Here is a 93715-nt window from a genome sequence, read left to right as displayed (position 1 = left end):
TCGATCTCGAGCGCGGCCAGTAGGCGCGGCGCTGCCCGTGCGCCGCAGCTGCACTGGCGCGAATACATTTCAAATAGCCACAAAGACGCAAAGAATATGCGGCTGCAGCGCGCATTCGAGACCTTGTGTCTGTGTGGCAAACGTCAATGCTCGCCGTATTTGAAGGCTATTGGCCCGAGCGCTGCTCGTAGCTAGAATACGCCGCGTAAGCGTAGGCCGTGCGCCGGTGCGCCTGGCCGAAACGGCGCGCGTGGCGCTGTGCCTGCTCGGCGATCTCGCGCGTCACCGTCTCGGCCACCGCCAGCGGCATGCCGCTCGGCCCAAACTCGTCCTGCGTCAACATGAAACACTTGTTGTTGAGGTAGTCGATCGGTAGAAACACCGGCCGGCCGCCGCGCAGCGTCAGGGCAATCTCAGTCGAGAACCAGGTGTAGCCCGATACCAGCGCGATCTTCTGCGAGATCCGCTCGAGCGCGTGCAGCCGGTGGCGCGCGATCAGCTCGGGCGCCAGCAGCTCGGTTGCGTGCGTATCGGGGTTCCAGAAGCACGGCAGCACCGTGCCAAAGCAGTTGTACACCCGAAACCAGGCCGGGCGGCCATCGATCGTCAGCGGCCGCACGAACTCCTGCAGCAAGTAGCTGTCCTCTTCGTCGTAGGCGCGCGCAGCCGCCAGCGCCGCAGCGGTTGGCTGCATCCCCAGAACCACACCGCCCGAGCCCGAGCCGCGCGCCGGCTTGCAGACGATCCGCGGGCCAAGGTAGGCGCGCTCGGCGGCGGTCAGGTCGCGGCTGGGCACGCCGGGCCGCCAGATCAGCGTGCGCGGCATCGCCATGCCCAGGCGCGCCAGCTCCTGGTGGATCGCCGCCTTGTCGCCGTAGATCCGCACGCGGTCGGGGTCGTCGAGCACCATCCCGCCAGCGTCTTTCACCGCGCAGCCCAGCTCGTAGTCGTAGCGAAATGAGCCGCCCATATAGTCGACCAGGCAATCGACGCGCAGGCTGCCGGCGTATAGCGCCCAGCGCAGCGTTTCGGCCTGCTCGTGATTCTGGCAGTGCACAAAGATCATGCCGCGCTCGTGGGCGGCGTGCTCAAGCATGCGAATAAAGCGTGGTCCCGGCGCGCCATCGCCGCGCCGCGCAAACACAATATGGAAATGATGCTTCGGCATACATCCTCGGGTGAAGCCAGTTTTTTTACCGCGCGGTAGCATACCTGCTCTGCGCGTAATGCGCAAATCGCTTGACAAATGACCGATGGTCATTTATAATTGACCCGTGGTCATTAGATTTCAAAGGATGTACAAGTATCATGCTGCGGCAGGCTCAATCGCGTACCGCAAGGAAGCCCAATCACGCAAGTGCGTAACTCCTAATCGTGCTAGGCATTACAGGAAAGACTCTCATGCCATCGATCAGGTTATCAACTGGCCTAGTTCATTACATCGACGAAGGCGACGGCCCTCCGGTTGTCTTGCTTCATGCCAATCCCGGCGATAGCCTGGACTTCGAAGCGATCATTCCAGCTCTTTCGTCGCATTATCGAGTGATCGCGGTTGACTGGCCGGGGTATGGATCGTCAGAGGTCCCCGCAAAGACAGGCGCGGTCGACGTGTTGTACTTCTATCGAGCCTTGTGCGAGATCGTCGACGCCCTAGCCCTTCCGCCCGCCCTATTTATCGGAAACTCGCTAGGCGGCAACGCGGCAGCACGCCTTGCGTCTCGGCGCCCAGAATCTGTGCGCGGCTTGGTTCTTGTCTCCCCTGGGGGATTCACCTCGCCAAATGCCGTCACGCGCGCGTTCTCATCCTTACAAGCGAGCGCCTTCTCGCTGCCGCCCCACTGGTTTGCTGCTCTATACCTCAAGTGCAACACACCAACCGTCCGGGCTATGCTCGGTCGTGCAAAAAACGAACAATCATCACCAGCGCGGATCTCTTTGAGTCGCGCGTTGTGGAGAAGCTTTGCGCGACATGAAAACGACCTCCGCGACGAAGCGCGCTCGATTACAGTGCCGACGTTACTCGTCTTTGGCGAACGAGATCCTGTGATTTCCGCGCGGCGCGACGGCCGGAATGCCGCGCAGGCCATATCCGGATCTCGTTTCGTCAGTCTTCCTTGCGGCCACGCTCCGTTTGCCGAGGTGCCGGATCTTTTCTTGAGTGAAATTTCGCCGTTTCTCAGCAGGTGCTGTAATGCCTAACCAGCCGTCGGAGCGGACGCCTGCGCGCTGCGGGCTGTGGCGCCGCTCAAGGGCGTGATCAAATACGGGTTCTGTGTGCGGTTTTTCCGCGTTCCGCGCAGAAAAACCACACACGATACGGAGAATAGTACCGCAAGGAGCGGCGATGGAACCACGACGACGCGCCATGCGCGACGACCAGAAGCAGCTACGGCGGCAGGCGCTGATCGACGCGGCCTGGCAGCTATTCACAAGCAGCGACTACCCGGCGATCACCATGGCTGGCGTGGCCGAGCACGCCGGGCTAGCCAAGGGCACGCTGTACCTATACTTCAACACCAAAGAAGAGCTGTTTCTGGCGGTGCTGGCGCAGCAGTTTCAGGCGTGGATGGACGAGCTCGACGCGCGGTTGGCCGCAGGCGCCGCCACAGTCGCGGCGGTGGCCGAGCCAATCTGCGATACGCTGGCGCGGCGCGCGCCACTCGTACGGCTGCTGGCGATCCTGCACACCATCCTCGAGCACAACATCGAGCTCGCCAGCGCGCTTGAGTTCAAGCAGATGCTGCGCGAGCGGCTGGCGCGCACCGGCGCGCTGCTCGAGGCCGCGCTGCCGGCGCTCGGCGCGGGCAACGGCCCGGCGGCGCTGCTGCACATCTATGCGCTGATCATCGGCATTGAGAACCTGGCCAACCCCGCGCCGGTGGTGCGCGCGGCGCTGCGCCAGCCCGGCATGGAACTGTTCGACATCGCGTTTGGCCCGGCATTCGCGGCGGCGCTCGTGGCGCTGCTGCGCGGGCTGGCGCGGCCAGAGTAGCAAGGAGAGAGAAACACAATGAGCAAGCAACCGGCACGACCAACCGCGCTGATCACCGGCGCGTCGAGCGGTATTGGCGCGGCACTGGCGCGGATCTTCGCGCGCAACGGCTACAGCCTGGTGGTGGTGGCGCGCGGCGAGGCGGCGCTGCAAACCCTGGCCGGCGAGCTGCGGCAGGCTCACGGCATCGCAGTCACCGTGCTGCCGAAAGACCTCGCCCAGGCCAGCGCGCCCGCCGAGCTGGCGGCCGAGATCGCGGCGCGCGGGCTGCAGATCGATGTGCTGGTGAACAATGCCGGCTTCGCCACCTACGGCGCTTTCGCCGAGCTCGACCTGCAGGCCGAGCTGGACATGATGCAGGTCAACATGGTCACGCTGACGCACCTGACCAAACTGCTGCTGCCGGGCATGATCGCGCGGCGCAGCGGCAAGATCTTGAATGTCGCCTCGACGGCGGCATTTCAGCCGGGGCCGCTGATGGCCGTGTACTACGCCACCAAGGCGTACGTGCTGTCGTTCTCCGAGGCGCTGGCGGAAGAGCTGCGCGACAGCGGCGTGGGCGTAACGGCGCTCTGCCCCGGCCCGACGCGTACGGGCTTCCAGGATCGCGCCAGGATGCAAGAGTCGCGGCTGGTGCAGGGCGAGATCATGGACGTAGACACAGTGGCGCAGGCGGGGTTCGCCGCGCTGACGGCTGGCCGGCGCGTGGTGGTGCCGGGGCTGCAGAACCGGCTGCTTGCGCTCGCGCCGCGCTTTGTGCCACGCAACCTGGCCGCCCGGCTCGTTCGCCAAGCCCAGGAGCGCGTCGGCCACTAGCGGGGAGCGTTGGAGCGGGGGAGCGGGGAGCGTTGGAGTGGAGAGCAGGGGAACAGAAAGGCTTCCGTTCAAAACGAATCGAGCTGCTCTTCCAAACATGTAGCCGGCTCTTCCAAATACGAACACGAGCCGTAACCATTGAAGAGCACACGCGTGGGGCACGCCTTCTGCGTGCGCCAACAGGTGTTCTAACAAACGCCCCACCAAGCTAGCGCCACGAAGCATCCACCACCACGGCCGCATACAAAACAGGGTACATTTGGAGGCTTGGGGCGCAGCCCCAGCGGCGAGGTGCAGGAGGCCGGCGGCGGCCTCCTGCCGCGGGGGACGGAGGCGCGTAGCCCCCCGAAAGCCCTCGCAGAGGCGAGCACGAGGCGCGCACGATGCGCGCCCTACGGGGAAGGCCGTGCTAGCGGCAACGCCGTACGCGTATGCCTTGCGGCGCACAATACCGTGTCGGTTTGCCACGAGGCATCCGCCACCGAGGCTCAACAGGCAAAAGTCATTCTTTACGGGGCATGGGGCGCGAAGCCCCCGAAAGCCCTCGCAGAGGCGAGCACGAGGCGCGCACGATGCGCGCCCTACGGGAAAGGCCGTGCCAGCGGCAACGCCGTACGCGTATGCCTTGCGGCGCACAATACCGTGTCGGTTTGCCACGAGGCATGCACCACCGAGGCTCAACAGGCAAAAGTCATTCTTTACGGGGCATGGGGCGCGAAGCCCCCGAAAGCCCTCGCAGAGGCGAGCACGAGGCGCGCACGATGCGCGCCCTACGGGAAAGGCCGTGCCAGCGGCAACGCCGTACGCGTATGCCTTGCGGCGCACAATACCGTGTCGGTTTGCCACGAGGCATCCGCCACCGAGGCTCAACAGGCAAAAGTCATTCTTTACGGGGCATGGGGGCGCGAAGCCCCGAAAGCCCTCGCAGAGGCGAGCACGAGGCGCGCACGATGCGCGCCCTAAGGGAAGGCCGTGCCAGCGGCAACGCCGTACGCTTGCCTTGCGGCGCACAATACCGTGTCGGTTTGCCACGAGGCATCCGCCACCGAGGCTCAACAGACAAAAGTCATTCTTTACGGGGCCTGGGGCGCAGCCCCAGCGGCGAGGTGCAGGAGGCCGGCGGCGGCCTCCTGCCGCGGGGCACGGGGGCGCGTAGCCCCCGAAGGCCTTTGATCCGACCGCGCGGGGCAAGCGAAGGCCCCAAAAGCCCCGCGCTAGACCGCCTGCATCGCCACGCGCTCGCGCCGCTGCGACCACCACCGCGCGGCGGCGTACCCGCCCCACAGCAGCACAAACGCCACCGGCGCGGTTTCGGGCGCGAAGCGCGGCATCAGCGTGTAGCGGCCGATCAGCAGCGCGCTGGGGTAGTACAGCGCCACCAGCGCCAGGCTGATCGCCACCGGCGGCCAGCGCCGCTGCTCGGCAATGTCGATCAGAAACGCCGCGCCGATCAGCATCGCCGGGATAAACGAGCGCGGGAAGTCGGCCCAGGCCAGCGCCAGCTCGGCCACGACACGCACCGCCAGGTAGAGCGCCGCAGTGGTGGTGGCGGCCCAGCGCCAGCCCAGCACGCGCGGCGCGAGCGCCAGCACCAACGTGCTTGTGGTGATCAGCCAGAGCGGGTAGACCCAGTGCGGAATGCCGCCCTCGGCAAAGCCGATCGGGTTGCTGCCGGCCAATGCCAGCAGCTCGCGGCTGGCGCTGCTCTGGCCGCGCTGAAAGGCGTCGATCGCGATCACGCCAAACTCCTGCTGGCTCAGCTGGAAGAGCGCGTCGTCGAGCAGCAGCGCCCAGAAGCCGAGCCCGAGCGCCAGCCGCAGCCGCCCCGGCCGCATGACCCGCAGCATGCTGAAGATCACCCCGACCAGCACCAGCGTGGTGCACGCGAACGTCAGCAGGTGCGTCGGGCTCCACACCGTTACGTCAAGCCCGAATAGGTAGTGGTTGAGGATATCGAGCCCGGCGGAGATAATAAACAGCACGAAGCCGACCTGGATCACATACAGCCCGGCGCGATTGATCGCCTTGCCGGTCATGGTATGGAATACCACGAGCGCCGCGGCCAGCGCCGAGCCGGCGATGTTCACCAGGTGCGGCGGCTCGAAGGTGCCAAACGGGTAGCGAAAGTGCCAGGCGACATCCCACGAGGATCCGCCGTGCTTCAGCGCAAACGCGACCAGCCAGGCAATGAACACGCCGGCGATCAGGCGCTGGCTGGCTGGCTCGGCGGGCAGGCTCGCGCCAAGCGGCACGCGCCAGCTGTAGTTTGGCCGTTCGGAACTGGGAGTAGCCATTGTGCATCATCCTGGCATACGCCTCGGCCGAGGCATACACCCTGCTCACGAGGATCACCGGCGCGGCGGCTGGGGTCGCGCCAACTATGTTGCGGCGGAGCCGGGTTGCCTCTCGGCATCCGGCGTTTCGGAACGAGGTGTGTTGATAGCAAGACGAGCGAGCGGCGCAGATTGTTGCGGGGCTGCCGCAGGTTGCGGCAATGCCGCCGGCACGTGGCATTGTACCACGCCCATCCCTGGCCCCGCCGGCCTACGAGCCAGGCGCATTTGTTCATTTGTAGGGCTTATACCAACTCCGTTTGATTACTTGTGTTTTCAGGTGCGGCGCCCGGCAAAGCCGGGCGCCGCACAAGAAAAAGAATCGGGGGCGGCTTCGCCGCCCCCGAACCCCCACCATAATCCAAGCGATCAGCCGGATTTGGTATTACGCTTGTGGAAGCCGAATACGCAAGTGCATAAATCCTCATTTTAATGAAATCTTAATATACAGGATCACCCTGTTCATATAATATTTAGCGGAGGAACGTATACTCTCCGCAATATACCTAACGCCCGCACACATTCTCGCTACGAACCTTGCCGGCACCGGCTACCACAGGTAGCAGCGTCGAGCCTTTTGCTTGCGCGCGCCCGGCTTCCATCAAAGTTCAGCGCACCGATCGCGCTCGCACGTTTTGTCGCCCGCCGCACGGCATCGGCAAGCCGGGCGGCGCTATCAGTGCGTGTTTGGGCACGCTACCCAACATTTTTAGCGGTTATCACACGAGCTATTTCGTGCTATGAGAAGCTGTCTGAAGAGGGAAGTGCGAGAGGCATAGCCCTTCGCGCATCCCCTTTTCACACAGGCTGTCCAGGGGCGCTGCGCGCGAGGTGTAGCTCGTGGTATTGGCAGAATTTATGTGGTCGCCTCGCGCTCGCGAGGTTTGGAGGGCTTGCGTAAGTTCTGTTACTGAAGGACACAGTGGTGACTCGGCACAGAAAAACCAAAACACGCACAAGGCAGCGGCGTTTCAGAGCGCTGAACACAGCCGCGCTCTGCCTGCTCTGGAGCCTGCTGACATTTCAGGTTTCGAGCGCGGCGGCGGCCGGCCGGCTGCCCAGCTTGAGCGGCGGCCTGCCCAATGTCGTCGCAGCGGCCAGCACGGCCACGCGCACCGCTACCCGCACGGCCACGCGCACTGCTACCGTCACGCGCACCGCCACGCCTACGCGCACCGCCACGCCTACGCGCACCGCCACGCCTACGCGCACGCCAACACGCACATCCACGCCAACACGCACATCCACGCCGACGCGTACGGCCGTGCAGGCGGCCACGGCCACGCGCACCGCCACCAGTACGCCCAGCAATACGCCTACCGCTACGGCCACCAGTACGCCAAGCAGTACACCAACCGCCACGGACACGCCAACCGCCACGGACACGCCAACCGCCACGGACACGCCAACCGCCACAGACACGCCAACCGCCACAGACACGCCAACCGCCACGGACACACCAACCGCCACAGACACACCAACCGCCACGGATACGCCTACCGCCACAGAGACGCCTACCGCCACAGAGACGCCTACCGCCACAGAGACGCCTACCGCCACAGAGACATCCACGCCAAGCCAGACGCCAACCAGCGGCGGGCGGACGTACTACGTGGCAACCAGCGGCAGCGACACCAACCCCGGCAGCCTCGAGCAGCCGTTCCGCAGCGTATCGAAAGCGCTGACCCTGCTGGCGGCCGGCGACACACTGGTGCTACGCGGCGGCGAATATGTCGAAAACGTCAATGTCAAGCCGGCCAAAGGCACAACCGCGCAGCCGATCACCGTCACCGGCTACCCCGGCGAGCGCCCGGTGATCCGCGGGCTATTCTGGCTCTCGGGCGCCGACTACTGGGTGATCGACGGGATCAACGTCACCTGGCTCGATGGCACCTCGTCGAGCAACCATATGGTGAAGATGAGCGGCGGCAATGGCTGGATCATCCGCAACTGCGAGTTCTGGGGCGCGCACTCGTACGCCGAGCTGCTGATCAGTGGCGGCGCCACGAACTTCTACGTCGGCTATAACACCATGCACGACACCTACCCCTCGAACGCGACAAACCAGGATCACCTGATCTACGCCAACAACGCGATCAGCGGCGTGATCGAGCGCAACCTGCTGTACAACAGCCCCAACGGCCGCGCGATCAAGGTCGGCTCGACATCGAGCAATGTCGATTACCCGCGACAGATCACCATCCGCTACAATACGATGTTCAACAACCTCGGCCCATCGAACATCCAGTTCTCGTACGCCGCGAACAACAACCAGGCGTATCGCAACATTCTCGAGAAGCCGGATATCGGCGAGTACAACATCACCAGCAGCAGCCTGACCGGGCCGAACAACAATACCGCCTACGAGAATATCGGCTGGGAGTCGGCCGGCGTCGTCGAGCCGGGCGCGGCCGGGCTGATCGACAGCGGCGGCAACCAGCAGTTCGATCCGCAGCTCAACAATCCATCCAGCGGCGATTTCGCGCCGCAGAATAACGCCGCGCTGCCGTATGGCCGCCTGGCGCCCTGACGCGCGCTCTACCTACCATATGCGGGCGGCGCCATGCCGCCCTTACGCCAGGGGCGCGGCTACCGCGCCCCTGGCAGGAATAGCACCATGCGAACACTACGAATCCTGGCGGTCGTGCTCGTTCTGACCGCAGCCAGCTGGATCGGCGGGCAGCTCTACAGCTCGCCGCGCGCCGGCGCCGCGCCTAACGACACGCGCGTGCTGTGCGACGACACGCCGGCCACGATCGTCGGCACCGAAGGCGCCGATGTGATCACCGGCACCAATGGCCCCGACGTGATCGCCGGCCTCGGCGGCGACGACAAGATCGACGGCCTCGGCGGCAACGACCTGATCTGCGGCGGCGCGGGCAACGATACGCTGATCGGCGGCGCGGGCAACGATACGCTGCTGGGCGAGGCCGGCAACGATACGCTGAGCGGCGGCGGCGGCAGCGACCAGCTCGAAGGCAACGACGGCGTGGATACCTGCAACGGCGAGCAGAATGGCGACACCGCCTTCAGCAGCGACTGCGAGACGATCCGCAATGTCGAAAATGTGGTTCAGTAGGCCACGAAATTTGCTATAATCCTCGTGTTCCCCCGCGGCACCCGCCGCAGCTGCACGAGGTTTGCATGAGCGAAACACCGCCGATTTCCCGGCCATATTTCCGTACGCCCAGCATCGCCCCCGACGGCCAGCAGATCGCGTTTGCCTACGCCGGCGCGATCTGGCTGGCCGATATCGCCACTGGCAGCGCCACGCGCCTGACGGCCAACCCGGCCGGCCACCGCGCGCCGCGCTGGTCGCCCGACGGCAGCGCGATCGCCTGCACGTCGAGCCGCGCCGGCGCGCACGACCTGTACATCCTGCCGGTTGCCGGCGCCGCCGGCGCGCAGGTGCGCCGCCTCACTACCCATGAAGCCGACAGCACGCCCGAAGACTGGTCGCCCGACGGCCGGTTCCTGTTCTTCAGCTCGTACCGCGAGCACCACGGCACCGCGATCTACCGCATCCCGGCCGAGGGCGGCACGCCCATCCCCTGGATCAGCCAGCCGCTCGAAGACATCGCCCACGTCGCCGTCGCGCCCGACGGCGCGCAGATCGCCTTTAATGTGCTGCACGACCCGTGGTGGCGCCGCGGGCCAAACCCGTTCGGCGGCACCGAGCTGTGGCTGGTGAGCAACACGCCCGACGCGACCGATTACCGCAAGCTGAACGACTACGCCGGGTTGAACCGCTGGCCCATGTGGATGGCCGACGGCGGCGGGCTGTTCTTTGTGTCCGACCGCGACGGCATCGAGAATATCTGGTTCCAGCCGCTCGACGGCCCGGCGCGCCAGATCACCAGCTTCGCCGAGGGCCGGCTGCTCTGGCCATCGATCAGCCGCGACGGCGCGACGATTGTGTTTGAGCGCGATTTCGCGATCTGGCGGCTCGACACCGCCAGCGGCCAGGCCGGGCCTATCCCCATCCGCATGAGCTACGACTCGCCCACTAACCCGGCGCGCGTACAAACCTGGCGCGATAACCTCAACGAGCTGGCGCTCGCGCCCGACGGCAGGAAGATCGCGTTTGTGGTGCGCGGCGAGGTGTTTGCCGACTTCGCCGACAAGGAGACCGACAAAGACCAGCGCAGCGGCCCGGCCTTCCGCATCACCAATAACTCGTTTCGCGAAAGCGGAGTGGGCTGGGCGCCCGATAGCCGCAGGCTGGTGTACACCTCCGATCGCGAGGGCGACGAGGCGATCTACCGCTACGACTTCGGCTCGCGCGAGGAGCAGCGCCTCACCGACAGCGCGCGCCCGAAGCATAACCCGCGCTATTCGCCCAACGGCGAGTGGCTGGCGTACGGCTGCGGCGAGGACGAGATCCGGCTGATCAATATCGCCAGCGGCGAAGACCGGCTGCTGGCGCGCGCCAGCTTTATGTACAGCGCGCAGTTCGCCTGGTCGCCCGACAGCGCCTGGATCGCGTTTATCGCCCAGGACAAGCGCTGGTTCAGCAATGTATATGTGCAGCGCATCGACTCCGGCGACGCGCGCCAGATCACGTTTCTGAGCAATCGCAACGCGCACACGCCGCTGTGGTCGCCCGATGGCCGCTTTATCATCTTCACCAGCGAAGAGCAGATGGTGCGCGTCGACCTCGCGCCGCCCACGCCGTTCTTTCGCGAGGCTGAGTTCGAGCGATTGTTCGAGCTGAAAGAGCCCAAGGCCGAGCCCAGGCCGGCGCCGCCCGAGCCGGCGCCCGAAACACCACCGGCGCCCGAAACACCACCCGAGCCAGCACCCGAAACGCCGCCCGCGCCCGAGCCAGCGCCCGAAACGCCGCCCGCGCCCGAGCCAGCGCCCGAAACGCCGCCACCGCCACTTGAAACACCGCCACCGCCGCCCGCGAAACCAGCCACCACGCGCGTCGCGATTGTGTTCGAGGGCATCGAGCGCCGGCTGCGCATGCTCACGTCAACCAATATGCAGACAATCGCGCTGTGCATCAGCCCCGACAGCCGCGACCTGATCTTTCGCGCGATGGTGGCCGGCAAGCCGAACCTGTGGTCGCAGCCGCTCGACGAGCCGCGCCAGGACCAGCCGCCGCGCCAGCTCACGTTCACCGGCACCAGCAAATGGGCCGCGCAGTTCGCGCCCGATGGCAAGAGCTTCTACTACCTCGACAACCACCAGGCAGTCATTCGCAAGTTCCCGAGCGGCGACGCCACCACCATGGCGCTGTACTCCGACGTGACAATCGACTTCAACCAGGAAAAGCGCCAGATCTTCGACGAATGCTGGCGGCTGCTGCGCGACTACTTCTACGACCCAACCTTCCGCGGCCTGAATTGGAGCGCGGCCTACAGCCAGTTCGGGCCGCTGGCGGCCGGCGCGCACACCGGCGACGACCTGCGGGCGATCTTGAACCTCATGGTCGGCGAGCTGCGCGCATCGCACCTGGGCGCCGCAGGCAGCGACAGCCAGCCGGTGCCGCAGGGCTACCTCGGGCTGCTGTTCGACCCGGCCGCGCAGGCCGCGAGCGGAAGCCTGCGCGTCGCCGAGATCATCGCCGACGGGCCGGTGGCGCTCGCCAACACCGAGGGCGGCGTCGGCCCCGGCGACGAGCTGCTGGCAGTGAATGGCGTGGCGATCGGCCCCGGCACGAACATTGATACGCTGCTCCAGCGCACAGCCAGCCGGCGCGTGGTGCTGCGCTTTGGCCCGCGCGACGGCGGCGCGCCGCGCGAGCTGGTGGTACGCCCGATCGGCGGCGGCGCCTACACCTACCTGCGCTACCGCGCCTGGGTCTACGCCAACGAAGAGTACGTCCACCGCGTCAGCGGCGGGCGGCTCGGCTACGTCCATATCCGCGCCATGGACTTCCCGTCGTACCAGCGCTTTCTGGCCGACCTCGACAGCGAGCTGTACAGCAAAGAGGGCGTGGTCGTCGACACGCGCTTCAACGGCGGCGGCTCGACTGGCACGTTTATTCTCGACATCCTGGCGCGGCGCAGTGTGCTGCTCAGCACCTTCCGCGACCGGCCGCCGATCGACGCCGGCTACTTCCACGGCAACCGGGTGCTGAACAAGCCGACGATCCTGCTGATCAACGAGGAGTCCGGCTCGAACACCGAGATGTTCGCCGAGGGCTACCGCCGGCTTGGGCTTGGCAAAGTGGTGGGCCGGCCCAGCGCAGGCGCGGTGATCGGCACGCTCGGCCACACGCTGCTCGACGGCACGCGCTTCCGCCTGCCGCGCATCAAAATTGCCACGCCCGAGGGCGAAGACCTCGAAGGCACCGGCCGCGCCGTCGATATCGACGTGGCCCAGCCGATCGGCGCGTGGGCGCGCGGCAGCGACCGGCAGCTCGACGCGGCGGTGGCCGAGCTGCTGGCGCAGATCGATGGCGCCGCATGACAAGCGAAAAGGAAACGTGATGCCCAGCTCGACCCTCACGCACCTGGAGTGCGGCTTCTGCGCCACGCGCTACCCGGCCGACCAGCTGTGGAACCTATGCCCCAGCTGCGCACGGCCGCTGCTGGCGCGCTACGACTTGGCCGCCGCCGCGGCCACGCTCACGCCTGCGGCGCTGCGCGAGCGCCCGGCAAACATGTGGCGCTACGCCGAGGTGCTGCCGGTGCGCGACGCGCGCTGGCGCCTGAGCCTGGGCGAAGGCTGGACGCCGCTGATCCACGCCGCGCGGCTGGGCGAGCGGCTGGGCTGCGCGAACACATTTGTCAAGGACGAGTCGCTCAACCCCACCGGCAGCTTCAAGGCGCGCGGGCTGTGCGCCGCCGTCAGCCGCGCCGCCGAGCTGGGCGCGCGCGAGCTGGCCATCCCCAGCGCCGGCAATGCCGCCGGGGCTATGAGCGCCTACGCCGCGCTTGCCGGCCTGCCGGCGCACGTATTCATGCCCGCCGACGTGCCGCAGCCGTTCCGCGCCGAGTGCCAGGCGCTCGGCGCGCGCGTGACGCTGGTGGACGGCCTGATCAACGACTGCGGGGCGCGCGTGCGCGCCGGCGCCGCCGAGCACGGCTGGTTCGACCTGAGCACGCTGAAAGAGCCGTATCGCCTGGAGGGCAAAAAGACCATGGGCTACGAGCTGGCCGAGCAGCTCGGCTGGCGGCTGCCCGACGTGATCATCTACCCGACCGGCGGCGGCACCGGGCTGGTGGGCATGTGGAAAGCCTTCGACGAGCTGGAGGCCATGGGGCTGATCGGCGCGGCGCGCCCGCGCATGGTCAGCGTTCAGGCCGAGGGCTGCGCGCCGATCGTGCGGGCGTTCGCGCAGGGCGCCGAGCACGCCGAGCTGTGGCAGGGCGCCCACACCGTCGCCGACGGGCTGCGCGTGCCGGTGGCGGTCGGCGACTTCCTGATCATCCGCGCGATCCGCGCCAGCGGCGGCACGGCGCTGGCCGTGGCCGACGACGCAATGATCGCGCAAGCCAACCTGCTCGGCGCCACCACCGGCATCTTCGCCGCGCCCGAGGGCGGCGCGTGCGTCGCGGCCCAGGCCGCGCTGCTGGCCAGCGGCTGGATCAGGCCCGACGAGACGGTGGTGCTGTTCAACACCGGCACCGGCCTGAAGTACGCACACCTGTGGGCCACGGCGCACAGCGATTGACAAACGCCCGCCCCGCGCCCTACAACCGCCCGCAGCGGCAATCGGTTCGGCGCCGGAGCGCTATGTCGACGCCCGTGCTCGCAACCCGCGCGGCGCGCTGGCTCTACGACATCGCCGTGCGCTGCTGGCCTACGCTCGCCACGCTCGACGAGCGCGGGCGCCGCCAGGGCCTGTTCGAGCTCGCCGGGATGCTGTACTCATACCAAATTCGCTTGATCACGTACACTTTGGTGGGGGTTTGGGGGGGGGGTGGCCCCACTTCTTTTCTTGGGCGGGGGGCCCCGCCCACCGCCGGCCCCCCGCACAAGAAAACACAAGTAATCAAACGGAGTTGGTATCATACGGCGTCGGCCAGACATTCTTTGCGTCTTCGTGTCTTTGTGGCTATGTAAAAAGCATGTGCCTAGCCCAACCCGGCGTCGCGCGCCCGCACGATCGCCTGGGCACGATCGGCCACCTGCAGCTTGCCGAAGATGTTGCTGATGTAGTTGCGCACCGTTTTGGGGCTCAGCGCGAGCTGCTGCGCGATCGCGTCGTTGCTCAGGCCCTTGGCCATGAGCCGCAGCACATTGCGCTCGCTCTCGGTCAGCTCGGGGAACATGGGGATGGGCTGGGGCGACCTTGCGCCGAAGAACGTGATCATGCGCGCGGCAATTGCCGGGCTGAAGATCGCGTCGCCGCGCCCGACCGCCAGGATCGCGCGGGTGATGTCGTCGTCGTCCATATCCTTCAGCACGTAGCCGCGCGCCCCCGCGCGCATCGCCGCAAAGATCGAGTCGTCGTCCTGAAACATCGTGACGACCAGCACGCGCACCTCGGGCTGCGCGGCGACGATCGCGCGCACGGCAGAAAGCCCGTCGCCGCCCTGCATCTGTAGATCCATCAGCACCACGCTCGGCTGTAGCTCGGCCGCCAGCCGCACCGCGTCGGCGCCGTTCGATGCCTCGCCCACCACGTTCACCTGCGGCATGGTCGCCAGCAGCGCGCGCAGGCCCTTGCGGAACAGCGGGTGGTCGTCGGCTATTAGAATGGTGAGTGGCTCGCTATTCATGCGCGCACCTTGCAAGGAATGGTGGCAATCACGCAGGTGCCGCCGGGCGCCGAATCAATCGTGAGCTGCCCGCCCAGCTCGGCGGCGCGCTCGCGCATCGAAACGAGCCCGACGCCAGCGGCATATTCGGCGGGCAGGCCCGCGCCATTATCGCGCACCTGTAGCGTTAGCGCCGTCTCGCCGAGCCTGAGCTGAATCGCGCAGGCGCTCGCACCAGCGTGCTTCGCCACGTTCTGCACCGCCTCGGCGGCGATGCGGTACACCGCCACCTCAACCGCGGCGGGCAGCGGCGGCAGCGCGGCCGGCGCGTCGAGCGTCAGCGTTGCGCCGTCGAGCGTGCCTGCCAGGTGGCGGATCGCGCCCAGCAGGCCGTGCTCATCGAGCAGCGGCGGGCGCAGGTCGTACACCAGGCGGCGGATGTCGGCGGTGGCGGCGCGCACGTCGTCGCGCAGGCTGTCGATTAGCGCCTCGGCGGCGGCCGGGTCGTCGCGCAGGCTGTGGCGCAGCGCGCTGAGCTGCATGCGCAGCCCGGCCAGCGCCGGCCCCAGGCCGTCGTGCAGGTCGCGGCGGATACGGCGGCGCTCCTCTTCGCGCGCCGTCACAAGCTGCTCGCGCGAGGCTTGCAGCGCCTCGTTGAGCTGCGCGGCGTGGAGGGTGATGCCGACCTGGCGCGCGAGGCGCTGGAGCAGCTGGTACTCGCCGGCGGTCAGCGGCTCGCCCGGCAGCCGCGAGCCAACTTCCAGCCACCCCACCAGCACGTCGCCATAGCGGATTTCGGTGCGGGTATAAGCAGCAGCTGCGCGCGGCTTGCCAACAGCTACCGTTGCACCGTCAAGTACTTCGACCTGAACACACGGCACATTCATGATCTGCGCGATGGTCTCGGCAATCGTGGCCAGCATCGACGAACCGGGCGTCGTTTGCGCGAGCGTATCGCTCATCTGCCCTAGCGCATCGCTTGTCGGCTCATCGGCGGCATAGACAACGTGGTGCACGCGTGGCTGCACCCAGCGCCAGACTGGCTTGAATGTCAGGAGCAGTACGGAGAGGGCCAGCAGATGAAGAAACCACGGCGGGGCTGCGTCGTGAAATGGAAAGGTCTGCGTGATCGCCACATAAACCGGTGCCATATAGGCGAATAGCACCAATCCTACGAGTACCCAGTAGAGAAGTGCGGCACCATCCCACCGGCTGCGCGCCATGGCCGTGAGACCCTCCAACATGCTACAACTATGCGCACGCGCCCGATCTACTCGTCGCGCGTGCGCACAGCATAGCATAGTTCGCCGCAGCGTGTTACGACGCTTGCACTGCCCGATCGGGCGCCTTGCGCTCGCGCCAGAGGCACAGCACAATTGTCGCTATGATGATTATAGTGGTAAACACCGCATAGATACGGGTTGCGCTACTCGGCGCGAACAGCGAGCCAAGCAACGATGGAATGAGGTTCAGAACATTGATAATGATCAGCAATACCACGGCCCAGCGCTGGGCGCGCCAGGTGCCATACGCGGCGACAAGTGCAATCGCGTGAAGCGCAAACTGAATGGGGATCAGGAAGAATGGCGGGCCGCCATTCTGTGCCGCATCAAGATCCACCGCCGCCTGGCCACGGATCAAATACGGGAGCTGATAGATAATGATTTCGATCAGGCTCGATACCGCAGTAATCACAGCGGCGATCTTGAGGGCTGTCGGGCGCGTGAGGCGGCTCATCGGTTTCTCCTTGTATCAAGCGGCTCATTGATGAGCATCAGCATACCCGCCCAGCATCCCAATGTCACGGGGCGAGTGTCACACGTTTTTGGGACACGCCGCCGCTCTGTTTGGGACGGTGGATCGCCGCGCTCTCCGCGAGGGCTTTTGGGGGCTTCGCGCCCCCGTTTCCCCTGCCAAGGCTTTCGGGGGCTGCGCGCCCCCGTTTCCCCTGCCAAGGCTTTCGGGGGCTGCGCGCCCCCGAACCCCGCGGCAGGAGGCCCCCGCCGGCCTCCTGCACCTCCGCGCTGGGGCGCTGCCCCAGACCCCGTATTGAATGACTTTTGTCTGTTGAACCTCGGTGGCGCATGCCTGGTGGAAAACCGACACGTCGCTCCATACCACGAGGCATGTGCGTCTGACGTTGCCGCTGGCACGGCCTTTCCCGTAGGGCGCGCATCGTGCGCGCCTTCTCCCAATCGGGTGAGCCTTCAGGGGCTTCGCGCCCCAGGCCCCGTAATGAATGACTTTTGTCTGTTGAACCTCGGTGGCGCATGCCTGGTGGAAAACCGACACGTCACTCCGCACCACGAGGCATGTGCGTCTGACGTTGCCGCTTGCACGGCCTTTCCCGTAGGGCGCGCATCGTGCGCGCCTTCTCCCAATCGGGGAGCCTTCAGGGGCTTCGCGCCCCAGGCCCCGTAATGAATGACTTTTGTCTGTTGAACCTCGGTGGCGCATGCCTGGTGGAAAACCGACACGTCACTCCGCACCACGAGGCATGTGCGTCTGACGTTGCCGCTTGCACGGCCTTTCCCGTAGGGCGCGCATCGTGCGCGCCTTCTCCCAATCGGGTGAGCCTTCGGAGCCTACGCGCCCCAGGCCCCCGCGGCAGAGGGCGCCCGCCGGCCCTCTGCACTCCCCCGGCGCGAATACGGGTGTTTGTTAACCCTGAGGCATACGCGCAGGGCGATGTCTTCGCTCTCCGCTCTCCCGCTCACGCAAAGATATAGCTGTCGATAAACGCATTGCGGAACTTGCCCCGTGGGTCGTACTGCTGCGCCAGGGCGCGGAAATCGGCGAGGCGCGGGTAGTGCGGCTGCAGCTGTGCGGCGGGCATGGTGAACAGCTTGCCCCAGTGCGGGCGCGGCTCGAACGGCGCGAGCTGCGCCTCGAGCGCGGGCAGCAGCCCCAGCACGCCCGGCTCGTCGGGCCGCCAGGTGAAGTGCAGGCCGACGCACGCCTGCCGGTAGCACGGGCTCATCCACAGCTCGTCGGCGGCGATCGTGCGCACCTCGGAGATCATCAGCAGCGGCGCGAGCTGCTCGCGCAGCGCGGCAACCGCGCGCATGGCTGCCACGGCGTGGGGGCGCGGCACGAAATACTCGGTCTGCAGCTCGTCGCCGCTGCTAGGCGTGAACTCCATGCGGAAGTGCGGCAGGCGCTGGTGCCAGGGGCCGGGCACGCCGCCCTGCACGGTGCAATTCTCGGCCGAGAGCGCGGCGATTGGGTGCAGCGGCCCAGGCGCGAGCGCCGCCCCGAAGAGCTCGCCTGCCACCGGCAGCGCCGCGCCGCCGGGCAGACGGCGCTTCAGCCACACCTCGCTCACCGTGTCGCCCTGCCAGTCGGTGAACAGGCTGACGCTGTAGGCGCTGGCCACGATCGCGTCGAAGCTGTCCTCGAGCCGCGCGGCCGGCAGCCCGACATAGACCTCCTGCTGCACGGCGAACGCCGGCTCGATCGCCAGCGTCACACTGGCGGCGACGCCAAGCGCGCCCAGGCTTACCACCGCGCCCAGAAACGCCTCGCCGTCGCGCTCGCGCGCGAGCGACACAAGCTCGCCGTCGGCGGCCACAAGCTCGATCGCTGTGACGGCGGTGGCCAGGTTGCCGTTGCGCTCGCCCGAGCCATGGGTGGCTGTGGCGCACGCGCCGGCCACCGAGATATGCGGCAGCGAGGCCAGGTTGTGCAGCGCGAACCCCTCGGCGTGCAGAAACGCGCACAGGTCGCCGTACTTGATGCCCGCCTGCACCGTCACCGTGCCGCGCTCGCGGTCGAGCGCCACGACGCGGTTGAGCGCTTCGAGCGACACTAGGTCGCCGGGCGTGTCCGCGATGCGATTGAACGAGTGGCGCGAGCCAAGCGCACGCAGCGAGCTGCTGCCGCGCACAGTTGCCCGCAGCTCGTCGAGGCTGCGCGGGCGGTGGATGCGGGCGGCGCGGTACGCCAGGTTGCCCGCCCAGTTACGCTCATGTGCACTCATTTGCGCCCATCGCTGTGCTTCTGCCGTCACCCCAGCAGCTGCAGCTCGCGCCGCAGGCCAGGGAACGCGCCGCCGGCCTCTTCCTTTACAGCGCTATCGAACAGCGCCGAAAGCTGCGCGTACTCGTCGTCGCTGAGCGCGAGCGAGCAGGCGTCGATCTGCGGCTGCAGCTGGCTCAGCCGGCTGACCCCGCCGATCACCGAGGTGACCGCCGGCGAGTGCAGCAGCCACGCCAGCGCCACGTGCGCCGGGTGCGCGCCGCGCTCCTCGGCGAAGCGCGCGAATCCGGCCAGCGCCGCGCCGTAGCGCTCGAGCCAGGCGGAAATGCGCGCGTCGGTCTCGCCGCGCGAGTCGGTTGCCAGCGGCGCGCCGGGCTGGTACTTGCCCGCCAGAATGCCGATCAGCAGCGGGCGGTAGATCGTGATCGCAACCTGCTCGGCGCGCGCCTGCGGCAGGATCTCGATCTCGACGCCGCGCTCGACCAGGTTGTAGGGCAGCTGGTTCGACACCAGCCTGGCCCAGCCGTTGCGCTCGGCGATCGCGTTCGAGTGCGCGAACAGCCAGGCCGGGTAGTTGCAGCAGCCCACGAAGCGCGCCTTGCCAGCCTGCACCACCTCGTTCAGCGCGCGCATCATCGGCTCGGGCTGCATGCCCTGGCGCGGCCAGTGGATCAGGTACAGGTCGACATACTCCATGCGCAGGCGCGCCAGGCTCTCGTCGATGCTGCTGGTAATGCTGGCCGCGTCGACGCCCTTATGCACCTTGGTGGCCACGAACAGCTGCTCGCGGCGGCCCTGGCAGATCTCGCCCAGGATCGTCTCGGTCAGGCCGTCGCAGTACATCGCGGCAGTGTCGATGAAGTTCACGCCGGCTTCGATCGCGCTGCCCAGGATCCGGTCGGCCTCGGGCTTGTCGGTGCGCCCGCCGAACATCATCGTGCCAAGGCACAGCCGCGATACCTGCTCGCCGGTGGTGCCGAACGGTGCGTAGTCCATGTGGTTGCGCTTTCTGTGTTCTCGAGTCCAGGCCGCCGGCAGGGTCGCGCGCTCAGGCCGAGGGCGCACCAGCCGCCTGCGGCGCCAGCATATCGGCGATGCCCAGCACCGCACCACGCTCGACAGCCGCGTGGGCCTGGGCGATCGCGGTAGCAATCGCCGCCGCGTCCGATCGGCCGTGCGCGATGATCGCCACGCCCTTCACGCCCAGCAGCGGCCCGCCGCCGTAGAACCGGTAGTCGGCCTTGCGGCGCACGCGCAGCAGCGGCGGCACCAGCAGGCTCCCCAGCAGCGGCACGGCGCTCAGCAGCCCCAGCGCGCCGCCCAGGCGCACGGCGCCGCCGCCGAGCCCGGCCCACAGCGCCGAGGGCAGCAGGCCGGCCAGCAGCCGCGGCGCCCAGCCGCGCCGCGCCTCGTCCTGCACCAGCGTCAGCGCCAGCTTCACCACCGCCTGGGCCTGCTTGATGAACATATTGCCCACAAAGCCGTCGCACACCAGCACATCGCACACGCAGCCGAGCAGCGCGTCCTTCGGCTCGGCGTTGCCCACAAAGTTCAGGCCGGTCTGCTCGATCAGGCGGTGCGCCTCTTGCACCAGCCGGTCGCCTTTGCTGGCCTCTTCGCCGTTGGCCAGCAGTGCCACGCGCGGGTTGGCGATGCCCAGGCCGCGCTCGGCGTACAGACTGCCCATCTGCGCAAACTGCAGCAGGTACTCGGGCTTGCAGTCGGTGGTGGCGCCGATGTCGAGCAGCAGGAACATCTTGTCGCGCGCGGGGAACTGGATCGCGAGCGCCGGGCGCTCGATGCCGCGGATGCGGCCAAGCACCAACGTGGCCGCCGCCATGGTCGCGCCGCTGTGCCCGGCCGACACAAACGCGTCGGCCTGGCCGTCGCGCACCATGCGCAGGCCCACCACATGCGACGAGCGGGTTTTCCGGCGCACCGCCTGGGCCGGGTGCTCGTCCATCTCGATCACCTCGGGCGCGTCGACGACGCTCAGCGCCAGGCCCGCGGTGCGCTGGCGCGCCAGCGCCGCGCGCACGCGCGCCTCGGGGCCGGCCAGCACGATCTCGCAGCCGAGATCGCGCGCCGCCCGCACCGCGCCGGCCACCGGCTCCTCTGGCGCATTGTCGCCACCCGCCGCGTCTAGCACGATCCGCACAGCAAGTGCTCCTTTTAATATCACGAAGGGCGCGGTGCCCTCCCGCGTGGGAGGCTTGGCGGGCGCAGGCCCTCCAAAATCTTCTCTTTTTGGCCGCGACCAGCCAAAAAGGAAGTTTTCGGGGGCGGCTTTGCCGCCCCCGAACCCCCACCACGTAACTCGTGCTAATCACACGAAGGGCGCGGTCGCCTACGATGCTACAGCGTTCCCTTGGTGCTGGGCACCGCGCCGGCCAGCCGCGCGTCCACGCGCGTGGCGGCGTCGAGGGCGCGGCCAAACGCTTTGAACAGCGCCTCGATCTTGTGGTGGTCGTTGCGGCCGTACAGCACGCGCGCGTGCAAGTTCAGCCGCCCGTGCAGCGCGATGCTCTCGAACAGGTGCGCCACCAGGTCGGTGCCAAGCTGGCCCACCCGCGGCGTGGCAAACTCGGCGTCGAACACGGTATACGCACGGCCGCCCAGGTCCACCGCCACAAATCCCAGCGCCTCGTCCATCGGCACGTAGCTGTGCGCCGTCCGCACGATCCCGCGCCGCTCGCCGAGCGCCTGGTCGAGCGCCTGGCCCAGGCAGATGCACACGTCTTCGGCGGTGTGATGCTCGTCGATGTGCAGGTCGCCATGGGCTTCGACGGTTATGTCGAACAGGCCGTGCTTGGCAAACAGCGTCAGCATATGGTCGAGAAAGCCGACGCCGGTGGCCACCGATGCCGTGCCGGCGCCGTCGAGCGCCAGCGTGAGCACAATGTCGGTCTCGCCGGTGCGGCGTCGGATCGTAGCGGCTCGCTCGGTCACGCGCGTCTCCTGGTGGTGCTTGTACTGGGAAGCCGGCCTATTGTACCACGACGGCGGGAGCCGGCCTAGCGCCACACCAGCAGCACGCCGTCGCGCAGCAGCAGCAGCCCCAGCCCGGCCAGCAGCACGCCGCTGACGATCAGCACGCGCCGGTAGCCGCGGCCGCCCAGCCAGCCACGGCTGCGGCTCACCAGCAGGGCCACCAGCAGCTTGGAGCCGACCAGCAGCGCGTAGAAGCCGATCAGGAACAGCGCGACGTGTGCCGGCCCGCCGGCCAGCGCGCGGGCGATCAGCGGCGCGCCGACGGTGCCCCAGAACAGGTACGGGTGTGGGTTCAGCAGGTTGGTGAGCACCGCGCGGCCCAGCACGCGCGCTGGCGCGTCGTCGGGTGTGGGCGCGGCGCCGGCGGCGGGTTCGGCGGGGTGGGCGCGCACGCTCTCGGCGCCCAGGTAGATCACAAACAGCCCGCCGATGATTCCCAGCCAGCCGATCGCCGCCGGCGGCAGCCGGTCGATCAGCACGACCGCGAGCACGATGATCGGCAGGTCGCTGAGCAGCGGCGCGAGCGCCACCAGGTTGCCGGCGCGCCAGCCGCGCTGCAGCGTCTGCGTGATCACCAGCCCGAGCATGGGGCCAGGGCTGACGCCGGCGGCAAAGCCGTATGATAGGCCGAGGATGAGCGATGTGAGCATATGTTCGCTGGCGGTTGCAGGCTGCTAGAAGGATTGAGCGTTACCAGTTGCTAGCTTGCCAACCCGCAACCCTACTTCGGCCCGGCGCCAAGCTGGCGTAGCGCCTCGAGCAGCTGCGGGTCGTCGTCCTCGCTATAGTGCGTCCAGTCGACATCGACCGTCACGTCGGGGAGCACGCCCACGCCCTCGAGGTTGACGCCGTTGCGCAGCCGGAAGCCCTCCTGCGCCAGCCACAGCCGCGAGCCGTCGGTGAGCGTGTAGGCGTAGGTCGTCTCGGTGTTGCCGGCGGTGCGCGTGCCCACCACCTGCACATTATGCTCGTGCTGCAGCACCGCCGCCAGCACCTCGGCGTACGATGCGGTCTCGTTATCCACCAGCACCACCAGCTTCACATTGCGCAGGTCTGGGCCATTCAGCGGGCCGACCTCGAGCGGGCGCACGCTGTCGCGGTTGAAGAACACGCCCACCTGGCCGCGCACGAAGTGGCTCAGCAGGCCCGAGAGCACGTACAGCCAGCCGCCGCCGTTCGAGCGCACGTCGAGGATCAGGCCATTGAGCGCCCCTTCGGCCACCAGGTCGGTGAGCGCTCCGTTGACCTGGTCGTCCATATCGTTCACCCACAGCGTCGGGATCGACACGTAGCCGATGTCGCCGGGGAAGCGCCGGTACAGCGGCACGATATGGTTCTGAACCTCCTGGCGCGTCAGCACGACATCGCGCAGCTTCTCGCCCGGCCGCACCACCGTCAGGCGCACGGCGCTGCCGGCCTCGCCCAGCAGGTTGCCGTCGTCTTCGTGGTAGGGCCGCCCATCCACCGCGATGATCCGGTCGCGCGGGGCCAGGCCAGCGCGCGCGGCCGGGCTGTCGGGGAAGACGATCTGGATGAAGCCGCCGTCGGCGCGCGGCCGCGTCAGCACCCCGATGCCCACGGTTATCTCGCTGTTGCTGATCGTGGCGTTCTCGGTCTGGGCCTCGGCCGGCGGCAGGAAGCGCGAGTGCTGGTCGTTCAGGCGCGAGACCATCTCGACCATCATGGCGTAGAAGGCATCGCGCGTCTGCTCGCCCTCGAGCCGCGCGGCGTACTCGTCGTAGATCGCGTCCCAGTCAAGCTTGTGGAAATCGGGGTACAGGTAGTGCTCTTTGACCGTGCGCCAGACCTCTTCGAAGATCTGCTTGCGCTCTTCATACGGCAGCAGCTCGGGCGTTGGCGGCGCCGTCGGGGCGACAGCCAGCACGGGCGCCGCGGTGGGTGGGTCGGTCGGTAGGTCGGTAGGCACAGCGGTGGGGGCGCTGGTCGGGCGCGGGCGCGTAGTCGGCGCGGCGGTGGCCACCGGCAGCGCGGCGATAGCCGCTGCGGTGGGCGCGGGCTGCTGCGGCACGGCGGGGCTACCCGCGCAGCCTGCCAGCAAGCTCAGCCCGCCCACAAGCACGTACACCGCGAGCCGGCCCGGCCCACGGTGAGTGGTTGATATCTCGCTTGGTTGCTCCACGCTCATATCGCTCTACGAGCCTGCCTGAGAAGGCGGCCTACGCCGCCAGCAGGCGCCGCACCAGCTCGGCGGCGCGCTCAAGGTCGGCCACCGCGATAGACTCGCCGGTCGAGTGGATCTCGCGGTAGCCAACGCTGACATTCACCACCTGCAGGTTGCGCTGGGCGAAGATATTCACATCGCTGCCGCCGCCGCTGATCTGCGGGTTCGGCTCGTGGCCCATGGCGCGCAGCTTGGCCATCACCCGCTGCACGATCGGCAGGTCAAGCGCCAGCCGGTATGCGTCGTACTTATGCTCGATCTCGATTTTCACGCTGGCGCCGCGCGCGCGCGCGGCCTCTTCAAACGCGGCCACCATGGCCTGCACCTGCGCCACCAGCTTCTCCTGGTCGTGGCTGCGCGCCTCGCCCCACAGCTCCACCCGGTCGGGCACGATATTCGTGGCCGCGCCGCCCTTGATGATCCCGAAGTTCGCCGTGGTCTCGTCGTCGATCCGGCCCAGCGGCATACCCGCCAGCGCCTCGGCCGCCACCACGATCGCGTTCACGCCGCGCTCGGGCGCCACGCCGGCGTGCGAGGCGCGGCCCTGCACCAGCACGTACAGGCTATCTTGCGAGGGCGCGCCCACGGTGATGCCGCCGAAATCGCCGCCCGAGTCGAGCGTCACGCCCTCGCGGGCCGCCAGCGCGCCGGTGTCGAACTGGGCCGCGCCGCGCAGGCCTACCTCTTCCTGCACCGTAAACACGATCTCGGCGGCGCGGTGCGGCTGGCCCTGCTCGAGCGTCGCGCGCAGCCCCTCGACGATCGCCGCGACGCCGGCCAGGTCGTCGGCGCCCAGCACCGTATCGCCGCTCGAGCGCACCACGCCGTCGGCCACCAGCGGCCGCACGCCATGGCACGGCGCCACGCTGTCCATGTGCGCGTTCAGCAGCAGCGGCTGGCCCTCGCCGGGCACGCGCGCCAGCAGGTTGTGCAGCGCGTCCTCGGCCACCTCCAGCCCCATGCCCTCGAGCAGGCCGCGTATGTGCGCGGCGATCGGCCCCTCGCCGCCCGAGGGGTTATCGATCTGTACCAGATCAAGAAACGTAGCCAGCAGCCGTTCTGTATTCACCATGGCGTCCCCTCATTGCCCTTCCAGATCAAACGCGGCCTTGAGCACATCGCCGGCCAGCCGCGCGCCCACGCCCGCGCCGTCGCGGCCATTCTCAACCATCACCGCCACGGCGTAGCGCGGCTGGTCGACCGGCGCGATCGCGATGAACCAGGCGTGCGGCACGGTGCCCGCGCCGTGCTCGGCGGTGCCCGACTTGCCGCCCACCAGCGCCACGCTCGGGCTGACCTGCTGCGCGGCTTTGCCAAAACCATACTCCACGCCGGCGCGCATGTTCTTGCGCATCTGCGCGGCAATATCGCCCGAGACGGCGCGCCGGATCGCGCGAGGGCCGCGCGCCACCACCACGCTGCCGTCGGGCCGGGTGATCTTCTCGACCAGGTACGGCTGCATCATCCAGCCGTCGTTGCCGATCGCCGCGGCCACCATCGCCATCTGCAGCGGCGTGGTCTGCAGCTGGCCCTGCCCGAAGCCGGTGTCGGCCAGCGCGGCCTTGCGGTTCAGAAAGCCGGCGTCCTTGTACAGCATGCTCGGCACGGTCGGCAGGTCGGTGAAGCCGCCGTAGGTTTCGGGCGCGTAGCGCGGCTCGAATATGTCGAAATCGGCGGCGGTTTTGGCCAGCCGGTCGGGGCCGAGCCGCAGCGCGTACTGGGCGAACGCCACGTTGCACGAGTAGGCGTACACATGCTCGAGGTTCGAGGGGTCGCCGGTGAGCGTATACAGGTCGGCCACCGCGTTCACCACCGGCGGCGCGCCGGCCTCGGTCTCGAGCTGGTTGAAGCAGCGGATATCGTCGGGCTGGCCCTCGCGCGTATTCTCAAGCGCGCTCACCGCCGTCACGGTCTTGAAGGTCGACCCGGGCGCGTAGCGGCTCTGGGTAGGCCGGTTGAGCAGCGGCTGGCCGGCGCCGTCGCTGTTCAGCTGGCCCCAGTAGCTCTGGATGCGCTGGTTCTCGGCGGCGCGGTCGGCGGCGGGGTTGAACGCCAGCGGGCGCGGGTCGAAGCCAGGGTTGCTGGCCATCGCCAGCACCGCGCCGGTCTTGGGGTCGAGCACCACCACCGAGCCGGTGCCACGGTCGGCCAGCAGGCTCGCGGCGGCGGCCTGCAGGCGCGCGTCGAGCGTCAAGTGCAGATCGTCGCCGACCTGCGGCTTGCCCAGCAGCGTGTCGCGCAGGCGATTGTACGAGTCGCGCTCGCCATTCAGGTAGGTGTCGTAGGTCGCCTCGAGCGCCGAGGGCCCGAAGCGGTCGCTGAAGAAGCCGACGATATTGCCGAACGCGGCGGGGTCAAACTGTTGGGCCAGCGGGTAGCGCCGCACCGCGTAGGTGTTATCGACGATCTCGGTATCGACGAGCGGCAGGCCGGTGCGGTCGAGCATCTTGCCGCGCCGCACGCGCAGCGACTGGATGACCTGCCGGACGTTGCTGGTAGTCTGGCCAGTCTGCTCGTCGACATGAATATTGTTGGCGATATCGTCGGCGCGCACGAACTGCTGGCGCAGCAGCTGCAGCGACAGCAGCACGAAGCCCAGCGCCACCAGCAGGCCCAGGTTCTGAATGCTGCGCGAGATGCCGCGCGGCTGAGGCGGCAGCGACATACGCACCGCCGCCAGCAGCAGCGGGGCGGCGAGCCAGAGCGCAAGCAGCCAGCGAGCATCCTGCTCGATCGGCTGGATCATGCCATAGGCGATCAGCGCAACCGCGGCGATAAACGCCAGAATACGCACAAATTGACGCATGATTATTCAGGAGGATCCGGGGCGGCCGGGCCGCATCGAACGCCTCGTAAGCCCGTAGCTGTGGATTATACTCGAAAAGCAGCGCGTGTATGAAACATATGCGCGACGTCTGGCAGGGGCGCCCGGTGGCGCAGCCGGCGCGCGGAGGAGCTACTCAAGCGGCATGGTGGCGCGCACGGTCACGCCGCCGCCCTCGGTTTCGAACACGTCGAGCCGGCCGCCGAACTCGCTCAGCCGGTACTGCATGGCGCGCAGCGCGTGCAGGCCCGGGCGCTCGTGTGTGCCGTCGAGCAGGCCGACGCCGTCGTCCTGGATCATCAGCGCCACCGAGTGGGCGTCGTAGCGCAGCGTCAGCACCGCCGACCCGGCGTGCGCGTGCTGCTGGACATTCAGCAGCGCCTCGCGCGCCAGGCGCACCAGCAGGTCGCGGTGCAGCGGGTTGAGCAGGCGTGTGCGCCCGAGCAGCGTGACGCGCGCGGGAGTGCCGGTATGCTGGCCAAAGCGCGCCGCCAGCAGATCCAGCGCGGTGCCCAGGTCGGCGTCGGCGGGGGCCAGCGGGGTAAAGATCACCCGGCGCAGCTCCTCGACGCTCTGCTCGGTGGTGCGCGTCTTGGTGATCTGCATGGCCAGGGGCGCGTCGTTCAGCCAGCGCTCGCGGTTGCGGGCTGCCGCGCGCGCGTCGGCGGCGAAGCGCGGCGGCTCGCCGCCGACCGGGCGCTCGAGGCGCGGCGGCGGCAGCCTGGCCGCGCGCGTATCGCGGCGGTTGGCCAGCATCTGGCGCACTGTCTCGATCAGCCAGGGCAGCGCGAAGCCGACCATCAGCGGCACCACCAGCACCAGCGCCAGCGGCAGCCAGCCATCCTCGGCCAGCTCGGCGGCGGGCGGCTGGTCGGTGGCCCACAGCAGCATCGCCGCCATCGACACAAAGCTGAGGCTCGACATCACCCAGCCGCGCACGCCGTCGAGCAGACCCGGCAGCACCAGGCTGCTGTAGGCGTAGAACACGAACGGGCTCGACCAGCCGCCGCTCCAGGCGATCACCAGCACGGTATACAGAATATCGGCGCCCAGCGCCAGCGGGTTGCGCTGCGCCAGCCGGGTATACTGCCGCGCGAAGATCGTGCCGGCGATATTGACGAGCGCGGTGACGGCCAGCAGCGGCGCGTAGGCCGCCGCGCGGCCCCCGTACAGCAGCACCAGCACGGTGACGCCCCAGGCCAGCCAGCGAAACGCAAAAAATATCACGTGGTTGGCAAACCACGGTATTGAACGTGTACCTCGCACAATCCACCTCAGCGGGTACGTGAACCTCTGCCTTGCCTGCCTGCGACGGCACCGCGGGAATGGCCGCATGAATCGGGCGCTCGCGAGTGCGCTGGCGTGAACGAGGCCAAACTCCAGGAGTAGAACGACTATAGTTTAGCAGAAAGCCAGGGCAACAGCAAGGCAAGACAGCAGCAAAATCGTAGATGTCGAGGCCGCCCACGCGCGCCCCGCAGGCGCCGCTCCGGCCGCCGCCGCTCAAACCACGGCTACGCGAAGTTATAGTATAATACTGCCCTTAAGCGTCTGCCTGAAAAGCACGAATGCGAGGAGTCGTTACCTTTACACGCCTCGTTCTGGCCTCGACCAGCCAGAAAAAAGGCCCCTGGTGGGACATAGTCCTTCCAGGCCGGGCTTTTCAGCCAACCTTAAAGGGGCTTGGTATTTCCAACCTGCCGGCGAGGTCGCGGGGGCCTGCGCCCCTCCACCGCCCTCGTGCGCCATGGTTTGCAAGAACCGAACCCCGATTGTTTCTCTGCATTGTCTAGCCGCAGTAGGAAGCGCATGATCAGCCAAAACAGCAGGCCGAGCACATTGCGGCGTGGCGATCAAATCTTCGTGATCGCCGCGCACGCGGCCGGGAACGCCGAGCTCAATCTTTGGGCGATGTACCAGGAGGGTGCGTTCGTACAGTGGGAAGACGCGGGGGTGACGCTCTCCGACGGCCAGCGCGTCGGGCCGTGCTATGTGCTGTGGGTGCCGGCCCCCGAGCTGCTGCTGGCCGAGGCTCCGGCGCTGCCGGCCCCCGAGCCGGCCGCCGACGCCGCGCCGGCCAAGGCGACGCGGCGCGGCAAGACGACGCGGCACAAGGGGATCACGCGGATCGACCACCCGGCCAAGCGCACGTTTGGCTACATGGTGCGCGTCGCCTGGAAGGGCGAGATCCACCACAAGTTCTTTTCCGACAAGCGCTGTGGCGACAGGCTGGCCGCGCTCGACGCGGCGATCCAGTGGCGCGACCGCACCGAGGTCGAGATCGGCAAGCCCCGCACCGAGCGCATGGTCTTTGGCAAGCCCGCCGGCTCGAACCCGGCGGTGGGCGTGGCGCGCCGCCGCGAGAATAACACCGACTACTACGAGGCTACCTGGCTGAGCCCCGAGGGCCGCGTGCAGCGCACGCGCTACTCGATCCGCAAGCACGGCGAGCGCAAGGCCCTGCGGCTGGCAATGGCCGCGCGCCAGCGCCACGAGCGCATTCGCTACCAGACGCCGCGCGACTGACGGCCCCCGCGAATGGGGATTGCATTGCCTCCATGACATTGCGTAAGACAATGCACAGATCGTTATTGCCGCACAGCCCGCTTGAAAGGGGATATGCCACCAGGTAAAACCGCGCCCGCCGGTGTTACCGGCGGGCGCGGTTTTTGCCTGGTGGGCCGCGCAGGATCTGAACCTGCAACCAAGTCGTTATGAGCGACGTGCTCTGCCATTGAGCTAGCGGCCCGTACGCCACCATCCTACCACATACATCGGCAGAGCGTCAATCGCCAAGCGCGGGGTTACAGGGCTGGAGCAAAGTCGGCCCTCACCCCCCTTCCCCCCCTCTCCCGCGTGCGGGAGAGGGGGGGAAGGGGTGAGGCGCGGTCGCAAAGCGACCGCATCACACAGCCAGATGTGTTTCCCCTCCCCTGACAGGCGAGGGGTAGGGGGAGGGGTCGAAAGACCTTGCACGAGCCCTGCGTGGGGTTACGGGGGCGCGTGCAACGTCAGAGCATTCAGCTGCAGCGGCCCTGCAGACGCTCACGGCAGTGGCGTGGCGAAGTTCGTGCCCTGAAACGTGGCGTTCTGCGGGATCACCAGATCCACGTTGCCGAGGTAGTCGATGTCGACAGTGGCGTCGGCGACGCGCACATCCAGCACATGCCCGCCGCGCTGCCGGTCGGCCGAGATCATGTGGAAGTGGTAGCCGGCGACGCCGATCGTGCCGAGGTAGTCGGGCAGCATGTAGCCCACCAGCGTCGCGCTGAGGTTCTGCTGCTCGAATACTTTCTGCTTGCCGACGGCGGCGGCCAGCGTGGGGTACGGCGCGGCCTGGCGCGGCACGCTGCGAAACTTCAGGTACGGGAACGTGCCGCTGATCTTGAAGGCGTACGGCCGGTTGGCGCTGGGCAGCTGCTTGCCCAGAAACGCCTTCAGCTCGTCGAGGCTCTGCAGCGGCTGGCTGATCGTGAGCTGCTGCGAGCTGTGAAAAAAGCTGACATCGGCGAATGGCGTAGTGAGCGCCTTGTCGGCCACGCGCACCGCGCCGTCGGCGGTGGCCTGGTAGAACACCCCATCCAGCGCGATCATCTCGCCGTCGAGGCCGTCGAAGGTGCCCAGGCCGAAATCGCCGCGCTGCGCGAGCTGCGCAAAGGTGGTCTCGCCGCCAAACTGCCCGCGCTGCAGCGCCGGGTATGTCGACACCTGCGTCAGCGTGTCGGTGTCCTGCGCGGCGCCGGCCGGCGCCTGGCCGCAGCCCGCCAGCAGCGCGGCGAGCGCCCACACCAGCAGCGGCGCGCCCCAGCGCCACAGGCTCGGCCGGCCTCGGGTGAACCCAGCTTGCCAGTTCATCAAACCCTCCATATTACCCATCGTACGCCAGCGTCTCGCGGATGGTCAGGCGCGCGGCGGCCTGCGCGGGTGCCAGGCTGGCGAGCACGGCGATCAGCGCGACGATCACCAGCCACAGCAGCACGCCCGGCCACCAGAACACGACATCCAGCGGGTGATACAAGATCAGCGGGCCGAGCGTAGCCGAGAGCCAGGCGTCAAACGGCAGCGCGCCGATCGTGCCAATGACCGCGCTGACCAGGCCGATCACCAGCCCTTCGACGACGACAACTCGGCGCACCACCGGCGTCTGCGCGCCAAGCGCGCGCAGCACGCCGATCTCGCGTGTGCGCTCGATCACATTGATGCTCATGGTGCTGGCCAGCCCCAGGCCGCCAACCAGCGCCACTAGCGCGACCATCGACAGCAGCAGGATCGCGACGATGTCGAGGTTCGAGGCCACCGATTTGCGGCTGTCGGCGGTGATGCTGCTGCGCTCCACCTCGATGCCGTTCTGGTGCAGCCGGCGCAGCAGCTGCGCCTGCACGGCCTGCTGCTGCTCGGCCGCGCTGCCGGCCGTGCGCACCACCAGCCGGCTGGCATAGCCGGTCGCGCCGGTCGCGCGCTCGAAGTCGGCGTAGGGGATGTAGGCCACCGGCACGAAGCCGCGCGCGCTCACCCCGACGATCCGCCACCAGCGCTCGTCGTCGCCAATCCGCAGCTTCACCGTCTCGCCAACCCCCGGGCCGCGAAACAGGTCGAGCGCGTCGGCGTTGACAAACAGCGTGCTGCGGTCGCCGCGCGCCAGCCGGCGCCCGGCGATCACGCTGGGCTGCGAGAGCGGCGTGCCCGCCGGCAGGCCCACCAGCACCATGCTGCCGCTCAGCCGCCCGTCGGGGAATACCAGCCGCGCGCTGCCGACGCCCCAGGCTTCGGCTTCGACCACGCCAGGCGTGTGGCGCGCCGCGGTCAGCAGGTCGCCTGCCGGCTGCGGCTCAGCGACGTTCACCTCGACGTCGTAGTTCGCCTCGGCCTGCATCGCCAGCGCGGTGGCCTGGATCGACTGGCGCACGCCCAGCACGCCGATGAACATCGCCCCGGCCAGGCTCAGCGCCACCAGCGTCAGCGCCACCCGGCCGGCCTTGCGAAAGGTGTTGCGCACCGAGATCAGCAGCAGCGCCGGCGCGGCCTCGGCCAGGCGCCGCGCCAGCGCGCCCTGGCCCAGCCGCAGCCAGGCAGGCGCTGTCACCGCCGGCTGCCCGCCGATCGCCTCGCGGATGGTCAGCCGCGCGCCGCCGAGGATCGGCACGAGCGCGGCCAGCACCGGCACCACCAGCGCCGCCACCACCAGCACGGCCAGCGTAGCCGGCGGCATGCCGAAGCTCACGATGGTGGTGTTGAGCGCCGAGCCCATGCCGGCGGCCAGGCCATACGCGCCGCCGAGCGTGATCGGCAGCGAGATCACCAGCCCCAGCACGCCAAAGATCAGCACCATCTCGAGGTACAGCCATACGATCTGGCCGCGCCGCCCGCCCAGCGATTTGATCACGCCGATCTGCGGGATCTGGCGCGTCACCACCGACGACATCACGTTGACGATCAGGAAGCCGCTGAGCGCCAGCGTCAGCAGGCCCATGGTGCCGAGGATGAACAGAATGCCGTTCATCGAGTCCCACAGCGGCGGCTGGCTCGGCCGAGGGATGCTGATGCGCGACACCGCCACGCCGCTGGCGGCGATCTGCCGCGCGACGCGCGTGGCCGCCGGCTCGACGTCGGCCCAGGCGCCGGGGTTGCCGGCCAGCCGCACATACAGCTGGTTGAAGTCGCGCGGCTGCTTGAGCGCCGCCAGCGTCTCGCGCGCGATGTAGCCGTAGGCGGTGGTGATGTCGATGTTCGATGGGACGATCGCCTGGTCGCTCACCAGGCCGGCGATCGTCAGCGTGGTTGCGGTGTCGTCGGGCATGCGCACGCGCACGCGCTGGCCGATGCGCAGGCCAAACTGCGCCGCAGTCGAGCGCTCGATCAGCACCTCGCCGCGCGCGACGCCGGCCGGGCTGCCTGGCTCGGGCGCCAGCCGGCCGATCGCGACGTCGCCCCAGTCGGCGGCCTGCAGCTCAAACGCGAGCCAGCTGCCCGGCCCCAGCGCCAGCTGCGCGCCGACCGTGCGGCGGCCCTCGGCGGCGGCCACGCCGGGCATGCGCGCCACCTGGTTCACCAGCCCGCTGCCGAACGGCTCAAGGCTCAGCACCATATGCGCCGGCGCGCTGGCCGCGAAACCGCCGCGCATGTCGCGCTCGAGGATGGTGCGGCCTGCGCTCATCAGCCCGTAGGCGCCCACGCCCACGGCGATCACCAGCACCACCAGCGCGGTTCGGGCTTTGAACAGCCAGATCTCGCGCAGCACCTTGGTTCGGCGCACACCGATCATGGCGCGGCCTCATTCGCGGCGCGGCGCTGCTCGGCCAGCCGCCGCACCTGCTCGCCAAACCCCGCCGACCGGCCGGCGATCTGCTCGAAATCGGCGCGGCTCAGCTCGACCACGCGCGCCAGCTGCGAGGCGCGCACGCTGGCCAGGCGCCGGCCATCGCCGAGCAGCGCCATCTCGCCGAAGAACTGCCCAGGCCCCAGCCGCGCCACCAGCACGGTCGCGCCGTCGGGGCGCTGCCACAGCACCTCGACGCCGCCCTCAAGGATGACGAAAAAGGTGTCGCCAAGCGCGCCCTGGCGGATGATCGTCGCGCCCGGCTCGAATGTCTGCGCGCGCAGGTTCGCCGTCAGATCGAGCAGGGCGCGGAAATCGAGCGCCGTGAGCGCCTGGATCTGGTTGCGGATCTGGTTGCGCTCGACCACCCGGCCGAGGCGCTCGGCCAGCGCCGGCGAGCTTTCGATCAGCTGGTGAAATGCGCCGGCGTCGAGCGCCGCCACCACGGCTGGCGCCGCGCCCGACGCGCGCACCGTGGCGCTGCGCACGCCGCTGCCCGCCAGCGCCGCCTCGCCAAACCAGCGCCCGGCCGCGAGCTGGTCGACCAGCGTTTCGCCGCCGGGGCGCTCGACGAACACGTCGACAGCGCCCTCAAGCAGCACGAAAAACTCGTGGCCGGCCTCGCCTTGGCGCACGATCGTCGCGCCGGCCGGGAAGGTACGCACCTCGGCGCGGCGCTTCACCTCCACCAGCTGGTCGGGGCTCAGCTCCTTCAGCGCGCGCGCCAGGTGCTCGTGCACGACCTCGCCGTCGGCGATCAGGATCGCGCGATCGACCCGCCGCGCCAGGTCGTCGTCGTGCGTGACCATCAGAATGGTGGTGCCCTCGGCCGCCAGCCGGCGGAACAGCTCGAAGATCTGCGCGGCGGTGCGCGAGTCCAAGCTGCCGGTCGGCTCGTCGGCAATGATCAGCGCGGGGTTGTTCGCCAGCGCCCGCGCAATCGCGGCGCGCTGCTGCTGGCCGCCCGACACCGCCGCGGGCATTTTGTGCGCGTGCGCGCCGAGCTGCACCAGCTCGAGCAGGTGCATGGCCCGCTCGCGGCGCTCGCGCGGCTGAAACAGGCCGTTCAGTTCCATCGGCAGCACAATATTCTCGAGCAGCGTGAGCGAGGGCAGCATCTGGAAAAACTGAAACACGATCCCGAGGTTGCGCCCGCGCCACGCCGCCATGCCGCGCTCGTCGAGCGTGTGGATGGGCGTGCCGCCGACGATGATCTCGCCCGAGCTTGGCCGGTCGATGCCGGTGAGCATGTTGATGAATGTCGACTTGCCGCTGCCGGATTTGCCGATCACCGCCACGAACTCGCCGCGCTCGACGCGCAGGTCGATCCCGCGCAGCGCCGGCACCGGGCCGGCAGGCGAAAGGTAGTCCTTGCGCAGCTCGCGCACGACGATAAACGGCTCGGTGGTGGGCGGCGCGGCGCGGTTGGTGTCGTTCATAGCATTGAGCTTGTGCTAGCGGGATGCCCCGATCATAGCGTTGCAGCGCGGTGGTGTCAAGCGCCAGCCTGCCCGCCCGACAAGGAGCAATACATCCGGCGTTGTTTCCGCCCAGGCGGGCACGATGCCCGCCCGACAAGGAGCAATACATCCGGCGTTGTTTCCGCCCAGGCGGGCACGATGCCCGCCCGACAAGGAGCAATACGTCCGCCGTTGTTTCCGCCCAGGCGCGCACGATAGACGCCGAGATTGGCAATACGTCCGCCGTTGTTTCCGCCCAGGCAGGCGCGATGCCCGCCCGACACCACACAATACGCCCGGCGTTTTTCGCCCAGGCACGCACGATGCCCGCCCGACACGAGCAATACGTCCGCCGTAGGGCGGGCATCGTGCCCGCCTTCTCCCCATCGAGGTGAGGCGCGAGGTCGAGCGCACGGCTCGCTCGTACGTGCGGCCCTTCTTCGCCCCAGCCGTAGGGCGGGCATCGTGCCCGCCTTCTCCCCATCGAGGTGAGCCTGGAAGATCGAGCGCACGGCTCGCTCGTACGCGCGGCCCCAGCACCCGCCGCAGGGCTTCGCCCCAGGCTCGGTAAAGAAATCTGTCTCCCGGCTTGCGCGCGGCGACTTCTGGTATACTACCGGCCGGAATCATCGGGCTTCGCCGCGCGCCCATGCGCACGCCGCAAGCCGAGGTTCGGCTCAGGGAGGAGGGACACTTGGAAAGCTCAGGCGCAGTCGCCACGCTGTTGCGCCTCGCCGGCGTGCTGGTGCTCGTGGCGCTCAACGGCTTCTTTGTCGCGGCCGAGTTCGCGCTGGTCGGCTCGCGGCGCACCCGGCTCGAGCAGCTGGCGAGCGCGGGCAACGCCACCGCCGCGCTGGGCCGGCGCATGCAAGAGGATCTCGACCGCTACATCGCGGCGGCGCAGCTCGGGATCACGCTTGCCAGCCTCGCGCTTGGCTGGATCGGCGAAAGCACCGTGGCCGCGCTGGTCGACCCGCCGATCGAGGCGCTGGTGGTGTGGCTGCTGGGCAACCTGGCGGTGGCCGAGACGCTGGCGCTCTCGGTCAGCCACGCCGTCGGCATCGCCGTGTCGTTCTTCGTGATCACCTCGCTGCATATCGTGCTGGGCGAGCAGGCGCCGAAGGTGTTCGCAATACGCGCGCCCGAGAATACCGCGCTGTTTATCGCCCGGCCGCTGGCGCTGTTCAACCAGGTGTTCGGCCTGATCATCCGCTTTCTCGACTGGGCCACCGAGCTGGTGCTGCGGCTGGTTGGCATCAGCGAGAGCGGCGGCCACACCAAGGTGCACTCGGCCGACGAGCTGCGCCTGCTGGTGGAGGAGAGCGGCGAGGCCGGCGTGCTCGACGAAGAAGAGCAGGAGATGCTGATCAACGTGTTCGCCTTCGCCGACCGGCCGGCCTACCAGGCGATGCTGCCGCGCACCGAGGTGGTGACGATCGATCACGAGGCGACCGTGCACGAGTTCCTCGACCGCTTCGCCGAGACCGGCCACACGCGCTTCCCGGTGCTCGGCCCCGGCGGCGTCGACGACGTGCGCGGCATTATTTCGGCCAAAGATCTGCTGGTGGCCATGCGCGACGGCAGCGTCGCGCCCGAGCAGCCGATCGGCCCGCTCATCCGCCCGGCGTTCTTCACCCCCGAGAGCAAGCGCATCGGCGACCTGCTGCAAGAGCTGCGCGCCAAGCACATCCGCATGGCCATCCTGATCGACGAGTATGGCGGCATGGCCGGCGTGGTGACAATGGAGGACCTGGTTGAGGAGATTGTCGGCGACCTCGACGACGAGCTTGGGCACGCGCACGACGAGCTGAAGACGATCGACGAGCAGACGACGGTGGTGGAGGGCCAGATGCGCGTCGAGGATGTGAACGAGGAGCTGGATCTGAACATTCCCGCAGGCGACTACGAGACGCTGGCCGGGTTCATCCTGGCGCGGCTGGGCCGGCTGCCGGCGAATGGCGATACGCTGCTGCACGGCGGCACCCGCCTGACGGTGCTCGAGATGCAGGGGCCGCGCATCAAGCGCATCGAGATCAAGCGCGGGCAATGATGCGCCAGGGCTCGTGCGCAGACGATTGCCCCCTCTGGGGCGTGCATCGTGCCCGCCTGGGCTCCTTGTAGGGCGGGCATCGTGCCCGCCTGCATTGGAAAATGACGGGCCTATTGTGTAGGTCTCGGGCGTGCATCGTGCCCGCCTTGAGGGAAACGGCGGGCCTATTGTGTGGGTCTCGGGCGGGCATCGTGCCCACCCTGGCGGAAAAACGGCTCTGCCGACGTCACCGCCGTACGCGCCTGCCTCGTGGCCGACCGACTGCGCCACAGAGGGGCATGTGAAGGGGCCGCACGCACGCTCGACATCCCGGCTCACCTCGATGGGGAGAAGGCGGGCACGATGCCCGCCCTACGGCGGACGTAGTGCCGGTCTCGGCGCCTATCGTGCCCGCCTGGGCGGAAAACGCCGGACGTATTGCGCGGTGTCGGGCGTCCATCGTCCGCGCCTTTGCGGATGTAGGGCGGGCATCGTGCCCGCCTGGGTTCCTTGTAGGGCGGGCATCGTGCCCGCCTGCATTGGAAAATGACGGGCCTATTGTGTGGGTCTCGGGCGGGCATCTTGCCCGCCTGGGCTCCTTGTAGGGCGGGCATCGTGCCCGCCTGCATTGGAAAATGACGGGCGTAGTGCGCGGTGTCAGGCGGGCATCGTGCCCGCCTGCATTGGAAAATGACGGGCCTATTGTGTGGGTCTCGGGCGTCCATCGTGCCCACCCTGGCGGAAAACGGCTCTGCCGACGTCACCGCCGTACGCGCCTGCCTCGTGGCCGACCGACTGCGCACAGGGGGGCATCGTGAAGGGGCCGCACGCACGCTCGACACCCGGCTCACCTCGATGGGGAGAAGGCGGCACGATGCCCGCCCTACGGCGGACGTATGTGCCGGTCTCGGCGCCCATCGTGCCCGCCTGCATTGGAAAATGACGGGCCTATTGTGTGTGGTGTCGGGCGGGCATCGTGCCCGCCTGCATTGGAAAATGACGGGCCTATTGTGTGGATCTCGGGCGTGCATCGTGCCCGCCTGGGCTCCTTGTAGGGTGCCCATCATGCCCGCCCTACGGCGGACGTAGTGCGCGGTGTCGGGCGCGCACGCTGCCCGCCTTGAGGGAAACGGCGGGCGTATTGCGCGATGTCGGGCGGGCATCGTGCCCACCCTGGCGGAAAAACGGCTCTGCCGACGTCACCGCCGTACGCGCCTGCCTCGCGGCCGACCGACTGCGCCACAGGCATGTGAAGGGGCCGCACGTACGAGCAAGCCGTGCGCTCGACATCCCGGCTCACCTCGATGGGGAGAAGGCGGGCACGATGCTCCGCCCTACGCCGGACGTATTGCGCGGTGTCGGACGCCCATCGTGCCCGCATTGATGGAAAATGACGGGCGTAGTGTGTGGTGTCGGACGCCCATCGTGCCCGCCTTGATGGAAAATGACGGGCGTAGTGTGTGGTGTCGGGCGGGCATCGTACCCGCCTTGAGGGAAACGGCGGGCATAGTGTGTGGTGTCGGGCGCCCATCGTGCCTGTCTGCCGTAGGGGCGGGCATCGTGCCCGCCTGCATGGAAAATGACGGGCGTAGTGCGCGATGTCGGGCGCCCATCGTGCCCACCCTGGCGGAAAAACGGCTCTGCCGACGTCACCGCCGTACGCGCATGCCTCGTGGCCGACCGACTGCGCCACAGGCATGTGAAGGGGCCGCACGTACGCCGACATCGGCTCACCTCGATGGGGAGAAGGCGGCACGATGCCCGCCCTACGGCGGACGTATTGCCGGTCTCGGCGCCCATCGTGCCCGCCTGCATTGGAAAATGCACGGGCCTATTGTGGGTCTCGGGCGGGCACGCTGCCCGCCTGGGCTCCTTGTCGGGCGGGCATCGTGCCCGCCTGGCTCCTTGTAGGGCGCCCATCATGCCCGCCCTACGGCAGACGTATTGCGCGGTCTCGGCGCCTATCGTGCCCGCCTGCATTGGAAAATGACGGGCCTATTGTGTGGGTCTCGGGCGTGCATCGTGCCCGCCTGGGCTCCTTGTAGGGTGCCCATCATGCCCGCCCTACGGCAGACGTATTGCCGGTCTCGGCGCCTATCGTACCCGCCTTGAGGGAAACGGCGGGCGTAGTGTGTGGTGTCGGACGCCCATCGTGCCCGCCTGAGCTCCTTGTAGGGCGGGCATCGTGCCCGCCTTGATGGAAAATGACGGGCGTAGTGTGTGGTGTCGGACGCCCATCGTGCCCGCCTTGATGGAAAATGACGGGCGTATTGCGCGATGTCGGGCGTGCATCGTCCGCGCCTTTGCGGATGTAGGGCGGGCATCGTGCCCGCCTTGAGGGAAACGGCTCTGCCGACGTCACCGCCGTACGCGCATGCCTCGTGGCCGACCGACTGCGCCACAGGCATGTGAAGGGGCCGGACGTACGGGCGAGCCGTGCGCTCGACATCCCGGCTCACCTCGATGGGGAGAAGGCGGGCACGATGCCCGCCCTACGGCGGGCGTATTGCGCGGTCTCGGCGCCTATCGTGCCCGCCTGGGCGGAAAACGCCGGACGTATTGCGCGATGTCTGGCGCCCATCGTGCCGGCCCCGTCTGACGGGTGCTCGAGCTGCGGGGGCCGCCCGGCTACGGCTTCAGCGCAATACCGCCAAACTGCACGCCGAGCTTGCGCTGGTCGTGCTGGGCCGGGTCGGCCTCGGCCGGCACCCACGTCGGCGCGGCGATCCGCAGCAGCAGCGTGCCGGTCGGCGGCGCGGCCTGCCCGGCCAGATCGGCGCGGTAGCGATAGCCGCGCATCCCCGGCGCGAGATCAAAGCAGGTTTCGCCGCTGAACGGCCGGGTTGGCAGCGCGAAGTCGGGCGCGCCCGCGTACGACACACACGCGCGCGCCGGGCCAAGCGACGCCGGGCGCGTGGCGCCGGGCGCGAGCAGCAGCGTCACGTCGAGCGGCGCGCCAGCGCGCGGCCAGGCCATGCGCACCACCGCGTCGCCGTCGGTCCACGCCACCGTGGCGCCGTCGATCTGCTCGGGGTGGTAGAAGCCGCGCACCTGCGCCGCGAAGTCGTCGGGCGCGATCGGCTGGGGCGCGGGCGCTGGCTCGCCGGCCGCTTCGAGCCGGTAGACCAAAAAGCGGAACGCGAACTCGAGCGGCACGCTGGGCTTCTGGTCGCGCAGCTGCTGGAACTCGGGCAGGCGCAGCGCCGCCGGCCCCACCGGCACCGGCCGCAGCCCCGGCAGCTCGACGCCGCCGTTCGCGCCGAGCACCAGGTACACCTGGCGGCCCTGCGCCTGCCAGCGGCGCACGTAGTCGGCCAGCTGCGCGGCGTACCTGCCAGGGTCGGGGCTGCGGATGGCGAATGTGTCGAGGCCAAAGGCATACTTCAGCGGCGTCGTCACCAGGTCGGGCGTGTCGCGGCCCTCGCCGCGAAACAGCAGCACGTCGCCGGGCTTGAACTGGCCTGCAATCGCCGCAAGCTGGTCGAGCGCGCCGGCATACTCGACGTGCGCGTACAGCTGGCGGTTGGTAGCCACAAAGAAGGCAAGCTGCGCCAGCACCAGCACGGTGGCCACCGCTGCGCCAAAGCCTGGCAGGCGGCGCCGCCACTGCGCAATCTGCACGATCGCATACGCCGCGCACAGGCTCAGCGCCGGGTAGGCCAGCGGGATGTAGCGCCGCAGAATGTAGATGTAGGTCAGGTCGCTGGTGCCATAGCTCAGCCGCACAAAGAAGAACGTGCTGGCCAGGCTGGCGAGCAGAAACAGCCACGACGCGCGGCTCAGCCTGCGCCACCACAGCGCCGCGCCCGCGATGCCCAGCAGCATGCCCAGCGGCGAGAGGTACCACCCCAGGCGCGCCAGGTTCGCCTGGGCGATCCCGGCCTTCTCCGAGTCGCCCTCGCGGCCGGGCACCAGCTCGGTGGCCGCGCGCGCTGCCACCGGCCGGCCGCGCAGCCAGCTCGGCAGCGCGCCGCGCGCGTAGGCCAGCGTTCGGGGGGGGCTGGGCCGGCGCTATGGGCGCGCCAACGTAGCCCTGCAGCGCCAGGCAGTCGGGCGCGCTATTGCCGGGCAGCAGGCAGCCCGGCAGCGCCGCCAGCGTACCCTCGTTCAGGATCTGCGGGCGCACCAGGTAGCCATACACGCCCAGCAGCAGCACCGCCGCCGCGCCAAGACGCAGCAGCCACGCCTGCCAGCGCACGATCTGCCGCTCGAGCCAGCGCTGCGGCCGGCCATCGCGGCGCAGCAGCACAAACGCCGCCAGCGCCAACGCCACCAGGCCGATCTCCAGCGGCAGGCGGTAGGGCGCGCGCAGCGACGCGCTGCGCGGGATGTTCAGAAACTGCTCGCGCAGCCCAGGCGTTAGAAACGGCCACGCCAGCGCCGCCGCCAGCGCCGACTGATCCTGCAGGCGCGCGTAGATCAGGTCGAAAAAGTAGGCCCGCGCGAACAGCAGAATGTGCGCCAGCGCCTGCGCCAGCATCGCGCCGAGGCCCAGCGCCAGCGCCCACACCGGCCCGCGCCAGCGCCGCGTGAGCGCCAGGTAGGCCAGGTAGGCCAGCAGCGGCACGACGATCGGGAAGAAGTCGACGCGCGCCAGCGCTAGCTGGCCCGCCGCAAGGCCCGCCAGCAGCCCGGCGAAAGCCTGGCGCGCGCCCGCGCCGCGCGGCGCGCCGGCTTCGCCGGCAGCCGTCTGCTGAAACGCCGCAAAGCCATACAGCGCCGCGAGCGACAGGCACTGCGCGGCGGCCTCCGATGTCGAGTAGCGGCTGAACCACACCTGCGCGCCGTTCAGCGCCAGAAACAGCGCCCCCAGCAGGCCCACCCAGGCGCCGCCCAGCCGCCGCCCGAGCATGCCGGCGCTCACAACGCCCAGCAGGCCGAGCAGGCTGGTGGCCAGCAGCCCGCCGCGCAGCCCCAGCAGGCTGGCGAGCAGCGCGATCCAGGCTGGGTAGAGGTGGAAGAACTGCGGCGTCACCAGGCCGCGGTCGAGGTCGCCCTCGTTGATCAGGTAGCCGGCGAAACGCAGCCGGGTGGCGATATTGCGCGACGCCGGCTGGACGCCCAGCAGGTTTGTCTCGGCCTGCGCGGCGGCGGCGCGCAGCAGCGGGTCGGGGGCTTGCTGGTCGGATGCGATCTGCTGCAGCAGCGCGTCGTGCTGCAGGATGCCGCCGCCGCGCGCAATCGCGAAGCCGGTGGTGGCGTACACGCCCGCGTCGCGCGCGCCGAGCACTACCTCGAATGGTCGCGCGACCAGCGCGGCGAACAGCAGCCCCACGGCGGCCAGCGCGAGTGTCTCCCAGCGCGCCGCAAGCCCGGCGCCCGCGCGCTCTGGCTGCGCGGCCTGCCCGCCTGCCCGAGCCAGCGGCCGCCGCCACACAGCGAGGCCGGGCACAGCGCCTAGCCCGCCGCGCCGCCAGGCCAGCCACGCGCATGCCAGGCAGAGCAGCGCCAGCAGCAGCAGGTGCAGCCAGGCCGCGAACACGCCCAGCTCGGCTAGCGTCAGCGCCAGCCAGCCGTTCAGCAGCACGCCGGCGAGCACGCGCTCGTAGTGGCGCTCGAGCGCGTCGGGCGGCTGGGCAGGGCCGAGCCATGCCAGCGCCAGCAGCGCACCAGGGATGTAGAGCAGCGGCGCGAGCACGAGTGTGGCGAGCAGGGCCAGCATGGGTTACGTGTCTCTCTGAGTTTGCATCGCGGGCGATTATACCATTTCTGCCGGGAGGCACTGTATGAGCGCGATCGATCGCGTCCCTGCTTTCCACCCCGCAACGTTCGTCCGCCACCCCGCAGCCTCCGTCCGCCATCCCGCAGCCTCCGTCCGCCATCCCGCAGCCTCCGTCCGCCATCCCGCAGCCTCCGTCCGCCACCCCGCAACGTTCGTCCGCCATCCCGCAACGTCCGTCCGCCACCCCGCAACGTTACGTCCGCCATCCCGCAACGTCCGTCCGCCATCCCGCAGCCTCCGTCCGCCACCCCGCAACGTCCTCGTCCGCCATCCCGCAACGTCCGTTTCGATACTTTTCGAGGGCTGCGCGCCCGCTTGCGAGGCTTTGGGCCTGCGCCCGCGGCCAAGGCCGCCGGTACCTCCGTGACACCGAGAGCGCGTATTGCTTGCCGGCAGGCCTTTGAGAGCTTCTATTTTCGTGTCGCGCCGACCGACCACAACCAGCGCGAGCAATCGCCGGCACCAGCAGCTACGCTGGGACAGCCCGCAGGCGTTTCGCCGCGCTCACCTCACCCGCTCGCTTCACCCGCTTTGCCTCCCGTAGTGGGTCAACGCCTGTCCTTTCGTCACTACCGCATACGCCAGCAGCTTGTGCGCACAAGCACAGCGCGCCACTTCGTCGGCTTGCCCGCTGCTCGCAATCGCTCATACTGCCCACGTTATCACTGGATTGTGCCGTGCAGCACTCAACGTTGCCATATACAAGGCGGTTCGCAAGCGCGCGTTTCCAGCGTGCCCAATCTGCCGTCGTCCGCGCACACTTGTGCCCGACTCGCGCCAGCGGCACCACCCCGGCGTAGGCGGCTGCCGCTTCGGCCGACACACAGGCCGTAAAGTTCAGCGTGCCGACCAGCAGCCAGGCGCTTGTGATCAGCCCGATACCTTGATGCTCCCCAGCAATGCGGCACTCTCTGCCCAAGCACCTCCTGCAACCGTCGCAATCTCCGTCTCCAGCGTCTCCGTTGCCGCTCACATTCCACAACCGTGTCCAAAGCCGCGAGTGCGGTTGGGATCGTCACTGGCCACTGCTCAAGCGCAGGCCCGGATTGGCCTGCTGACGCATCGTCAGCAGCCATCGCGCACCAGCAGCCGCTGGCGCAACTCGTGATAGACCTGCTCAGGCGGTGTCCAGCGCGACGGTTGACGTTCAACAGCAAACAGGGTCAACAGCTGAGCATCAAGCATCGGTTTTGGCGCGCCGGGGCAGAGAGCGCCGAAAGCGTGACGTGGGCGGGATTGACGACACTGACCGCATAGCCAGCTTGGGCGACCGCCAGCGCGGATCCAGTAGCTGCCAGTGGCTTCGAGCACAATCAGCGTCTGGGCTGGCGGGACAGCCGTGCTGGCGGTGCGGCTTCTGGAAGGCGGCAAAGCCCTCAGGAGTTTGGGGAAAGGTACGCGCACGCTGAGGCGGCAGCCAGTCGCCCAGGTCGCGGCGAAGGAGGCGGCAGCATGTCGACGCCGACAAACAGGCAATAGTCAGCAGATGCATTCATAGGTCACAAAGCTGAAAAGGAAATCAATTCCACGGATAGCGCCCCGTTCCTCGTGATACGTGGTCAGAGCCACACGATACGGTTCTGAGTGAGGCTATCCAAGGTGGTACAATTCTGACGCGGTCAAAGCCCGGGTACCCTGCCTCACCACCACCCTGTTCTCGAGGGCTCCGGCGCTGCCCCAGACCCCGTAATGTATGCTGTCGCTGCCGCTACGCCGGTGGCGCATGCCTCGTGGCGTGCACTGTGGTGTATCCGTCGGCAGGGCAGCCTTACGCCTGGTTGTGGCACGCTATCCATCCTACGCCCCGTGCCCCTACGAGCGTGGCTGGCTGCCGCTGTAAGGGCGAGCCTTGTGCTCGCCCCGCCACCTGCTCGCCCCGCCACCTGCTCCCCCCGCCACCTGCTCCCCCGGCGCATGCGAGGGCTACGCGCCCCCGCGCCCCGCGGCGGCCCCGCCGGCCTCCTGCCCCACGCCTGCCCCAGACCCCATGTATGCTGTCGCTGCCGCTACGCCGGTGGCGCATGCCTCGTGGCGTGCTGTGGTGTATCCGTCGGCAGGGCAGCCTGCGCCTGTTGTGCACGCTATCCCTACGCCCCGTGCCTCTACAAGCGTGCCTGGCTGCCGCTGTGGGCGAGCCTTGTGCTCGCCCCGCCACCTGCTCGCCCCGCCACCTGCTCGCCCCGCCACCTGCTCGCCCCGCCACCTGCTCGCCCCGCCACCTGCTCGCCCCGCTCCCCGCTCTCCGCCCCCGCTCTCCGCTACCCCGCTCCAACGCTCATTCGCTCGGCTATAATATGCACCGCCTGCACGCGCCCGATCGTCGGTGCGCGCTGCGCGGCCAGGAGAAATGCGATCATGAACGAGCAGCAGAGCCAGCCAGGCAGCGCCCTGGCCAACGACGAGTCGGCCATCCGCTCGCTGTATCAGCAGCTACTGCATAGCTGGAACGTCCGCAACGCGCCGGCCTTCGCCGCGCTGTTCTCCGCCGACGGCAGCGTCGTCGGCTTTGACGGCAGCGTCGTCGATGGGCAGGCCGCTATCGCGGAGCACCTTCAGCAGATCTTCGCCAGCCACCAAACCGCGACATACATCGGCATTGTGCGCGAGGTGCGCTTCCTGGCGCCAGATGTGGCGCTGCTGCGCGCTGTCTCCGGCATGCTGCCGCCGGGCCAGGCCGACATCAACCCGGCGGTGAACACGATCCATGCGCTCGTCGCGGCGCGGCACGGCGCGTCCTGGCGGATCGCCCTCTACCAGAACACCCCCGCCCAGTTTCACGGCCGCCCCGACCTCGCGCAGCAGCTGACCGACGAGCTGCGCCAGGCGCTCGCCGCGTCCCAGGCCTAGAGCCAAGATGCTCTGCCTGGCTTCGACGGGCAGCGCATCGCACAAGGGTAGAAGGAATTTTCGGGGGCGGCAAAGCCGCCTCCGAACCACGACATACAGCACGTGAGCAAGTGCCTTTGTTGATAGAATGCATTCCCAGCTGGAGGAAAGCCGTGCCGATAAGTGCTCGCTATGTCCACACCAACCTGGTTGCGCGCGACTGGCGGCGCCTCGCGTCGTTCTACCAGGATGTCTTCGGCTGCACTCCCGTGCCGCCGGAGCGCGACTTTCACGGCCCGGCCTTCGACACGCTGACCGGCATCGCCGGGGCCAGGCTGCGCGGCATGCACCTGCGGCTTCCGGGGTATGGCGATACGGGGCCAACCCTGGAGATATTTGAGTATGCCCCGGCGCAGGCCAAGCCCGATGCCGCCGTCAACCGCCAGGGCTACGGCCACATCGCATTCGCCGTCGACGACGTCGCGCGCGCGTACGACACGGTGGTGCAGGCCGGCGGCCGGCCGATCGGCGGCATCGTCACGCTCGAAATCGCCGGCGGCGCGCGGGTCACCGTCGTCTACATGGCCGACCCCGAGGGCAATATTATCGAGCTACAATCGTGGTCGCAACCCGCAGCACCGGCGTCCTGATACCGCACCGCGAGGGCATGCATGTCGAGCGACCTTTTGATCGGCTGGCTGCTCGGTATCGCGAGCAGCCTGATCACCGGGCTATTCATGTTCTGGCTCGAAGGCCAGCGCGAGCAGCGGCGCGAAAGGCTCAAGCAGCGGCTCGACGACTACCGCACCGCGCTTAACTGGAAAGAGCACGGCCAGAAGCTCAGCCTGCGCGGCTTCAACCTGGAGGGCGCCAACCTCTCGGGGAAAGATTTTTCGGGCGCCGACCTGGAAGGCGCTAATCTGCAGGGCGCGATCTTGTGGAAGACCAACCTGGAAGGGGCGAACCTGCGCGCGGTGAACTTCCGCAAGGCCAATATCAAGGGCTGCTCGTTCCGGCGCGCGATGCTCTACAGCGCCGACTTCGCCGAGGCGATTGTTGTGCGCGGCGACTTCAGCGAAGCGATCGTGCTGCGCGCGAAGCTGCGCGGCGCCAGCGCGTTTGAAGACTGCACCTGGCGCGACGTGGTGTTCGACCGCACCACCGAGCTAACCCACGAGCTAGCGATCGAGATGCAGCGGCCGCCGGCTGCGCCGGACGACACCACGCCGGCCGGCCGGCAATAGGCGGCTACCTTGCGCGCGGGCGCCACAGCACCGCGAGCCGCCGCACCAGAATATCGACCGGCAGCAGCGCCAGCGCCACCAGCAGCAGCGGCAGGCTCAGGTCGCGCGCGCTGCTGGCGCCCTGCGACACCGGCGCGAACGCCTGGGCCGGCTGGTCGATCCGCGCGCCCCCGCTGACGCGCGCCAGCGCCTCGAGCAGCGCGGGGTTGCTCTGGCCCAGGCGGAACTCGGGCGAGTACGGCACCACCAGCGCGGCGGTTTCCTGCGCCAGCACCGGCCCGCCGCGCGCGCCGGACACCTGGAGCATATACGTGCCGCGCGGCGGCGTGTCGACCGTGGCGCGGTACACGCCGGCCGCCTGTGCCGCCAGCGGCACCTCGCGGCGCTCGCCGCCGGGGCCGAGCAGCGTGGCGCGCACGTCGAGCCCATCGCGCGCAAGCGTCGACGTCAGCGGCAGCGTCACCTGGATGCTCGTCTGCGCGCCACCCGGCTGCAGCTCGACCTGCATCGGCCCGCCCGCCACCGTCGGCAGCGCCCAGCCCACCAGCTGCGCGGCAAAGCGCGGGAAGCCCGCCCAGCCTACCCAATCTTTGGCCCAGCGCCCTTTGGTATCGCTCGTCCAGGCCACCGAGCGGCCCAGGCCATACTGCCACTGCGCCAGGATCGGCGCGCCGTCGGCGTCGGCCAGCGCCACCGCCGCAGTCTGCTTTGGCGTCGTGCCGTCGTAGCCATACAGCTGCGGCAACCCCTGGTCGAGCCCGGCAAGGATCGGCGTGCGCATGCCGTACTCCGGCGTAAACGCGTGCTCGACGATGAAGCGCTGCGAGACCTGGCGCGTCTCCTGGACGAAGATCTGCAGCGCGTCCTCCATGTTCTTCACCGGGAAGTAGCGCCCGCCGCCCGCGTCGGCCATCTGCTGCAGGAACGGCGCCGAGCCAAGCCCCTCGGCCACCACCGACACAGTAATGCCCTTGCTGCGCATATCGCCGACCACGGCGATCGGATCCTCGCCCTCCGACCAGCCGTCGGTCATCAGGATCACGTGCTTGATCTTGGCGTCGGTCTGGTTCAGCGCGTCCTCGGCGGCGCGCAGCCCCACGCCAATGTTTGTCTCGTGGCCATTCGGCTGCAGCGGGGCAATCGCGTTCAGCACCGCGTCGGGCTGCGCCTGCGACTGGGCCACCGGCTGCAGCGCCCAGTGGACGCTGCCGTCGAACGCTACGACGCCCACCACGTCGCGCTTGTCGAGCACCGCCACGGAGCGCACCACAGCGTCCTTCCCGATCTCGAGCTTGGTGCGGCCCTTGTGGTCGTAGTAGCCGTCCTTCTCGCGGCTGGGGCCACGGCAGTGGCACGCCTGCATGCTGCTCGACTTATCGAGCACATACACTATCGCCAGGTTCGGGCGCGTCTCGGTGCTATGCACATCCATTGACACCGGCAGCGCCTGCTCGAGCGGCGTCTGGGCGTAGCCGCCCACGCCAAACGACTGGTCGCCGCCGATCATCACCAGCCCCTTGCCGAGGTCGTGAACATAGGTGGCGAGCGTATCCATCACGCCGGGCGGCAGGCGGTCGGCCGGCACATTGATCAGCGCGATCACATCGTAGGCGCCGAGCAACCCCAGGTCGGGCTGCAGCCACTGCGGCGGGATCAGGTCGGCCGGCAGCTGCGAGGCAGCGAGGGCATCTTTGAGGTTCTGGCCGTCGCCGGGCTGGCCCTCGACCAGCAGGACGCGCGGCGGGCCGACCACGCGCACGAGCGCATCGGCTGCATTGTTTTCGGCGCGCGCGTCCTGGGCGGCGCTGATCTCGGCGCGGTAGCGGATAAAGCCGCTGCCGGCGATATCGACCTGCACCGGGAAGCGCGTCAGGCCCGGCTGGAGCGTCAGGTCCTGCTCGCCGAGCAGCCGGTCGTCGCCGAAGATCCGCAGGTGCACCGGCTGCGTCGTCGAGCTCTCGAGCACCACCATCAGCTCGGCGCGCTGGCCGGCGCGGGCCTCGGCGGGGGCGTGCAGCTCGCGCACGAGCGCCTCGGAGGCCCCGGGCGCGCCGCCAAGGTCGACATAGCTGAGCGGGATGCCGCGGCTCGCCGCAAGCTCGGCCGCCACGCGCGCGTCGCCGGCATTCTCGCCGCCATCGGAGAGCAACACCATGCGCTTGTTGGTCTCGGCGGGCATCAGGCCGAGGCCAAGCTGGATAGCCGACTGAATATTCGTGCCGGTGGCAGCCGGCGCGAGCGGCGCGGCCGGCGCAGCCGCCTGGTCGAGCGGCGCGCGCTCAACCTGCGCATCGGCGCCGAAGGCCACCACGGCGGCGCGGTCCTGCGCGGGCATCGCGTCGATCGCCGCGCGCACGAACGCATCGGCCCTGGCGCGCATCTCAGGCGCGATCGACTCAGAGCGATCGACGAGGAACACCGTCGTCAGCGCGTCGGTGTCGCGCACGGCGCGCGCGCCGGCCAGCGCCAGCACCAGCGCCAGCAGCAGCGCGCTGCGGATGATCAGGTTGGCCCACAGCCCGCGCGGCGCGCGGCCGCGCGGCACGGCCCGCGCCAGGGCCCACAGCGGCAGCAGCAGCAGCAGCAGCCAGAGCGCGGCGGGGAAGAGAAAGCCTATTCGCATAGCGATACGACGCGCCGGGGCGCGGTTTTGTTCCGCCGGCGCAGCATTGTTCGGCTGGCGCGGTCGCGCCGGCAAGGCCGAATTGTAGCACGGGGCATGGGGCGAAACGTTAAGGGTTGCTGAGATTCGTATGAGAGCCTGCGCGGCGCGGCGCCCCGCTCGAGACTGCTTCGGGGCCTGCGCGGCCCCGCGCCCCGCTCGCTCCAGACTGCTTCGGGGCCTGCGCGGCCCCGCGCCCCGCGGCAGAGGGCGGGCGGCCGCCCTCTGCACTCCCCCGCTGGGGCGCTGCCCCAGGCCCCATAAAGAAACCCTCGGTATGCCCAGCCTCGGTGGCGCATGCCTCGTGGCACGACAACAGGTGTCGGTTCGCCCTGAGGCATACCCAAGGGCAAGGAATGTTCTGTTGGTTCGCCCTGAGGCATGAACGTACGACATTGACATTGGTAGGGCCTTCTTTCAGCCGGAAAGGTTATAGGAAAACCGGCAGGGTTTTCCTATGCGGGGGCCGGGGGCGCAGCGCCCCGCCTATTACTCGTAGGGCAGACAAGGAGCCAGGGCAGAAAGAGCCTAACCGGCAGGGTTTTCATATGCGGGGGGCCGGGGGCGCAGCGCCCCGCCGTAACAGTTGCCGTAGCCGGGCGAGCCTTGTGCTCGCCCAGATTGCGCCGTAACGGTTGCCGTAGCCAGGCGAGCCTTGTGCTCGCCCAGATTGCGCCGTAACAGTCGCCGTAGCCAGGCGAGCCTTGTGCTCGCCCAGATTGCAAAGAGCCTGCGTGCGCGGGGGCCAGGGGCGCAGCGCCGCCGCAGCGGCAGCGTTCGCCCGACTCCCAAAAGGATGGTAGAATACCCCGGCCATGACACCAGAGCCGCTCACAACCAAGCCCCCCTCGCTCGGCACCCAGGTTTCGCGCGCGGTGCTCTGGAACGTCCTCTTCGTGCCGCTGCGCATGATCTCCGAGATCGCCGCCACGCTGATCAAGCTCACCGTGCTGGCCCCCGCGAGCTACGGCATCCTGTCGTTGATCAGCGCCACCAACAACGGCCTCGGCACCTGGATCGACCTCGGCACCGGCCGGGCGCTGCCCAAGTTCATCCCCGAGACGAACCACGCCGGCGGGCGGCGCGCGGTGTCGCGGCTGCTGCTGGCGGTGCTCGGCGCGCAGATCGCGCTGCTGCTGGCCAGCGGCGCGGCGATCGTGCTGCTGCGCGAGCGCTACTTCGACTACCTGCGCGGCCTGGTCGTGCACGCCGACAAAGTGCCGCCCGCCGATCAGCAGCGCCTGCTGGCGTTTGTCGGGCAGTCGGGCTGGGCGCTGATCGCCGCCATCCTGGCGGTGCTGCTGTTCGGCATCTTCTACGACGTGCTGATGGCCTACCTCAGCAGCTTCTTCAAGCAGCGCGCCTGGAACAGCATCACGCTCGCGGCCCAGCTGATGCCGCCGCTGCTGACGGCCGCCGTGATCCTGGCCGGCTGGGATATTGGCGGCGTGGTGGCGGTGATGGTGTTCGCGCCGGCGGTGGCCACCGCGCTGGTGGGCTGGCAGGTGCTGCGCCACCAGCGCCAGCTCGCCGATCGGCCGGCCGGCGCCGGCAGCGAGCGCTGGCTGCCGCCGGGCTTCGCGCGCTACTGCGGCGTCTCGTTTCTGATGACCGCGACCGACTACCTGGCCAGCGCCGGGTTCGCGGCGTTCTTCGCCCAAGACGCGATCGAGATCGCCGTGCTGATGGCCGGCGTCAATATTGTCAAGGTGGTGCTGGCCTACCTGTACACGCCCATGGTCGGCGTGCAGGTGCCGCTGTTCACGCGCGTGCGCCAGGGCGAGGGCGGCACGCTCAACGGCGCGTACCAGTCGCTCATCCGCCTGCAGGTGCTGCTGCTCGTGCCCGGCGGCGTCGGGCTGATGCTGCTGGCCCGCCCGATCTTCGCGCTGCTGCAGGCGCGCTACGTCGACGCCGCGCCGCTGGTGTGGATCCTTGTGCCGTGCCTGTTCCTCGAGTCGCTGCTCACCACCGCCCACAACGCGCTGATCGTCTACGAGAAGCTGCGGGTGATCGTGGTGTCGCGGCTGCTGACGCTGGTGTGCGTGCCGCTGGTGGTGCTGCTGTTCCCGGTTCTCGGCGGCGTGGGCGCGGCGCTGGCGTTTGGCCTGGCGCGCGTGCTGGCGGGTGTGTGGGCCACGGCGAATGGCTACCGGCTGCTGGGGCTGCGCTGGCCGTGGCGCTTCAGCGGGCGCGTGGCGCTGGCCAGCGCGGCGCTGGCGCTCGTGGCCGGGCTGCTTGGCGCGCGCATCGGGCTGCCCGCCGCCGACGCCAGCCGCGTGGCCCGGCTGGCGCTGCTGGCGCCGCTGCTGGGCATTGCCGCCGCCGGCGCGCTGGCGTTTCTCGCCGTGCTGCGGCTGCTCGGCGGGCTCGACGCGCAGGATCGGCGCCAGCTGGCCCAGATGAAGCTGCCGCTGAAGCGCTGGCTGCTGCGAATACTCTGATCTGCGGACGATATATGCGCGTTCTCATCCTCGGCCTCGGCGGCGTCAGCCGCAACTTCCGCAACTGGCCCGAGCGCACGCTTGGCCAGGCGCTGGTGCGCGCCGGCCACGAGGTTCACGCGATCACCTACTGGCAGCCCGAGTCGCCGCACCTCGGGCTCGCAGCGCGCGAGGAGACGATCGACGGCATCCGGGTGCACCGGGTGCGCCCGCAGTTCTGGCCGGCCCGCGACCTGCTGGCGGCGCTGCGCGGCCTGCCGCGTCCCGACGTGGCCCACATCATGCACCCGCGCAACGTGCTGGCCTGGCAGGCCGTGCGCTGGCTGAAGCGGCGCGGCGTGCCGGTGGTGTGGACGTGGCTCGGCCCGTTCCACGACCGCTGGCTCATCGCCGACCGCGAGCGGCCCTACGAGCACCAGCCGCACCCCGAGTGGCTGATCTACCGCCCCGGCGAGGCGCTGCGCCGCAGCCTGCGCGACGGCCGGCTGCGCGAGAATTTTCGCAACTACGCCATCCACCAGCCGCTGCGCCACGTCGACGCGTTCATCCCCTGCTCGCGCCACGAGGCCGAGGTGCTGGCCACGCTGGGCTTCGGCGAGCGGCCCAGCAGCGTGGTGCCGCTGTGGCTCGACATGGAGTTCATGCGCGGCCCGGCGCCCGCGCTGGCGCTGCCGCTCACCCGGCCGATCATCCCGTATATCGGCCAGCTCACCGTGCGCAAGTGCTACGACATGGTGATCGAAGCCATGCCCGCCGTCGTCGCGCGCTTCCCGCAGGCGTCGTTCGTGTTCGTCACGCACAACCCCGAGGGCCGCGCCAACCTCCAGCGCATGGCCGCCGAGCGCGGCGTCGCGGCCAACCTGCACTTCCTCGGCACCATCAGCGAAGAAGAAAAGCTCGCGCTGCTGCGCGCCAGCGACGTGCTGCCATTTCCCTCGCGCTACGAAGGCTTTGGGCTGCCGCTGCTCGAAGGCATGGCCGCCGGCACCCCGGTGGTCAGCACCGACATCCCGGTGGTCGACGAGATCGTGCGCGACGGCGAGAACGGCCTGCTGGTGCCCTACGACGACGCCGGCGCGCTGGCGCGGGCCATGCTGGCGCTGCTGGAAGACCCGGCGCTGCGGGCGCGCGTGGTTGCCGGCGGCACCAAAACGATCGCCGAACGCTTCGATCCCGATCAGCTCGCGGCGCAGGTGGTTACGGTTTACAATAGTGTGCGCGCCGCCGTATCAGGAAAATATCATACGTCATAGATTTGACAAGCGTATATGGATTGAGTATCATGCCCGAACGATTTTCATCGCTCTCTACAACTTCTCGCGTCTCACAACCATCCGCAGCAGATCTGCCCGGCCGCGGCGCCAGCAGCACAACAACGTCGTTGAAACGATTACTGTACGTCATACCGCGCTATGCTCGTGATCTGATGGGTAACCGCATTCACACCGAGGTTATCCATCACTGGCAGTCACAGCAGATCGACGTCGACATTTTGTGCTTCGATGCCACGGTTGGCCACGCCACGCACGAAATCCTCGACGGCATCCCGGTGTACCGGCTGCCAATCAGCCGATCGTTGGCCGAGAAAGTGCTGAACCGCGCGGCCGACCCGCTGGTGCACTACCCGTACTTCCCTGGCCTGTTCCGCGCGTACCGGCAGTTTCTCGCGCAGCATCGGTATGATTTTGCGCACGTCGAAACCGCGTTCCCGTTGGGCGTGGTGGCCAGCCGCATGCCCGCTGGCCTGCACCCGCCATTTGCCGTCACGCTGCCCGGCGCCGATGTTATGGGCGAGCCGGCCTACGACTACGGCTACGGCCGGTATGCCAGCGTGCGCCGGCTGCTGAAAGGCGTCTGGCGCGAGGCCGCGCTGATCCGCGCCGACTCGCGCTACATCCGCAGGCGCGCAATCGAGCTTGGCTGCCCACCCGAGCGCGTCGTCGCAATTCCCTACAACATCACCGACGGCGACTATCCGCCGGACGGCCGGCCCACGGCCGCGCTGGCATCCGAGGCGCGCGCCGCAGTGCTCGCGCGCCACAGCCTGCCGCCCCAGGCGCGGATTGTCCTGAGCCTTTCGCGCCTGCATCCTTTCAAAGGGGTGGAGTTCCTGGTAAAGGCCGCCCCAGCGGTGCTGGCCGCAGCGCCCGACACCTACTTTGTGATTGTGGGGCCACGCCGCAGCACGCCGCGCTTCGGCGACTACGCCGGATATCTCGAGCAGATCGCGCGGGAACAAAACGTGGCCGCGCGCGTCTTACTCATAGGCGCGCTTCCCCACGAGCAGGTTCCACAGTACATGGCTGCCGCAGACGCGGTGGTGGTGCCGTCGGTGATCGAAGCGCTCAACCGGGTGGCGATCGAGGCGGCGGCGCTCGGCACCCCCGCGGTGGTGACGCGCACGACCGGTATTAGCGAGTATATGGCCGAATGTGGGTATGGGCTCGTGGTGGAACCTCGCTCGCCCGAGTCGATCGCCGCAGCCCTGCGCGTGCTGCTGACCGACCCGGATCGCAAGGCCGCAGCCGGGGCGCGCGGCCCCGCCATGGCCGCGCAGTTTCGCTCGGAGCGCATCGCCGCCGAGCTGCTGGCGAGCTACCAGCAGGCGCTGGCGGCGCCAACCAGCTAGCGCCAAGGCAGCGGCGAGCAGCTTCGCCGCCGCACCGGCCGGCCCGGCCGGCAATTCGTGCGATTGCACATTCCTTAGGGAGGAGCTTTATGAATTCACTACGCCACTGGATACCACGCGCCGCCGCGCTGCTCGCGCTGCTCGCCGCCCTGGCTGCGTGCGGCACGGCGCCAACTGCCCAGAGCCAGTCGGGTACGGTGGGCGACGCGCGTCCGGCCGAGAACAGCGCGCTCGACCAAGATCTGCTGCGCCAGGTCGACGCACAGATCGCCGCCGGGAAAGCCCGCGGCGACGATGTCTCGTCGGCCCAGGATCTGCGCGACTCGGCCGTGAGCCTGGCGCAGAAGGGCAGCGCCGCCGAGGCCAACGGCAACCTCAAGCTGGCCGCCCAGCTCGTCGGCGTGCTGCGCCCGCTCGGCGATGCGCCCACCGCCGCGCCGGCCAAGCCCATCGCCAGGGCGCCCAAGCCGGCCGCCAGCGGCGATGAGCAGGGCACCACGCTGCTCGACGCCAAGTTCGACACCGACCAGGCGATCGCGGGCTGGGAGCTGGTTGGCCCGAGCATCCCCGACGGCAAACCGCTCTGGAAGGTCGTCGACGGCACGCTGATGCAGCAGGGCGTCGAGGGCGTGATCACCTCCGACGAGCAGACCGGCCTGGTAACCGGCGACCCGAGCTGGCGCGATGTGACCGTGCGCGTGAGCGCGCTGGCGCGCGACACCCGCGAGCTGGGCGTGATTGTGCGCCAGCAGGGCCAGAGCTTCTACCGCTTCCGCGCGCTGGTGTTCGGCACCGGCACGAACCAGGGCAACCTCATCCTCGAAAAGGTCGTCGATGGCAATGCTACGCAGCTCGCCAGCTTCGACGGCCCCGAGCTGAATGGCGACACCTGGTACACCCTGGCGGTCAGCGCGCGCGGCTCGACGCTGCGCTGCTATGTGAATGGTAAGCTGGTGGGCAGCGCCGACGACGCAACGCTGAGCGCGGGCCGCGCCGGGGTGAGCACGCTGGCGATGAATGGCGCGTTCTTCACAAACCTACAGGTTATCGGGAGGTAACTGTGCGCATACTGCAAGCAACATCCAGCCCATTCCGCCACGTGCGCGTTCTCGCCGGGCTGCTGATGGCCATGGCCCTGTTTCTGATACCCGCCGCCCGGCCGCCGGCCACGCAGGCGCTGGGTAAGATCATCGACCAGCAGAATATTTCGAATACCGGCACAGTGCAATCCGAGGCGCCGCAGATCTCGATCGGCGGCGGCGTGATCGGCACCAGCTGGGGCGAGCGCACCGAGCTCACGAATGGCAAGGTCGGCACCGATACCACCGCCATCGGCACGCCATTCCCAAGCCCCACCTTTTTCAATGTGTTCGGCACCAAGGTCGCCTTCCAGTGGCCCGATACCGCTATGGACGCGAGCGGCAACATGCACGTGGCCTACATCGAGGGCAACAGCATCTACTACAAGATCAAGCCCAAGGGCGGCTCGCTTAGCTCGCCGCGCTTCGTGGCGAACAGCGACTTCCCCAACCCCGTGCGCATCGCCGTCGGCGGCGACGGCACGATCTGGGTGGTGTGGCGCAATAGCAGCGGCAGCTCGGTGTTCTACAAGCGCTCGAACGACGGCGTCAAGTGGACCAACGGCAGCGACGGCGGTGTTGTTGCCAGCCAAAGCGGCAATATGATCTCACCCGATGTCGCCGTCGGCTCCGACAACATCGCCCACGTTGTATGGTCTGTGAGGGGTGATGCGTACGTGGCCGACTGGAACGGCACCAAGTTTTCCGTCAGCGCAATTACCACTGACGGTGCCGGCAATACAACCTTCGACCAAGATCCTGCCATCACGGTCGATCCGCAAAACACGCTGCACGCGGTCTGGCGCAAGAAGCTGAACGCAGACGGCACCAACTGGGCGATCTACTACGCCCGCCGGCCCGCCGGCAGTGGCTGGCAAAACTACACCAGCATCTCCATCACCAATGGCGACGCGGGGTATGCTCCCGAGATCGGCAGCGACCAGGTAGGCAACCTGTATGTCACCTACTCCACCCCGGTGAACGCCAAGCAGCGCCAGGTGATCTTCTGGGGCAAGACGCCCACAGGCCAGTGGGACGGCCCGCTGCCGCTGCCGCTGGTCGGCTGGGATAGCCGTAGCGCAGTAACCGGCAGCAACGGCGACGCGCACATCCTGTACCAGACCGAGAAGCGCTCGGACCAGGGCGAGATCCAGTACGTGCGCGTGGCGTTCGCCTCGAGCGCCAGCATCGGCGCGACGCCCAAGATCGACGGCGGCAGCCCGAACAACCGCGACCCGCTCAGCGTCTCGTTTGAAGGCGTCTCCGGCGACCCGAAAGAGATCCGCTGGCGCTGGGGCGCCGCGCCAAGCGACGCGGCCAGCGACTCGAACGGCTGGCAGACTTTCACCAACCCGATCTCGATCGGCCTGCCCGCGAACATCGACAAAACCGTGTGCCAGAACCTGACGCTGTTCACGCAGGTGCGCAACGGCACGCTGGTGCAGACCACCGCCTCGCAGGTGTCGCTGCAGTTCGACAAAGAAGCCCAGGCCAATGTGGTCGTCGAGAACCCGTTCCTGGCCGGCCTACCCAAGGCCACCGGCGCGCAGACCTCCGACCCGTACACGAGCGCCACCGACGGCGCCTACGACGGCGACCCCGGCTATACGCGCATGCCGCAGTTCTTCCTGAGCATCACGAACAACAACGACTGCAGCGGCCTGGCGTCGTTCATCGTGCCGGCGAGCAGCACCAGCGACGTGATCAGCAACGGCAGCTACGAGAAGCGCGTGACCTTGCCGCAGGGCAGTTTCCCGAACCCCGGCACGAAGATGCGCGTCGACGTGGTGGTGTCGGATCGGCTGGGCAATATCACAAACTACCCGAACGACATCATCTACGACCCGGCCAACACCAACCAGAACGGCACGCCGAACACCGACGGCCTGCCGGTGCTGGCGAATGGCGGCAGCGTCGCGGCCGACAACGTCAACAGCATCATCCGCAAGCTCACGTTCCAGAACATCAGCGTGAACGACACGGTGTACGGCCAGTTCGAGAACCTGCCGGCCGGCCGCCAGTTCTGGGGCGCGTGGATCGCCAACTCGACCACCCCGGTGGCGAACCCGAACTCGGCGAACCTGCAGTGGTTCCCGGTGCACGTGCCCACGCCCGGCGCAAGCTTCACGCTCACCTGGAACCTGTTCAACGGCATCGCGCCCGACCAGCGCACGACCGGTACCTACTACATCTACGTCAAGTTCCTCGACGGCGCCGGCAATGCCACGGTCAACACGCTGCCCGCAGCCCAGGCGCAGCTCTCGGCCGGGTTTAGCGTCCCGACGCTGTACCTGACGCCGATCACCAAGTAGCGGGCCGCGGCCACTCTCGCCCCCGGGCGCGCCATAGCGCGGGGGCGAGGGCACACCCCAACTCGGCAGAGCCTCGACGAGAGCCTGGGAAGCATGGCATCCCAGGCTCTCACTCGATCGAACACAGCTATGCGCCTTGCCTATATCGCCTACCCCACGAGCCTGACGCTGCGCTCGGCCAACGCCATCCAGACGCACACAACGCTGCGCGAGCTGCGGCAGCGCGCGCCCGACACCCTGGCAATCATCCCGCGCTGGCTGCGCGAGCCCTCGCGCTTTGCCGAGGTCGGCGCCGTCCACCTGCCGCGCCCCGCCGTCGGCAAGCTTTCGCGGCTGTACCGCTCGACGCTGTGGTACTACGCCGAGCGCTCGATCTTCGCCGCCATGGCCGCCGCGCTGATCGCCGGCGAGCGCGCGCGCGGCCGCCCGGCCGCGGTGGTGTACGTGCGCGAGGCGATCTGCGCCGGCTGGTGGGCCGCGCTGTGGGGGCCGCTGCTGCGGCTGCCGGTGATCTACGAGGCCCACGACCTCGAAAGCTGGAACCCATCGCGCGCGAAAGAGCGCTGGGCCCAGCCGCTGCTGAACCTGCTCGACCGCGCCGCGCTGACGCGCAGCCAGGCCGTGGTGTCGCTCACCGCCGAGTTCCGCCAGCTGCTGGCGCGCATGGGCTGGCGCGCCCCCGCCGATGTCGCGGTGATCGCCGACGCCTTCGACGACGCGCAGATCGCGCCGGGCGACCGCGCCGCCGCACGGCGGCAGCTCGGCATCGCCGAAGACGCCGCGCTCGTCGCCTACAGCGGCATGACCTTCGCCTACCGCAAGCTCGACATGCTGCAGCAGGCGTTTGCCCAGCTGCGCGCGCGCTGCCCCAATGCGCGCCTGGCGCTCGTCGGCGGGCGCCCGGCCGAGATCGCGCAGCTGCGCGCCCAGGCCGCCGCGCTGGGCATCGACGACGCGGTGATCTACGCCGGCCAGATCGTGCAGGAGCAGATCGCGCCATACCTGCACGCCGCCGACGTGCTGGCGATCCCCGATACCGTCACCGACGTGACGGCATCGCCGCTGAAGCTGTTCGAGTACCTGGCCGCCGGGCGCGCCGTGGCGCTGCCGGACATCCCGGCGCTGGCCGAGGTGCTGCCGCCGACGATCGGCTACTACTTCCGGCGCGGCGACGCGGCGGCGCTGGCCGAGGCGCTCGAGCGCGCGCTGAACGACCCGGCGCGACCCGCGCGCGAGCAGGCTGGCCGCGAGGCCGTGGCCGCGCACACCTACGCCGCACGCGCCGAGCGCATCCTGGCGCTGGCGGTGGAGGTGGCCGGGAAGTATGGTACTATAGCGGCCTGAGCAGCACGCCTAGAATAGACTTTTAGGGCTTACACAGCTGCATTGTTCGGCAAGATGGTTCGCTGCGCTCACCATAACAATGGTTCGCTGCGCTCACCATAACAGGAGTTACGCAGTGCGCGTTTTTGCCTGCGGCAGAGCGGTACTTGTTCAGGAATGCTGCTCAGAGCCTGTTTGAAAAGGGGGTGCCCGAGGGGCTATGCCCCTCGCACTTCCCCTCCGGCGGGTGGCGGCCACGAATGTGGCCGCCACCCGCAGAACAAGTGGATACTTGGAGGGACTTAGTCCCTCCAAACCACCCTTTTCAAACAACTTCTCAGATTTTCGCGCTTTGCGCGAAAATCTGAGCACAAAGGAAACGTTGTTGACACAGTACTTATGCTGTCGGCGTATTGAACCCCTGCGCCTTTCTTTGGTACGGGCGCGATAAAGCGCCCCGCCTTTGCACGCGAAATTCACAATACCATGACATCACGTAAGATTATCGACGACTACGGCCGGGCCATGCCCGCCGACGGCAAGCCGGCCTACTTCCGGCTGCACCGCTTTCGCTTCCAGAAGCTGCTGGCCGCGCTGCCGCCGCCGCCCGCGCGCGTGCTCGAGGTTGGCACCACCCCCGGCCAGTTCACCGAGATCCTGCGCCGCGCCGGCTACGAGGTCGCGGGCGTCGACCTGTTCCCCGACCAGCGCGCCGAGCTATGGCGGCGCCTGGGCGTCGAGGTGCGCTTCTGCAACCTCGACGAGCAGCCGCTGCCCTATGGCGACGCCGAGTTCGACGCGGTGGTGTTCTCCGAGGTGATCGAGCACCTGGTGGCGTCGCCGCTGCCGGCGCTGCGCGAGATGGCGCGCGTGCTGCGGCCCGGCGGGCGCCTGGTGATCACCACGCCAAACCAGCACTACATCAAGAGCCGCCTGAAGACGCTGTTCGACGTGCTGCTCGGCCGGCCGTTCGAGCCATTCGCCGAGTTCGAGCGCGCCATGCGCCTGGCTGGCCCGCAGCGCTACTACACCCACAGCCGGCTGTATACGCTCCAAGAGCTGGCCTGGCTGGTCGAGCAGGGCGGCATGCAGGTGGCCCAGGCGCGCTACGCCAACGCATGGGAGCAGGTGGGCGTCGAGGCCGCGCGGGCGCTGCGCCACCCGCTGCGCGTGGGCGTGAAGGCCGGGCTGTGGCTACTTACCACCGCCTTCCCGCGCTGGCGCTCGATGCTGCTGGTGGTTGGCACAAAAGGCGTGTAGCATGAACAACCACGCCGCCCAGGCGCCTAAGCAGCGCGGCTCCACGGCGCGGCGCACTGGCTTCGCCGCGCGCGGCTGGCTCGTGCGCGACCGCGGCGCGCTGGCGATTGTGGTGCTGTTCGTGGCGCTGCTGCCGATCAGCCTGCCGCGGATCTACGCTACCGACGAGGTGCAGTACTACGCCTACCTGCGCTCGGTCTACTTCGACGGCGACCTGGACTTCCGCGACGAGTACGAGCACTTCGCCGCGATCGGCGAGCAGCAGAGCCCGCCCGACCCTGCGGTGCGCAACGCGCTGCTGCGCCCCGACGCCCAGAACCCCAACCCGCGCACCGGCCTGCTGCGCAACGTCGCGCCGATCGGCTCGGCGCTGCTGTGGTCGCCAGGCTTTGTGGCCGCCGACGCGGCGGTGCTGGCGGCGCGCGCGCTTGGCGCAAACGTGGCGCGCGACGGCTACTCGCGCCCGTATATCTGGGCGGTGTGCTGTATGTCCGCGCTGTACGCGCTCGGCGGCCTGCTGCTGACCTACCGCCTGGCGCGGCGCTACGCAGGCGCGTTTGCCGCCGCGCTGGCGACGATCGGCGTGTGGCTGGCTAGCCCGCTGGTGATGTACACCTATATTCTTATGCCCTGGTCGCACACCGCCGGCTTTTTTCTGTTCGCGCTGTTCCTCTCGATCTGGCTGGGCATCCGCGATGCCCGCCCGGCCGCGCTGCGCCAGTGGGCGCTGCTGGGCCTGGTGGGCGGCCTGATGACGATCACGCGCGAGCAGCTTGGGCTGCTGCTGCTGCTGCCGGCCGCCGAGGCGCTGTACGATTACGCTGCGGCGCTGCGGGCGCGCGATTGGCGCGCGGCGCGGGCGCTGCTCGCGCGCCACGCGCTGTTTCTGGCGCTGCTCGCGCTGGCGCTGCTGCCGCAGCTGGTGGTCTACCAGGTGCTGAACGGCCGCCCGACGCCGTCCTCAACCGTCGGCGGCAAGCTGGTGTGGTGCAGCCCGCACTTCATCGACACGCTGGTCGATTTCGACCCGCGCCCCAGCCCGCTCTGCCCGATTGCCGGCGATATCTCGGCCGGCTTCGCGCCATTCGCGCACGGCGCGTTCCTGTGGGCGCCGATCCTCGTACCGGGGCTGCTGGGGCTGGCGCTGCTGGCGCGCCGCGACCGCGCGCTGGCCGGGCTGCTGCTGCTGGGCTTTGTGGCGCAGACGTATATCAACGGCGCGTTCGGCACTACCTGGCACCTCACGCGCTCGTTCGGCTTCCGCCGGCTGATTGAGTGCACGCCGATCTTTGTGCTCGGGCTGGCCGCGCTGCTCGAGTGGTGGCGCGGGCGCGCGCCGCGCCGCGCGCTGCCGCTGGCGATTGTGGCCCTGCTGATCTACTGGAACATCGGCCTGATCGCCCAGTGGACGTTTGTGCGACCCGAGCTGCGCAATGGCCTGATCTGGGACGGCATGCTGTACAACCAGTTCGTGGCTGTGCCCGGCAAGGTGCTGGCCAAGCTCGACGACGTGGTGTTCCACCGCTGCCGCCTCGCGGCGAACAAGACCTGCTGACCCCAGACGAGCGCCGAGGGCCGGATGTGGCTCGGCGGCGCGCCCTGTGGCCGAAGCTCGGGAGCGCTATAGCCGCCCCCCGGGCTTCTTTTTTTCCCGCGCGTCTGCGCCGGCCTCCACCGCAGCAATCTTGCACAACCAGGCGAATTCGCTCGTCTTCTCCCACCATTGGAAATCATTTACTACTACGCAATTTCGTAGCCATTTCGTGCACAAATAGCTTACGACATCGCAAAAGGCCCATGCTACTCTACCGTAAGTTAGCCGTTGGGTTTTTCGAGGTGGTATTTCATGCGAAAATGGTATGGATTTGTTGCTTTTATTGGCTATGTTGCATCTGTATGCGCAATCTGCGCTGCGCCCGCGCCGGCGGCGGCCGAACAAAATCCGCCCCGCTTCGCCTTCAGCGTCGACCGCGCCGGCCTGGTGTCGCTGCCACTGGCGGCACTGCCGGCCGCGGCCGACCCGGCGATGCTGCACGTGCGCCGGCGCGGCCAGGAGATCGCCGTGCAGATCAGCACCGGCGCGATCCAGTTTGTCGCGGCGGCCGGCGAGGGGCCATACACGCGCGCGGCCAGCTACACGGTCGGCGAAGAAGCCACGCCCGGCGCGCGCGCGCCGCTGCCGGCGCTGATTGCCGCGCCGCTGGCCTGGGAGCGCGACGAGCTGTACCAGCCGGCCGCGCGCAGCGACCGCGGCGACCGCTGGTTCGCGGGCGAGCTGCGCGGCGGCGCGCCGCCGCTCACCGCGACGCTGACGCTGCCCTACGCGCTCGCGGCCGGCACCGAGATCGAGCTGCACCTAGCGCCGCTGGCGCGCCGCGATGGCCACCGCGTCGAGCTGAGCCTGGCAGGCGCGCCGGCCGGCGCCGCCTACTGGGACGACGACTCCAGCGGCGCGGCTGTTACCGCGACGCTGCGGCTAACCCAGGCGCTGCCGGCCGGCGCCGCCGAGCTGAGCCTGGCGCTGGCGTCGGCCGGCGCGCCCGAAGACGCCGTGCTGCTCGACCGGATCGTGCTGCCGGGCGCGCTCGCGCCGCTGCCGATGCTGCCGACGCCCGCGCTGCGCGCCGTGGCGGCGCACGACCTGCGCGACGGCCCCGCGCCCGGCCGGCGCGGCGCGAGCTTCCTGATCGTCGCGCACCCGGCGCTGCGCGAAGCGCTCGCGCCGCTGGTGCAGGCCCACGCGGCGCGCGGCGACAGCGTGGCGCTGCTCGATGTGGGCGATGTGTACGACAGCTTCAGCGATGGCGAGCGCGACCCTGCGGCGATCCGCGCGCTGGTGCGCGCCGCGCTGGCGGGTTGGAGCCCGGCGCCGCGCGCGCTGCTGCTGGTGGGCGCCGGCTCTGTGCGCATGCGCGCCGACGCCGCCGGCGACCCGACGCTGATACCGCCGTTTCTGCTGGAGGCCGACCCAAAATACGGCGAGGTAGCCTGCGACAGCTGCTTCGCGCGCGTGGCGCCGGATGTGCGCGCTCAGCTGGTTCCGTCGATTGCGGTTGGCCGGCTGCCGGCGCGCACCGCCGACGAGGCGCGCCTGCTGGTGGCCAAAGCCGTGGCGGCGCTGAGCGCCCAGCCGCCGGGGCTGTGGCGCGGGCGCGCGCTGGCGCTCGCCGACAACGCCTACGAGGCCGACGGCACAGCCGACCGGGCGGGAGATTTTGTGGCAGTGGCCGAGCGAGCGCTGGCGCTCTTGCCCCATCTGCGCCCCGAGCGGTTCTTCTATGCCCCCGAGCGCGCCGCCGCCGCGCCGTTCTACCACGAGCCCGAGCCGCTGCGCCGCGCGCTGTTCGGCGCGCTCGACCAAGGCGCCGCGCTGCTGCTGTACGTGGGCCACGCCTCGCGCTGGCAGTGGGCGTTCACAAGCGCCGACGCGCCGACGCCCTACCTGGCGAGCATCTACGACGCCGACGCGCGGGTGAATGGCGCACGCCTGCCGATCCTGCTGAGCATGGACTGCCTGAGCGGCGACTGGGCCAACCCGCAGGCGCCGTCGATCGACGAGCGGCTGCTGCTCGCCGCGCGCGGCGGCGTGGCCGCCGCGCTCACGCCTGCCGGCTCGGGCGTGAACACCGGACACGAGCGGCTGCTGGCGGGCGCGCTGCCCGCGCTCGCGGCCGGCCGCAGCCTGGGCGAGGCAGAGATTGCCGGCATGGCCGCGCTCGCCCGCAGCGGCCGCGACGCCGATTTGCTGTTCAGCTATAGCCTGCTCGGCGACCCCGACACGCGCCTGCCCGACGCGTGGCCGGGTGTGTACATCCCACTCGTTCGACGATAAGCAGCGCTGGAGGAGGGACAGCGCTGATCTGCGCGCGTGCCTGCCCGGCACGCACTGCTACCCGTTTGCGGCTCGCAGCCGCCCTTGGACGCGAACAAAGGATATACCGTGACAACACCATCCGCCGAGCGCCGCAGCTCGCAAGGCGTGGCCGTCATCTCGATCAAGCGATCGGCAATCGCCGGCACGCTCGACCAGGCAGGCATACACTACCGCGCGCTGCTGCTGCAGGAGGGCGGCGCGCTGCCGCCGATGCGGCCGCCGATCGTGCTCGATACATCGGGCATGGCGCCGCTGGGGCTGGCGCGCGCGCTCGAGAACCTGGCGCGCGGGCGGCTGCACGCCTGGAAGAGCGGCAGCCGCATCCCAGTGATCGCCGTCGCCGGCCCGGCCGCCTACGCCCAGCAGCGCCTGCTGGCGTGCAGCCCCGCCGTCGTCGCGGTGCTGGCCGAGAACATCGACCCGCGCGCGCTGATGCTGTGCGTGCAGCGCTTCGCGCATCCCGACGACACCACGCACGGCGCGCTGTGGTGTGGCCTTGGCGCCCCGCCGCTGCCCACGCTCAAGCCCGACCTCAACGGCCTGCTGATCGCGCTCAGCGGCGCCGCCAAGCTCGACGACGTCGCCGCCGCGTGGAATATCTCGCGCGCCACGCTGTTTCGCCGCCTCGACCCGATCTGCGCCGCGCTGGCGATCGAGCGCCCGCCGCCGGGCTGCCCCGCCGAGCGCTGGCTGGCGACACTGCTCGACGCGCTGGCCAGGCCGTTCTGAGAGGCTGTCTGAAAAGCCTGTGTACCACCAAGGCACCATGGCACCAAGCGGTTATCCGCAGAGAAAGCGCCAGCACACAAAATCTTGGTGTCTTCGTGTCTTGGTGGTTACTGCTCATAGAGCGATCATCCACTCAAGCTCGACGCCGGTATGGCTCGGGATCAAAAACGCCCCTGCCGGGGCGCTGGCTAGGTGCGCTTTGGATAGTGCCCCCAGGGAAATTCTGTAGCGCCGCGCTACGACCCAAAATAGTACCTTAGTCCTAGCGGCGCGTTAGGTAGCGCCACGCAAGTTTGATACTTCGCGCGTGCCAGGGAGAGCACGTGATTCTCTATACTACAACGCAAGGGCACACATTAGCAGAAAGAGGGAACAATGCCGCAGATTATTGGTGTTGCCGCGCACGCAGGCCGCGACGAGTGGGTTTCGCCGCTACTGCACCTCCGCTGGCGCTCGCTCGTCGAGGTGAACCTGCTCGAGCCGGTGCCGAACGTCCCGGTGGACGTGTGGATCGTGACGATCCCGAAGGGCGTGGCGCCGGAGACGTACAGCGAGTGGCTTCAGAGGCTGCGCGCGCCGATCATACTGGTCAGCTACCAGCCGCGCGCGGCCAGCGCCCTGGCCGGCAGCGTGCCGATGATAGCGTTCGTGTGCCACCCGCTGCGCTTCGCCGAAGATGTGTTTAGCCTGGTGTACCTCGCCAAGCAGCGCACCGCCGGAACCAAAGTGCTTGACGCGCCCAAAGCCTGGCGCGAGCAGCTGCGCCTGGCCGCATAGCGCGCCTTCGGGGCAGAAGCTCGATCTTCATCGTACGGGCGCGATAGATCGCGCCCGTACGATGAAGATCAAACCTCGGAACGCCGTAGCGGCGCGATGCTATGGCGCCGGCGCATGGGTAAAGGGTGCGCGTGGCAAAAACGGCGCACCCGTTAAGGGCGCGCCGCGTCGCAACAGTTGAGTATTAAGGTAGCCGCTCGCCGAGCGCCAGCGTCCACAGCCGCCCGTTCAGGCCAATACCGATATCGTAGACATAGCCTTGGCTGGCATAGTAGCACGAAAGCAATGTTCGATTGTGATTTGGCGATACTTGCCAGTCGTGAACAACCTGCTGCGCGGTGTCCTGACCGGTAGCAATATTTTCACTGGCTCCGGGTATATATCCGCGGTGTTTATACCACTGAGGATCTTCTACGGCGCTGTGCTCGAACACACGATGTTCTTGCATATAGTCGCTCCACTCCTGCGCCGCGTCCATCAAGATCGGATTTTCGCTCGCGGTGGGGCAGCCATTCGCGGCGCGATACTCATTCACCAGCTGAATAACTTGGAGGCGCTTGGCGAGCGGGCTAACTGTTGGAGTAGCGGTTGGAGGAGCAGAGTGGGTATTGCTATTGTTAGCAATCGGCAGAAATACTCTGGTTGCAGCCCGTATGCCCTGAGCGTGTGCGCCAAGAGCAGATAACAACACAATCCAGCTGATCAACAGCGCGGCCGGGATGGGTTTCATTGGGCAACTCCTGTAGCCAGTACGCCGTCAACCTATGCTGATACTCACGAAGAACGTAGTTCGCCGCTTGATACATCCTGATAACAGGAAGCTTTCTCCATAGTTATCTGAACGGGGTACTAGGTCGTAATAATAAACGTCCATATATATTCGTGCAGTTACCACTATTTTTCAAGAGTAAAACACTAGTCCTTTTGTACCCTTCGGAATAGGTACCACCAACCAAACGTGATACTGCATAACCGTCTACAGCATACGAATCTATAGGAAAATAGTACTTGAGCTTGGTAAGCGGTCTCGTCAAAAAAAACTACGTTCATGTCTACCCGATAGCACACCTATCGCCAGGATCAAAAGAGGAGTTCTCTCGTGCGAATTTGTTCCAGCATCATCTTGAGCCTTGTTCTGGCTTGTTCGCTCGCTGGCTGCGTAAATACGCGCTCTGCGCAATATCCCAGTAGCAGTGCAGGATGGATTGTGACAGATCCAGCAGCCATGCTAGGCGCGTTCTCGCCGGTAGCGAGCCCCAACCCACCGGCGCCTGACGCGGAAGCGCTGGCGTTCTGGCGCACTCCTGCGACTACCTGGATTAGCATTGAGATGGGCCTGGTCGCGCGCGAGTATACTTCGCCGCCCCGTGCTGCGCGCTGCTATGCTCTCCTGGCAGCCGGTATCAACGACGCGCTGCTGGTAGCCGATGCCGCAAGCGCAAAAGGCACGCCCATATCCGACGACGCGGTGATCGCTGGTGTAGCCAAGCGAATCATGAGCTATAGCCACCCGCTACAGGCCGAAATGCTGCAGCAGCGCGCCGCCCAAGCCCGCTGGGCCGGCGTATGGCGCGGCAGTGCAACTATTGCCGCTGTGAGTGCGGGTGAGCGCATCGGCCAGGCGGTGGCCGAAAAGGTGATCGATTGGGCCCAGCACGATCACGCCGAAGACTTCACTCCATTCGCCGATCCGGCCCCAGCGCCAGGTGTATGGCAGCGTACCCCGCCGCGCTTATGGTCGGCGCTTGATCCGGGGTGGGGCAATGTTCGGCCGATCGCCATTCCTTCGGCCACGCAGATGAGCGCGAAAGCGCCGCCGAGCTGGGGCAGCGCGGAGTTTCGTGCCGATCGTGCGGCGTTTGCCGCTATACAGCAATCGCTTAACGATGCCGATCGCGCGCTGGCTCGGCGTTGGGCCGGCTCGATGGGCAGCGTCACGCCGGCTGGGCTATGGCTTCAGATTGCGCGCGCCAAGATTGAGCGCGATCAGCTCGATGAGCGGCAGGCCGTGAGTATCTACGCGACCCTGGCCGTGGCTATGCACGATAGCTTTATCGCCTGCTGGCAGAGCAAATACTCATACCTCGTCGCTCGCCCGATCAGCTGGATGCGCGAGGCCAACCCGGCCTGGCTTTCGATGCTCGAAACACCACCCTTTCCCTCGTACCCCTCGGGCCATGCCACTGTCAGTGGCGCTGCCAGCGCCGTGCTTGCGGCTTACTTTCCCAGCTATGCCACCGCACTACGGCAGATGGCCGAAGACGCCGCACGCTCGCGCGTTGTGGGCGGCATTCACTGGCCGATCGACGGCCGCAACGGCCTTGAGCAGGGCCGGGCCATCGGCAATTGGATTTTGACGCATCACCCCGGCTTGCCTAACGAATAAACTTCAGCCTGTATCTCCTGTGCCATCGTAGCTACATTCTTACCCGCATTGGAGGAGCGCATGTCTTCTGTTCGCCCCCGCTGGGTTGTGCTTGTGCTGTCCGCAGTCGTTCTATGCGCCAGTAGTATCCCCGGTGCACGGCCACAATTCTTGCCCGCGTCGCTCGAGACCGGGGTTGCTTCGGCTCAGATAATCGATGGCGGCAATTTTGGCAGCGCAGTGCCCTGCCTTGAGGCGCCTGATCAGTTCGTGACCGCCTGCTTTGCGAATACGCTCGTCAGCGATGCGGACTCAAGCGGCCACAGCACATCGCCGGTTGTCGTCAGCGATACCGCGCTGGTGCGCTTCAACAGCAGCGGAAAAACACCACTGGCGAATTTCGGCCAGATCGGCTCGGTCTATGGCATGGCCTACGACGACGGCAGCGCCAGCGGCATACGGCGCGTTCTGATCGGCGCATTCGCGCACCGAATGACTGGCTATGGCCCCGGCGGCGCAGGCGCAATCTACCAGTACAACCTCGCAACCGGCTCTGTGAGTCTGTTTGCGGCTGTTCCCGGTACGACCAACCGCCATGTGTTGAATGACACCAACGACGACCAGATTGCGCCTTGGGTTGGAAAGAGCAGCCTGGGCGACCTGGAGATTGGGCCAAGCGGCACGACGCTGTATGCGATGAACCTCGACACCCGCCAGATCGAGCGCTTTGACTTGCGCACTGGCGCGCGCCTCAGCCCGCTGTCGATCAGCATGGCCGCAATCAGCAGCGACCCGGCCGTGCAAACAGATCTCCGGCCATTCGCCCTCGAATTTCAGCCAGCCACAAGCAGCGTGCAACCGCCATACGTCTATGTCGGCATAGTCGACAGCGGCGAGCGCTCGCCCAACAACGTATACCCCACCGCCTACATCGTCGCGATCAATCCGCTCACAGGCGATCAGATCACTGTGCTGGCGCAGCCACTCAACGCCACGGCGATCGTATCGCGCTTCAACGATGGCGTGAATGCGGGGCAGGCAGCCTGGCACGCCTGGACACCAACCGGCAAAAATGCGCTATGGCCCATGCCGATCGTCTCAGACATCCAGTGGTCGCGCGATGGCTCGCTGATGCTGCTTGGGCTGCGCGATCGGAATGGCGACGTATACCAGGCAGATCTTGGCGACCAGTGGTGGCGTGTGCAAGAGCAAGGCGACGTACTGGCGTATCGCAACGTGGGCGGGACGTGGGCTTTGCAGACGCGCGCCGGAGCTGCGACGGCATCGGACTTTTTTCGCGATAACTATGTCGGCGTATCGTCGTCGACCGCGCATGTCGAAAACTTCATGGGCGCGCTGGCGCTCACGCTTACGGGCAGTGGCGCGGCGGCAGCCGAGCAAGTGATTGGCACCGCGATCACGCCACTCCAAGGAGGCACTGCTGGCGCCAACTGGTACAACCTGCGCCCCGACGCCTACGATCGGCAGGCAGCAGTCGAAATCTTCCCTGGGGGCGATCTGTGGAAATCCGCGACGCTGGGCGACCTGGAGAACCTGTGTACCGTGGCCTATATCGGCGATCGAGTGTGGAATGATGCCAATGGCAATGGCATTCAGGAGGCCGGCGAAGCCGGCATTGGCGGAGTGCTGCTGCGCTTGCTCGACAGCGCCGGCACGCCGGTAGCGCAGGCCACAACCGATGCTGCCGGCAGCTATCTTTTCGCGATCACACCAGGCCGCACTTACAGCGTGGAAGTCGCAGCCAGCAACTTCGCTGCCGGCGGGCAATTATTCAACCTGGTGATCGCCCCGCAAAATCGTGGCGGCGACGACAGCTCGGATAGCGATGCCGACCAGGTTACCCGCCGCGTCGCCGTGCCCGCGCAGTATCGCGATGCCTACACCACCACCTTCGATATTGGCGTTATGTCTACGGTACAGGCGAATGGCAAGGTAGGAAATTTCGTCTGGAATGATCTCAACGCGAATGGTGTTCAGGAAGGAAATGAGCCGGGTATTGGCGCTATAAATATCTACTTAATTAGTGCCGAAACTGGCTCAGTTACTGCGGCAACCAAAACAGATAATACAGGTAATTATCAATTTAGCGACATCATCCCTGGCACATACATCATCGAGTTTGCCCCTCCGGCCGGCGTGAGCGCGGCGCCGCGCGACGCCGGCGGCAACGACGCGCTCGACAGCGACGCCGACGCCAGGACGGCATGGCGCACGCCGCCCTTCACCGTCATCGCCGACACCGTCGACCGTACATTCGACTTGGGACTGCTGCTTGGCGCCAATGTCTGGGCAGGCAAATCCGGCCCTGCCACCGCGATCACCGGCGACCAGATCGACTACACGCTCAGCTACGGCAATAGCGGCGCTGCCACAGCCAGTGGCGTAGCGCTGGTCGATACATTGCCGTCAGGCTTGAGCTATGTTTCCGCCAATCCAGCGCCTAGCAGCATCAGCGGCCAGACACTCACGTGGAATCTTGGCGGGCTGCCTCCAGGCGGGGCCACAGCCGCTGGAAGCATCGCCGTGCGCGTACAGGTAGACGCTACCGCTCCTGCTAGCGCGACCAACCTCGCCACAATCAGCACGGCCACAAATGGCGACGATCCTTCTGACAACACTGCTGCCGTCAGCACCGCAATCCTACGGCCGAATGTCGTGGTGCATAAGCTCGGCCCGGCCGTGGCCACAGCCGGCGAGCAGCTAACCTACACACTGGCGTACAGCAACACTGGCGATGCGCCCGCGGCCTCGGTCGTGCTCGCCGACACTCTACCACCCGACCTGGCGTTCGTCTCGGCCAGCCCTGCACCGGCTAGCGCAAGCGGCGCGCTCGTCGTGTGGCAACTGGGCACATTGGCGCCCGGCCAGCGCGGCACGATCACGCTCGCCGCACAGGCCAGCCCACAGGCCACGAACGGTGTCGCCGCGCTCAATCAGGCCACGATCAGCACAGCCACGCCCGGCGATGCCCCTGGCGACAACACCAGCGAGGCCGTTACCGTGCTGCAGCGCGCCGATGTGCGCGTCGGCAAGAGCAGCCCGACGATTTTTCCGGTGGTGCCGGGGCAGGCGGTAAGCTACGATATCGACTACGCCAACGCCGGCCCGGCCACCGCGCGCGACGTGATGTTGTCCGACGCCGTGCCGCCACAGCTTAGCACGCTGAGCTGGCGCTGCGTCAGCGGCTGCGCAGCCAACGGCAGCGGCGACCTCGCGCTCGCGCTTGGCGACCTCGCGCCCGGCGCGACCGGGCGGGTGGTAGTAAGCGGCCTCGCGCGAACCAGCGCGGCGCGCGAAGATTTCGTCAATACCGCGACAATCGCCAGCAGCACCGCCGAGACCGACCTCGCCAACAACCAGAGCAGCGCGCCCGGCGCGGTGTGGACCAGCGACGTGCAGCTGATCAAGCTGGCCCAGCCGCGCGTGCTCGCCGGCGAGACATTCACCGCAACGCTGCTGTTCAAGAACAACGGCCCAGCCCCGGCAGCGAGCGTGACATTGAGCGACACCCTGCCGCCCGGCGTCGCGTACGTTTCGGCCAGCCCGACGCCAGCCAGCGCGAGCGGTACGGCGCTGGCGTGGGATCTCGGCCCGCTGGCCGACGGCCAATCCGGCAGCGTGGCGCTGCTGCTGCGCGCCGACACGACCCTGCCCGATGGCACGATGCTGCTGAATCAGGCGCGCATCGACACAGCCACCGCCGATCGCGACGCCGCCAACAACACCAGCAGCGCGGCCACGCTGGCGCTCGCGCGCGCCGACCTGGCGGCCAACAAATCCGGCCCAGCGCGCGCCGACGCGGGCGATCTGCTCAGCTATACGCTGGCGTACCGCAACAATGGCCCCGCGCTCGCGCGCGGCGTACTCGTCACCGATACGCTGCCGCCCGACCTGGCGTATGTGTCGGCCAGCCCGCCGCCCAGCAGCAGCGACGGCGGCACGCTCAGCTGGGCGCTTGGCGAGCTTGCGCCCGGCGAGGCCGGCACGATCAGCCTGCAGGCGCGGGCGAGCCTGGCCCAGGATGTGCCGCGCCGCGACGCCGCCAACACGCTGCGCGTCGGCAGCGCCACCGCCGATCCGAATCCCGCCGACAACACCAGCACGGCCGTCACAGCGATCGAAACCGCCGACCTCGCGGTGGTCAAGCGCTCGCCCGCGTTTATCGTCGCCGGCGCGCCATTCACCGTCACGCTCGACTATGCCAACGCCGGCCCGGCCGCCGCGCGCGATGTGACGCTGCGCGACCTGCTGCCGGCCGGGCTGGAATTGCTCTCGGCGAGCCCGCCGCCGGTTGGGCCAGGGCCGCGCTGGCGCCTGGGCGACCTGCCGGCCGGCGCGGCGGGCAGCGTCGCGCTGCTGCTGCGCGCCCCCACCAGCGCGATCTCGGGCACCACCTACACCAATGTCGCCACGATCGACGCGCCAAGCAGCGCCGACCGCGACCCTGCCAACGACGCCAGCAGCACCGTCTCGACGGCGCAAGCATACGCCGACCTGACGCTGCTCAAGCGCGGGCCAGCCGGGCCGATCCGCAGCGGCGATATGCTGACATACACGCTGAGCTTCCGCAACAACGGCCCCAGCCAGGCCATGGCGGCGCGCGTGCGCGACACGCTGCCGCTGGGCTTCAGCCTGCGCGAGGCTACGCCCGCGCCGGCGCTCGCGCCGGACGGCGCGCTGGAATGGGATCTCGGCGCGCTCGGCGTAGGCACCGGCGGCACGATCACCGTCACCGGCAAGCTCTTTGGCGACGGCGCCGCCTCCACCCGCGTGAACAGCGCGGCCATCGACAGCGGCACGCCCGACCCGCAGCCCGCCAACAACACCAGCAGCGCCAGCACGCTGGTGCAGCAGCCCGACCTGAGCGTGCAGAAGAGCGACGGCCAGGCCAGCGCCCAGCCCGGCGACACGCTCAGCTACACGATCACGCTGCGCAACACCGGCGCGGCCAGCGCCAGCGGCGTGCTGCTGCGCGAGACGCCGCCGCCCGGCGCGCTGGTGCTCGCAGCCGGCTGGACCGCGCAGGCCGACGGCAGCTACACGCTGGCGCTGGGCGACATGCCGCCCGGCGCGGTGGCCACACGCCAGTTCGCGCTGCGCCTGCCGAACCCGCTGCCCAACCCCAGCGGCCCGATCGTCAACAGCGTACTCGCCAGCGACGACGGCAGCGCCGGCGCCGACCCGACCCCCGACGACAACACCAGCAGCGACGCCGACACACCGCTCGCCGGCCAGGTGGGCGACACGATCTGGTACGACAAAGACGGCGACGGCCAGCAGGAAGCCGGCGAGTCCGGCCTGGGCGACGTAGTAGTGCAGCTGCTCGACGCCAGCGGCGCGGTGCTGGCGCGCGCCGCCACCGACCAGAGCGGCCGCTACCTGTTCGGCGGGCTGCGCCTGGGCGTGTACGGCGTATCGCTCGCGCCGGCCACGACCCAGAGCGGCCTGCTGCGCGGCTTCCGCTACACAACCTCGCCAACCCCGCTGGGCGCGATCAGCGCCGCCAGCCCATCCGACCTCGCGCTCGACATCGGGCTGCACGACCCCGGCAGCACCGACGTGGTGCTGGCCTACCTGCGCGCCGAGCAGGCCGAGGATGGCGCGGTGACGCTGCGCTGGCGCACGCTCGACGAAACAAACACCGCGCGCTTCAGGGTGCTGCGCGGCGCCGGCGAGCAGCTTGCCAACGCCGCGCCATTCGCCGTCGAGCCCTCGCGCGGCAGCGCCGGCGGCGACTACCGCGTCGCCGACGCGCACCCGCCATCCGGCGCGCGCTACTGGCTGGTCGAAGTCGAGCGCGGCGGCAAGGAAACCGCGTACGGCCCGCTGCGGCCGCAGCCGCTGATCGCCGCGCGCTCGCCGATCTACCTGCCGGTGATCCGGCGCTAGCGCGGCGCACGCCGCCAGGCGCACGCTCGCGGCCGGCCGCGAGCGTGCGCCCGGCGCCCACGGCCAGTTCTTTCGGCTATCGGCGAATGCTACAACCTTGCCAGAGTGAGGAGACCAATGCCCAACCACCACACCCGCTTCGTGCTGCTCGGCAGCCTGGCCGCGCTGGTGCCGCTGTATGCCGCGCTGGCAATCGCCGGCCCGATCCGCGTCTCGATCAGCGTAGCGCGCGAGGCCCAGCCCGCCGCGGCCGCGCCCGCGCGTGATATCGCCGCCACTGCGCCGCCCGCCACGCCGGCGATACCGACCGCGCCGCCCGCCACGCCGGCCCCGGCCGACACGCGCGTGCCCGCCACCGCCACGGCTACGCCGCCGGCCACGGCTACGCCGCCGAGCGCCACGCGCACGCCGCCGGCCCGCACGCGCGTACCCGCCACCGCCACGGCTACGCCGCCGGCCGCCAGCGCCACGCCAACCGCCGAGCCGGAGCGCCCGAACATCAGCATCGCCAAGTCGGCCGACCGCGCCAGCATTCACCCCGGCGAGGCGCTGGTGTTCACGCTGGTGGTGCGCAACACCGGCGCCGCCACCGCCCACGACATTGTGGTGAGCGACGTGGTGCCCGAGCTGTTTCAGGTGATCGACCTGGCCAGCACGCAGGGCGACGTAGTCGTGGCGGGCCAGACCGTCACCGCCTACCCCGCCACGCTCGCGCCCGGCGCCGCAGCGACAATCCGCATCACCGCCAGGGCGCGCCCCAGCGCGCCGGCCGGCCCGGCCCGCAACACCGCGCTCGTCACCACCAGCACGCCCGGCGACGACCCTGGCGACAACACCAGCACCACCGAGGTGTCGATCGCGCCGGCGCCGCGCCAGCCACAAGCGCCGCCGCGCCTGCCGCGCACGGCCGACCCCGACAGCCCCGCGCCGCTGCTGGTGTGGGGGCCGTGGCTGATGCTCGCGCTGACCCTGGCGTGCTTTGGCGCGACGCTGCGCTTCGCGATGCCACGCGCGCGCAGCGTACACGTACGCCTTGGCGCCGCCAACAGCGCGAGCGCATCGCGGCTCGATCTCGACGCCGACGCGCTGGTGGCGCGCTGGCGCGCCGGCGCAGCGCTGAGCCAGCTGGCGCGCGAGGTGGCCGAGGCCAACCCCGGCGCCAACGCCGTGCTGGTGTCGCTGGCGCTGTGCCAGCTGATCGACGACGCGATTGCTCGCAAGTAGCCACTGGAGCGCCCTATGACGATCCGACACCGCCAACTTCAAGGTTTTTCCGCCGCGCTGGCGCTGCTCGGCGGGCTGCTTGCCGCGCTGCTGGCGCCCGCGCCGCGCGGCCAGGCCCAGGCGATCGGCACGCCAACGCCCACGCAGGGCGCGCCGGCCAGCGGGCCGGATGCCTGCGAGCCGAACGACACGCTGCTGGCGCCCTGCGCGCTGCCCAGCGAAGTCGAGCAGGCCGGGCTGAACTTCGCCGACGGCTCGCCCGACGTGTTCTCGTTTTTCTTCAAAGGCGGGCGCGTGTACGCGATCACCGCCGCGAGCAGCAGCGGCGCCGACCCGAGCCTGCGCGTGTTTCGCGCCGCCGACACCGGCGCCCCTGTGGCCGCGAACGACGACGCCGCGCCCGGCAGCCCCGACGCGGCGGTGCAGGTGGCCGTGCCCGCCGACGGCTGGTACCTGGTGGAGGTGACCAACCGCGCGCCGGGCGATATGCGCGGCCGCAGCTACACCCTGGCCGCGCGCTCGAGCGCCGCGCCGGCCACGCCGCAGCAGGCGGCCACGGCCGGCGACATGCTCGAAAACAACTACGACGCCCAGCACGCCGCGCGGATCGGCTGGGGCGTGCCCTACGATCTGTCGCTGCTGTGCCCCGAGGCGCGCCCCGGCGCCTGCCGCGCCGGCGACCACGACTTCCTGCTGCTGCCCGCCAAGCGCGGCGTGCCGCTGGTGGCCGCCACCTACGATCTCGGCCCTGGCGCCGACACCAGCATGGTGCTGTACCGGCCCGACGCGGCCCAGTCAGCCTCGCCGGCAGGCTGGCGCGCCGTCGCCGGCAACGACGACATCGCGCCGGGCCGCACGCTGCGCAGCCAGGTTGAGCTGACGCCCGACTGGGACGGCGACGCGCTGCTGGTGGTCGCCGCCAGCGAGCGCCGCGACCCGCCGGCGGTTCCCGCCGCGCTCGGCCCGGCCGGCCGCTACCGCCTGATCGCCGGCAGCCCGGCGCTCGCGGCGGTGCGCGCGGTGCTCGACGCGCAGGACGGCCAGCCCGCGACGCCGGTGGCGACGCCGGCCGCGCCGCTGGCGACGCCGGCCCCGGCCGCGAGCAGCGTGGCCGCGCCCGCTCCCGGCAGCGGCCAGTCCGACGCCGAAGAGATCATCAAGGAAGCCTGCACCAGCGGCGCGGCGGTGGTCGCGCGCGACGGCGCCGCATTCTACGCCGCCGCCAGCCCCGCCAGCCCGCGCCGCCTGCTCGCCAGCTACCCGCGCGGCACCAGCGTGGCGCTGCTCGGCGCCTGCTACCTCGGCTGGGTCAAGGCCCAGCCGGCCGGCTCGGTGACGCCGGGCTGGATGTTCGCCCCGATCTGGCGCTGCTCGAAGGTGGTGGCGCTGCCGGCGCCAGCGCCGCGCCAGCCACAGCGCCCCAGGCCGCCACGCCGCCCACGCGCCCGCTGCAGGTTGTGCGCGTTACGCCAGCACCGGCGCCCTTGCCCACGCCCGCGCGCCGCCAGGCGCTCAGCATCGCGGTGCGCGTGGTGAGCCAGGCCGGCGAGCCGCGCGCCAATGTGCGCCTGGTGCTCGCCGACGCGTTCGGCCAACGCCTGACCGACGCGCTCACCCCAGCCGATGGCCGCGTGCTGTTCACGCCCGACATCGCGCCCGGCAGCGCGCTGTGGCTGCAGCTGCCGGCCGCCGGCATCAGCACGGCGATCGATCCGGCCGCGCCGGCGCTGACGATCACGCTGCCAGGGGAGGAATAAATGAGCGTGTTTGCCGTGCGGATGCTCGCTCTCTCATGCCTCGTGGCGCCGCTGGTGGCGTGCGCGCCCGCCCGCAGCTACGCCGGCGCGGTTGCCACCGCGCGCGCGGCGGGCTGCTGGCCAGGCAATGCGCTGCCCCCCGCGCCGGTAACCGTCACGCCCGGCGCGTGGCCAGCCACGCCGCTGCCCACCACCACACCCTACCCGCGCTGCACACCCGAGCCAGGCGAGGCACAGCGGGCCTGGCCCACGCCGCTGCCGCCGCGCGCGCCATTCCCGACAATACGCGCCTTCAACCAGCCCGGCAGCGCCGAGATGCGGACGATCATGCGCCTGCCCGACGCCATCCTCAGCGTCGACATCGCGGCCAATCCGCTCAGCGGCGACCCGGTGGTGGCGGCGATCGCCGCGCCGCTCACCGGCGGCGGCCGGCCCCACGCGTTTGTGAGCGCCTACGACGGCCAGGCGCACAGCTGGGGCACCGCGCAGAGCCTCGACATCGGCGCGGCGGCGATCGGCGCGCACCGCTTTCGCAGCGTGGCCGTGGCGGTGGCCGGCGACGGCGCGATCACCGCAGTGTGGGGCGCCACCAGCCACCCGGCCTACGGCCTGTGGGCCAGCACCAGCCGCGACGGCGGCGCCAGCTGGGGCGCGCCGCAGCACCTAGCCGACAACATCTTCGGCGTGCTCGACGTAGCCGCCGCGCTCGACGGCCGGCTGGCAGTGCTGGCGCTGCGCCGCGAGCCGGTCGAGCCGGTGCTGCTCACGCGCGACGCCGCAGGCTGGGGCCAGCCCGACCCGCTGCCGGTCGCGTCGGCGTGGTACGGCAGCTCCGGCAGCGTGCAGATCGTTGGCGAAGGCGCCGGCGCGCGTGCCGTCGCGCTCACCAGCGGCTTTGGCGAGCCGCGCGGCGCGCTATTTCTGGCCACACGCCCGCTTGCCGGCGGCGCGTGGCGTGTCGAGCCGCGCCGCGCTCCCGAGGCCGGCGGCCAGGGCATCGTCGGCAATGTGCGCGGGCTCGCGGCCGGCGGAGCCGCGCCGATCGTCGCATTCTCGTTCAGCGTGCTCGGCGCGCCCGGCGCGTACGCCGTTGTGTCGCGCGACGGCGGCGCCAGCTGGGATGCGGTCGCGCCGATCGCGCCGGCCTCCGCGCGCTCCGGCGACGCCACGCCGTTCAGCGCGCTGGCCTACGACCCGGCCGCCGGCGCGCTAGCGGCGTTCTGGACGTGCTGCGCCGACGCGCGCTGGGACTCGGCGGCCTCGACGCACTACGCCGCCTGGGCCGCGCCCGGCGCGGCCGAGTGGCGGCCGCGCATGCCGGCGCCGCTGCTCAGCGGCGCTGCGGCCGCCGGCGATACCGCCATAGCCCAGGCGCCCAACAGCCGCGCCGCGTGGCTCGCCTGGGTCGAGCACGCCAACACTGTCGCGGTGCGCGCGATCGACCTCGACCGCGTGATCGACACAGGCGCCTACCCGACGCCGACCGCGCCGGCGGGAGCGCAGCCATGATCCGGGTTTCATCGCCGCGCGCCTGCGCGCTGGCCGCCGCCGCGCTGCTGCTGGCCGCGCCGCTGCTGGCCTGCCTGGCCGGCGCGAACATCACCCCGATCGATGCCGGACAGTCGCCCAGCTGGGCCTGCCCCAGCCCGACACCGCTGCCATTCGGCGCGGCCGGCCCGCTGAAGGACGTCATCGAGCACCCGCGCCCGACGCTCGCGCCGGCAGGGCCGATCGAGTACGACCGCGAGCCGGTGTACTACGCCGAGTGGGAGCAGGAGTACGGCGCGCAGGCGGGCGGCCCGCCGTTCCCTTCGCCCACGCCGTACGCACTAACCGGCGCCAGCTACGCGTTTGGGCAGCGCGTGAGCGTGCCGCCGCTGTTCGCCACAGTATCGGCCGAGGCCGGGCAGCCGCTCGCCGGCGACCGCCAGCTATACCGCGTGCTGATCACCTGGAACAACCCCAGCGGCGCGCCGCTGCCGATCGACTATGCCGCGCAGGTGCGGCTGCGCGCGCTGGAGCGCCCCGACGGGCGCGTGCTCGCCGGCGACGGCTGGGCGATGTCGCCCGAGGCGCTGGCGCTGGCCGGGCTGAGCGCGCCAGGCGATACGATCGCGCCCGGCGAGAGCCACGCGATCGTGCCGATCGTCGCCCCGGCCGGCGCGCCGCAGACGGCCGAGCTGCTGTTTGTGCGCGGGCCGCTGGCTGGCGGCGCGCCGGCCGATCCCGCCGCGACGCCTACGCCGAACAGCGAGCTACGCCGCGCGCCCGACCAGCAGCTGGCGGTGCAGTGGAGCAGCGGCGGGCTGAGCATCGGCCCGCCCTGCGGCGACCCCGGCGCGATGACCGGCTGGCAGGGCGGGCCGGGCGCAGCCTGGGGCCACGCCGATCTGCCGGTGGCCGCGCCGCCCGGCGCGGCGCGGGTGGTGCAGCTAGCCCTGAACCAGGTGGGCAAGCGCTACGTGTGGGGCGCCGAGGGGCCCGAGACGTTCGACTGCAGCGGGCTGGTGCGCTGGGCCTACGCTCAGGCCGGCATCACGCTGCGGCGCACCGCCCAGCAGCAGCACGACAGCCTGCGCACGGTCGCGGCGGCGGCGCTGCAGCCCGGCGACCTAGTGTTCTTCGCCAAGCCCAACCGGCCGTATATCACCCACGTGGCCATGGTGATCGGCGACGCCGACGGCGACGGCACGCTCGACGTGGTGCACGCCATGAGCCCGGCGCTCGGTGTGCGCGTCACGCACAACCTGCTTGGCTCGGCATACTACAGCGGCGGCGCCTGCCAGCTGTGCATCGCCGGCTTTGCTACGGTGAGGTAGCTGCAATGCTTTTCGCCAGAACGGCCCGCAGAGGAGCAAACGAGATGTCATGTTCGCGCTATTGGCTTGCCCTGCTTTGCGCGCTGCCGCTGGCGCTGCTCGGGCCGGCGGCGAGCTTCGCACAGCAACCTGCCGAGCTGGTGGTGTCGCTGCGCGACGCGCGGGGCCACGCCCTGGCCGCCGATATCAGCGTGCGCGCCCCGGCCGGCGGGCCAGTGCTGGCGCACGCCACCACCGACGCAAGCGGCGTCGCTACGCTGCGCGGGCTACCGGCCAGCGAGGCGCGCGTGCTGGTCGCGGGCCGCATGCCCGACGGCACGGCGCTGCGGCAGCCCGGCGACGACGCGGGCGGGCTGCGGGTATGGCTCGCGGCGGGCGCCACGCGCCTCGACCTGCGCGCCGAGGCCGACGGCAGCGTGGTGCCCGACCCAGCCACGATGGTCGTTCCCGAGGGGTTGGCCGAGCAGCCTGGCGCGGCCGCCAGTACGCCGGCCGCAGCCGCCGCGCCTACGCCGGCAGCTGGCGCGCCGACCCACGCGCGCGAAATGGCGCTCGGCTGGCTGCTGGCGGCCGCGTTCGGCCTGGCCCTGCTGGTGGTGCTGGCCGCGCGCAGGCGCGTATAGGCGCGGAGCGCCGAGACATACTCATCTGCAATCGATACAGATACGGAAATCGCTATGACGCTTCGACACATATTCACAGCGCGCCGCCGGATGGCCGCACTCGCCGCGCTGCTGCTGGCCGTAGCGCTTGGCTGGCCGCGCGCGGCCTACGCTGGCGAATGCGACGGCTTCATCTCCCCCGGCCTAATGAGCTGCACGGTCGACGTGGCAGAGTACGGCGCGTACGAAAGCGCGGCCGAGTCGGTGTGGCTGCTCGACCGGATGCTGCTCGGCGGCGCCTACTGGCTCGACGCGCTGCGCGACCAGTTTGTGCAGGTCATCTTCGCAGGCGCCTACGCCGCGCTCTCGAGCACGATCGGCTCGCTGCTCGGGCCGGTGGCGGTGCTGGCGCTGGCGCTGGGCGCGCTGGCGCTGATCGCCCTGCCGATCACCGGCGCGAGCGGGCCGCTGAACATCCGCACCATCATGCTGTGGGGCATCATCGGGCCGCTGCTGCTGACGCTGGCCGGGCCATACCTGGTCGAGTTCGAGCAGATCCGCACCGACCTGGGCGCCACGCTGTTCGACAGCGTCGCCGGCCAGTCGTTCCGCGTCGGCGCGGGCGCCACCCACGACATGACCGCGCCGACCCGGCTGTACCCCAGCGGCGACTGCGGCGCCGACACAGCCGGCCAGCCGCTGCTGCAGCGCTACCACCCCAGCGAGCTGCCGCAGGTCGACGAGCAGGTGGCCGCGCTGGTGTGGGCCGACGCCAAAGACATCCACTGCCCCGACCGGCTGCTGCCGATGCGGTTCTTTCAGGATGGCGCCGACGGGCCGGGCTACCTGCTGTACAAGGGCATCTATGGCGAAGCGCCGGCGACGCGCCAGCGCTACATCGAGGGCGCCAAAGCCGCGCTGAACCGGCTGCTGCTGGCGGTAGCGCCGGCATTCGTGGCGCTGCTGATTGCGCTGCTGAACCTGGTATTCGCCTGCTGCGCGATCCTGCTGTGGTTCGCGCTGCCGATCGGCATTCTGTTCAGCTTCTTCCAGACCAACTCGCACTGGTTCGCCGGCCTGGTGCAGCGCGCCGCCAACATTCTGAAAACCAGCTGGACGATCAGCCTGCTGCTGGGCGTGTTCGCCGCCCTGCTGCTGGATGCCGGGGTCGCGGGCGACGCGCTGCGCTACAGCATCCTGACGATCATCAGCGGCGTGTTTGTGGCGCGCTTTCTGATCAGCGCGTTTGGCCTGTTCGCCGACGCGCTGGCGGCGCTGAGCGCCGCGACCGGCCTGGAGTCGGGCGGGCCATCGGTGGCGCGGCTGGCCGGCGGTGCGGCCGGGCTGGCCGCCGGGGCGGTAACGGGCGGGGCCGGCGCGGCGCTGACCATGGCGCTGGCCGCAAAGCAGACCGGCAGTGGCCGCTACGCGCTGGCCGCCGCCGCCGGCCGCTTCCGGCCGCTGATGCAGCTTGGCGAGGTGGCCGCCGGCATGGGCCTGGTAGACGACGAGATCGCCAGCGGCATGGCCGCAGGCCACAGCAGCCGCGCCAGCCTGCGCGCCGGGCGTTTGGCAATGCGGCAAGACGGCCAGCGCCAGGACGACGAGGGCCTCACCTTGCGCGACCACGCCGCCGATCGCCGGATTGCGCGCGCGATCGACCGGGCCGAGCGCGGCTCGCTGTTCGAGCGCAGCATCGACGACGCGCACGCGATCGCGCGGTTTGGGCACGGCGTCGCGGCTGAGCTGCACGACCCGCAGCACACCCGCGCGGCGCTGGGGCGAGCCAGCGCCGCAGCCGAAAGCGTGCGCGAGGTGCTGGCGCACCCGGCCGAGCCGGTGCGCAAGGCCGGCGCCTGGGCGGCACGCCGCGCCCACAGCGCCGCCGAGCAGATCTTACAGCCGCCCGACCGGCGCCTGGCCGCGCTGGCGATCGAGCGCGGGCGCACGCGCCGCCTGCCGCGCTTCGACGAGGCGCGGCTGCCCGAGCACGCCGAGCGCGATCAGATCGCGCCGGCGCGGATGCGCGCGCTGCTGAGAAAGGGCTACACCGTGCAGCGCAACCCCGACGGCTCCACCACCTACTGGCGCGCGCTGCCGGCCGGTGCCGCGCCGACGGATAAGGCGCGCGGCGACAGCGCGCCAGAGCCCGACGAACACAACACGGCCGCCGTGGATCAGCCAACGCTCGGCGACGGCGCGCCAGAAAAGGAACCCGCATGACAAGCTTACACGACGCCGCTTTTCAAGAGCAGGCGATCGCCCAGTGGCACGACTGGCGCCGCTTTCTGACGCAGCATCTCCGCCTGGTGGAGCTGCGCATGGCCGCGCCGGGCGACGAGGCCGCGTTTGAGCTGGCCGACTCGGCCGCCGAGCGCGAGCACGACATCAAGGCGCAGCTCGCGGCCATCCCCGCCGACGCGCGGGCGCTGTTCGGGCAGGCGCTCGACGAGCGCCGGCAGCAGGTGCAGGCCACACTCGACGCCGAGCGCCGCGCCGCAGGCGACCCGCGCGGCCGCCCGCTCGACGCCGACGAGGTCGAGCGCCGGGCGCTGGCGAGCCTGCTCGACGAGGCCGAGGGCGCGGAGGCGCAGGGTGTCGGACAGGTGCCGTTGGCCGACGGCTGGTACGATGTCGACGCCGCGCGCCTGGGCGATGTACCCGACGCGGCGCACTACCGGCTGGCCAAGAGCAAGCGCCTGCCGCCCGCGCGTATCGCGATGATCGCGGGGGTGCTGCTCGTCAGCGCGCTGGCGCTGTGGCTGACGCGGCCAGGGCGCGCCAGCCAGGCCACGGCGACGGCGAGCGTGATGGTGAACGGCCAGCCGGCCGAGCCGTGGGCGCCGCGCGCGATCGAGCTGCTGGGCGCGCGGCCGGGCACACTGCAAGTCGCGCCGCCTGGCGCCGACGCGCCGCCCGATCGCGCGCGCTGGCAGCCCGGCGCATGGCCACTGCGGCTGTGCGCCCCCGAGGCCGCACTAGCTGGAGTGACCGCCGTGCGCGTGCTGGGCGGCGCCGATGTGCCGGCGCGCAGCTACATCCTGACCGACACCGCCGGCCTGGCGGCCGATCTGCTGCTCGGGCCGTGCGATGGCGCTACCCCGGCGCGCACCGGGCTGCTGCAATCGGCCGAGCCGCCGCGCGCGCTGGCGCTGGGCCAGGCCGGCGAGCTCGCCGAGGGCACGAGCGTGACCTTGCGGGCGCTCGAGCTGGTCGGGCCAGGCGAGGATCCGGCGCTGCCGCCAGGCAAAGCCGCCGTGATCGCCCACGCCGAAGCCTCGGCGAATGTCGACTGGTCGCGGCTGAGCGCGACGCTGCGCTGGCCCGACGGCAGCGACATCTTGCCCAGCGCGGTATCGCCCGAGGCCGGCGGCGCGGCGCTGCGCTACCTTGTGCCGCTGCCCGACGCGCCGCTGGCGGCGGTGCAGTGGCGGGTGAACAGCCCGGCGGGCGCGTACCTGGCCTGGCAGGCACCGCTCGGCCTGCCGCCGGCGCGCGCGCAGCTGCTGGCCGAGGCCCTGGCCGATGTGCAGGCGCGCGCCGAGCGCGGCCCCGCCGACGCCGTACGGGTCAGCCTGGCGATCGAAAACGGCGCGCGGGCCGAGCTTGCGCTCGCGGCGAGCGACCTGCGCGCCAGCGCCGGCGGGCAAAGCGTGCCGCTGCCGCCGCTCGAAGCGCTTCGCACCCCGCTGGCCCCCAGCGAGCGGCGCGAGATCGCGTTCGAGCTGGCGCTGCCGCCCGGCCAGCCGCTGGTGCTGGCGGTCGGGCCGTTCAGCTTCGAGATACGCGAGTGATACAGCGGAGAAGCAGCGCTCTGCCGAAGGCACAACGCCTGCCGCGTAGCTCGTGTGAGTGAAAGGAGCAAAGCCTACTGATAGCTACGCCATAGTAATCGTTCGATGAATCACGAGTTCCTGGCATCGCAACAGTACATCATATACGAAAGGATACACTCCCATGACACTGGTTCTGATCGCCGCCAACCTGCTGCTCGCCGCCGGCCTCAGCCACGCCCACCAGCTACTGCTGCTGCTGAGCGACCCGCACCTGCTCGGGCTTTGGCTCGCGCACCTAGCGAGCGCGCCGCTTATGCCGCCGCTCGACGGCGTACCGGCCACGCTCGCCGCAAAAATCGACGCGGTCGTGGGCTCGCTCGAAGCCATCGGCCGGCCGATCGCGATCCTCGGCGTGGCGCTCCTCGCGCTCTCGTGGCTGGCGGCCGGCGTGCTGCCCGAGTGGGCGCAGCAGAACAAGGGCGTGCTCGTGAAGATGCTGATGGGCGGCATTCTGCTGGGCATCGCCCCCGATATCGTCGGCCTTGTGATCTCGACGCCGCCGGTCAAGTAGCCACCGCATCGCACCAGCCCGGCCGCGCGCCCGCAAAGCGCGCGGCCGGCAGAAAAGGAACCCGAATGGCTTACGAATCGATCGAGCGCCTGCTCTCGCGCCGCGGCGAGAAAATCGCGGCCTTCCTGACGGTCGAGAACGCGGTGGGCGTCGCCGCGCTGGCCGGCCCATTCTTTGTGATCGGCGGCATCGCGCTGCTGCCGCGCGCGATCATCATCGTGCTGGCGGCGGCGCTGGGCGTGGCCATAACGCTCGAAACCGACGGCATGCTGTTTTGCGAGCGGCTGCTGTGGCGCGCGCGCGGCGAGTGCCGGCTGCTGCTGCGCGGCCGCGCGCTCAGCCCCGAAGATCTGCCGGGCACGCGCGCGGCGGTGGCCGGCCACCGCGCGGTAGCCCACGCCGGCGCGGTGCGCAAATCGCGGCGGCGTGGCGCGGCGCCCGCCCAGGCTACGAGCGCCGCGCGCGCGGGCGCGCCGGCGCGGGAGGCAGGCAATGCTGATCGCGCAGCTTGAGAGCTTTCCAATCGAGCAGGCGGGCGACCTCGAGGCGCTCGAGTGGCGGCTCGGCGCATGGGCCGCCGGCCGCGCCTACCCCTGGCGGCTGCTGGCCTACTCGCGCCCGTTCGACATGCGCCCGCTGGTGAGCGCGACGCAGGCGCGCGTGCGCGATCTGCTGCCGCTGGCCGAGGCCGCCGCGCCGATCTTGCGCGCGGTGCGCTCCGGCATCGACGGCCGGCCCGACACGCCACCCCCCGCCGCGCTGGCTGGCCTAACCGACGACCAGCGTGCGCTACTGCGCGCCGCCGTGCGCGGCCGGCCCGAGCTTGAGCGCACGCTGCGCGCCCCCGCCCAGGCGAGCGACGCCGGCTGGATGGCGCTGGCCCAGGCGCTGGCCGCCGCGCTCTGGCCGGTGCCGTGGCTGAAAGAGATGGCGCGCTTCTACGAGGCGCTGGGCGAGCGGCACCTGCGCAGCGCGACATTCTTTCTGCTGGTGTGGGACGTGCCCGCGCCGCAGGCCGACGCGCTGCTGGACTCGCTCGAGCACACGCTTGGCCGCCGCGTGACGCTCTGCGACAGCCTGCCGCCAGCGCTCGCCGGCGCGTACCGCGTCGACGAGCAGCGCGCCCAGCTCGTGCCCCAGACGCCCGGCCAGCCCTACATGGCCGTGCTGCGCTCGCACGACATGAACGGCGCCTGGGACGCGCTGACGCTGCACACGCTGCTGGCGCTCGACTTCGACGTGGCGCTGGCGGTGGACGTGGCGACCTTCTCGCCCGGCCGCGTGATCAAGGAGCTTGAGCTTGCCAAGCGCACCGCCGAGAGCGTGATCCGCGACGGCAAAGACGACCCCGTGGCGCTGCGCAAGCTCCAGCAGGCCAGCGCGGGCATGCACCGGCTCGACACCGAGAGCCTGCACGATGTGCAGGTCGCCGTGCTGGTGAGCGCCGACACGCCCGCGCGCCTGGCCGCAAACGTCGCCAGCGTGCGCGACCGGCTCGGCAGCAGCGTGCGGCTGGATCTGGTGGCCGGCGCCCAGGGCGAGCTGATCAAGCTGTGGAGCACGCGCAAGGCCAGCGAGATCGACGCGCCCCTGCGGCGCTACACCGTCTGGTCGCACGGCGTGGGCTGCCTGCTGGGCGTGCTCGGCTACCACCGCGCCAGCCGCACCGACGGGCTGTGCTGGGGGCTCGACATGCTGCGGCGCGCCCCGCTGTTCTACGACCTGTTCGCCGACGACCAGGCGGCGCACGGCGTGGTGCTGGGCAAAACTGGCTACGGCAAGAGCTTCTTCCTGAACGTGCTGACGCTGCGCGCCGCCGCGCAGCTGGGCTACCGCGTGGTGGCGATCGATGCGTTCCGCAACGGCGCGCGCATCGCGGCCGCGGCCGGCGCGGGCGCGGCCTGCCACTGGCTCGGCGTGCATACGCCGATCAATGTGCTCGACGTGGTGTTCGACGAGCGCGACGGCGAGTGGCGGCCGTTTCAGGTGCAGCACGCGATCGGCCAGCTCTCGCTGGTGCTCGGCAAGGTTGCGCAGGTGCGCGCCGGCGACGAGAGCAAGGAGACGCTGGCGCCGTACGTGTTCAGGGACGAAGAGGAGGGCGTGCTCGACCGCGCGCTCAGCGACCTGTACGCCGGCGTCAGCCCGCGCGCGGCGCCCCAGGCGATGCCGCTGCTGAGCGATCTGATTGCCGAGCTCGAGCGCATCCGCGAGCCCGAGGCGCGCGACCTGGCGCGCCGGCTGCGGCTGAAGCTGTTCGGCAGCAGCAGCGGCGCGCGCCTGAACGAGCTTGGCAAAAGCCTCAACGTACCCAGCCAGGTCGATTGGTCGTTCGGCTACGATATCAACTACTTCGACTTCTCCGAGGTGCCCGAGCGGCTGCGCGCGTTTTACTACGCCCATATGGTCGGCGCGTTCAACCGCTTCATGCGCGACCCGCGGCGCGACACCCGCCATCGCACGCTGTTTCTGCTCGACGAGTTTCATTATGTCACGCGCGTCGAGGCAGTCGCGCGCCTGGCCGCCGATATCTGCAAGGTGGCGCGCAAGTACGGCATTGGCCTGATGCCGGTCGATCAGAACCCGGCCACGTTTCTCGACAACAGCTATGGCCGCCAGATCTTCGAGAACGCGGTGGCGAAGTTTCTGTTCCACCTCGACGACCTGCCGGCACGGCGCATGGCCGACGCGATCGGCGACCTGACGCCCGATCACGTGCGCTTTCTGGCGCAGGCCGGGCGCGGCCGCTGCCTGGCGGCCTTCGGCAACGACGTGTATCACATGCTGGTCGAGGCCAGCCCGCAAGAGCTGCGCTCGCTGCGCGGCTCGTAAGCCCGAGCGGTGGCGATCCGCGCTACCGTGCGCGGCCGGGGGCTTGGCGTCGCCAAGCAAGCCTCGGTGATTGAAAGGAGAGCAAGACATGCAGCTATTTCGGCTCGAGACACCCGGCCCGCCCGGACGGCCCGAGGCGCTGGCCGAGGGCCTGCGCCGGCACCTGGCGGTGGCGCCGCTGCTCAATATTGCAGCGCGGATCGGCGCGCGCCAGCAGGCGTACGTAGCCCTGCCCGGCTGCGGCGGCTGCGCACACGGCCGCTGCCTGCCCGGCTGCCGTGCCGAGCTGCTGCGCCGCACCTTGCGTGGCGCGTTTGGCGCGGGCGCGCGGCTACTGCCGGTGGCGCGCGGCCTGGCGCCGCGGCCCTACACGCGCGCGGCGCTGGCGTGGCCCACCCCGGCCGCGCGCCCGCTCACGGCCGAGCTGCTGCACCCCTACGACGACGCGCGCCTCTGCCTGAGCTGGCTCGCCACGCCAGGCGCCCGTCTGCGCCTGAGCGCGCTGCTGGCCTTGGGCGCGGCTGGCCCAGGCCCGGCCGAAACGCTGAGTGCCCACGGCTGGCGCGCGCTGGTGCTGCCCGCCTGGCTGATACCGCGCGCCGCTGCGCTGCTGAAGCTGCCCTGGGCCGGCGCGTGGCCGCTCGCGCCTGCGCTGCTGCTTGCCGGCGAGCCGGCCCAGGCCACAGTGCCGGCTCCGGCCCAGGCCGGCGCCGATCAGCTCGCGCTGCGCCGCTCGACATACCTGCACCTCCAGGCGATCCTCGACGGCACATCGCCCGATGCTGGCGCGCCCGCCGAAGCCGAGTGGCCGGCTGGCCCTGGCTCGGGCAGCGCGCTCATGCGCCCGGCCGACGTCGCCGCGTTCGCGCGGCTGGCCCTGGCCGCGCCCGAGACGCTGGCCGGCGACGAGCCGGGCCTCAGCCGCAGGCGCGTCGCCGCGCTGCTGGCCGAGCCGCACCGGCAGCACGCCGAAACGCTGCTGCGGTGGTTCGCCGCCGCTGGCGTATTGGCGCCGCCGGCCGACGACGCGCAGCCCTTCCGCCGCCCGCGCCCGCTGGCCGAGCACGACCCCGCGCGCATAGCCGAGCGCCTGGCCGCCACGCCGCTGCCCGAGCGCGAATAGTGCAAGGAAAAAAGATGACCAGGCACACAATCGAACCAGCCTCGTTTGGCCTTGGGGCGCCCGCCCAGGGCGAGCAGGCGCCGCCACGGCCCGATCGCGGGCGGATTGCCCTGCGCGCCACGCTGGCGCTGGCCCTGCTGCTGGCGCTCGCCGCGCCAATGGCGCGGCGCTGGCCCATCCCGGCGGCGCCGCTGCGCGCCGCGCTGGCCTGGCTCGATCGCCCGCCGATCGCGCTGGCGCTGGCGCTCGCGGTGCTGGGCGGCGCGGCGGCGCTCGCGCTCGAGCTGGCGTGCTGCGCAGCCTGGCTGGCGATCGAGCGCCGCCGCCTCGACCGCGCCGGGCACGATTACCTGCGCATCCGCACGCTGCGCCCGCAGAGCCGCACGCGCGCGCAGCCCCCCGCCGACGCGGCCGCGCTGTGGCGCGGCATGCACGCCGCGCTCCAGTCGCCCGCCTCGGGCAGGCCGGCGCCGTGGGTCGCGCTCACGCTCCACGCCCGCCCCGACGAGCCGGCCGCCCTCGGCGCAATGATCGCCGGCGGCGCCGGTATGCGCCGCTCGCTCGCCCACGCGCTCACCGCCGCGCTGCTGGCCCACGACCCCGAGGCGGTCATCGACAAGGCCGACGACCCGCTCGCAGGCGCGCTGCGGCATGGCGGCATTTTGTGCTGGCAAGAGCTGGCGCTCACCCGGCCGCCGCACTTCCCGCTGCGCGCCGCCGACGAGTTCGCGCACGACCCGCTGGGCGCGCTCGCGGCGGCGCTGCGCCTACCCAGCAGCGTCGAGTACGCCGAGATCCAGCTGATCCTGCGGCCGCGCCACGAGCCTGCGCACGCGCCGTGGCGCATTCTGGCGCGGCGGCGCACCGCAGCTCTGCGCCGGGCGCCGTCTACCGCCACCGAGGCCCAGGCGCTCGAGCAAAAGCTGGCCGGCGAGTGCTTCGACATCAGCGTGCGGCTGGTGGCGCTGGCCCACGACCGCGCCAGCCTCGGCGCGGCACACGAGGTGCTGCGCCAGCTGCGCGCCGCGCTCGGCCAGATCGAAGCTCGCGACGCAAGCGGCACACAGCGCTTCCGCGCGGCCGGCCTGCCCGCGACGCATCGAGTCGCCGCGCCGCTGGCCAAGGCGCCGGCCCGCGTCCTGAGCCGGACGCCACGCGTGAGCCCGCCACCGCAGCTGCTGCTGCCGCTGCCGCTGTGGGCCGGCCCGCTGATCCTTGGCGCCGCCGAGGCTGCCTGCCTGTGGCGCCTGCCTGGCCCCGAGCTGAAAACCCTGATCGACTGGCTGCCAAACCGGCGGCTGCCGGCTCAGCCGCACCACTTCATCCCGCCCGGCGCGTCCGACCGGCTAGTGCTGGGCTACGCGCAGCGCGCCGACGGCAGCCTTGCGCCGGTCGGGCCGCCGCTGCGCGCGCTGCGCCAGGTGCTGCACCTCACCGCCGGCATGGGCGCGGGCAAATCGCGCGCGCTGGCGAACTTCGCCCGCCAGCTCGTGCCCAAAGGCTTCCTGCTGCTCGACGGCAAAGGCGACGACATGGCCGGCAGCCTGGCGGCCACCGCACTGCGCTATGTTCCGCTTGAGGATGAGCGGCGCCTGGTGCTGGTCGACGTGCTCGACGCCGAGTGGCCGGTTGGCCTCAACCCGCTCGCCGGCATCGATATGGCAGCAGCTGGCGGCACGACCCAGGCGCTCGGCATGGTCACCGCCGTGCTCGCCCGCCTCGACCCCGAGACCTGGGGCAAGAGCCAGGGCATGCAGCAGTACGCCCAGATGGCCGCCGCGCTGATCGCCGAGACCGTGCCCGAGCCTACGCTCGCCAGACTCAAGCAGGCGCTGCAAGACGACCACTACCGCGCCGGGCTGCTGCGGCGCTGCGCCAATATCGAAGTCAAAACCTTCTGGGAAGAAACCTTCCCGCGCACCGGCGAGCAGCAAAAGTCCAGCCGCGACGCGCTGCTGCGCCGCCTCGACAACCTCATGGTCGACGAGACGACGCGCTACCTGGTGGCCCAGCCGCGCCCGACTCTCGACCTGCTCGAGTGCATCGAGCGCGGGCGCATCGTGGTGCTGCCGCTGCCGCACCGCACACTCGGCGGCATGGCCGAGTTCGTGGGCATGCTGCTGCTCCAGGCCGTGCTGCGCGCCGCGTTTCGCCGCCCCGGCGACGACCAGTCCCGCGCCACAGTGCCGCTGATCGTCGACGAGCTGCAGGTGTTTCTTGGCCAGGGCGACGCGCGCGACCTGCGCGACGCGATCACTCAGCTGCGCGGCTTTGGCATCGGCGGGATCTACGCACACCAGACGCTCGCGCAGCTCGGCGACCTGCGCGACGAGATGCTGACGAACAGCGCCAACCGGATGATCCTGCGCACGCTCGAGCCCGACGCGTCGACCTACGCGCAGCTGTTTCCCGCCGCCGATCTCACCCCCGCCGATATCAGCGGCCAGCCTGCCGCTGAGCACCAGTACACAGTCTTCGCGGGCGGCGACGGGTCGCCGGAGCCGTGCTCGATCCGGCCGCTGCCCTGGCCCGCACCGCTCGACCCCGACCGCGGCCTGCCCGAGTACCACGGCCCGGATTGGCAGAGCGTGCTGCCCGCGCCGGCCGCGGGCTACCTGCCCGAGGAATGCGCGCCCGGCGCCGCCACGCTCGAGGCGCTAATCGCCCAGCTGATATATCGCCCGGCCGCGCACGCCCGCGCTACCGAAGGGCTGGCCCGCCTGCCCGACGCCGAGTGGGCCTACCTGGGCGCGCGCTGGGAGGCCATCCGCGCGCACCAGCGCGAGTACATCCTCGCCCACCCCGGCTGCATCGCGCTCGACACGCGCATCGTCGACGCCGACCCGGCGCGCCAGGAGCTGCTGCGCCGCGAGGACCGCCGCCGCCGCCGGCAGCAGTGGCTTTCGCGCCTCGAGACGCGCACGCCGCGCGTGCTGGCGGCGGCGGCCTACCGCCGCCAGCGCTGGTAGCCGCGAGTACCACCGCGACACCGTACCAATCTACAGACTCCGCGATCGAGTCCGCCGCCAGGGGCCGGTTCGCGGCGTATCATGCCAGGGGAAGGCCCAATTGAACCCATCGCCGCGCCGCCTGCCGTGGGCGGCGCCCGCACAGGAGCAACGCACCATGACAACCGACCCAGAGTTTCCCACCAACCACGCGCTCGTCGTCGGGCGGCTCGGCAGCTTCGCCGGGGCCCGCGACGCCAGCGGGGCGCGCCAGCCGCTCAAGACGATCACCCGGCGCGGCGAGTTCGGGCGCGGCACGCGCTTTCTGATCGAGCTTGCCACGCCGCTGGGCGAGCCCTTCGACCTGACGATCGAGGCGAGCCCGGCCACCGCCGGGATGGCCGCGCTCGAAGCCGCCGGGTGTGGCGACTGGATCGCGGTGGAGGGCACACTGACGCTGGCGACGGCCTTTCAGCGGCGCGGCGCCGCCGAGGGCGAGGCCGGCCACGAGGTGCGCGACCTGGTGGTGCGCGCCGCGAGCATCCGCGAGCCGGCGCCGGGCGAGCAGCGCTGCCAGGCTCACGCCAGCCTCGAGGGCGTGGTGCTCGAGCCAGCGGTCTTCGTGCGCCACGCCGCCATTCGCTCGGCGCAGTTTGGCCGCACGCACATCCGCACGACGGTTGGGCCGCACCAGGTGACCTACGAGGTCGCCTGCACGATCTCGACCCAGCACGACTCTGCGGGCTTGCTCTACCGCGCCGGCAACCGCCTGCAGCTGCGCGGCGATATCACCCGCATGGCCACGCTGCAGTTTGGCTCGCGCGTCGACGAGGCGCTCGCGCAGCTGCAGCGCGAGTGGGACGAGCAGCGCGCGGCGCTCGAGCACGCCCCCGAAGACGAGCAGCGCCGTGCGGCCTGGCGCTACCGTGCCCGCCGCGACGCGCTGCTGTACCAGGCGCACACCAGCGTGCTTGTCGACACGATCGTGCCGCTGCCGGGCGCGCAGGCGGTGTCGTTCGCGCAAGCCCGCCGCCTGCGCCGCGCGTTCGCCCAGCGCGCGCGCGACGCCGGCCTGCCCGCCGCGCGCGCGCCTCGCCGCACAATGCCCATGGCGAGGCCACCCGCGAGTAGGCGGCGCCGGAACGCCATTGCCCTCGGCCTACACACGACCCCAGCCGCCGAAGCAGCTGGGGGTCGCGGCGTAGGCCGACAGTACTACCCCGGCAGTAGGCCGATCAGCCGCGAATTGCGACCCGATGCGCGGCCACAGGCCGGCCAAAAAGCTATACTTCAATTGGCGACACCAACACGGTGTGCCGGGACATCGCAGAGCAGCGCCTCTCAATTACGGCCTTGTGGCTCGGCAGCCTACCGCTCGCCCGCGCTCCAACGCCCTGATTGGCCGGCGCTGCCCCGCGCTCAATCGGCAGGCCGCGCGGGTATCGCCGGACGCACGCTCAAACTGCATAGCTTCATCCGCCTGGCGGGAGCTTTCGCGCCAGGCGTGCTTCTCCGCTGCTGTTTTCGGCGTTTGTGCGCCAAGCACACACGCCAAAAAACAGCTGGCGCCTGCCGCCAACCTGCGCGGGTATGCCATAAGGCATGCGCCACAGCTGGCAACGCGGGCAAAACCCCTCTTTTCATTCACCAGGGCCATCAAACGCCCCGGTGTCGGGGTGTCGTGGCCTTTTGCTGTCAAGCAAAGCAAAAAAGGAGCGCACCCCAATGATCTGCCACGACGAAACCCTGCTCAACGACCTGTGCGAGCGACTGTACGAATTGCGGCGAACGCTGCGCTACTTTCTCAAAGATCACGCGCGGTATGGCTCGGCGACAAACATCGGCGTTCTGTTAGAGATCAAAGACAAGCGCCGCGACATCGGTCGCCTGAAAGCCGAACTTCGGCGATTGGGCGTCGATGTCGACGACCAGTTCGACGATACCGACCCTGATGCAATTGCACACGAGCGCGACGGCCCACCACAGCCGGACGCCGCAGGAGATAGCTCCTGCGGCGTCTTGGCTTGCCCGCCGTGGCTACGGCGGCGCCTCGTATTCTGCGCAGCGCGGCACGTAGCGCCGACCCCTAAACGCCACCGCGCGCCCGTTCACATCAATACAGGCGCGGCGCTCAAGCCCGCACGACGCTTATCAGCCAGGAGGGCACACCTATGCCAGGCAACACACGCACCAACCGTTTGGCCGTATCGCTGGCGCGGCAGGCCGCGTATAACCCGGGTCCACGCAGCCTGCTGATGACGCTGGCGAACGAGCCGGCCACCGAGCAGCTGGCGCGCGAGGCGCTCGTGACGCGCGCCGCCCGCACGGTGCT

At 69.6% G+C, this 93715-nt stretch carries 62 protein-coding genes, 1 tRNA gene and 1 pseudogene; 41 read left to right on the top strand and 23 right to left on the bottom strand.

Annotated features, from left to right (window positions below):
* Positions 1–166: 166 nt before the first annotated feature.
* A complete protein-coding gene (locus tag U0177_RS23365) occupies positions 167–1168 on the bottom strand; it encodes a hypothetical protein (RefSeq protein WP_409573081.1) in 1002 nt (333 codons plus the stop codon).
* A 233-nt stretch (positions 1169–1401) separates the two neighbouring features.
* On the opposite strand from U0177_RS23365, the gene U0177_RS23360 reads away from it, so the two are divergent.
* From U0177_RS23360 to U0177_RS23350, 3 genes are all read left to right on the top strand, one after another.
* The gene (locus tag U0177_RS23360; RefSeq protein WP_409573080.1) at positions 1402–2199 is read left to right on the top strand and encodes an alpha/beta fold hydrolase; all 798 of its coding nucleotides are present in this window, start codon (positions 1402–1404) and stop codon (positions 2197–2199) included.
* Between the two features lie 145 nt (positions 2200–2344).
* Positions 2345–2992, top strand: a complete 648-nt coding sequence (locus U0177_RS23355; protein ID WP_409573079.1) for a TetR family transcriptional regulator — start codon at positions 2345–2347, stop codon at positions 2990–2992.
* An 18-nt stretch (positions 2993–3010) separates the two neighbouring features.
* On the top strand, positions 3011–3808 hold the full coding sequence (locus tag U0177_RS23350; RefSeq protein WP_409573078.1) for an SDR family NAD(P)-dependent oxidoreductase: 798 nt from the start codon (positions 3011–3013) through the stop codon (positions 3806–3808).
* Between the two features lie 1214 nt (positions 3809–5022).
* Here U0177_RS23350 and U0177_RS23345 read toward each other — a convergent pair.
* Both U0177_RS23345 and U0177_RS23340 read right to left on the bottom strand, forming a co-directional pair.
* The gene (locus U0177_RS23345) at positions 5023–6102 is read right to left on the bottom strand and encodes a hypothetical protein (RefSeq protein WP_409573077.1); all 1080 of its coding nucleotides are present in this window, start codon (positions 6100–6102) and stop codon (positions 5023–5025) included.
* A gap of 1062 nt (positions 6103–7164) precedes the next feature.
* Positions 7165–7599 carry a hypothetical protein gene (locus tag U0177_RS23340; RefSeq protein ID WP_409573082.1) on the bottom strand — a complete coding sequence of 145 codons (435 nt, stop codon included), beginning with the start codon at positions 7597–7599 and terminating at the stop codon, positions 7165–7167.
* Between the two features lie 139 nt (positions 7600–7738).
* Here U0177_RS23340 and U0177_RS23335 point away from each other — a divergent pair.
* The 4 genes and pseudogenes from U0177_RS23335 to U0177_RS23320 form a co-directional block, all read left to right on the top strand.
* A pseudogene (locus tag U0177_RS23335) lies at positions 7739–8671 on the top strand (DUF1565 domain-containing protein); the annotation flags it as partial.
* A gap of 87 nt (positions 8672–8758) precedes the next feature.
* On the top strand, positions 8759–9220 hold the full coding sequence (locus U0177_RS23330) for a calcium-binding protein (protein ID WP_409573076.1): 462 nt from the start codon (positions 8759–8761) through the stop codon (positions 9218–9220).
* A 65-nt stretch (positions 9221–9285) separates the two neighbouring features.
* Positions 9286–12558 (top strand): S41 family peptidase, encoded by a 3273-nt coding sequence (locus U0177_RS23325; protein WP_409573075.1) that lies wholly within the window; start codon positions 9286–9288, stop codon positions 12556–12558.
* Between the two features lie 19 nt (positions 12559–12577).
* A complete protein-coding gene (locus U0177_RS23320; RefSeq protein WP_409573074.1) occupies positions 12578–13765 on the top strand; it encodes a threonine synthase in 1188 nt (395 codons plus the stop codon).
* A gap of 403 nt (positions 13766–14168) precedes the next feature.
* Here the strand turns inward: U0177_RS23320 and U0177_RS23315 are convergent, their stop codons facing one another.
* The 12 genes from U0177_RS23315 to U0177_RS23260 form a co-directional block, all read right to left on the bottom strand.
* Positions 14169–14816 (bottom strand): response regulator, encoded by a 648-nt coding sequence (locus tag U0177_RS23315; RefSeq protein WP_409573073.1) that lies wholly within the window; start codon positions 14814–14816, stop codon positions 14169–14171.
* On the bottom strand, positions 14813–15931 hold the full coding sequence (locus U0177_RS23310; RefSeq protein ID WP_409573072.1) for a sensor histidine kinase: 1119 nt from the start codon (positions 15929–15931) through the stop codon (positions 14813–14815). The genes U0177_RS23315 and U0177_RS23310 overlap by 4 nt, the downstream gene beginning before the upstream one ends.
* 181 nt (positions 15932–16112) lie before the next feature.
* Complete coding sequence (locus tag U0177_RS23305; protein WP_409573071.1) at positions 16113–16532, bottom strand: hypothetical protein; 420 nt, start codon at positions 16530–16532, stop codon at positions 16113–16115.
* A 976-nt stretch (positions 16533–17508) separates the two neighbouring features.
* Positions 17509–18774, bottom strand: a complete 1266-nt coding sequence (locus U0177_RS23300) for an FAD-binding protein (RefSeq protein WP_409573070.1) — start codon at positions 18772–18774, stop codon at positions 17509–17511.
* 26 nt (positions 18775–18800) lie between these two features.
* Entirely contained in the window at positions 18801–19769 is a 969-nt protein-coding gene (locus U0177_RS23295; protein WP_409573069.1) for an aldo/keto reductase, read from the bottom strand.
* A 52-nt stretch (positions 19770–19821) separates the two neighbouring features.
* On the bottom strand, positions 19822–20931 hold the full coding sequence (gene plsX, locus U0177_RS23290) for a phosphate acyltransferase PlsX (RefSeq protein WP_409573068.1): 1110 nt from the start codon (positions 20929–20931) through the stop codon (positions 19822–19824).
* A gap of 197 nt (positions 20932–21128) precedes the next feature.
* Positions 21129–21722: an imidazoleglycerol-phosphate dehydratase HisB gene (hisB, locus tag U0177_RS23285; RefSeq protein WP_409573067.1), complete on the bottom strand. Its 594-nt coding sequence runs from the start codon at positions 21720–21722 to the stop codon at positions 21129–21131.
* A gap of 65 nt (positions 21723–21787) precedes the next feature.
* Positions 21788–22414 carry a LysE family translocator gene (locus tag U0177_RS23280; RefSeq protein ID WP_409573066.1) on the bottom strand — a complete coding sequence of 209 codons (627 nt, stop codon included), beginning with the start codon at positions 22412–22414 and terminating at the stop codon, positions 21788–21790.
* Between the two features lie 71 nt (positions 22415–22485).
* Positions 22486–23910 (bottom strand): S41 family peptidase, encoded by a 1425-nt coding sequence (locus tag U0177_RS23275; protein WP_409573065.1) that lies wholly within the window; start codon positions 23908–23910, stop codon positions 22486–22488.
* A gap of 31 nt (positions 23911–23941) precedes the next feature.
* Positions 23942–25018 (bottom strand): M20/M25/M40 family metallo-hydrolase, encoded by a 1077-nt coding sequence (locus U0177_RS23270; RefSeq protein ID WP_409573064.1) that lies wholly within the window; start codon positions 25016–25018, stop codon positions 23942–23944.
* A 9-nt stretch (positions 25019–25027) separates the two neighbouring features.
* Positions 25028–26752 carry a penicillin-binding transpeptidase domain-containing protein gene (locus U0177_RS23265; protein WP_409573063.1) on the bottom strand — a complete coding sequence of 575 codons (1725 nt, stop codon included), beginning with the start codon at positions 26750–26752 and terminating at the stop codon, positions 25028–25030.
* Between the two features lie 150 nt (positions 26753–26902).
* Positions 26903–28036, bottom strand: a complete 1134-nt coding sequence (locus tag U0177_RS23260) for a sensor histidine kinase (RefSeq protein ID WP_409573062.1) — start codon at positions 28034–28036, stop codon at positions 26903–26905.
* Positions 28037–28579: 543 nt separating this feature from the next.
* Between U0177_RS23260 and U0177_RS23255 the strand changes: the two genes are divergently transcribed.
* Positions 28580–29296 (top strand): AP2 domain-containing protein, encoded by a 717-nt coding sequence (locus U0177_RS23255; protein ID WP_409573061.1) that lies wholly within the window; start codon positions 28580–28582, stop codon positions 29294–29296.
* Between the two features lie 148 nt (positions 29297–29444).
* On the opposite strand, the gene U0177_RS23250 is transcribed toward U0177_RS23255, so the two are convergent.
* The 4 genes from U0177_RS23250 to U0177_RS23235 all read right to left on the bottom strand — a co-directional run bounded on the left by U0177_RS23250 (position 29445) and on the right by U0177_RS23235 (position 34525).
* Positions 29445–29519 (bottom strand) — tRNA-Ile (locus tag U0177_RS23250).
* 296 nt (positions 29520–29815) lie between these two features.
* Positions 29816–30625, bottom strand: a complete 810-nt coding sequence (gene budA / locus U0177_RS23245) for an acetolactate decarboxylase (RefSeq protein WP_409573060.1) — start codon at positions 30623–30625, stop codon at positions 29816–29818.
* Positions 30626–30638: 13 nt separating this feature from the next.
* A complete protein-coding gene (locus tag U0177_RS23240) occupies positions 30639–33032 on the bottom strand; it encodes an ABC transporter permease (RefSeq protein ID WP_409573059.1) in 2394 nt (797 codons plus the stop codon).
* A complete protein-coding gene (locus U0177_RS23235) occupies positions 33029–34525 on the bottom strand; it encodes a cyclic nucleotide-binding domain-containing protein (protein WP_409573058.1) in 1497 nt (498 codons plus the stop codon). Before U0177_RS23235 ends, U0177_RS23240 begins: the two co-directional genes overlap by 4 nt.
* Before the next feature lie 715 nt (positions 34526–35240).
* On the opposite strand from U0177_RS23235, the gene U0177_RS23230 reads away from it, so the two are divergent.
* Positions 35241–36596: a hemolysin family protein gene (locus U0177_RS23230; protein ID WP_409573057.1), complete on the top strand. Its 1356-nt coding sequence runs from the start codon at positions 35241–35243 to the stop codon at positions 36594–36596.
* A 2607-nt stretch (positions 36597–39203) separates the two neighbouring features.
* Here the strand turns inward: U0177_RS23230 and U0177_RS23225 are convergent.
* A complete protein-coding gene (locus U0177_RS23225) occupies positions 39204–40514 on the bottom strand; it encodes a hypothetical protein (protein WP_409573056.1) in 1311 nt (436 codons plus the stop codon).
* 517 nt (positions 40515–41031) lie between these two features.
* Here U0177_RS23225 and U0177_RS23220 point away from each other — a divergent pair.
* Together U0177_RS23220 and U0177_RS23215 are read left to right on the top strand one after the other, a co-directional pair.
* A complete protein-coding gene (locus tag U0177_RS23220; RefSeq protein WP_409573055.1) occupies positions 41032–41178 on the top strand; it encodes a hypothetical protein in 147 nt (48 codons plus the stop codon).
* A gap of 351 nt (positions 41179–41529) precedes the next feature.
* Positions 41530–41976 carry a hypothetical protein gene (locus U0177_RS23215; protein WP_409573054.1) on the top strand — a complete coding sequence of 149 codons (447 nt, stop codon included), beginning with the start codon at positions 41530–41532 and terminating at the stop codon, positions 41974–41976.
* A gap of 966 nt (positions 41977–42942) precedes the next feature.
* Here the strand turns inward: U0177_RS23215 and U0177_RS23210 are convergent.
* The gene (locus U0177_RS23210) at positions 42943–43056 is read right to left on the bottom strand and encodes a transposase (RefSeq protein WP_409573053.1); all 114 of its coding nucleotides are present in this window, start codon (positions 43054–43056) and stop codon (positions 42943–42945) included.
* 1596 nt (positions 43057–44652) lie between these two features.
* Here U0177_RS23210 and U0177_RS23205 point away from each other — a divergent pair.
* From U0177_RS23205 to U0177_RS23195, 3 genes are all read left to right on the top strand, one after another.
* The gene (locus tag U0177_RS23205; RefSeq protein WP_409573052.1) at positions 44653–45144 is read left to right on the top strand and encodes an SgcJ/EcaC family oxidoreductase; all 492 of its coding nucleotides are present in this window, start codon (positions 44653–44655) and stop codon (positions 45142–45144) included.
* 152 nt (positions 45145–45296) lie between these two features.
* Positions 45297–45773, top strand: coding sequence for a VOC family protein (locus tag U0177_RS23200; protein ID WP_409573051.1), 477 nt, complete (start codon positions 45297–45299; stop codon positions 45771–45773).
* A gap of 21 nt (positions 45774–45794) precedes the next feature.
* Entirely contained in the window at positions 45795–46367 is a 573-nt protein-coding gene (locus tag U0177_RS23195; RefSeq protein ID WP_409573050.1) for a pentapeptide repeat-containing protein, read from the top strand.
* Between the two features lie 4 nt (positions 46368–46371).
* Here U0177_RS23195 and U0177_RS23190 read toward each other — a convergent pair whose 3' ends face one another.
* Positions 46372–48990 carry a VWA domain-containing protein gene (locus U0177_RS23190; RefSeq protein WP_409573049.1) on the bottom strand — a complete coding sequence of 873 codons (2619 nt, stop codon included), beginning with the start codon at positions 48988–48990 and terminating at the stop codon, positions 46372–46374.
* Positions 48991–49844: 854 nt separating this feature from the next.
* Here U0177_RS23190 and U0177_RS23185 point away from each other — a divergent pair.
* From U0177_RS23185 to U0177_RS23135, 11 genes are all read left to right on the top strand, one after another.
* Positions 49845–51473: a lipopolysaccharide biosynthesis protein gene (locus U0177_RS23185; RefSeq protein ID WP_409573048.1), complete on the top strand. Its 1629-nt coding sequence runs from the start codon at positions 49845–49847 to the stop codon at positions 51471–51473.
* 14 nt (positions 51474–51487) lie between these two features.
* The gene (locus U0177_RS23180) at positions 51488–52726 is read left to right on the top strand and encodes a glycosyltransferase family 4 protein (RefSeq protein WP_409573047.1); all 1239 of its coding nucleotides are present in this window, start codon (positions 51488–51490) and stop codon (positions 52724–52726) included.
* Between the two features lie 173 nt (positions 52727–52899).
* On the top strand, positions 52900–54102 hold the full coding sequence (locus tag U0177_RS23175) for a glycosyltransferase (protein ID WP_409573046.1): 1203 nt from the start codon (positions 52900–52902) through the stop codon (positions 54100–54102).
* Between the two features lie 89 nt (positions 54103–54191).
* Positions 54192–55160: a LamG-like jellyroll fold domain-containing protein gene (locus U0177_RS23170; protein ID WP_409573045.1), complete on the top strand. Its 969-nt coding sequence runs from the start codon at positions 54192–54194 to the stop codon at positions 55158–55160.
* 2 nt (positions 55161–55162) lie between these two features.
* Positions 55163–57493 carry a hypothetical protein gene (locus U0177_RS23165; protein WP_409573044.1) on the top strand — a complete coding sequence of 777 codons (2331 nt, stop codon included), beginning with the start codon at positions 55163–55165 and terminating at the stop codon, positions 57491–57493.
* Positions 57494–57622: 129 nt separating this feature from the next.
* The gene (locus U0177_RS23160) at positions 57623–58837 is read left to right on the top strand and encodes a glycosyltransferase family 4 protein (RefSeq protein ID WP_409573043.1); all 1215 of its coding nucleotides are present in this window, start codon (positions 57623–57625) and stop codon (positions 58835–58837) included.
* Positions 58838–59302: 465 nt separating this feature from the next.
* Positions 59303–60076 carry a methyltransferase domain-containing protein gene (locus U0177_RS23155; RefSeq protein ID WP_409573042.1) on the top strand — a complete coding sequence of 258 codons (774 nt, stop codon included), beginning with the start codon at positions 59303–59305 and terminating at the stop codon, positions 60074–60076.
* 1 nt (position 60077) lies between these two features.
* On the top strand, positions 60078–61631 hold the full coding sequence (locus U0177_RS23150) for a hypothetical protein (RefSeq protein WP_409573041.1): 1554 nt from the start codon (positions 60078–60080) through the stop codon (positions 61629–61631).
* A gap of 291 nt (positions 61632–61922) precedes the next feature.
* Complete coding sequence (locus U0177_RS23145) at positions 61923–63908, top strand: C25 family cysteine peptidase (protein WP_409573040.1); 1986 nt, start codon at positions 61923–61925, stop codon at positions 63906–63908.
* A 108-nt stretch (positions 63909–64016) separates the two neighbouring features.
* A complete protein-coding gene (locus U0177_RS23140) occupies positions 64017–64679 on the top strand; it encodes a hypothetical protein (RefSeq protein WP_409573039.1) in 663 nt (220 codons plus the stop codon).
* Between the two features lie 375 nt (positions 64680–65054).
* Entirely contained in the window at positions 65055–65456 is a 402-nt protein-coding gene (locus U0177_RS23135) for a hypothetical protein (RefSeq protein WP_409573038.1), read from the top strand.
* Positions 65457–65640: 184 nt separating this feature from the next.
* Here U0177_RS23135 and U0177_RS23130 read toward each other — a convergent pair whose 3' ends face one another.
* On the bottom strand, positions 65641–66186 hold the full coding sequence (locus tag U0177_RS23130; RefSeq protein WP_409573037.1) for a CAP domain-containing protein: 546 nt from the start codon (positions 66184–66186) through the stop codon (positions 65641–65643).
* Positions 66187–66663: 477 nt separating this feature from the next.
* On the opposite strand from U0177_RS23130, the gene U0177_RS23125 reads away from it, so the two are divergent.
* The 16 genes from U0177_RS23125 (at position 66664) to U0177_RS23050 (ending at position 93112) form a co-directional block, all read left to right on the top strand.
* A complete protein-coding gene (locus U0177_RS23125; protein WP_409573036.1) occupies positions 66664–67842 on the top strand; it encodes a vanadium-dependent haloperoxidase in 1179 nt (392 codons plus the stop codon).
* A 249-nt stretch (positions 67843–68091) separates the two neighbouring features.
* Complete coding sequence (locus tag U0177_RS23120) at positions 68092–73731, top strand: SdrD B-like domain-containing protein (RefSeq protein ID WP_409573035.1); 5640 nt, start codon at positions 68092–68094, stop codon at positions 73729–73731.
* 117 nt (positions 73732–73848) lie between these two features.
* Entirely contained in the window at positions 73849–74955 is a 1107-nt protein-coding gene (locus U0177_RS23115) for a DUF11 domain-containing protein (RefSeq protein WP_409573034.1), read from the top strand.
* 15 nt (positions 74956–74970) lie between these two features.
* Positions 74971–76491 (top strand): hypothetical protein, encoded by a 1521-nt coding sequence (locus tag U0177_RS23110; protein WP_409573033.1) that lies wholly within the window; start codon positions 74971–74973, stop codon positions 76489–76491.
* Complete coding sequence (locus U0177_RS23105; RefSeq protein ID WP_409573032.1) at positions 76440–76712, top strand: hypothetical protein; 273 nt, start codon at positions 76440–76442, stop codon at positions 76710–76712. The genes U0177_RS23110 and U0177_RS23105 overlap by 52 nt, the downstream gene beginning before the upstream one ends.
* On the top strand, positions 76713–78221 hold the full coding sequence (locus U0177_RS23100; protein ID WP_409573031.1) for a sialidase family protein: 1509 nt from the start codon (positions 76713–76715) through the stop codon (positions 78219–78221).
* Positions 78218–79531 (top strand): NlpC/P60 family protein, encoded by a 1314-nt coding sequence (locus U0177_RS23095; RefSeq protein ID WP_409573030.1) that lies wholly within the window; start codon positions 78218–78220, stop codon positions 79529–79531. Before U0177_RS23100 ends, U0177_RS23095 begins: the two co-directional genes overlap by 4 nt.
* Positions 79532–79575: 44 nt before the next feature.
* A complete protein-coding gene (locus U0177_RS23090) occupies positions 79576–80154 on the top strand; it encodes a hypothetical protein (protein WP_409573029.1) in 579 nt (192 codons plus the stop codon).
* A 54-nt stretch (positions 80155–80208) separates the two neighbouring features.
* Complete coding sequence (locus U0177_RS23085; RefSeq protein ID WP_409573028.1) at positions 80209–82356, top strand: hypothetical protein; 2148 nt, start codon at positions 80209–80211, stop codon at positions 82354–82356.
* Entirely contained in the window at positions 82353–83927 is a 1575-nt protein-coding gene (locus tag U0177_RS23080; RefSeq protein ID WP_409573027.1) for a hypothetical protein, read from the top strand. Before U0177_RS23085 ends, U0177_RS23080 begins: the two co-directional genes overlap by 4 nt.
* 163 nt (positions 83928–84090) lie before the next feature.
* On the top strand, positions 84091–84480 hold the full coding sequence (locus U0177_RS23075) for a hypothetical protein (protein ID WP_409573026.1): 390 nt from the start codon (positions 84091–84093) through the stop codon (positions 84478–84480).
* A 65-nt stretch (positions 84481–84545) separates the two neighbouring features.
* Positions 84546–84992, top strand: a complete 447-nt coding sequence (locus tag U0177_RS23070; RefSeq protein WP_409573025.1) for a hypothetical protein — start codon at positions 84546–84548, stop codon at positions 84990–84992.
* Entirely contained in the window at positions 84973–87312 is a 2340-nt protein-coding gene (locus U0177_RS23065; protein ID WP_409573024.1) for a VirB4 family type IV secretion system protein, read from the top strand. The genes U0177_RS23070 and U0177_RS23065 overlap by 20 nt, the downstream gene beginning before the upstream one ends.
* Positions 87313–87400: 88 nt before the next feature.
* Positions 87401–88435, top strand: coding sequence for a hypothetical protein (locus tag U0177_RS23060; protein ID WP_409573023.1), 1035 nt, complete (start codon positions 87401–87403; stop codon positions 88433–88435).
* 14 nt (positions 88436–88449) lie between these two features.
* The gene (locus U0177_RS23055) at positions 88450–91404 is read left to right on the top strand and encodes an ATP-binding protein (protein WP_409573022.1); all 2955 of its coding nucleotides are present in this window, start codon (positions 88450–88452) and stop codon (positions 91402–91404) included.
* Positions 91405–91561: 157 nt separating this feature from the next.
* Entirely contained in the window at positions 91562–93112 is a 1551-nt protein-coding gene (locus U0177_RS23050; RefSeq protein ID WP_409573021.1) for a hypothetical protein, read from the top strand.
* Positions 93113–93715 lie beyond the last annotated feature (603 nt).

The sequence above is a fragment of the Kouleothrix sp. genome (genome assembly GCF_046328425.1).
GTDB lineage: Bacteria > Chloroflexota > Chloroflexia > Chloroflexales > Roseiflexaceae > Kouleothrix.
Note: the sequence above shows the minus strand (reverse complement) of the source record. Positions and strands in the feature narration are given on the sequence as shown.

Bases quoted from the DNA above. Each gene is read 5' to 3' on its own strand.
- U0177_RS23150 (WP_409573041.1), top strand. From the start codon at position 60,078: ATGAACAACCACGCCGCCCAGGCGCCTAAGCAGCGCGGCTCCACGGCG.
- U0177_RS23190 (WP_409573049.1), bottom strand. From the start codon at position 48,990: ATGCGAATAGGCTTTCTCTTCCCCGCCGCGCTCTGGCTGCTGCTGCTG.
- U0177_RS23130 (WP_409573037.1), bottom strand. From the start codon at position 66,186: ATGAAACCCATCCCGGCCGCGCTGTTGATCAGCTGGATTGTGTTGTTA.
- U0177_RS23065 (WP_409573024.1), top strand. From the start codon at position 84,973: ATGCTGATCGCGCAGCTTGAGAGCTTTCCAATCGAGCAGGCGGGCGAC.
- U0177_RS23185 (WP_409573048.1), top strand. From the start codon at position 49,845: ATGACACCAGAGCCGCTCACAACCAAGCCCCCCTCGCTCGGCACCCAG.
- U0177_RS23145 (WP_409573040.1), top strand. From the start codon at position 61,923: ATGCGAAAATGGTATGGATTTGTTGCTTTTATTGGCTATGTTGCATCT.
- U0177_RS23240 (WP_409573059.1), bottom strand. From the start codon at position 33,032: ATGATCGGTGTGCGCCGAACCAAGGTGCTGCGCGAGATCTGGCTGTTC.
- U0177_RS23255 (WP_409573061.1), top strand. From the start codon at position 28,580: ATGATCAGCCAAAACAGCAGGCCGAGCACATTGCGGCGTGGCGATCAA.
- U0177_RS23160 (WP_409573043.1), top strand. From the start codon at position 57,623: ATGCGCCTTGCCTATATCGCCTACCCCACGAGCCTGACGCTGCGCTCG.
- U0177_RS23080 (WP_409573027.1), top strand. From the start codon at position 82,353: ATGACAAGCTTACACGACGCCGCTTTTCAAGAGCAGGCGATCGCCCAG.
- U0177_RS23235 (WP_409573058.1), bottom strand. From the start codon at position 34,525: ATGAACGACACCAACCGCGCCGCGCCGCCCACCACCGAGCCGTTTATC.
- U0177_RS23155 (WP_409573042.1), top strand. From the start codon at position 59,303: ATGACATCACGTAAGATTATCGACGACTACGGCCGGGCCATGCCCGCC.
- U0177_RS23070 (WP_409573025.1), top strand. From the start codon at position 84,546: ATGGCTTACGAATCGATCGAGCGCCTGCTCTCGCGCCGCGGCGAGAAA.
- U0177_RS23365 (WP_409573081.1), bottom strand. From the start codon at position 1,168: ATGCCGAAGCATCATTTCCATATTGTGTTTGCGCGGCGCGGCGATGGC.
- U0177_RS23090 (WP_409573029.1), top strand. From the start codon at position 79,576: ATGTCATGTTCGCGCTATTGGCTTGCCCTGCTTTGCGCGCTGCCGCTG.
- U0177_RS23265 (WP_409573063.1), bottom strand. From the start codon at position 26,752: ATGCGTCAATTTGTGCGTATTCTGGCGTTTATCGCCGCGGTTGCGCTG.
- U0177_RS23320 (WP_409573074.1), top strand. From the start codon at position 12,578: ATGCCCAGCTCGACCCTCACGCACCTGGAGTGCGGCTTCTGCGCCACG.
- U0177_RS23050 (WP_409573021.1), top strand. From the start codon at position 91,562: ATGACAACCGACCCAGAGTTTCCCACCAACCACGCGCTCGTCGTCGGG.
- U0177_RS23060 (WP_409573023.1), top strand. From the start codon at position 87,401: ATGCAGCTATTTCGGCTCGAGACACCCGGCCCGCCCGGACGGCCCGAG.
- U0177_RS23345 (WP_409573077.1), bottom strand. From the start codon at position 6,102: ATGGCTACTCCCAGTTCCGAACGGCCAAACTACAGCTGGCGCGTGCCG.
- U0177_RS23100 (WP_409573031.1), top strand. From the start codon at position 76,713: ATGAGCGTGTTTGCCGTGCGGATGCTCGCTCTCTCATGCCTCGTGGCG.
- U0177_RS23095 (WP_409573030.1), top strand. From the start codon at position 78,218: ATGATCCGGGTTTCATCGCCGCGCGCCTGCGCGCTGGCCGCCGCCGCG.
- U0177_RS23275 (WP_409573065.1), bottom strand. From the start codon at position 23,910: ATGAGCGTGGAGCAACCAAGCGAGATATCAACCACTCACCGTGGGCCG.
- U0177_RS23175 (WP_409573046.1), top strand. From the start codon at position 52,900: ATGGGTAACCGCATTCACACCGAGGTTATCCATCACTGGCAGTCACAG.
- U0177_RS23300 (WP_409573070.1), bottom strand. From the start codon at position 18,774: ATGAGTGCACATGAGCGTAACTGGGCGGGCAACCTGGCGTACCGCGCC.
- U0177_RS23055 (WP_409573022.1), top strand. From the start codon at position 88,450: ATGACCAGGCACACAATCGAACCAGCCTCGTTTGGCCTTGGGGCGCCC.
- U0177_RS23170 (WP_409573045.1), top strand. From the start codon at position 54,192: ATGAATTCACTACGCCACTGGATACCACGCGCCGCCGCGCTGCTCGCG.
- U0177_RS23295 (WP_409573069.1), bottom strand. From the start codon at position 19,769: ATGGACTACGCACCGTTCGGCACCACCGGCGAGCAGGTATCGCGGCTG.
- U0177_RS23115 (WP_409573034.1), top strand. From the start codon at position 73,849: ATGCCCAACCACCACACCCGCTTCGTGCTGCTCGGCAGCCTGGCCGCG.
- U0177_RS23325 (WP_409573075.1), top strand. From the start codon at position 9,286: ATGAGCGAAACACCGCCGATTTCCCGGCCATATTTCCGTACGCCCAGC.
- U0177_RS23180 (WP_409573047.1), top strand. From the start codon at position 51,488: ATGCGCGTTCTCATCCTCGGCCTCGGCGGCGTCAGCCGCAACTTCCGC.
- U0177_RS23350 (WP_409573078.1), top strand. From the start codon at position 3,011: ATGAGCAAGCAACCGGCACGACCAACCGCGCTGATCACCGGCGCGTCG.
- U0177_RS23270 (WP_409573064.1), bottom strand. From the start codon at position 25,018: ATGGTGAATACAGAACGGCTGCTGGCTACGTTTCTTGATCTGGTACAG.
- U0177_RS23305 (WP_409573071.1), bottom strand. From the start codon at position 16,532: ATGAGCCGCCTCACGCGCCCGACAGCCCTCAAGATCGCCGCTGTGATT.
- U0177_RS23075 (WP_409573026.1), top strand. From the start codon at position 84,091: ATGACACTGGTTCTGATCGCCGCCAACCTGCTGCTCGCCGCCGGCCTC.
- U0177_RS23135 (WP_409573038.1), top strand. From the start codon at position 65,055: ATGCCGCAGATTATTGGTGTTGCCGCGCACGCAGGCCGCGACGAGTGG.
- U0177_RS23355 (WP_409573079.1), top strand. From the start codon at position 2,345: ATGGAACCACGACGACGCGCCATGCGCGACGACCAGAAGCAGCTACGG.
- U0177_RS23110 (WP_409573033.1), top strand. From the start codon at position 74,971: ATGACGATCCGACACCGCCAACTTCAAGGTTTTTCCGCCGCGCTGGCG.
- U0177_RS23280 (WP_409573066.1), bottom strand. From the start codon at position 22,414: ATGCTCACATCGCTCATCCTCGGCCTATCATACGGCTTTGCCGCCGGC.
- U0177_RS23315 (WP_409573073.1), bottom strand. From the start codon at position 14,816: ATGAATAGCGAGCCACTCACCATTCTAATAGCCGACGACCACCCGCTG.
- U0177_RS23330 (WP_409573076.1), top strand. From the start codon at position 8,759: ATGCGAACACTACGAATCCTGGCGGTCGTGCTCGTTCTGACCGCAGCC.
- U0177_RS23205 (WP_409573052.1), top strand. From the start codon at position 44,653: ATGAACGAGCAGCAGAGCCAGCCAGGCAGCGCCCTGGCCAACGACGAG.
- U0177_RS23085 (WP_409573028.1), top strand. From the start codon at position 80,209: ATGACGCTTCGACACATATTCACAGCGCGCCGCCGGATGGCCGCACTC.
- U0177_RS23195 (WP_409573050.1), top strand. From the start codon at position 45,795: ATGTCGAGCGACCTTTTGATCGGCTGGCTGCTCGGTATCGCGAGCAGC.
- budA (WP_409573060.1), bottom strand. From the start codon at position 30,625: ATGAACTGGCAAGCTGGGTTCACCCGAGGCCGGCCGAGCCTGTGGCGC.
- U0177_RS23360 (WP_409573080.1), top strand. From the start codon at position 1,402: ATGCCATCGATCAGGTTATCAACTGGCCTAGTTCATTACATCGACGAA.